Consider the following 115,343-nt stretch of genomic DNA (forward strand, 5'->3'; position numbering starts at 1 on the left):
CATCCTCCTCGTCCGCCGCCTGGCGCAGGTCGTCGAAATCGGTCTTGAGACCGGTTTCCATGGCGTCCAGCTCGGTAAGCAGGGTGCGGAAGCTGGTGCGCTCGGGAATCACCAGGGTGTCCTCTTCTTCCTCCGGCTCCCCTACCCCCAGCGCCGCCAGGCTCAGCTCGGGGTCTTCCAGCACCGAGGCCGGCTCGGGTTCCAGCTGGCGGACCTCGGCCAGGGGCGGCAGCTGATCGAGGCTGCGCAGGTCGAAGTAGTCGAGAAAGGTCTTGGTGGTGGCGAACATGGCCGGACGGCCGGGCACGTCGCGATAGCCCACCACACGGATCCAGTCGCGCTCCAGCAGCGTCTTGACGATCTGGCTGTTGACCGCCACGCCGCGCACCTCTTCGATCTCGCCACGGGTGATCGGCTGGCGATAGGCGATCAGCGCCAAGGTCTCGAGCATGGCCCGGGAATAGCGCGGCGGGCGCTCCTCCCAGAGGCGTCCGACCCAGGGCGCGTACTTCTCGCGTACCTGCAGGCGGTAGCCGGAGGCCACTTCCTTGAGTTCGAAGCCGCGCTTGCGACAGGAGCCGCCGAGCACGGCGAGGCCGGCGCGCAGATGCGCGGGCTCGGGGCGTTCGTACTCTTCGAAGAGTTCGGCCAGGCGCTCCAGGGTCAGGGGTCGACCGGCAGCGAGCAGGATGGCTTCCAGCAGGGGCGCCAGTTGCTTGGGATCGGTGTAGTTCATGGGCGGCGATGATAAGGCCGGGCGCGGGTCACGCCAAATCCAACCTGCCACCGGATGGCAAGATCCGTGGGGTCCTTGACCTTGTCGCCTACATGGACGCCAAGGCATGCTTGCCAAATCGCTACGGAGAGCCATCCATGCCGCTGATCGCTGCGCTGCTCTACCCCGACGTCATGAGCCTGGACGTCACCGGCCCGCTGCAGGTATTTGCCTCGGCCAACCTGGAACGGGAACGCCAGGGCCTGTCCGCCTACTATCAGCTGCGCCTACTGGGTGCCGCCGAAGGCTTGGTCAGGACGTCAGCCGGCATCGGCATCCAGGCCGAACAGGGCTGGTACGACCTGGACGCGGATGAAGTGGACACCCTGCTTATTCCTGGTGGCATAGGCATCGAGGCGCTGCGCCGGGATGCCGGCCTGCAGGCCTGGCTGCGCGACCTGGAACCCCGGGTGCGACGGGTCGGCTCAGTGTGTTCCGGCGCCCTGCTCCTGGCCAGTGCCGGTCTGCTGGACGGCCGCCGTGCCACCACCCACTGGGCCTATGTCGACGAGCTCGCGGCCTTTCCTGCCATCGAGGTCCAGGGCGACCGATTGCACACCTATGACCCGCTGGGGCGTGATGGCGACCCCCATGTCTTCACCTCGGCGGGCGTCACCGCCGGCATCGACCTGGCCCTGGCGCTGGTGGAGGCCGATCTCGGGCGTCCCCTGGCTCTGGCAGTGGCGCGCCGGTTGGTGATGTTTCTGCGGCGCCCCGGCGGCCAGGCGCAATTCAGTGCCTGCCTGGCGCCCGATCCGGGGCGGACGCCGCGCCTGGCGGCCCTGCTCGACTGGATTCCTGGGCACCTGGGTGAAGACCTCGGACTGGAACGCCTGGCCGAACGCGCCCATATGGCGCCCCGCACCCTGTCGCGGCTGTTCAGTCGCGAAGTGGGCATGGGCCCGGGCCGCTATGTCGAGCAGGTCCGGCTGGAGACCGCGCGAGTACTGCTGCAGGACGGCCAGGCCTCCATCGCCACGGTCTCACGCCTGTGTGGCTTCGGTCATCCGGAAAATCTCCGGCGCACCTTTCACAAACACCTGGCGGTCAGCCCCCAGGACTATGCGGCACGCTTCGGCGCCTGAACCGGGAGAGACAGCCATGCTGGAAATGCGGACGTCATGTGAACACTGCGCCAAGGCCCTGTCGATGGAAAGCAAGGGCGCGGTGATCTGCTCCTATGAATGCACCTTTTGCGTGGCGTGCGCGGCTGGGCCGCTGCAGGAGCAGTGTCCGAATTGTCGCGGGGAGTTGGTCAGGCGTCCGCGGCGGAGAGCGAAAGAAGCTCAAGACACCTGACGGCAAGGCAAGGCGCGGCCATGGCCAGGGTGATCCGCCGATGCGGCCACCCTGAGGCAGACTTCTTATCGCGGCCATGGGCCGCTCCTACAGATACACCTCTGCTGTAGGAGCGGCCCATGGCCGCGATCGCATCAACGCGAATCTTCGCGCCTTCACCGCAACGTGTCCGAATTGTCGCGGGGAGTTGGTCAGGCGTCCGCGGCGGAGAGCGAAAGAAGCTCAAGACGCCTGACGGCAAGGCAAGGCGCGGCCATGGCCAGGGTGATCCGCCGATGCGGCCACCCTGAGGCAGACTCTGATCGCGGCCATGGGCCGCTCCTACAGATACACCTCTGCTGTAGGAGCGGCCCATGGCCGCGATCGCATCAACGCGAATCTTCGCGCCTTACCGCAACAACCCCTCCTCCGCCCGGATCGGCTCGGGGGTGGGCTCGCCCAGCAGATCCAGCACGGCGATTTCCAGACCACGACTCAAGGCGTCCAGCGGCAAATGGTTGGGCTGGGTGCCGAAAGGGTCGGCGATCTGGTCGCCCAGGGCGTCCAGGCCGAAGAAGGTATAGGCCAGCACCAGCACCGCCAGGGGCGTGAACCAGCCCAGGCTGTCCACCAGACAGAACGGCAGCAGGAAGCAATAGACGTGCACCACCCGGTGCAGCATCAGGATGTAGGGATAGGGAATGGGGGTCTGGCGGATGCGCTCGCAGCCGCTGAGCACCGTGGTCAACCGGTCCAGCTGGTTATCGACGTTGGCGATCAGCGGGTCACCGAGCCCTTCCTGTCGCGCGCGGGCAACCAGCGTCGTGCCAAGTCGGCGGATCAGCGCACTGGGTCGGTGAGGGGCCGCGAGCAGGGTTTGCTCCCCCGCCAGCACGCGCTGCAGATCGGCAGACGGTGCTTCCCGGCGCAGGTGATCACGCAGCGCATAACCGAAGGCCAATAGCGGAGCCAGCAGCTGGCGGCGCTCGGCCGCGTTCAGGCCGGGTAGCAGGGTTTCGACCTGGCGCGCCAGATTGCGTCCGGCGATCAGCAGCTCGCCCCACAGGCCGCGCGCCTCCCAGAAGCGCTGGTAGGCCGTGGTGTTGCGAAAGCCGAGGAAGATCGCCAGGGTCAGACCCCAGAGGGTCAGCGGCGTGGTGGTCAGGCCGAAGTCGAAGCGGAGGATGACGCCATGGCTGAGGGTCACCGCCAGGCTCAGCACCACCACGTAGAGGAGCTTGCGCCAGATGGCCTGGACGATGGACCCGCGTACCGTGAACAGCAGTTCGCGCAGCGAAGGATTCTGGGGACGGGTGATCACTGGCAAGGCCTTGGCAGTCTGAGATGAATCAGCGCCACCCGCTCATCGGCAACCGAACGTCGCTCTTCGATGGCATAGGGGGTGAAGCCCAAGGTTTGGTAGAGCAGTAGCCCCGCTACGTTTGCGTTGAAACAGGAAAGAACCACTTCACGAGCGCCGTGCGTCTCGAACGCGCGCTCTATCATCATCTTCAGCAGGTAACGTCCGACCCCCTGCCCCCGGTAGGCGGGATCAACGACGGCATTGCCAATCGCATACACCTCATCCGCCCACCTGCAGAAGTTGGAAAATCCCACCACTCGCCCACCCGCCACCACGACGCGGCTGTCGCGACGCTCCGCGATGGCGGCCTGCAACTGAACCGGGGTGAGCGGGAAGTGGGCCCGGGGAAACCAGAACATCAGCTCCGTGGGGTTTTTGGAGAATTCGCATAGGGCGGGCAGGTCACTGTCCTGGACCGGCCGATGGCTTAGCTGCAAGGTGATGTCCTCGGGTCGATGGCTAGACGATCTTGCCCAGCTTTTTTGGCTTAGCTACCAAACACTATCCCGACCAGTGTCCCGCCGGCCAGCAGCCACAGCGGATGCCAGCGGGTAAATAGCGACCCCAGAGCACCCGCCGCCAGGATCAGCACCCACAGCGGCGTGGTGGCCACGCTCACGCCCACCAGCCAGGCACTGGCGGCTACCAGGCCAACGGTGACCGGCACCAGTCCGGCCTGCAGATGGCGACGCCAGGGGCGGTCGGCGAAGCGCTGCCAGAGGTGCAGCACGCCCAACGTCAGCAGCGAGGACGGCACGAACTTGGCCAGGGAGGTCACCAGCAGACCTGGCCAGCCGGCTACGTGCCAGCCGATCAGCGGCACGATCATCAGGTTGGGACCGGGCGCCGCCTGGGCCAGGGCGAACAGGGCGGCAAAGTCGGCGACGCTCATCCAGCCGTGCACCGTCACCACCTGGCGCTGCATCTCCGGCAACACCGAGTTGCCACCGCCGAAGGCCAGCAGCGAGAGCTGGGTAAAGATCAACGCCAGCGCCAGCAGGGTCGCGCTCATAGGCCCTGCCGATAGCTGAGCAGGACGCTGATCGGGGTGAGCACCAGCATGGTCCAGAGCAGCGGCAGCTTTAGCAGCGCCAAGGCGAGGAAGGCCAGCCCGGCAATGCCCAGCGCCAGCCAGCGACCGCGCAAGGGCTGAATGAGCTTGACCGCCATGGCTACCAGCAGGCCCGCGGCCGCGGCCGCAAGACCGGCGAAAGCGCGGCCCACCAGGGGGTCGTCATGGTAGCGGTCGTAGAGCACGCCCAGGCCGACCACCACCAGCGTCGGCCCTACCAGCAGTCCGGCGGCAGCGGCCAAGGCGCCGCTCCAGCCGGCGAATCTCATGCCTACCGCCACCGAGAGATTGATGATGTTACCGCCCGGCAGGAACTGACAGAGCCCTAGCAGCTCGGTGAACTCCTCCGCCGACAGCCAGCGGCGCTTCTCCACCAGGTAGCGCCGCGCCAGCGGCAACACCCCACCGAAGGCCGTGATGCCCAGGCCGAAGAAGCCGAGGAAGAGATCGCGGCGTCGCGGCCGGTTCAAGGAGGAGTCGTTATCCATGGGCAGGTGTTCGTCAGATCCAGAGCGACAACAATAGCGTACCCGCAAGGCCGGTGACGGAAACCAGGGTCTGCAGCACCGACCAGACCCACAGCGTCTGTTTGAGCTCCAGACCGAAGTATTCACGCACCATCCAGAAACCGGCATCGTTGACGTGGCAGAAGAACACCGAGCCGGCGCCGATGGCCAGGGCGATCAGCGAGGCCTGGGGACCGGCGAGCCCTGCCACTACCGGCGCCAGGATACCGGCCGTGGTGGTAGTGGCGACCGTTGCCGAGCCGGTCGCCTGGCGCAGGGCCACGGCGATCAGCCAGGCCAGCAGGATGTAGGGCAGATGGGCGCCCTCGGCCACCTTGGCCACCGTATGGCTGACGCCGGCGTCGAGCAGGGTCTGCTTGAGGCCGCCGCCGGCGCCGATGGTGAGCAGCAAGGCCGCGATGGGCGCCAGGCTCTTGCGCAGCACCCCGCCGACCCGCTCGCGGGGCATGCCGCTGCCCCAACCGAGCAGCACGGTGGCGGCCAGTACCGCGAGACCGAGGGCGATCAAGGGTTCGCCGAGAAATTTCAGGCCTTCCGCCAGACCGCTGTGCGGGTCGAGGGCGACCTTGGCGAAGGTACTGCCCAGCATCAGCAGCACTGGCAGCAGGATCACCAGCAGTGACAGACCAAAGCCCGGCTGGTGCGCGCTCTGGTCACGGGCGCTGAACAGCTCGCCCAGCGCGGCTGGCGGTTCGATCGCCATGCGTCGCGACAGCCAGCCGCCATACAGCGGCCCGGCCAGGATCACCGCCGGGATGGCGATCACCAGCCCCAGCAGCATGGTCAGGCCGAGATCCGCATGCAGCGCCCCCACCGCGATCAGCGGACCGGGGTGTGGCGGCAACAGGGCATGCAGGGTGGTCATGCCCGCCAGCGCCGGAATGGCGATGCGCAACAGCGGCTGGCCCGAGCGCTGCGCCATGACGAAGATGATGGGCACCATCAGCACCAGGCCGACTTCGAAGAACAGCGGCAAGCCGATCACCATGGCCACCAGGGCCATCACCCAGGGCAGGCTGCGGCCCTTGCCCAGCCCCAGCAGGGTGCTGGCGATGCGATCGGCGGCGCCCGATTCGGCCATCACGGCACCCAGCATCGAGCCCAGGGCGATGATGATACCGGCCTCGCCCAGGATGCTGCCGGCGCCCTTGCTGAAGGCCTTGGCGACGGCCTCGGCCGGCAGCCCTGCGCCCAGGCCGGCGATGAAGGTGCCGATGAGAATGGACAGAAAGGGCGGCAGCCGGATGACGGCGATGAGGAGGACAATGGCCAGGATGGCGGCCAGGCAACAGAAGATCAGCCGGGTGTCATGGGCGACCCAGGCGAGCGCAGCAGGATCCACATCAAGCTCCTTGTAACTTATTGTTTCAAGCCCACCATACCTGAAGGCCCCTCGCCAGTACGACAGGAATCGAACGATGGCGGCCCGGGGACCGGTCGCTTATTGCACTTAGCCAGCGAACCTCGGCCGTTTCGGACGATCCTATTAGCGGTCGGTCATGACCGATTCCCTTACCCTTTGCTTGCAGGCGGTTGGCATGAACGAAACCTCTACTCTCTGGCAGCAGACCCTCGCCCAATTCCGCGACGGTACCGGCTCTACCCTGCCAACCCCTGGTAGCGGCGCGGTGGCCGGTGTGGCGGCGTCCCTGGGTGTGGCGCTGATTCTCAAGGGCCTCAAGCTCAGCCAGCAGCGCCAGCCCGTGACCCGCCATGCCGAATTGATCGCCCTGGGCGAGCGGCTGCAGGAAGCCCTGAGCACCTGCGCCGACGCCGATGTCCAGGCCTTCGCCAACTACCTGGAAGCCGATCGCCAGGCCAGCGGTGCCACCGAAGAAGGCGAGCGCCGCAAGCAGGCGCTCAACCTGGCAGCGGCCAATGCCGTGCAGATTCCCATCGCTACCGCCCAGTTGTGCCTGGAAGCGCTGGACCTCGCGGTCACTGCCACGCCCCTCACCATCGAACCGCTGCGCAGCGATGCCCTGGCCGGTGGCCGGTTGCTGCACGGCGCCCTCGGTGCGGTGCTGACCACCGTCGATGCCGATCGCAATGGGCTGAAATCCGGTGACGCCCGCGAAGCCGCCCGGCAGATGCGCGACAAACTCCAGCAACAGGCTGACCAGCGCCTCGCTCAGCTGCGCGCCACTCCCGTTCCCCAGACCATGGGCTGAGGCAGGTGCTAGCTCGACTGGGCTGGGTCCTGCGCGGCCTGCAGCGCCGCCTGTGGTTTCGCGCCACGCTCTTCTCGGTCGCCGGCGTGGCGACCGCCCTCCTCGCCCTGCTGCTGCGCGACCACATTCCGGCCGGCCTGCCGACCAAGGTCGGTGCCGATGCCGTCGACAAGATCCTCACCATCATCGCCAGCAGCATGCTGGCGGTGACCACCTTCTCGCTGAGCACCATGGTGACGGCCTACAACGCCGCCGCCAGCAGCGTGACGCCCCGCGCCTATCCACTGCTGCTCGAAGACAGCACCACGCAAAACGCCCTGGCTACCTTTCTCGGTTCCTTCCTGTTCAGCCTGGTGGGCATCATCGCCCTGAGTACCGGGCTCTATGGCGACAACGGCCGCGTGGTGCTTTTCACCGTGACCCTGGTGGTGATCCTGCTGATCGTCTTCACGCTCCTGCGCTGGATCGATCATCTCTCGCGTCTGGGCCAGCTGGATGCCACCAGCGACAGTATCGAAGCCGCCGCCCAGCACAGCCTGAAGCGCTGGCTGGCGAATCCCTATCTCGGCGGTCGCGCGGCGCCGGTCGACGAACCTCCGCCCGGCCGACCGGTAATGGCCGATCGCACGGGTTACTTGCAACGGGTGGACATGTCGCTGCTGGCCGACCTCTGCGGCAAGAAGGGCCGCCTGCGTCTGGCCGCCCTGCCAGGCGCCTTTCTCGATCCGGCGCAGCCGCTGCTCTGGATCGAAGGCCTGCCGCCCGACAAGGACGACCAGCTACGGACGGCCTTCAGCCTGGATGCGCGGCGTGTACATGACCAGGATCCGCGCTTCGGGCTCACGGTCCTGGGCGAGATCGCCACCGGGGCCCTGGTGCCGTCGCGCAGCGACTCGGGCACCGCCATCGCCATCCTAGGCCGTGCCCAACGGTTGCTGACCGAACTCACCGTCGCCCGCGACCCGGTCGAGCCTCGCTATCCGCAGATCGAGGTGCCGGAACTGTCGCTGGACGACCTGTTCGACGATTTCTTCCTGCCCGTGGGCCGCGACGCCGCGCCCCTGGTGGAGGTGGGCATGCGCCTGCAGAAGTCACTCGCCCGCCTGGCGGTTCAGGGCGATGCGCGCATCAGGCGCGAGTGCCTGCGGCATTCCCGCCTGGCCCTCTCCCGGGCGGAGGCCAGTCTCGGCCAGGCCGAGGACCGCGTCGTCCTCCAGCAGCTTGCGGCGGACGTCGAGCGCCTGTGCACCCCGCGATAGCCAGGCGGCGCTAGCGCGACCAGGCCGGATCGGTGGTGAAGGCGATGGTCAGCCAGCGATCCGGGCCTTCGCCACCGATGGCCTCGCCGATCTGGTCACGGATGGCGTCCCACTCGTCCAGGGTCTTGGCCGGCCAGCCAACCGGCACGATGAAGTACAGCTCGATCTGCCGCGCCCGTCCGACCTTGGCCACATAGGCACGGTAGTCGAGGAAACCGAACTGCGCGACCATCCCGCGAGCCACCTCATCGACCTGCTGCTTGAGCTGCGGCGGAGTCACCATGAGGATCTCGGCGAAGGCCTGCCAGACGGTCTTGAAGGGAACGGGGATGATCAGCACGCAGATGATCGACAGCACCATGGGGTCGATATAGGGCGTGATCCAGGCATAGGCCGTCCCCTGGGCCAGGGCGCCAATCAGGAAGGCCAGCACCAGGGCCGCGGAAATGCTGCCCGACATGATCCAGCTCTTGATGTCGAGTTTGAGGAAGTCGGACTGGATCTGCCGATTCATACGCAGCTCCAGCGCCGCCACGCCGTAGCAGACCAGCGCGGCCACCAGCGCATAGAGCAGTGCCACGCCGAATTCCAGCTCCTTGCCGCCACTCATCAGGCTGATGATCGAATTGACCAGCGCATAGCAGGCGACGATGCACAGCACGCTGCCGTTCAGGGCCAGCACCATGGGCTCCAGGTGCCAGAAGCCCATGTTGAAACGCTCGGCGAGCTTGCGATCACCCTCCAGCTCCAGGCCGTGTCGATGGATGAGCATGGCCACCAGCAGGGCCATGCCGCTCATGAGCGCATCGATCAGCGAGTAGAAGCCATCGAAGACGATGGCGTAGGAGCCGGAATGCACCCCGAAGGCGATGCCCACCAGCGCGACGAGCACCGTGGCGAAGATGGAGCAGCGCAGGACCGTCCGCTCGTTGTATAGGCGTTGCAGCATCATTGACTCCAAGGAAAGGGATCGGCCCGGCAGCGGCGAACCCCGGCAATCCCTCCCATGATAGAGCTCGACCGGCCGCCCCGCATGGGCGGTCCGGCAAGGCGTCCATGCGTGTACGCAATCAGAACCCCGCAAGCTTCGGGTGTACACTGCATCGGTGCTTTTTTCTTCCGGGATGGCTGTCAGCAGCCGTTCCCGTATAGCGGAATCCTCAACGGCGACCCCACCATGATCGAAGTTACCGAACGCTCCATCGCCGAGTTGCGTCGCGCACTCGAAACCGGCCAGACCACTGCGGTGCAGCTGGTCGAGGCCTACCTGGCCCGTATCGATGCCTACGACCCCCCCACCAGCGCCACCGCGCTCAATGCCGTGGTGGTGCGCAATCCCGACGCCCTGGCCGAAGCCGCCGAGTCCGACCGCCGCCGCGCCCGGGGTGAGAGCCTGGGGCCGCTGGATGGCATCCCCTACACCGCCAAGGACAGCTATCTGGTGAAGGGGCTGACCGCCGCCTCCGGCAGTCCGGCGTTCAAGGACCTGGTCGCCCAGCGCGACGCCTTCACCATCGAACGGCTGCGCGCCGCTGGCGCCATCTGCCTGGGCAAGACCAACATGCCGCCCATGGCCAACGGCGGCATGCAGCGTGGCGTCTACGGGCGCGCCGAAAGCCCCTACAACGCCGGCTACCTCACCGCGCCCTTCGCCTCCGGCTCGTCCAACGGCGCCGGTACCGCCACCGCGGCCAGCTTCGCCGCCTTCGGCCTGGCCGAGGAAACCTGGTCCAGCGGACGCGGGCCAGCCTCCAACAATGGTCTCTGCGCCTATACCCCTTCGCGCGGGGTCATCTCGGTGCGCGGCAACTGGCCGCTGACGCCGACCATGGACGTGGTGGTGCCCTATGCCCGCACCATGGCCGATCTGCTGGAAGTGCTCGACGTGGTGGTGGCGGACGATCCCGATACCTCCGGCGACCTCTGGCGCCTGCAGCCCTGGGTGCCACTGCCCAAGGCCTCGGAGGTCCGCCCGGCCCGCTATGGCGACCTCGCCGTCGATACCAGCGCCCTGGCCGGCAAGCGCCTTGGCGTGCCGCGCATGTTCATCAACCGTGATCCGGACGCCGGCACCAGCGAGAATCCTGGCATCGGCGGCCCAACCGGTCAGCGCATCCATACCCGCGATTCGGTCATCGCGCTCTGGGAACAGGCGCGCGCGGCCCTGGAAGCGGCCGGCGCCACGGTGGTCGAGGTGGATTTCCCCCTGGTCTCCAACTGCGAAGGCGACCGTCCCGGCGCGCCGACGGTGTTCAACCGCGGCATCGTTTCCCAGGCGTTTCTCCATGATGAACTCTGGGATCTCTCCGCCTGGGGGTTCGACACCTTCCTGCGCGACAACAACGACCCCAACCTGAACCGGCTGGTGGACGTCGAAGGCGAGCTGATCTTCCCTCATGAACCCGGCACCCTGCCCAATCGCGAGGGCGACCTGGCCGCCGGGATGGCCGAGTACGTGCGCATGGCCGAGCGAGGTCTGAAAGCCTGGGACGAGATCGCCACCCTTGCCGACGGCCTGCGCGGTCTGGAACACACGCGCAGGATCGACCTGGAGGACTGGCTGCAGGCCCAGGGCCTGGACGCCGTGCTCTTCCCCACCGTGGCCGACGTGGCGCCCGCCGATGCCGAGATCAATCCCGTCTCCGCTGACATCGCCTGGAGCAACGGCGTCTGGGTCGCCAATGGCAACCTCGCCATTCGCCACCTGGGCGTACCGACCGTCACCGTGCCCATGGGCGTGATGAGCGACATCGGCATGCCGGTGGGCCTGACCTTTGCCGGGCGGGCCTATGACGACTCGAATCTCCTCAGGCTCGCCGCCGCCTACGAGGCCACCGGTTCGAAGCGAGTGGTGCCGCCACGGACGCCGCCGCTGGTGGGATGAGGGTGCGGGTGTCGTCTCTCCCAGGGGCGACACGAGGCAGCTATGACATTGACCAGGAGCGCCTAAGCCGGTCGACCAGAGGCATCCGCCTGATCCGCAACGGCCATCAGGCGTCTGGTCGAGCTGTTGCGGTCGAGCGCGCGTTGCCATCCCATAGCGTCATCACCTGGGCGATGGCGCCCTCGATGACGGCCAACGCCACCCCATCCCGCGCCATGGGTGAGATGCCCAGCAGCAAGCCTTCGAACACTGTCGCCAGGGCCCGGGCGTCGGTGCCTTCCGCGAGGTCGCCACGGGCGATACCGCGGCTGACGCACGCCAACAGGCCCTTGCGGATCCGGGCGCGGGCTTCGCGCAGCGGCAGTGGAATGCTGGAGTCTTCTTCCGCATAGGAGCCCAGGGTGCCGAGCGCCACCAGGCAGCCCTTGGGCAACTGCTCGTCACACTGCATCCGCGCGGAACGCCCGAGGGCCGAGGCGATCGCCTCCCGGGGCGCCAGGGCCTCGTCGAACAGGGGATCGTTCACCCGGCCATGGGTTTCCATGTAGCGGGCGACCACCTCCTTGAACAGCGCCTCTTTCGAACCGAAGGCGGCGTAGAAGCTGGGCGCCGTGATACCGCCTCCAATCGCCGCCTTCAGCCGATTCAGCGAGGTGGCCTCATAGCCGTAGCGCCAGAACAGCAGCATGGCCTCGTCAATGGCCAGAGTACGATCGAACGACCGCGGACGTCCCAGTTGAGCCATAGCGAATCTCCTCTCTTGCCTGGTTTATATACTAACCGATATAAAAATCATTGACCACGCGAAGCCACGGCTGCTTAGATATGTACCGACCGATACATATCTAAGGAATCTTCCCGTGACCTCGACACCCGATCCCGAACGCCTACCCGTGGCGGCGCTACTGGCGCTGGCGATGACCGGTTTCATCTGCATCATGACCGAGACCCTGCCCGCTGGGCTGCTCCCCGAGATAGCCCAGGGACTCGGGGTATCGAACGCCCTGGCCGGACAATCGGTGACCGCCTATGCCGCCGGCTCGCTGGTGGCCGCGATTCCCCTCACCATGGCGACGGCTCACTGGCGGCGACGGCGCGTGCTGCTCGCCACCATCCTGGGATTCCTGCTGTTCAATACCCTCACCGCGCTGTCGACCCACTACCTCCTGACATTGGTCGCGCGCTTCGCGGCGGGGGCCGCGGCCGGGCTCGCCTGGAGCCTGCTGGCCGGCTATGCCCGGCGCATGGTGGCGCCGCGCTTGCAGGGAAAGGCGATGGCCATGGCGATGATCGGCACGCCCATCGCCCTGTCCCTGGGCGTCCCCCTGGGCACCTGGCTGGGCGGTCTGCTGGGATGGCGACTGGCTTTCGCCACCATGTCCGCACTCACGCTGGGCCTGATCGTCTGGGTCGTGGCGAAGGTGCCCGACTATCCTGGGCAAACGGAAGGCCAGCGGCTACCGCTTCGCCAAGTGCTCGCCACGCCCGGTATCCGCGCCATTCTCGCCGTGGTCTTTACCTGGATGCTGGCTCACAACGTTCTCTACACCTACATCGCCCCCTTCGTCGCCCAGGCGGGGCTCGGTGACCGAGTCGATCTGGTACTGCTGACGTTTGGTGCTGCCTCGCTGCTCGGCATCTGGATCACCGGTCGCATCGTCGATCACAGTCTGCGTCGGGCCGTCCTGATCAGTCTGGCCACCTTCGCCTCGATCGCCGTGATCCTTGGCCTGAGCCACGACTCCGCGACGGCGCAGTACCTGGGTATCTTCGTCTGGGGCCTGACGTTTGGCGGCGCCGCTACCCTGCTACAGACCGCCCTGGCCGACACGGCGGGCGCAGGCGCGGACGCGGCGCTGGCGATGAACGTGGTGACCTGGAACAGTGCCATCGCCGGTGCCGGCGTTCTGGGCGGCGTGCTGCTGGAAACGGCGGGCCCACAGGCCCTGATCTGGGCCGTGCTGGTGCTGTCGCTGGCCGCCCTCGCCATCGCGACGGCGGCGCGTCACCACGGCTTTCCCGCTGGTGCACGCGCGACCGGCGCGCCGGTTCTGGGCTACTAGCCACCCTTCCCCGCCGCAAGAGGCAGTAGCGTCCGACCTGACAATTCCGTCTGCTGAATAGGAACGTCGCGGACGGGAGGCAGCAGGCCCGGCTCAGCCCTGATGCGGCAGCGCTTCCAGCGTGGCGCCCTGAAAGAACGCCGGGGCGCGCCAGCGGGTGAACAGCATCAGCACCAGGCCCAGCAGCAGGATCACCACGGCGATGATGAATACCAGACCGATACCGCCCAGGTGCGAGCCGCTACCGAAGTCCGGTGACAGGCTGGCGACAGCGGTCTGCCAGAAGATCACCGAGAGGATGAGCGCGCCGAGCAGCGGGCACAGGCCGCGCAGCAAGGCGTGGCGCAGACTGCCGAACAGACTGCGGCGGAAGTACCAGACGCAGGCATAGGCCGTCAGCGAGTAGTAGAAGCAGATCATCATGCCCAGGGCGGTGATGGTGTCTGCCAGGACGTTGTCGCTGAGGGTGCGCATCACCACATAGAAGGTGGCGGTGGCGATGCCGGCGGCGATGGTGGCGTAGCGCGGCGTACGCGAGCGCGGGCAGATGTGGGCGAAGCGGCGCGAGACCGCACCGTAGTGCCCCATCGCCAACAGGGTGCGAGCTGGCGAGATGAAGGTGGATTGCAGGGAGGCCGCGGTGCTGGCCAGCACGGCGATGGACATCAGGATCGCCAGCGGTCCCATCACCGGTCCGGCCAGATGGGCAAAGACGTTTTCCTGGATCTCCGGATTGCCCAATCCCAGACCCGAATCGCTGATACCAGCGAATTGCAGGGTCGCCGCCGCAGTGAACAGGTACAGCATCAGGATCAGCAGCACCGTGACGGTCGCTGCGCGCCCCGGCACCTTCTGGCTGCCCACGGATTCTTCGCTCACCGTCAGGCAGACATCCCAGCCCCAGAAGATGAAGATCGACAGCGACAGGCCCGCGGCGAAGGCGGAAAAGGACTCGACGTTGAAGGGGTTGAACCATTCGGGGTGGAAGACTACCGGCGCCACCTGCGGCGCGGCGTTGAAGGCCGCCAGCGAAAAGCCGACCAGCACCAGCAGTTGCAGGGCGACCAGACCGTACTGGATGCTCATGGTCATGCCGATGCCACGGCAGCTGATCCAGACCGCGATGGCGATGAAGACGCAGCAGGTGACGATGTTCACCAGCAGGTTCTGCGACAGCGCGGCCAGCTCCGCCCGGCCACTGAGCTGGGCAAGGAAAAGATAGAAGAAGTCCACCGCCACCCCGGCGAGATTGGACAGGACGATGGTGGTGGCCGTCACCAGCCCCCAGCCACCGATCCAGCCGATCATGGGGCCGAAGGCGCGGGTCGACCAGGTGAAGGAGGTGCCGCTGTCCGGGTCGACGGCATTCAGTTCGCGGTATCCCAGGGCCACCAGCAGCATCGGCAGGAAGCCAACGATGAATACGGCAGGCAGATAGACGCCCACTTCGCGCACGGTCGGCCCCAGGGCCCCGGTCAGGGTGTAGACGGGGGCGATGGTGGAAATGCCCAGTACCACACAGGCGAGCAGGCCCAGCGACCCCGCCGCCAGACCCTTGGCGGACGGGTCGGCCAGGGCTTCCGGTCCGGTGTTGCCCGGGGCGCCTGCAGGTGCGCCCTTGCTCTGTTCAGTCATGCGTCTCTGCCCTGCTGTTGGAATTGTTTTCAGAGTCCGGCGTGCGCGGCAAGGTGCCTAACGCGACGCGGCATGGCGCTGGCAGGCGTCGCGGAACGCGTTCAACAGCGTCAGGGATTCGGGGTTCTCGCGGAAATTCCACTCGGGATGCCACTGCACCCCGACGACGAAACCGGGAGCGTCCGCCAGCGACACACCCTCCACCAGACCATCCGGTGCCCGGGCCTCGACGCGCAGCCCACTGGCCAGCCGATCGAGGCCCTGGCTGTGCAGCGAATTCACCTGGAAGCTCGCCGGCAGCCCCAGGCGCTCGAACACCCCGCCCGGCGGCACCTGGACCGGATGCTTGGATGCGTATTGCTCGGCCAGCAGCTCGCTCTGGGGCTCGCGGTGATCGTCATGGCCGGGCAACTCCTGCACGCGTTGATGCAGGCTGCCGCCGAGGGCCACGTTGAGCTCCTGAAAGCCCCGGCAGATGCAGAACACCGGAATGCCGCGATCGATAGCCAGCCGCAGCAGCGGTAGGGTGTAGGCGTCACGGGAGGCATCGTGGTGGGTACCGGCCAGACTGGCGGGCCCCTGATAGTGATGGGGCTCGACATTCGACGGCGAGCCGGTGAACAGCAGGCCGTCCAGGTGCTCCAGCAGCGCCTGCGGATCGCTCGGCACGCTGCGCGCCGGCAGTACCACCGGCAGCCCGGCGTGGCCTGCCGCCTCGACGTACTTGTCGCCGACGGTATGGGAATCGTATTTGCCGAGCGTCTGCCGGCAAGCCGTCACGCCAATCAGGGGCATAGGGGACATGGCTATTCTCCAGAGTGCCCGCCTGGATCAGGCGGGCGGACAGGGTCAGATACCGAGGCGATCGCGCAACTGGTAGTAGGTCGCGCCCAGCGCGGTAAAGGGCACGCGCAGCAGCTGCCCGCCCGGGAAGGGATAGTGCGGCAGGCCGGCGAAGGCATCGAAGCGCTCCGCCTGCCCGCGCAGGGCTTCAGCCAGGACCTTGCCCGCCAGGTGGGTATAGGTGACGCCGTGGCCACTGCAGCCCTGGGAGTAGTAAATGTTGTCGCCGAGGCGGCCCACCTGCGGTAGCCGCGACAGCGTCAACAGGAAGTTGCCGGTCCAGGTGAAGTCGATCTTGACGTCCTTGAGCTGCGGGAAGGTCTGCAGCATCTTTGGCCGGATGATGGCCTCGATGTCGGCCGGATCCCGCGCGCCATAGACCACGCCGCCGCCATAGATCAGCCGCCGATCGGCGCTCAGGCGGAAGTAGTCGAGCAGGTAGTTGCAGTCCTCCACGCAGTAATCCTGGGGCAACAGGCTGCGCGCCAGCTCCTCGGACAGCGGCTCGGTGGCGAGCACCTGGGTACCGCAGGGCATGGACTTGGCGGCCAGTTCCGGCACCAGTCCGCCCAGGTAGGCGTTGCCGGCCACCACCACGAAGCGCGCCTTCACCTGACCCTGGGCGGTATGCACCACGGGGTTGGCGCCGCGGTCGATACGGATGGCCGCACTCTGCTCATAGAGTTTGCCGCCCAGAGAGGCCACTGCCGCCGCCTCGCCCAGGGCCAGGTTGAGCGGGTGGATGTGACCGCCGCTCATGTCCAGCATGCCGCCGATATAGCGATCGGTGCCGACCACCTCGCGAATGCCACGCGCGTCGAGCAGCTCCAGCTGGGCATGGCCATAGCGCTCCCAGAGCTTTTTCTGGGCCTCCAGATGGCCCAGCTGCTTGCCCGTGAGCGCGGCGAACACCCCGCCATCCTTGAGATCGCACTGGATGTTGTAGCGGGCGATACGGTCGCGAATGATCCGTCCGCCTTCGAAGGCCATCTCCCCCAGCAATTGGGCCTGCTTGGCGGGCAACTGTCGCTCGATGGCATCGATGTCGCGGCTGTAGCTGTTGACGATCTGGCCGCCGTTGCGCCCGGAGGCGCCGAAGCCGACCCGCGCCGCTTCCAGCACCGTCACGCTGAAGCCGTGCTCCAGCAGGAAGAGCGCGGTGGAAAGCCCGGTGTAACCGGCGCCGATGATGCAGACGTCGCTTTCGACGCTGCCTTCGAGCCTGGGATAGGGAGCCGGCTGATTACTGGAGGCTGCGTAGTAGCTACCGACGTGTTGTTGCATGGTGTGATTCCTCTGCCTGCGCCCCGACGTCGCCGCCAGGGTCGCCGCGCCTGTTCAGAGCTTGATCCAGGTCGCCTTGAGTTCGGTGTATTTGTCGAAGGCATGGAGCGACTTGTCGCGACCATTGCCAGACTGCTTGAAGCCGCCGAAGGGCGCCGTCATGTCGCCGCCATCATACTGGTTGACCCAGACACTGCCGGCGCGCAAGGCCCTCGCCACGCGATGGGCACGCGAGATATCGCGCGTCCAGACGGCAGCGGCCAGGCCATAGGGGGTATCGTTGGCGATGCGCACCGCTTCTTCTTCGCTGTCGAATTCGATCACGGCGAGCACCGGGCCGAAGATCTCCTCCCGGGCAATACGCATGGCGTTGTCCACGCCCTCGAAAATGGTCGGGGTCACGTAGCTGCCGCCAGTCTCCGCCAGGGCCTGGCCGCCACCGCTCACCAGTCGGGCGCCCTCGGCGCGGCCCGCCTCGATGAAGCCCAGCACGGTACGTAGATGGCCTGCGTCCACCAGGGCACCGACGCGGGTGTTGGGGTCCAGCGCATGGCCAGGCGCCCAGCCCCGCAGGGCTTCCACCACCAGCGCCAGAAAGCGCTCCTTGATCGAGCGCTCGACCAGCAGCCGGGAGCCAGCCACACAGACCTCACCCTGGTTGAAGGCGATGGCCGCCGCGGCCGCTTCGGCGGCGGCCGCCAGGTCGGGGGCATCGGCGAAGACGAGGTTGGGACTCTTGCCGCCCGCCTCCAGCCACACCCGTTTCATGTTCGATTCCCCCGCATAGACCAGCAGCTGCTTGGCGATACGGGTGGAGCCGGTAAAGACCAGGGTGTCGACGTCCGGGTGCAGCGCCAGTGCCTGGCCGACGGTATGACCGTAGCCGGGCAGCACGTTGAACACCCCTGCGGGGATGCCCGCCTCCAGCGCCAGGCCGGCGATGCGGATGGCGGTCAGCGGCGACTTCTCGGACGGCTTGAGGATCACCGAGTTGCCGGTGGCGAGCGCCGGACCCAGCTTCCAGCAGGCCATCATCAGGGGAAAATTCCAGGGCACGATGGCGGCCACCACACCCACGGGTTCGCGGGTCACCAGGCCGAGCTGATCGCGCGGGGTCGGCGCCACCTCGTCATAGACCTTGTCGATGGCCTCGGCGCTCCAGCGGATGGCATTGGCCGCCGCCGGAACATCGATACCCAGGGAATCGCTGATGGGCTTGCCCATGTCCAGGGTTTCCAGCAGCGCCAGTTCCTCGGCGTGGGCCAGCAACAGATCGGCGAAGGCGATGAGTACCCGCTTGCGCTGCGCCGGTGCCTGGTACGCCCAGTCGCCTCGGGCGAAGCTGGCCCGCGCCGCCTGTACAGCGGCCTCGGCATCCTCGGCCATGCAACTGGCCACCTGGGCCAGATGGCGACCATCCACGGGGCTCGAATCCTCGAAGGTCGCGCCACCCAGGGCATCGCGGTAGGTCCCGTCGATGAAGGCACGGGACTCGACGGTCAACCGCTGGTAGCGCTGCTCCCAGTCCTGCTGCGTCAGCATTGTCATGGTCACGCTCCTCAGACGGTATGCAGATACCAGTTGTATTCGAGATCGGAAATGGTGGTTTCGAACTCCTCCAGCTCGGCTTCCTTGCAGGCGACGAAGATGTCGATGTACTCGGGGCTGATGTACTGGTTCATCACCGCGCTGTCGTCCAGGCAGCGCAGGGCGTCGCGCAGGTTGTTGGGCAGGCTCTGTTCGAGCTGCTCGTAGGAATTGCCGCTGACGGGCGCGCAGGGTTCGAGGTGCTGGGTCATGCCGTGATGAATGCCGGCGAGGATCGAGGCCATCATCAGATAGGGATTGGCGTCGGCACCGGCGACCCGGTGTTCGATGCGGATCGCCTCGCTGCTGCCAGTGGGCACGCGCACCGCCACGGTACGGTTGTCCAGGCCCCAGCTCGGGGCGTTAGGCACATAGAACTGGGCGCCGAAGCGGCGATAGGAATTGACGTTCGGGCAAAGGAAGGCCATCGACGCCGGCAGGGTTTCGAGGATGCCGGCGATGGCGTGACGCAGCGGCGCGTGGTGCTCCGGATCGTCGGTGGCGAAGATGTTCTGCCCGGTCTGCTTGTCCAGCAGCGAGATGTGCACGTGCAGACCGTTGCCGGCCTGGCCGGGATAGGGCTTGGCCATGAAGGTGGAGTCCATCTCATGGTCATAGGCGATGTTCTTGATCAGGCGCTTGAGCAGCACCGCGTAGTCGCAGGCCTTGATGGCGTCCTCGACGTGATGCAGGTTGACCTCGAATTGCGCCGGCGCGGATTCCTTGACGATGGCATCCGCCGGCAGCCCCTGCTCCTTGGCGCCTTCGAGCATGTCCTGCAGACAATCCACGTATTCGTCCAGGTCGTCGATCAGATAGACCTGGGTGGAGACCGGCCGCTTGCCGGAGATCGGCGAGCGCGGCGGCTGCGGCCGGCCGTTCACGTTCTCCTGGTCGATCAGGTAGAACTCCAGTTCGAAGGCGGCGCAGATGGTCAGGCCCAGGTCATCGAATTTCTTCACCACCCGCCGCAGCACTTCGCGCGGATCGGCGAAGAACGGCGAGCCGTCCTGTTCGTGCATGGTCATCAGCAGCTGCGCGGTCGGGCGCTTCTGCCAGGGCTCGTAGCTCAGGGTGCCGGGGATGGGAAAGCAGGTGCGGTCGGCGTCGCCGATGTGCAGCCCCAGGCCGGTGCTTTCCACCGTGGAGCCGTTGATGTCCAGGGCGAACAGCGAGGCCGGCAGGTTGATGCCGCGCTCATAGACCTTGGACAGACTGGCCCGCTCGACACGCTTACCCCGGATGACGCCGTTCATGTCGGTGATCAACAGATCGACGTACTGGATCTCGGGGTGCTCCTTGAGAAAGCCGTTGGCTTCGGTGAGCTGGACGACGCGGGGGGATATCGAATTCATGAGGGGCATCCTTGACGCTGGCCCGCTTCGTTGTGCTTGCTCGTGCGGGTCTGGCAGCGTGGCTGTGGGTGGTGGTTGCTGCAGGCGCCGACCCTGTCTGCCAAGGTCAGCCCTTCCACCTGATTGCCCTTGCGGGGCTGGGCCAGTATAAATTGGCATAAGCGCAACCCATATCGGCGAATCGGCAAAGGAACAATGCACCGATGCAATATCAGATAGGCCATGCCGATCTCAAGCTGATTCTCGCCCTGGTGCGCGGCAGGACCCTGGCCAGAGCGGCAGAGCAGTTGCAGGTGGACGTCTCCACGGTGTTTCGCGCCATCCGCAAGCTCGAAGCCAATCTCCAGGTCGCGCTGTTCGACAAGAACCGTCGCGGCTACACCCCCACCCAGAGCGCCAAGGCCCTCGCCGAACAGGCCGAGCGCGCCGAGCAGGCGCTCGACGCGGCGCGGATCGCCCTGGCCCAGGGTGAGAACGTCATCAGTGGTACCGTGCGCCTGACCTGCACCGATGCGGTGCTGCGCAGCCTGCTCCTGCCAGGGCTCGCCGAACTCATGCCACGCTATCCCGCGGTCGCCCTGGAAGTCGCCACCTCCAATACCTTCGCCAGCCTGAGCAGACGGGATGCGGACATCGCCCTCCGGTTGTCGAACGCGCCGCCTGAGCACCTGATCGGGCGCCGCCTCGGTCGCAGCTCCTATTTCGTCTGTGGGCATGAGCGCTATCGCGCCGGCTATGGCCGGGCCGCCACCGAACTGCCCTGGATCGCCCCCGATGACTCCCTGGCCGATCATGTGTCGGTCACCTGGCTGCGCCAGGCCTATCCCAGTCTCACGCCCCGCTATCGCTGCAGCAGCATGTCTTCGGTGGGCAGCCTGGTCGGCGCCGGGCTCGGCGTGGCCGCCCTCCCCGACTTCATGATCAGCAGCCTGGACGGCGTCGAGCGCCTGAGCGCCGCGCTCGACAACTGCGACACCGACATCTGGCTGCTGACCCGCCCGGACAACCTGTCGCTGCGCTCGGTGCAGATCCTCTTCGACCAGCTGGCAGAGCTGCTCAGGGCGCGGATCGAAGCGGCCTGCCACACCTGAATCTCGACCGGTCGCGGCCCTGACCGTCGTTGCGAGGGCGCAACGCTGATCCGGCCGTGCTGGCCAGGCACACATCGAGGCCGCTCGCGAATCCGCAACGGGAGATCCGTGTTCAGACCGCGAGCGCGACCGGCAACAGGACCGCCGTGGCTATTCCCAGGAGAATCATGCCGAGTGCCGAAAAGGCGGCCGTTTCCTGGCCTTCGCGCAGTGCATACGCCGTGCCTATGGCATGTCCGTTCATGCCCAGGGTCAGGCCTCTGGCCGCTGGATCTTCAACCTTGAACAGCTTGAGCAGCGGCAGGGCCAGCGTCGTGCTGATGACGCCGGTCAGCATGACGATCACGGCAGTCAAGGACACCAGCCCGCCAAAATGTCCGGACAGGGGCAAGGCGATAGGCATGGTCACCGATTTCGGCGCCAGGCTCATCAACAGGGTCGGGGACAAACCGAACAGCCAACCCAAGGCCAGGGTCAAGGTCACCCCCACGATGCCACCCACGGACAGCGTGATCAAAAGCGGCCCGGATAGGGAGATCACGCGCTGGATATTTCGGTAGAGGGGTACGGCCAGCCCTACGGTCGTAGGCCCCAGCAATAGCGAAAGCGTGCCACTCGCGCTGCGATAGTGCTCATAGGGCACGCTGGCGGCCCAGAGCAGGCTCGCGACGAGCGCCGTGGTGATCAGCACCGGTTGCAGCATCACCAGACGCAGGCGCTGCTGCAGCAGCAACGCCACCTGGTAGGCAGCGAGCGTCACGGACAACGCCAGTAACGGCGCCAGATAGGGATCAGCCATCGGTCTTTCTTCTTATCAGGTATTGCAGCAGCAAGCCGCACAGCGGAACAGTCACCACCAGGGACAACGCGATCACCAGCAGCAGACGCAGCCAGACCGTCACTTCCAGCGTATCGACATCGATGATTCCAACAGCCGGCACCACGAGCATCAACGGAAGGTAGCGAAGCAGACTGCCAGCCATGGCATCCACCCCTTCGGGCACTCTTCGCAGCAGCAATAACATGCCGAACAGAATGAATATCCCGATGACACTGGCCGGGATGCCACTCACATAGCCGGCAATACAGGACCCCAACAGGTAGCAGCCTGCAAGTACCAGCATGCCCGTTATGTTCATGCCCCCTCCTCGTTGTTGTTCGTTTTACCGTGGCACCACAGCGTACTGGATTTCAGTTGACTGACTACAGGCTTCCGCAATGAGGCGTGTCCTGGGCAGCCACTGCCTGAAGATCGAGATCGCTGCTGATATGGTTTTTTTAGGCCCGCCTGCTCCGAATGCTCCATTCGGAGCGGTGCTACCCTTCGCGTCGATAAAGGCAACGTCCATGTCTTCCAGCGACTTGGCATGTGACGAGCGAAGGCCGCCGCTCGGCGTGGCGCCAGGTACTGGCGGCGGCGAGACCGGAAATCTCATTGATCAGGTAATGGATAACGATGTTCGAACACCTGACCGAATACCAGGGCGATCCCATCCTCTCCCTGATCAGGACCTATCAGCAGGACCGCCGGCCTGAGAAGGTGAATCTGAGTGTCGGCGTCTACACGGACGCATCCGGCCGGTTGCCGGTCCTGCGGGCCGTGGCGGCAGCCGACCAGCATCTGCGAAAAACAGCGCTGGCCCCGTCGATGTACCTGCCCATGGAGGGCCACGAAGGTTTTCGACTGAATGCTCAGCGCCTGCAGTTCGGCGATGCCAGCCCGGCACTGGCGGATGGCCGCGTGGCTACCATCCAGACCGTCGGTGGATCGGGCGCGCTCAAGATAGGCGCGGACTTCCTGCGGCGGTGGTTTCCGGAGTCCGGCGTCTGGGTGAGCGATCCCACCTGGGACAATCACGTCGCCCTCTTCGAAGGCGCTGGCTTCGCGGTCAGCAGATACCCCTATTACTGTCCGTCCTCCGCCGAGCTTGCCTTCCAGGACATGCTCGACACCCTCAGCGGCCTGGCTGCCAGGAGCATCATCCTGCTCCACCCCTGCTGCCACAATCCCACGGGCCTGGATCTCACCACCGCCCAATGGCGGAAGGTCATCCAGGTGCTGGCCGAGCGTGAGCTCATCGCCTTCGTCGACTGCGCCTATCAGGGTTTCGGCACCGGGCTGGAAGAAGATGCCTTCGTCATCAGGGAAATGGAGCGCGCCGGCCTGACCTTTCTCGTGAGCTATTCCTGCTCGAAAAACTTTTCGCTGTACGGCGAGCGGGTCGGCACCCTGTCCGTGGTCTGCGCCTCGGCGGCAATGGCAGCCCGGGCGCAGGGCCAGCTGCAAGCCACGGTGAGACGAAACTACTCGAGCCCCCCGCGGCATGGCGCGCAACTGGTGGACCTGGTGTTGGGCAGCGAGCTCGCCGATCTCTGGCGAGCCGACGTGGATGACATGCGCCAGCGCACCTCCGCCATGCGCGAGCTGCTCGCGACCGCCCTCGGTCACGCGCACCGGTCACTCGGTGAGCGGATTCGCAGCCACAGCGGGCTATTTTCCTATACAGGTCTGGGCAGGACCGAGGTGCAACGCCTGCGGCAGGATTTCGGCATCTATCTGGTCGATAATGGCCGGCTCTGTGTGGCCGGATTGACCGCCGAACGGGTTGATCATGTCGCCTCGGCTATCGCGGAGGTGCTGCGGCATCCGGAGTGATCCCGCCTAGGCATGGCGAGCCCTGCGGACGGCCTTCACTGCTCCGGTCAGCCCAGGACTGTTCCGCGACGGCGCCCGCCTTCGCTCACGCCTACTGCTGGCAAGCGCCCAATGGGTGGAGAGCTGCGCTCACCCACATACACCGGTGCTTCCCCGCACCTTCAGTTCGAAGGGCAACACCACCTCTCGCGCAGCCGGCGTGCCCCCGTTGAGCACCTCCAGCAGCATGGCCACCGCGCGCTGGCCGAAGGCCTCCGCCGGCTGGGCAATGGTGGTCAGTGGCGGCTCGGTGTAGGCGGCGAAGGCGATGTCGTCGAACCCCGCCAGGGAGATGTCTTCCGGGACACGCAACCCGGAGCGCCGCAGGATCTGCAGCGCTCCGATCGCCATCTCGTCGCTGCAACAGAACAGCGCGGTCGGGCGCTCGGGTAGCGTCAGCAGTGCCTTGGCCGCGGCGGCGCCAGCGGCCAGGGTGAAGTCGCCTTCGTGCAGCAGACCAGGATCCAGGGCAATGCCCGCCTGCGTCAGCGCCTCCTGGTAGCCGGCCAGCCGTTCCAGGGTCAGCGGGCTGTCTTCCGGCCCCTTGATCAGGGCAATGCGCCTGTGTCCGAGCGCCAGCAGATGCTCGGTCAGGCAGCGCGCGGCGGCGCGATTGTCCAGCCGGACCTTGGGCCAGGTGTGCTCGGCGAGCACTTCGCAGGCATTCACCACCGGCGGTATGTCGCCCTGGCCGGCAAAGGGATCGAAAGCGCGGAGCTGGATCACCCCATCGGCCTGACGTGCATAGACCAGTTCGGCGTATTCGCGCTCGCGGCGTTCGTCGCCAGCGGTATCGCACAACAGCACCCGATAACCGGCCGCCTGCGCCGCCTGCTGGATGCCGGCGATGACCCGGGCGAAGAAGCTGTTGGCGATCAGCGGAACCAGCACCACCAGGTTGCCGGTGCGACGGGAGCGAAACTGCACGGCCATCCCGTTGGGCCGATAGTTGGCAGCGGCCACGGCGGCCTGCACGCGCTCGCGGGTAGCGGGCGCCACGACGTCGGGATTCTTCAAGGTACGCGACACGGTCGCCACCGATACCCCGGCCAATTCGGCAACCCGGCGAATGTTGGACATGCAGCCTCGGTAAGCGATGGAAAGGTTGCCACTGTGCGCAAAGGCAATCCGCCAGGCAAGCCATACGCCTGAGTGGCACTTGACTAAATCCGCCAGCGGCCGCCAAATGCCGAAAAAATGTAACCGGTTACACCTAGCGCGATAGCAGCCGGAGGATCAGGGGATGCAGGCTCATACCAGCCACAGGATTCGCTACGGCATGATCGGCGGCGGCCAGGGCGCTTTCATTGGCGCCGCCCATCGTCGCGCGGCGGCGCTGGATGGCACGCTGGAGCTGGTCTGCGGCACCTTCAGCCGCGATGCCGGCAACAATGGCGCCTCGGGTCGCGAGCTGGGCCTGGCACCTGAGCGGGTCTATGCGTCCTGGGAGGCGCTGTTGGCTGGAGAACGCCAGCTGCCAGCCGAGCAGCGCGTCGAGTTGCTGGTGATCGTCACGCCCAACGACCTGCACGTCCCCATCGCCGAGGCCGCCCTGGCCGCGGGCTTCCACGTCTTTTCCGAAAAGCCCGCCGGCACCTCGCTGGCGCAGGTGCAGCACCTGGCGGAAGCCCTGGCCGCGCTCCCCCTGCGCTATGCCCTGGCCCACACCTATTTGGGCTACCCCCTGGTATGGGAAGCCCGCGAGCGGGTCGCCCGCGGCGAGCTGGGCGCCCTGCGCAAGATCCATGTGGAATATCCGCAGGGCTGGCTCGCCCAGGACCTGGCCGCCACCGGCAACAAGCAGGCGACCTGGCGCGACGATCCGGCCGCGTCCGGTCCGGGCGGTTGCCTGGGCGACATCGGCACCCACGCCTTCAGTCTCGCCGAGTTCATCAGCGGCCAGCGCATCTCCCGGCTCAGCGCCCACCTGCGCAGCCACCTGCCCGGCCGGCGCCTGGACGACGATGTCATGGTGCTGTTCGAGACCACCGAGGGTGCCAGCGGCAGTCTGCTGGCCAGCCAGGTCTGTGTAGGCGAGGAAAACGGCCTGCGCATCCGGCTCTATGGTGAGCAGGGCAGCCTGGAATGGCATCAGCAGGAGCCCAACAGCCTCCTGCAGCGCAGTCTCGACCAGCCGCCCCGCACGCTGCGCGCGGGTCTCGGCCAGCCCTGGCTGAGCGCCAGTGCCCAGCAGCGGCTGCGGTTGCCGGCCGGCCATCCGGAGGGCTACCTCGAAGCGCTGGCCAATCTCTACCGCGACCTGGCCGCCGCCATCCGCGATCCGGCGGATCCCGCCGCGGGGCTGCCCGGCATCACCACCGGCTGGCGCGGCCTGGCCTTTATCGAAACCGCCTTGGCCAGCCATCAGCGCCAGGGTGCCTGGACGCCACTACCGACCCTAGGAGCCTGACCATGGCCGCTACCTCTCGCCCAGGGCTCAAGGGCCCGGCAATCTTTCTCGCCCAGTTCCTCGATGACCAGCCGCCCTTCGACACCCTGCCCCATCTCGCGCGCTGGGCGGCAGACCTGGGCTACCGGGGCATCCAGCTGCCGACGCTGGGCCATCAATGCCCGAACCTCGAACGCGCGGCCGCCAGCCAGGACTACTGCGACGAGCTACTTGGCCAGTGCGCCGCGGCAGGCGTGGCTATCAGCGAGCTGTCCACCCATTTGCAGGGGCAGCTGGTGGCGGTGCATCCGGCGTTCAACGAGGCTTTCGACGGCTTCGCCCCGCCGGCCCTGCGCGGCCGGCCGGATGAACGCCAGGCCTGGGCGGTCAAGCAGCTCAAGCTGGCCGCAAAGGCCAGCCGGCGCCTCGGCCTCAAGGCCGTGGCGACCTTTTCCGGCGCCCTGCTCTGGCCCTATGTTTATCCCTGGCCTCAGCGTCCGGCCGGCCTGGTGGACGAAGGCTTCGCCGAGCTGGCACAGCGCTGGCGGCCGATCCTGGACGTCTACGGCGAAGAAGGCGTGGACCTGTGCTTCGAACTGCATCCGGGCGAGGACCTGCACGACGGCGCCACCTTTGAGCGCTTTCTGGCGGCGGTCGACGACCATCCCCGGGCGCGAATCCTCTATGACCCCAGCCACCTGTTGCTGCAGCAGCTGGACTACCTGGGGTTCATCGACCGTTATCACGCGCGCATCGGCATGTTCCACGTCAAGGACGCGGAATTCCGTCCGGACGCCCGCAGCGGAGTCTATGGCGGCTACCAGGACTGGGCCGAGCGCCCGGGTCGCTTCCGCTCCCTGGGGGATGGCCAGATCGATTTCGGCGCCATCTTCAGCAAGCTCACCCAGTACGGGTTCGATGGCTGGGCGGTGCTGGAGTGGGAGTGCTGCCTGAAGGATGCGGCCCAGGGCGCTGCCGAGGGCGCACCCTTCATCGAGCGTCACCTGATCCAGCCGGCCACCCGCGCCTTCGACGACTTCGCCGGCAGCGACGCCGATCCGGCGCGCAATCGGCGGATGCTTGGCCTGCAGTAGCAGCCCCACCTCGTTTTTTCGTCACATAACCCACAACAAGGAATCGACGATGAACGCACTTTCGCTACGCCTGAGCACCCTGATGTTCCTGCAGTTCTTTATCTGGGGCAGCTGGTTCGTCACCCTCGCCACCTTTCTTGGCAACACCCTCGGCGCCAATGGCGGCCAGATCGGCCAGGCCTTCGCCACCCAGTCGTGGGGGGCGATCCTGGCGCCCTTCGTGGTTGGCCTGATCGCCGATCGCTATTTCAATGCCGAGCGCATCCTCGGCCTGCTGCACCTGGTCGGTGCGGTCCTGCTCTACCAGCTCTATGCGGCCGCCGACTTCGCCACCTTCTATCCGCTGGTGCTGGCCTACATGCTCTGCTACATGCCGACCCTGGCACTGGCCAACTCGGTGGCCTTCCGTCATCTGGCCGATCCGGCCCGCCAGTTCGCCAAGATTCGCGTCTGGGGCACCCTGGGCTGGATCGCCGCGGGGTTGGCCATCAGTTTCGTCTTCGCCTGGGACAGCCGCACCGGCATCGCCGCCGGTGCCCTGCGCAACACCTTCCTGCTCGGTGCTGGCGCCTCCCTCATCCTCGGGCTCTACAGTTTCAGCCTGCCGCGGACCGCACCGCTGCCGTCCGCCAGCCAGGGCCTGGGCGCAGCGCTCGGCCTGGACGCCCTGCGCCTGCTCAAGGACCGCAGCTTCGCCGTCTTCTTTGCCGCCTCGGTGCTGATCTGTATCCCGCTGGCCTTCTATTACCAGAACGCCAACCTCTTCCTGGCCGAACTGGGGGTCGCCAACCCCACCGGCATGATGACCCTGGGCCAGGTGTCCGAAGTCGGTTTCATGCTGCTGCTGCCGCTGTTCATCCGCCGCTTCGGCCTCAAGCGGACCCTGCTGGTGGGGATGCTCGCCTGGGCCGTACGCTATGGCTGCTTCGCCCTGGGCGCCCAAGGTGACGCCCTCGCCTACCTGCTGCTGGGCATCGCCCTGCACGGCGTCTGCTACGACTTCTTCTTCGTCTCCGGCCAGATCTACACCGATGCCAAGGCCGGCGAGGCGAACAAGAGCGCCGCCCAGGGCCTGATCACCCTGGCCACCTATGGCGTGGGCATGCTGGTCGGCTTCTGGGTCGCCGGGATGGTCTCGGATCACTATGCCAGCGGCACCGGCCATGACTGGCAAGGCATCTGGCTATTCCCGGCGGTGTTCTCCCTGGGTGTATTGCTGGCCTTTCTGGTCACCTTCCGCGACGCCCGCCCGGGGCGCGCCGCGGCGGCTGCGCCGGTGCGCTAGGACATCTCGGTCGGTGGCCCGGCCTGAATAACGCGGGCCACCCAAAGCGCCTTTCTCCAGACACTTCAGATGGCCCAGACGCTACGCCTGCTGGTCTACCCTTTCCGTCTTCCTCCCGCGCCAGTCCCTCCACCAAGCCGCGCCGCACTGAACGCCTAGTCCATCCGTCACCCATCGCCTGCCCTGCGCAACAAGGCTTTCACCAACCAAGCTGCAATCTGGCAAGACCAATTTGAAAAAATCCAATTGGTCTTGCCAGATATCCGAACGGGGGTGTAGCTTCCCTGCCATGGATCTCACATAGGGCAACGACCCTAAAACAACAACAAGAGAGAGCACCATGCTGGATACCCCATCGCCCCGCGGCGAAGGTGGCGGCCCCGTACCGCCAGCGCCCTCGCCCTGCCTGACGCTCGAAAACATTTCCAAGCGCTTTCCCGGCGTCGTGGCCCTCGACGACGTCAGCCTCAGCCTCTACCCGGGTGAAGTCCACGCCATCTGCGGCGAGAACGGCGCCGGCAAGTCCACCCTGATGAAGATCGTCAGCGGCCAGCAGCCGCCGGACGAGGGGCGGATCCGCTACCTCGGTGAAGAGCGGCACTTCAAGTCCGTGTCGGAAGCCGAGCATGTCGGCATCGCCATCATTCACCAGGAACTCAACCTGGTGCCTCACCTCACGGTGGCGGAAAACATCTTCCTGGCCCGCGAGCCGGTGCGCTTCGGCCTGATCGACAGACGCAAGATGCAGGCGGACACCGAAGCCTGCCTAGCCCGCCTGGGCGTGGCCATCAGCCCCCGCGCCCCGGTGGCCAAGCTGTCGGTGGCCCAGCAGCAGATGGTGGAGATCGCCAAGGCGCTGTCCTTGGACGCCCGGGTGCTCATCCTCGACGAACCGACCTCCTCGCTGACCGAAAGCGAGACCCAGGCGCTGTTCAAGGTCATCCAGGACCTCAAGGCGCGCGGCGTCGGCATGCTCTACATCTCCCACCGGCTGGACGAGATGCGCCACATCGTCGACCGGGTGACCATACTGCGCGACGGCCGCTACGTCTCCACCCAGCGCTTTGCCGACACCAGTGTCGACGCCATCGTGGCGGGCATGGTCGGGCGCTCCCTCGACGAGAAATTCCCGCCGCGCACCTCGGTGCCTACCGGCGAGGTACTGCTGCGGGCGCAAGGCCTGGCCCGCAAAGGGGTCTTCCAGGACATCAGCTTCGAATTGCGTCGCGGCGAGATCCTCGGCTTCGCTGGTCTCATGGGCGCCGGGCGCACCGAGATCGCCCGGGCGATCTTTGGCGCCGACCGGCTGGATGCCGGCCAGGTGGAAATCAACGGCCGCGCGGTCACTATCCGCAGTCCGCGCGACGGCATCGACCAGGGCATCGCCTACCTGTCCGAAGACCGCAAGAAGGACGGCCTGGCGGTCAAGATGACCCTGGCGCATAACCTGACCCTGGCCAATCTGGATGCCCTCTGCGGGCCGCTGGGCTTCATCCGCTTCGGCGAGGAGGCGCGGGTCGCCCAGGACTACGTGCGGCGGCTGGACATTCGCACGCCCTCGATCGACAAGGTCACCCGCTACCTCTCGGGCGGCAACCAGCAAAAGATCATCATCGGCAAATGGCTGTTCCGGGATGCCAGGATCATGTTCTTCGACGAGCCCACCCGGGGCATCGACGTCGGCGCCAAGTACGCCATCTACGAAATGATGGACCAGCTGGCCGCCCAGGGTATCGGCGTCGTCCTGATCAGTTCGGAGCTGCCCGAACTGCTGGGCATGAGTGATCGGATCCTGGTCTTCCACGAAGGCCGCCTGACCGGCGACGTCGAGACCCGGGCCACGTCCCAGGACCAGATCATGCACTACGCCTCCGGCTGCACGTCGCACTGACGGCAGCTCGTCCACGCGTGTCGAGCGAGACAGAGAAATGACCGAAAAACAAAAAGAATTTCTGCAGAAGTTTGGCGCCCTGGTCAGCCTGCTGGCCCTGATCGCGGTGTTTTCCTCCATGAGCAGTGCCTTCCTCACCATGGGCAACGGCATGAGCGTGGCCTTGCAGGTCACCTCCATCGCCTTTCTCGGCCTCGGTGCGACGGCGGTGATCATCACCGGCGGCATTGACCTCTCGGTGGGCTCGGTGCTGGCCCTGGCCGGCGTGGCCAACGCCATGGCAGTCAAGGCCGGCGCGTCCATCGAGGTGGGCATCCTGGTGGGCCTGATCGTCGGCGGGATCTGCGGCGCGATCAACGGTCTGTTCGTGACCCTGGTCAAGCTGCCGCCCTTCATCGCCACCCTGGGCATGATGCTGGTGGCCCGCGGCCTGGCGCTGCGCCTGACCGATGCCCAGCCCATTTCCGGACTCGGCGCGGCCTTTGGCGTGCTCGGCAACGGCACCCTGGGCCGCATCGAGCGCATCGGCGACGACGGCTTTCCCAACGTGATCTTTCCGGGCATCCCCTACCCGGTGATCATCATGATCGTCCTGGCCATCGCCCTGTGGCTGGTGCTCAGCCGTACCCGCCTGGGCCGCCACATCTATGCCGTGGGCTCGAACGCCGAAGCGGCCCGGCTCTCCGGGGTCAAGGTGCGCGCGGTCACGCTCTTCACCTATGTGCTGTCCGGCGTGCTGGCCGGCCTGACCGGCGCGGTGCTGATGTCGCGCCTGGTCACCGCCCAGCCGAACGAAGGGGTGATGTACGAACTGGACGCCATCGCCAGCGCGGTGATCGGCGGCACCTCCCTCTCCGGTGGCATCGGCAGCGTGTCGGGCACCCTGATCGGCGCCTTCACCATCGGCGTGCTGCGCAACGGCCTCAACATGCTCGGCGTCTCCAGTTTCACCCAGCAGATCATCATCGGCCTGGTGATCCTGCTGACCGTCTGTATCGACCAGCTCCGCAACCGCAAGAAGTGAACCCTCGATAACAACAACAAGGAACGACCGATGAAAAACTTCAAGAAAGTGGTCCTGGGTGTCGCCCTCTCCGCCGCGACCTCCCTGGCGCTGGCCGGTAACGGCGAGATCGCCGTCATCGTCAAGAGTGCCAACTCCAATTACTGGCAGAACGTGCAGAAGGGCGTGCAGGAAACGGCCAAGCAGCACACCAGCTACAAGGTCACCTTCCAGGGACCGGCCTCGGAATCGGCGATCGCCGACGAGGTGAACATGGTGGTCAATGCCGTCAACCGCGGCGTCTCGGGCATCGTGCTGGCGCCGTCCGACCCGGACGCCCTGGTCCCGGCCATCAAGCAGGCCTGGGAAGCCCATATCCCGGTGGTGCTGATCGACTCCTCGGTGGCGGAAAGCGGCGCGCCCTACTACCAGTCCTTTCTCTCCACCGACAACAACAAGGCCGGCGAGCTGTCCGCCCAGCGCATGATCGAGAAGGTCGGCAAGACCGGCAAGATCGCCATCATGTCCTATGTGCCGGGCACCGGCTCGGAAGTGGGCCGGGTCGGCGGCTTCCGCAAATACCTGGAGCAGCATTCGCAGCTGACCGTGGTGGGCCCCTTCTATTCCCAGTCGCAGATGGCCAACGCCCTCAACCAGACCACCGACGTCCTGGCCTCCAATCCCGACCTCAAGGGCATCTACGGCGCCAACGAACCCACCGCGGTCGGCATGGCGCGGGCCATCGCCCAGTCCGGCAAGGCCGGCAAGCTGCAGGCCATCGGCTTCGACGGCAACGAGGACCTGCAGGGCTTCGTGCGCGACGGCACCCTGGACGCCATCGTGGTGCAGAGCTCCTATCGCATGGGCCTGGAATCGGTCGCCACGGTGATCAAGGTGATCGAGAAGCAAAAGGTGCCCAAGTTCATCGACACCGGCGTCCTGCTCATCGACAAGGCCAACCTGGATAGCGCCGACGCCCGCAACGTGCTGTATTGAACGGAGGCCTGGCGATGAACCTCTCTGAGCGGAGACATTTGGCCGGAAGCCCCCTGACGCTCCCGGTACTCGGGCTCGGCTGTTCCCAGCTGGGCGGGCTGCATCAGGAGATGCCGGTGCAGCAGGCCGTCGATACCTTGGCGAACGCCTGGCAGCAGGGTATCCGCTACTTCGATACGGCGCCCTTCTACGGCCATGGCCGCTCGGAGCATCGCCTCGGGACCGTTCTCGACGAACAGGAGCGCGATGAGTTCGTGCTCAGCAGCAAGGTGGGCCGGCTGCTCTCCCCCAACGGCAGCGAGCGCGCGAACGATGACGGCTGGGCCCGTCCATTGCCCTTCAAGCCGGTCTACGACTACAGCTACGACGCCATCCTGAGATCCCATGAAGACAGCCTGCAGCGGCTAGGGCTGTCACGCATCGACATCCTCTATGTGCACGACATCGGTCGCCGCACCCATGGCGAGCGGCATGACCTGCACTGGCAGGCCCTGACCCAGGGCGGAGGTTTTCGGGCACTGGAGCAGTTGCGCAGCAGTGGCCAGGTCCGGGCGATCGGACTGGGCGTAAACGAATGGGAAATCGTCGTCGAAAGCATGGGTGAATGCCAGCTGGACTGTACCCTGCTGGCGGGCCGCTACACCCTGCTGGAGCAGCAGAGCCTGCGCCCACTGCTCGACCGCTGCGTTGCCGGCGGCAATGCCATCGTCGCCGGTGGCGTCTTCAATTCTGGGATTCTCGCCGGTGGCCAGCATTTCGACTATGGCGTCGCGCCGGCGGCGGTGGTGGCCAAGGTCGGAGCGTTGCAGGAGGTCTGCACCGAATTCGCGATACCCCTGGCAGCGGCGGCCCTGCAGTTTCCGCTGGCGCACCCAGCGGTGGTGTCCTGCGTCATCGGCGCCCGCAGCGCCGAGCAGGTCAGCACCAACGTCGCCTGGCTGCAGACGCCGATCCCGGTGGCTTTCTGGAACACCCTCAAGCAACGCGGCTTGCTGGACGATGCTGCCCCCGTGCCAGGAAACCCGGCATGAGACTGCCCTGCCAGGTCCATCTCCTGGTCGGCGCCACTGCCGCCCTCTACCGACGAAGCCGACCGCTCGCGGTCATTCCCGGCGAAAGCATCGCCACGAATCCAACGTGCATCCCGAGCGATGCGGAGTTTCATCATGCTGACCGTCATCTGTGAAAAACCCGGCCTGCTGGTCTCCCGCGATACTCCCAAGCCCGCGCGTGGCACAGGCGAAACCCTGATCCGCATCCGGCGGGTCGGCGTCTGCGGGACCGACCTGCACATCTACGAAGGCAACCAGCCCTATCTGGAATACCCGCGGGTGATGGGCCACGAGATTTCCGGCATCGTCGAGGAAACCGACGACAGCGGGCGCCTGCAGGCGGGGGATATTGTCTATGTGGTGCCCTACCTGTCCTGCGGCCAGTGCATCGCCTGCCGCCAGGGCAAGACCAACTGCTGCACCAGGATCGCGGTCCTGGGCGTGCATCGTGACGGCGCCTTGACCGAGTACCTCAGTCTGCCCGACCGCTTCGTCTTCAAGGCCGAGGGCCTCACCCTCGACCAGGCGGCGATGGTGGAATTTCTCGCCATCGGCGCCCACGCCGTGCGCCGTTCGGGGCTGGGCCAGGCCCAGCGCGTGCTGGTGGTGGGCGCCGGTCCGATCGGCATGGCGGCGGCGATCTTCGCCGGCATCGCCGGGGCTCAGGTCACCGTCCTCGACACCCGCGCCGATCGCCTGGAATTCTGTCGCCAGCACCTGCAGGTCGCGGCCACGGTGACCGTCGGTGACGGCGACAAGGACGAACTGGCGCGGCTGACCGATGGCGACTTCTTCGACGTGGTGTTCGACGCCACCGGCAACGCCCGCGCCATCGAGCGCGGTTTCGAATTCGTCGCCCATGCCGGCAGCTATGTGCTGATCTCGGTGGTCAAGGACCACATCCGCTTCGCCGATCCCGAGTTCCACAAGCGCGAGACCACCCTGCTGGGCAGTCGCAACGCCACCGCCGAGGATTTCCAGCACGTCGAGCGCTGCCTGCGCGAGCGCCTGATCCCGGACGCGGCACTCAACACCCATCGCCTGCAACTGGCCGAGCTGCCCACCCGTTTCGCGGAGCTGCTGGACCCGGCCCGTGGCGTCGTCAAAGCCATCGTCGAAATCTGAACGGGTCTGATCGGCCGCCACCGGCCGAGGAGCGAGAACATGACACGCTACTGTCTGCTGCTGGACCTGCGGGACGACCCCGCGCTCATCGCCGAATACGAACGCCAGCACGCGGCGGTCTGGCCCGAGGTCATCGCCCATCTGCGCGAAGCCGGCGTCGCCAACATGACCATCTGGCGCCTCGGCTGTCGGCTGACCATGCTGCTCGAAGCCGGGCCGGACTTCTCCTTCGACCGCCTGCACGAGCTGGAACAGCGCAATCCCAGGATCCAGGAATGGGAAACCCTGATGGCGCGCTATCAGCTGTCCTCACCCGAGGCGGGATCGGAGAAGTGGCAGCTGGCGACGCCGCTGTTCGAGCTGGCCGCCCTGCCCTGAGCCGCTGGCGCCGAACCGGGTAGCCCATGAGATACTGAAGCCCTTGAAGATGCAGGTTTCATCAATGACGCTGCCCACTGCCACCACTGAAAGAAAGCTCTACCAGAAGATCGCGGATCGCCTGCGCCAGCACATCCGCGAGGGCGCCATCGAAGCCGGTACCCGTCTGCCGCCGGAGCGCGACCTGGCCCAGCTGCTGGGCGTCTCCCGGCCATCGCTGCGCGAAGCCCTGATCGCCCTGGAAATCGAAGGCAACATCGAGGTCCGCCAGGGCTCCGGGATCTATGTGAACGCGGCCCTGCTGAACACCGGAGCACGTACCTCCACCCTTGGCGAGAGTCCTTCGGAGCTGATGCACGCCCGGGCCATGATCGAGGGCGCGACCATCGTGCTGGCCTGTTCCGTGGGCGGCAAGGCCGATTACCGCTACCTGGCGAAGTGCATCCAGAACATGAGCGACAAGATCGCCCAGGGACTTTCGCCCATGGAGGACGATCGCAAGTTCCACTGCCGCCTGGCCCGGATGAGCGGCAACTCCACGCTGGTACGCATCATCACCTCGCTGTTCGACGAGCGCCATAGCCCCCTCTCCACCCACGTCGCCGAGCAGACCGAAAGCCAGAAGACCTGGGGCGTCGCCGTGGCCGAACACGAAGCCATCCTGCGCGCCGTGGAAGCCCGCGACCTGATCGGTGCCCAGACCGCCATGCGCCACCACCTGCTCTGTTCGGAAGCGCGCTGGCTCGAGGGCTTCGCCTCCAGCGAAGATTGAGGACGGCAGCGTCGCACCCGTGACCGGTGGATCTGCCGTCTGAGCCAACTCTTGACGATCAGAGAGCACCGGTTCTTTTCAGCAGGCGACGCGCCAGCCGTTTCACCGGTCATCGTCCGCTGATACCCAGCGCGGATCGCTACCCCCGCATCCAGCAAGACTTGGCAAGGACCTCGACCCGGCCATCAGCAGCAGAGCAATGACATCCTTTTCGCCCCTCGGGGCCATACTCAAAAAGTATTCACCCACGACTTTTCATATATTTTTAATATTTCCGTAAAGTCCTTAAGGTTCCCGTCGTGAGCGGCTATCGCCTCACGACCCAACGCGCCCAATAACAATAACGCGTCAAGGAACCCACCATGCGCCTGTCACCGCTAGCACTCGGGGTCGGTACCGCCGCCCTCGCCTCCTTCCTTCCCCTCGATGCCTCCGCCGAGCTGTTCGCCGACAGCAAGGCCGACCTGGAGCTGCGCAACTTCTACTTCAACGGCGACTATCGCCAATCCGGCGCTCGGCAATCCAAGCGGGAGGAATGGGCCCAGGGCTTCATTCTCAACTACGAATCCGGCTTCACCGAGGGCCCGGTAGGCTTCGGTATCGACGCCCTGGGCATGCTCGGCCTCAAGCTGGATTCGGGGCCGGATCGGCAGAACACCGGTCTGCTGCCGGTGGGCGATGAGCGAGCGCCCGACGACTACAGCAAGCTCGGGCTGACCGGCAAGGTCCGGGTGTCCAAGAGCACCCTGAAGGTCGGCACCCTGATTCCCCGGCTGCAAACCATCCGCAGCAGCAATTCGCGCCTGCTGCCGCAGACTTTCCAGGGCGCCCAGCTGGTGTCCAAGGAACTGGACAACCTCACCTTCAACGCCGGGCGCCTGACCCAGAACCGGGTCCGCAACGACAGCGCGAACGAGGACATGACCGTGTCGGGCAGCGGCATTCGCGGCGGCCGACCGAGTGACCAGTTCGACTTCGCCGGGCTGAGCTACAAATGGACCAAGCAGCTCACCACCGTCTACGACTACGGTCATCTCGACCAGAACTATGAACAGCATATGTTCAACGTGCTGCACGTCCTGCCGCTCGGCAAGAACCAGTCGCTGGAGACGGATCTGCGTTATGCCCGCTCGCGCCAGGACGGCGGCACCAACGTCGACAACGATGCCTATGGAGCCAAGTTCACCTACAACCTCGGCCATCATGCCTTCGGCGCCGCCTACCAGCAGATGCACGGCGAGACCGGCTTTCCCCATCTCAACGGCACCGATTCGTACCTGGTCAACTACGTGATGCTGTCGCCGGACTTCGCCAATCCGGGCGAGCGCTCCTGGCAGGTGCGCTACGACTACGACTTCACGGCCTGGGGCCTTCCGGGACTCGCCTTCATGACCCGCTATCTCAAGGGCGACCATTTCGACGGACCCGGCGGGATCGCCGGCAAGGAGTGGGAGCGCGATACCGAGCTGGAATACACCGTCCAGACGGGCGCCCTGAAGAACGTCAAGGTGCGCTGGCGCAACGGCAGCTACCGCAGCCGTAACGATACCGACCTCGACCAGAACCGCCTGATCCTCAGCTACACCCTGCCCCTGCTCTGACGCCACGGCCGGCCGCGCCTCCGCACCGGCCCCGATCCCGCCCCGAAAGGACCATCGACCATGCTCGCTACCCCGCGTTTACTACCGCTTGCCCTGTTCATCGCCCTGGCCGCCGGGACTCCGGCGCTGGCCGCCAACACCGCCGACGCGCCCTGCAAGACCACCGCCGAGTGCAAGGCCGAGGTCGCCAGGATCGGCGGCACCGTCACCCACAGCGGCGCCCGCGTTGGAGGCGTCGAAGACCAGTTCGACGGACTGAACCGCATCAACAAGGCGTCCATCGTGATGCTGACCGAGGAAGGCATCGTCACCCCGGAGATGGGACGCAAGATCGCCGGCGGGGTCGAATTCGCCATCGACCAGGGCGCTCGGCCGGACGGCAAGCGACCCAGCGACGTGCTCCAGCTGGAAAAGATCATGACCGACAAGATCGGTCCGGAAGCCTCGCTGATCCACTCGGGCCGCAGTCGCCAGGACATCTATGCCACCTACCGCCTGGCGTCCCTGCGTAGCCAGGTGCTGGCCTACAGCGACGCCGTGAACGCGACCCGTCAGCGCCTGCTGACCCTCGCCGCCGCCAACGTCGATACCCTGGTGCCGGCCTATACCAACGGCGTCCAGGCGATGCCGATCTCCTACGCCCACTATCTGCTCGCCTACGCCGATTCCTTCGCCCGCGACGCCCAGCGCATCGCCCAGCTCTATCAGCGCCTCAACCTCAGCCCGATGGGTACCGCCGTACTGGCCAACTCCGCCTACCCGCTCAATCGCGAGCGCCTCGCCAGCCTGCTCGGCTTCGATGGCGTGCGCCAGAACTCGCTGGATTCCAGCCAGGTCTCCACCTACGACATCCCCATCGAAGCCGCCGATATCGCCGCTTCCTCGGCGATCCGTCTCGGCGCGATGATCGGTGACATCCACACCCAGTACCACCAGATCCGCCCCTGGCTACTGTTGGAGGAAGGCTCCACCTACACCAGCAGCGCCATGCCGCAGAAACGCAATCCGGGGCTGTTGATGCGCACCCGGGAAGCCGCCTCGGACACCATCGGCCTGGCGCAGACCATCACCCTGCGCGCGCACAACGTGACCACCGGGATGACGGACTACAAGTTCGCCTTCGATGACCTGAATTTCTATGAGTCGGCCATCGGCATGTTCACCAGCATGGACCGCGTGCTCGACGCCCTGAAGGTCAATCCACAACGCGCCCTCGAAGAACTCGAGAACGAATGGACCACCTCGATGGAGTTGGCCGATACCCTGGAGCGGGCGCACAAGGTGCCCTTCCGCATCGGTCACAGCTTCGCCTCGCTGATCGTCACGGAAGCCCGCAACGAAGGCTACACGCCCAAGACCTTTCCCTTCGCCAAGGCCCGGCAGCTCTACACCCAGGCTGCCGAGAAGTACCAGTGGAAGGAGACCAGCCTGCCGCTGCAGGAAGCCGAATTCCGCAACGCGCTTTCTCCGACCAACATGGTCAAGACGCGGGTCGGTACCGGTGGTCCGCAACCGGCCGAGGTGCAACGTATGCTCGGCGAGGCGAAACAGGCCCTGCGGGCCGATGTCGACTGGACCAAGGCCCGGCGTCAGCGGTTGGCCGAGGCCGATACCGCCCTCGACCAGGCCTTCGGCAAGCTGCTGAAGAACTGATCGACTCGCCCGGCTCAGGAGGCGAGCGCGGCCGCCAGTCGTGGCCGGTCCAGCGTCCCCTGCCAGCGCGCCAGCGCCAGGCAGGCGACGCAGTTACCCAGCACATTGGTGAGCGACCGACATTTCATCAGTCGCTCGACGCCCAGCAACAGGCCGACCGCCTCCACTGGCACGAAGTGCAGGATCGACAGGGTCGCCGCCAAGGTCAGAAAAGCCGAACCGGCGACACTGGTCGAACCCAGGGTGGTGATCAAACCGACGATGATGAAAATGGCCAGTTGCGCGGCTGACAGCTCCACGCTAGCGAACTGGGTCAGGAACAGCAGTGCCACCGCGATATACAGATTCGAGCCCGCCAGGTTGAAGGTGTAGCCGGTGGTGAGCGACAGCCGCACCAGCTCCGTCGGACACCCGGCGCGTTCGAGGCGACCGATCAGCAACGGCAAGGCCGCGACCGAGGAGCCGGTGACCGCCACCAGCAGCAACTCGCGCCTCAACCAGACGATCAGGCGCAGCAGCGAAAAGCCACAGAGCCGCGCCACCAGCCCCAGCACGCCGCAGATGAAACACAGGGCGGCGAGATAGACCGAGACCAGGAACTTCAGGAGGGGCCACAGGGAAGCGCCGCCATAACGTGAGACGGTGAAGGCCATGGCACCAAAGGCGGCGAGGGGCGCCAGTCGGAGAAACAGGCGCAGCAGCCGCAACTGTAGCGCCAAGGCCTGTTCGATCCCGGCGAGCCACGGCATACCCCGCTCGCCCAGGCCGCGCAGCACCAGCCCCAGGGCGATGGCCAGGCACAGCATGGGCAGCATGGCGCTCTGGGTAAAGGCGCCCACCAGGGTACCTGGCAGGCTGTCGAGCAGACTCGGCAAGGGCGTGGCGGCACTCGGCAGCAGCGGGTCCGCGGGTTCCGCGCCGTTCCAGTCGATGGGTACGGGGCCTAGCCCGGTGGCGGTACCCGGGTGGATCAGCAGGCCAACCAGTACGCCGACCAGCAGGGACAGCAACGACATGAGCTGGAAATAGAGAACCATGCGCGCCGCCATGGCGCCGGCACCCCGCCCCAACCGGGCGATGGCCGCGACGATGAGCGCGAACATGAGCAGGGGAATCACCAGGCCCAGGGTGCGCAGGAACAGATCGCTCAACGGCTTCATGGCAGCGCCCAGGTCAGGACGCCAGAGTCCGAGCAGCAAACCGCAGGCAAGGGCCACGCCTATCTGCACACTGCCATTGCGAGCGATCCGCGCGATCATCCGGACTCCTGCCGTTGTTATTATTGTGCGGGTGGCGCCAGACACCGTGCGCCCCATCCTAACCGATCGGTCACCCTGGCCGGCGTCAACGAGGTCCTGCGAGCGAATGGAATTGCGGCATTTGCGTTACTTCGTCACGGTAGCCGAGGAGCAGCATTTCACCCGGGCCGCCGCGCGGTTGAACATGCAGCAGCCTCCACTCAGCCAGCAGATCCGGGCCCTGGAAGACGAGCTGGGCTTCGCCCTCTTCCTGCGTCACCCCAAGGGCGTCGCCCTGACCGCCGGGGGCGCCGCCTTCCTGCTGGAGGCCCGCGACATCCTCGCCCGGGTGGGCCAGGGCGCCCACCGCGCGGCACGCGTCGCGCGCGGCATCGACGGCACCCTGGCCCTCGGCTTCACCAGTTCGGCGGCCGCCCATGCCCTTATTCCCCGCATCATCCGCGCCTACCGAGAAAGTTACCCGGATGTGGAGATCGCCATCGCCGAAGACAACGCCCAGGGCCTTACCCAGCGGGTAGCCGAGGGCCGATTGGACATCGGCATCCTGCGCGCCCCCGTCAGCGCGCCGGAGGGTGTCACCTATCACCGGCTGCTCAACGAGGCGATGCTGTTGGCCTTGCCGAGCAATCACCGACTCATCGCCGGAATCGGTGAAGAGTCCCTGGAAAGCCTGGAGCGCCGGGGACTGCCACTGGCGACCCTGGCCGACGAACATTTCATCCTGGTGCGCAAACCAGGCGCGCCGGGCATGTATGCCAACCTGCTGGACGCCTGCCGCCATGCCGGCTTCGAGCCCCGGGTCGCCTTCGAAGTCGACCGCATGCTCACCAACCTCAGCCTGGTGGCCGCCGGCGCCGGTCTCTCGGCGGTCCCGGCCTCCATGACCGAGTTGCACAGATCCAGCATCTTCTACTGCCCCATCCTGGACGCCCGCCCCCGGCTGGCCGCTCCGATCACCTTGGCCTGCCGCGCCTTCAACCCTTCGCCCGCCCTGCAGAACTTCATCGCCCTGGCCCGGCAACTGGCCGGCAGGCCGCAGCGGCGGGATCGGGGCTGAGGGAGTACGTCCACCCCCTTGGATATTCCGCGCTCAAGCAGGAGGGGGCTATCTGGCTAACGTGCCCTAAAAGGCCGGCCACAGCTCTAAGGTGGCCCGTTCACCCGCCAGGTGCGCTCAGCGGACCAGGAGGCGGATCGCCTTCTCGATCCGGTCCGCCGCCTGAGCCTGTAGCCACTGGGGGTCATCACCCAGCAGCGCCCGCAGCTGATGCGGGGCAAACACCAGATCGATGAACGCCTCCAGCAGGTGATCGACGTCGTCCGGCCGATCCGGGCCCGCTTCGATCGCCTGCCGCACACGCAGGCGCCCGGCTTCCCAGCCGATGCGGGTCGCCTCGGCCGCGACCGCCGGGAAACGATCGGCCGTCGCGATGACCAGACGCATCATGGCCAGGGTTTCCGACCGTGAGGCGTGCTCCAGCATGTCCTTACCGGCCAGCCGCAACCGCTCTGCCAGGGGCAGGCCCGTAGGTAGGGGCTCGATCTGCGGCAGCGTTCCGGAGTGGCGGCGGATCACGGCCTCGAACAGTTGGTCCTTGTTGGCATAGCGTGCATAGAGGCTGGCCTTGCCTGCCCCCGCGAGCCGCGCGACCGCCTCGCAAGAGGTACCGGCAAAGCCCTGCGCCAGGAACAGCTCGAACGCGGCGTCCAGCAATCGGCGATCGACATCGCCTGCCTCTTCCCGACGGGGTCGCCCGCCTCGTGGTTTGGTCATCTCACTCATGGCCGAACCTTAAGCGGATTGACAGCGGCTGTAAACTGAACGATAACGTTCAGTTATGCGACTACGCCCTTCACTGCGAGGCTCTCCATGACCGATCTCATCCAGCCCTTTCCTATCCAGGTGCCCCAAGCCCAGCTCCACGACCTGCTCGAAAGACTCCAGCGGACCCGCTGGCCAGACCGCGAGACCGTTCGCGATGGGAGCCAGGGACCGCAACTGGAGCGTCTGAAGGCCCTGGTGGAGCGCTGGAGCGGGGGCTATGACTGGCGAGCGGCTGAGGCCCTGATGAACAGCTGGGGCAGTAGCCGCACCGAAATCGACGGGCTCGGCATTCATTTCCTGCATGTTCGCTCTCCCGAGCCGCAGGCCACACCGCTGCTGCTCACCCACGGCTGGCCAGGTTCAGTGCTGGAGTTTCGTGAGGTGATAGGCCCGCTCACCAACCCGGTCGCCCATGGGGGCGATGCGGGCGACGCCTTCCACCTGGTGATTCCCTCCCTGCCCGGCTTTGGCTTCTCGGACCAGCCGCGCGAATCCGGATGGGGAGTTGGCCGCACCGCCATGGCCTGGATCGAGCTCATGCGCCGGCTTGGCTACGACGATCACTGGCTGGCGCAGGGTGGCGACTGGGGCGCTGCGGTGACAACGGCCCTGGCGCACCTGCGCCCGGCGGGCCTGGCAGGCGTGCATCTGAACATGGTGATGTTCCAGCCCACCGACCAGGAAGTGGCCGAGGCTACGCCGGACGAGCAACGGATGCTCGCGGATGCCACCCGCTACGAACGCGAATACTCGGGCTACATGAAGGTACAGGCGACCCGGCCGCAGTCGGTCGCCTTTGCCTTGGCCGACTCACCCGTGGGGCTCGCGGCCTGGATCTACGCCCTGTTCCAGGATGTATCGGACACCGCGGGCGAGCCCGAGCGCGTCCTGGCGCTGGATCATCTGCTCGACGACATCATGCTCTATTGGCTGCCCAATGCCGGCGCCAGTTCGGCGCGTTTCTACTGGGAAGCGATGCGCGAGATGGCGAATGGCATGCCCACCGCCCCGCTACCCCTACCTGCCGGCGTCAGCATGTTTCCCGGCGAGCAGCTGCGCCTGTCCCGCCGCTGGGCAGAGCGGCGCTTCGCCGATCTGCGGTTCTTCGCGGAAGCCGATCAAGGTGGGCACTTCGCGGCGATGGAGGATCCGCAAGCATTCGTGGCGCACCTGCGGGAAGCCTTTCGGACAATGCGCTGAGGTCAGCTCCTCCACTAAGAGGCGTTCAGGCATTCAGCGCCATGGCTGCATACAGCCCATGCTGTCTCACCAACTCGTCGTGGGTACCCTGCTCCACCAGCCGCCCCGCCTGAATGACGAGAATCTGATCGGCCTGCCTGACGGTGCTCAGGCGATGCGCGATGGAGATCAAGGTCCGCTGGCCCTGCAGCGAAGCCAGGGCGCTGGCCATCGCGGCCTGCGTCTTGGCATCCAGGGCGCTGGTCGCTTCATCGAGGAGGATGATCGGCGGATCGCGCAGCAGCATGCGCGCCAGCGACAGGCGTTGGCGCTCGCCGCCGGACAGCTGATAGCCCCGGTCACCGACGCCCGCCTGCAACCCGTCGGCAAGCCCGCGCACCGTCGCATCCAGCTGCGCCCGTTCCAGTGCCCACCACAACTCCTCCTCGCTCGCCTCGGGCTTGGCGAAGCGCAGATTGGCCTCGATGCTGGCATTGAGCAGGAAGGTATCCTGGGTCACGATGCCTACCAGGTTGGCCAGGGTTTCGAAGCTCAGCGCGCGGACATCGATACCGTCATAGGTGATACGACCGTGATCGACGTCGTACAGCCGCGCGATAAGGTAGGACACCGTGGTCTTGCCAGAGCCGGTCGGGCCGACCAGCGCCGTGTGCTTGCCGGCCGGTATCTCGAGCGTCAGATCCTTGAGCACGACCCGGTCGCCATAGGCGAAGCTGACGCCCTCGAAGCGGATGCCCTGCGTGAAGTCCTGGCGCGTTAGGCTCACCGGCGATGCAGCCTCGGTGACCGTCGCCGGCGTATCCAGGTAGCTGAACACGCGCCCCAGCAAGGCACGGCCCTTGGCGAACTCGATGCGGGTTTCGAATATCTCGATCAGCGGCCAGAGCAGCTGTTCCTGCAGGGCGATGAAGGCCACCAGGGTCCCGATGGATACCTCCAGGCCCAGGCCGATGAACAGGCCGCCGCCCATGAACGTCAGCGCGGGCAGGATATCCAGCGCCAGGAAGACGAGCGCGAACTCCCACTGTCCCGCGGTGCTGGCCTGGGTCTCCAGGCGGGCGAGCGTTGCCGAATCCCGCTGAAAACGGTGCACGAGGTAGTGCACGCGACCCATGGTGCGCGACAGGATGATCCCGCCGGCCGACAGGGACTCGGCGATATTGGCCGACAGGTCCGCCACCTGCTCCTGTTGCTGGTAGGTCACGCGCTCCCGTAACTGCGCGACGCGTCCATTGATCCAGACCAGCAGCGGAATGACCGCCAGCGAGGCACAGGCCAGTCGCCAATCCAGCAGCAGCATCGCTACCAGGGTTGCAGCCACCACGCTCAGGTGCTTGGCGAGATCCGTGGCGGAGTTGGTCAGCAGGGTCTGCAGACCGGCGATGTCACTGGACAGGCGCGCCTGGACCTCGCCCGCGCGGGTACCGGAGAAAAAGCTCAGCGATAGGCTCTGCAGGTGCTGGTAGAGGCGTGTCCGCAGCGCGTGCATGATGCTTTGGCCGACCCGGATCGAGACGTAGGTCTGCGTCAGGTTGGCGATGGCGTTGAACAGCGCGACCCCGACCAGGCCGCCCGCCAGATAGCCCAGGAGCCTGAGGTCTTTCGCTGGCAAGGCATCGTCGACGATGCTGCGTATCAGGAACGGACCGACGACGCCGGTCATCCCGGCGACCGCGATCAGCAGCACCACCAGGATGATCGCGGCTCGATGGGGAGCAAGGAGCGTGAAGACCCGGGCGGCAGAGACGTGACGCTCGGCGAGCTCGCCATAGTGGTCAGGGGTCGCGGGATCGTCATGCGGCTGAGCGGAAGAACGGAAACTGGACATGTCACTGATTCAGGAAGGTGAAGAAAAGCGCGGACCGCTGTCCGCCGCGTAACGCGCAGCAGCGCGCGATGGTGTTTCAACGTCAGCCAGGAGGTGGTCGGGCAGCAGGATGGCGAACCGCGCCCCGCCCTTTTCGCTCTGGGCCAGGGTGAGCCGTCCTCCCTGCTTCTCTATTGCCCGACGACTGATCGACAGACCCAGGCCGAAGCCTCCCGTGGTCCGATCCCGACTGCGATCCAGCCGATAGAAGGGCTCGAATACCCGCTCCCGTTCGCCCGCCGGAATGCCTTCGCCGTCGTCCTCGACCAGGATCAGCAAACCTTCGGACTCGCGGCATACGGTCAGCCATACCTCCTGCTGGCAATACCTCAGGGCGTTGCCGACCAGATTCTGCAAGGCCCGGGCAGTGAGCCGCGGCGCCAGGACCACCCGTTCCGGCGCCTGGTCGACACTCAGGCTCAAGGTGACGCCCCGCCTTTCCTGTTCCTCGTTGAAATCCGCCAAGACACTGTCCAGAAACTCGTCGAGCCTGAGCAACTGGCGCTCGGGAGCCTCATGGCTGGCGTGCAGGCGGGCGTAGGACAGCAGCTCGTTGACCAGCGCATCCAGCTCGCGTACATGACGAATCTGCTGTTCGAGCCGGCGCTGCGTCTCGGCAGGGAGCGGATCGGCTTGCAGCAGCGCCAGGCCGAATTCCAGGCGCGAGAGTGGCGTCCGCAGTTCGTGGGAGACGGCATTGAGCAGGTCACGCTGCTGCACGATCAGGGTTTCGAGGTCCTGCGCCATGTCATCGAACGCCCGGGCGAGCTGGCCGATGTCCGAGCGCGGCGAAATGGCGGTACGTTCCTGCAGATGCCCCTTGCCCAGGCGGGCCGCGGTACGCCTGAGCCGTTCCAGATCCCGCCAGTGGGGCCGCAACCAGAAGTACAGGCAGACCAGCAGCGCCGCGCCAATTAGGGCATTCATCGCCCAATAAGTCAGCGCTATGTCGGTGGGCGCCTCGGGAAAGGCTACCCAGAGCACCTGCCCGCCAGGCAGCGGTACCAGGGCGATGCTGGGATCACCGTCGTCGCCAAGGCGCACCCGCCGTTCGCCCTTCGCCAAGCCGTGGCGCTCGCTGCGGGTCAACCGGGGATCGGTTTGCAGCCCCAACTGCAAGGCGAGAGGCGCAATCTCGGCATTCAGATCGGCCAGCAGCGTGGGCCACCGGGAAAGCGGCGCTTCTACAAAGGTGCGCTCGACCAGCTTCAGCGGGCCATTCATCTGCTCCAGGCTGTATCGGCTATAGCGATCGCTGAACATCTGTACCAGCGCCTCGGGCACCAGATAGCTGGCGGCGCCATAGGTCGCCAACAGAACGAGATAGAGTCGGATCAGGATCTTGAGCATCTAACCTTCTCCACCCGGCTGGGCAGACAACCCTGCCGGCCGTCCAGACCCGGCAACAGGGTATCGAGCCCCTCTTGCTGCGGACCTAGGCACAACATCTCGGTCAGGTCCTGTTCAACGCGCCCGATGATGGTCACGGCGTAGTCCTGCCGCGTCAGGCAGGGGGCGCTGGGGCCGACCAGGGCAGTGTCGTCTTCGGCGATAAGCAAGGGCATCACAAGGGGGCATCCCGGCAATAAAGCGCGGAGCATAACGGAGCGCCGAGCGCTCAAGCCCAGGCCTTAACACTCTTTCACAAGAGACCTACAGACCTTTACAAGGCGGTCCACGGGAGCCGCCTACCATGGCGTTCTCCACGAGGATGACCCATGTTTCGCCATCAGCACCCAGGCTTGCGCCCACCCTTGAATCAGGGGCCTGCGGCCCTCGATACCACCTTTGTCCCAGTCGCTCTGCCCCTGCCTACTCGTGCGGCACGCGCGGCCTGGAAGCGGTGCCAGCATGGCTAAGAGCATCGCCCTGGCCTTGAGCGTCCTGCTTGCCGGCTGCTCCCTGGCACCGCCCCACGAACGGCCGCCAGCGCCCATACCGGCGCGCTATCCGCTGGCCAGCGACACCGCTGGTATCCCCACTGACCGTCAGCGACTATTCGCGGACCCGCATCTGCGTGCCTTGCTGGACCAAGCCCTGAATGGCAACCGCGACCTGCGCCTGGTCGTGCTGGATATCCAGCAGGCTCGAGCCCGTTATCGCATCAGCCGCGCCGACCTCATGCTGGAAGTTAGCGCCACTGCCAGTCGGACGCGGGAGCGTACGCAGAGCCAAGGCTCTCGATCCGACGAGGAGAAATCCGCCCTCCAGACCGGTAATCGATACAGTGTCGGTCTCGGAACCAATGCCTACGAAATAGACCTGTTTGGCAGGCTGGGAAACCTGCGGGATGCGGCGCTGGACGAATACCTTGCCCAAGACGAGACACGCCGTGCCGTGGAGCTGTCGCTGACCGCGGAGGTAGCGACGGCCTATCTGAACCAGTGCGCCCTGGAAGAGCGGCTGACGGTGAGCCTTAGCACCCTGGAAGGTCGCCGACGCGGACTCGCCCTCATCGAGCAGCGGCATGCCGCCGGACTGGGTTCGGCGCTGGATCTGGCGCAGGCGCAAAGCAGCGTCGAGCTGGCTGAAGCCGACCTTGCCGCGCTGGAGCGCAACCGGGCCCAGGCAGACAACGCCCTACGCCTGCTGCTAGGTGGAGATCCGCCGACCGATCTGCCGACACCCCTGCCGCTCGCCCGTCAGGGTCTCGACCAGCCGATACCTGCCGGCCTGCCCTCCGAGCTGCTGGAGCGCCGCCCCGATATCCGCGCGGCCGAGTATCGCCTGCGCGCCGCCAACGCCAACATCGGTGCAGCGCGGGCGGCCTTCTTTCCCCGCATCACCTTGACGGCCAATGCGGGCTACCTGAGCTCCGACCTGGACGGCCTGTTCAGCGTGGGCAATAAGGTCTGGAGCTTCGTACCCCAGCTTCAGGTACCGCTGTTCGACGGAGGGCGTAACCGCGCCAACCTGAAGCTGGCAGAGGTGCGGCGGGATCAGGATGTCGCGCGCTACGAAAAGAGTATCCAGGTCGCCTTTCGCGAGGTGGCCGATCAGCTCGTCGCCAATGGTCCCCTGACGCGCCAGCTCGCCGCCCAGCGACGCCTGCGCGAGGCGACCGCACGCAGCCTGGCGCTTGCCACCGACCGCTATCGCCAGGGATTGGACAGCTACCTGAACCTGCTAGACAGCCAGCGCAGCCTCTATCAGGCCGACAACGCCCTCATCGAGACCAGGCTGCAGCTGATGGTCTCCCAGGTCGAACTGTTCCGCGCGCTGGGTGGTGAGTGGAGCCCCGAGTCGTGAGGCGGACTGGCCAATGTCCAGGAACCAGATAACTCGGAATCATGTGCGCAATATCGATTTAACAATCATTTACAGCCGCACAGAGAGTTTTACACGGCTTACTTTCTCGATAGTTACTCTTGGTCCAACGCTAATTCACCAAGCAGTATGTTTGCAAAAGAGGAGCTCAGGGGTGAGGCACTTGGTAAAAAGCATCGGCTTAATCTCCATGATAGCAGGCGTCACGGCAGTCCTTTTCGGCTGGCTTATTGACCCCACCATATCCTTGAACAACGGAATAAAGTTGGTCTCGATAAAGCGAGAGCTCCTGCAAACCGACTTCTTCCTCTGGGGCGCCATACTGTTTGCCGCAGGGTTCAATGGCTATTCGCTGCATACCGATCTCTGACCCCGGCCTGGTCCCTGCCGCGAACGCCGACCGTTCAGCCGACGTTCGTTGCCGTGCTGCCAGGCACGCGGCCAATCGCACAGGGGCAGCCATCTGCCGCCGTGGACGCAGCCTTCACCTCTTCGCTCACCACTCGGATGCTACGAGCCTTGCCTATGCGCGTGTTCGGCCTTGCGACGGCTCTCCTGCTGACCTGCCTATCGGCGGCACTGTGCCTGGTCGATCTCGATGCGCCTGACCTGATACGGATCGCCGTCTATCGCGGACCTGCCGCCTGTGCGGGCTGCGCCGAAGCGGTGAAAGGTGCCCTAGAAAGACGTGGTCCAGCTTATAAGGTCGATTTCCTGGGGCCAACTGAGCGCCTGGATGTTTCTATTGCAAACCTGGCGCGCTATGAGGCCTATGTTCAGCCAGGTGGCGGTCAGGATATAGCGGCGGCCCTGCACAGTTTGGGCAAGGACAGAATCGAGGCCATACGCGCCTATGTCGCAAGTGGCGGTCAATACCTGGGGATCTGCATGGGCGCCTATCTGGCCGACGCCGCCAATCTTGGCTTGATTGATCAGGAGCTGGATTCGGAGGTCGGTCGTCCAGGCTTTCCGATCACCTCCCTTGAAGACAGCGTGGTGCGGGTGCGATGGGGTGGTAAGAAGAATCGGCTGTTTTTCCAGGATGGCCCTTATCTGCCACAAACGCCCGGCACCGGTTTTCGCGTGATAGGCGCCTATGGCAACGGCGATATCGCCGCTGCGCGCTATCGCTTCGGAGCCGGCGTCGTGGTCTTGAGCGGCCCCCATCCCGAAGCGGATGAATCCTGGTTTCAAGACGCGGACTTACCCGAGAAGGTGCGGCCCCGGGGTGATCCCTTCAAGGTCCTGCTCGACGCCCTCGACCTGTGACTCACCTCAAGCGACCTCCTCTCGGGGCAAGGGCCGGATCGACGACAGTTGCCTTTTCGACCTCCTGGCTGCAGGGTGATCCGCCCCTCTCGACCGGTACCCGTACGTTAACCACTACCCTCAAGATCGCCGCCGCCATCCTCCTGAATCACCGCCAGCAGATGCTGTTGGTGCGCAAGCGCGGCACCACGGCCTTCATGCAACCCGGAGGCAAGGTGGATCAGGGTGAGCTCCCTTTGGCGGCCCTGATCCGCGAGCTGGAAGAAGAACTCGGCCTGGTCATCACCGCGGACGCTGCAACCTTTCTCGGCAGCTACCAGGCACCCGCCGCCAACGAACCCGGCTTCATCGTCGATTGCGCCCTGTATCAGGTGGCGATGAAGCCGGACGACCGCGCTATTCCTGCCGCCGAAATCGAGGAGGCGCTGTGGGCGTCGGTGCTGGAGCCCTGTGATCTGGCGCTGGCCCCCCTCACCCGCGAGGTGATCTTTCCTCTGCTCATGCAGCAGCTGTTGTCCCGGTAGCGCCTCAGTGCGCCGGCTGGCTGCCCACCCCGGCCTCTGGCAAGGGCTGCCAGCCCCCCGCCGTGCGCTGCTCCAGGCAGGCCGGCGTTCCATCGAGACGCAGCAGGTACAACCAGCCATTGCGCACCAGATCCCGGACCACCGCGTGCGCCGCGATCACCTGGTCGATCATCGCACGGGGCGCCTCGATCACCACGTGCAGGCGTAGCGGGCGATGCACCCACTGCTGGCCATCGTGCAGCGACTGGCGGGCCAGACCGATACGCAGGTCGCCGCCGTTGCCCTCGAACACCCCGATATGACCGCCGACCACGTTGTGCAGCAGCTTGTTGCCGCTGCCAAAGCGCAGGTTGTCGGTGGTCGAGGTGAAGTACTGCAGGTTGATCCAGTGCGCCACCACCATGGGCGCCGTCATGATCAGCTCCAGTACCCGGCCGTCCCCATCCTGCCGCCAGTCGTAGTCATGCAGGAAGGCACGCCCCTGCAGGTCCACGCCACGGGTGCGGGCACGCGGCGCGGCGATGAAGGCGGCATTGCCGGCCAGGCCCCATTCGGGCCGGGTTTGCGCCCAGTCACGGGCACGCCGCCGCAGCCGCCCGAGCAGCTTGTCCGGCTGCTCACGCAGCGGTGCCAGGCCCAGGGCGGCGGCCCGCTGACGACGCACCTCACGGCTGGCAACGTCCAGTGCCGCTCGCAGACGCTGCCAGCCGGGCTGCAGGGCGGCGGGCAATTCCTCGTGGGCGAAGACCTGCACCTCGTCGGTGGTGGTGTTGTGCAGGCCAGCAAGGACCTGGCAGTGCGGCGGCAGGTCGAGCCCACGTGCGCGCAGTCCCGCGCGGACCTCGCTGTCGTTGAGCAGGCGTGCCAGCAGACGGGCATTGACCTCGCCGCTCTGACCACAGCAGGCGCCGCAGTCGAGGCCGGCCGCCTGGGGGTTGTTCGCGCTCTGGCTGCCGTGTCCGAGCAGTACCAGCAGCGCCGGCATGGGCCCGCTGAGTCCCATGCCCTTGAGGATACGTGCCGCCAGATCGACCTGCTGTTGCACTGCCATGGCAGGCAGCTGGGGGTGCAGGCGTTGCCATTCGCCGCGGCGCCAGGCGCTGCGCTCTGGTTGCGGCACACCCTCACTCAACCCATAGGTCCGTCCCAGCAAGGCGCCGGCGTAGCCCAGGCCGATACTCTCGACCAGGGTGAAGGTGGAAGCCGGCAGCCGCTCGAACAGGCGCCAACCGCCCTGGCGGGCCAGACGATCCTGACGCACAGCGGCCAGTTGCCGATCCTGGACGGCATCGCCACTGCCCTCGCTGACCTGCAGCTGCGGTGCGAGCAGGCCCGGCAACTGCGGGCGCGTGGCGCTGGTGCCCAGGGGGGTGTAGGCGATGGGCAAGCCGAAGAAACCGGCGAAGCCGCTCGTCTCGAGTTCAGGGCACGCCTGCTCCAGGGCGCGCCTCAGCGGTTCGGAGCGCACGTCGATGCAAAAGAACAGCTTGGCCAGCGGTGCCTGGGGCAAGGCTGCCGGGGCGCTCTGGCACAGGGCCTGTTGCAATTGCTCCTGCCAGGCCAGCTCATCGGCGCGCTGCCACAGCCGCAGCGCCTGCCAGTTGGCCGATGGGGGTTGCTGCAGCCGGGCCTGCCAGGCCGAGCGCCAGGTTTGCCAGCAGCTATCGGCGTCGCGCCGACGATCATCCACCAGGCATTCCCAGGCAGCGCGGATGGCCAGCAAGTCGAGCAAAGTCTGGTCATCCCCACCCTCCAGCCTGGCCTGCCAGCGCCGGTAAGCACACCACGACGCCCAACCTAGGCTACGCAGCAACAGGCAATCGAACCAGGGCGCCCAGTCTTTCGCCGCCAGGTCCAGTCGCTGCACCGCCGCTTCCAGGACCGCCCGGGGCTCGGCGGGCAACTCGGCGATGCGCTGGTGCAGGTCGCGACAGGCGCTGAGGACGGTCAGGCCGCGGTCGGCCAGCAGGCTGGCGTGCCAGGCCTGATAGAGTCCGGTACTGTTTGCGGGACGCCAGTCCGCTTGCTCGTGATCGAACCAGGCCGCGCAGCTCTGGCCAATCTGTTGGGTGATCAGGGTCGGCCAACCCGGGAGCGAACTGCCTGGCTCGGCGAGATCCTCCAGGAGCGGCAATCCCGGACAGGCCTCTGCGGAGGCATCCAGGGCCTCCAGCAGCCGTGCCGGCTTGCAGGACTCGCCCTGTTCGGCCAATGCCTGTTGCAGATGGCGTTCGGCGATACGGCCGTCTTGCCAGGCCTGGCGATAGTCGGCGGCGCTCAGGGTGAGGCGGCTACCGGCGCGCTGCCAGAGTTGTGCGGCAACGGTCTGCCAGGCCTGATCGCGACGTTCCCATAGCGGGCTGACCGCAATCATTCGGTCCAGCGGCCAGGTCGGCGCAATGCGCGCGCAGGCCTGCCGCGCCACTTCGTGCAGGGCCTGGTATTCGAGGTCGGGCGTGGGTTCGAAGGCAGTCATGGGCGGGCTCCGGAGGGTGCCATAACGGGCTGCGGCGTGCGCGCCGGCCACAGGCGGAAGGTCAGACGGGTGACGTGTTCATCCAGGTAGAAGCCGGCGAAGGCCAGCGGATAGAGTCGCCGGGCCAGGGCGCCATGGGGATGGGCCAGAAGCAGGCCTTGCAGCAGGTAGAGGCCGAGCAGCAACCCCATCGCCAAGCCACTCAATGGCAGCGGTGCCTCGGCAAGGCGCTGGTCGAGCAGCCAGCCGGCCACCTGGTGCCAGAGCAGGTAGGCGCCCAGCAGCAGGCTGAACATGAGCAGCCCATGGACCCGCTGTCCGCGACCCAGACACCAGGGCGCCAGGCCGATAGCCAGGATCGTCAGGGCCACCCAGGGCAGCGCGAGGTCCGGTAGCAGCCAGGCCCAGAGTCCCTTGACCCCTATCAGGGCCAGGACCGCCAGCAGCAGCGCACGCACCAGGCCACCCAACTCGGGGACCGGCGTTGGCGGCTGCAGCGCCCGTTGCCGCGCGTGCGCCACCGTATCCCCGGCCGCCAGGAAGGCATGCGCCTTGTACAGCGAGTGGGCCAGCAGGTGCACCAGGGCCAGCTCGTACAGTCCCAGCCCACATTCCAGCAGCATCAGCCCCATTTGCGCGCAGGTCGACCAGGCGAGGCGGACCTTGATGCTGATCCGCGTCATCATCACCAGCGCCGCGAGGACCGCCGTCAGTCCCCCCACCAGCACCAGCAGGCTCTGCGCCGGCACGGCGACGGAAAACAGCGGCGCGAAGCGCAGCAGCAGGAAGCCACCCAGGTTGACCACCCCGGCATGCAGCAAGGCCGATACCGGCGTCGGGGCTTCCATCACCTGAATCAGCCAGCCATGCACCGGCAACTGGGCCGACTTGAGGATCACCGCCAGGGCCAGCAGCAGCGCCGCTGCCTGGAATTCCCAGCCGAGCTGACCGTTGGCCTGCACCTGGGCGGTCACGGCAGCGAGGATCTTCGTGATCTGGCTGTCACCGCTCGCCTGTACCAACAGCAGGGTCGCCAGCAGCAGGCAGACATCGGCCAGGCGGCTGGCGAGAAATTTCTTGTGGGCGGCCACCACGGCCTGAGGGCGGTCGGGGTAGAAGGTGAGCAACTGATGCAGGCACAGACTGGACAGGATCCAGGCACCGACCAGCAGGTACAGATTGGCGCTGGTCACTACCGTAGCCACCGCCGCGAGGGTGGCAAGCAGCGCAAGCACATACCGCCTTTGCCCTGGTTCACCCTCCAGATAGCGCTGGGAATACTCGATGATCACCAGCGCCAGCAGACTGATCAGCCCCGCCATCGCCAGGCCGAGGCGGTCGTGGTGCTGCCCGGCGAACACGGCCTGCAGCCAGGCGGCGAGGACCAGGAAAAAGCCCAGATAACCCGCCACCCGGGCGGGCCACCAGAAGCGGCGAGGTGAAGTGACCAGGGCCACTGGTAACAGCGCCAGGGCATAGACCCAGGGTAATAGCGGCACCAGGGAAAACAGCGGGCTAGACATCGTGCACACTCCTTGAACACCAGAGGCCACTAGTGTCGGGATGTGTACGAATTATTTAAAATAGATTGATAAGAACCTAACGTTCACTTTTGAAGAACCATCCATGCGCCGACTCAATTTCCATCACCTGCACTACTTCTGGGCCGTGGCCAAGGAAGGCAACCTCACCCGCGCCGCCGAGGCACTGCACGTTTCCCAGTCCGCGCTTTCCACCCAGATCCGTGTCCTGGAGGACCAGCTCGGCCATCCCCTGTTCCTCCGCTCCGGACGCAGCCTGCGGCTGACCGAAGCCGGGCAACTGGTGCTGGACTATGCCGAAACCATCTTCGCCTTGGGCAGCGAATTGCAGAACACCCTGCAGAACGCCCGCCAGACGAATCAGACACTGCGCATCGGCGCCGTGGCGACCCTCTCGCGCAACTTCCAGGAGAACCTGCTACGCCCCTTTCTCGGCCGTGAGGATCTGGTGCTCACCCTGGAATCTGGCGGTGTGGACGCGCTGCTGGAACGCCTGGCCCTGCACAAGCTGGACGTGGTGCTGACCAACCAGGCGGTCAGCGCTGACAGCCAGCGCACCTGGCAATGTCGCCTGCTGCATCGCCAGCCGGTGTGCCTGATCGGCCCGCCTCGCCAGGACACCCGCCCCTTCGACGTGCACCGCGACCTGCAACAGGCGCGGCTGATCGTGCCTGGTCGCAGCAGTGACGTGCGCAGCCAGTTCGAGGTCTATTGCAGCGGCCAGGGGCTGAGCCCGCTGATCTGCGCCGAGGTCGACGACATGGCCATGCTGCGCCTGCTCGCCCGCGACTCCGGCGACATGGCGCTGCTGCCGGCCGTGGTGGTCCAGGACGAGTTGCGCAGTGGTGCGCTGCAGCTATACGCCGAATTGCCGGAGATCGCCGAGTGCTTCTATGCGGTGACGCTGCAGCGGCAGTTTCGGCTGAGTATTCTGGATGAACTGCTCGGTCAGCCTGCTCAAGCGGCGACCTGACCACCAACGTATGACCGCTCTGCCGCGAGGGATGACCTCCCTGGCCCTGCCATTACGGCAGGGCCAAGGCGCTGCATGGCCTGGCAGCGCCAGCTGAGCCGGGCGTAGGCGTCGTGGTGGTCAGCCCAGCCGGCCCGAGGTCACGACCGAAAGCGAACTCAACCCAGCGTGACGGACCGCCGCGCCAGGACGGGCTCGCGCTTGGTACCGGCAACCGCAGGCGCCGTTTCGGGCATCCGCAATGCGCAGAGCGTAGAAATCACCCCGAGCGAGCTGAACAGCAGCGCGGGTCCCATCCACCCCACCACGGCAAACAGCCCGGTCGCGAGGAACGGCAGCAGGCCCGCGATCATGGAGGCACCGTTGTAGCCCAGGGAAATGCCCGAGGTACGCACATTGGGCGGGAACTGCTCGGTGAACCAGCTGGCTTCGACGGCGAAGATCGGATCGTGACTAAGCAGCAGGGACAGCGCCACCGCCACGATGACCATGACGAACACGCCACTGTTGATCAGCAGGAACAGGGGTATGCCGAATGCAATGGTGAACAGCGATCCCAGCAGGAACACCGGCTTGCGCCCGACCCGATCGCTCAGGGCACCAAACAGCAGGTGGCTGAGTAGGCCGAGTGCCGACCCGATCATGGTCCCCCAGAGCACGTTTTCCTTGGTCGCGACGCCCGCCAGCAGGACGTAGGAAAGCATGAAGCTGGTCGCCAGGTAGTAGCCCCCGGTTTCGGCGAGCCGCAGGCCGATGATCTGCAGGATCTTTCTCCAGTCGTTACGGATCACCTCGAGCGCCGGCTGTTTGACCAGGGTGTTTTCCGCCTTCATCTTCTCGAATTCCGGTGATTCGCTGACTCCCATCCGGATGTACATGCCCACGCCGACCATCACCACCGATGCCAGGAAGGGCGCACGCCAGACCCAGTCGCCCTCGAACAGCGCACCGGATGCGAGGAAGGCGCCATTGGCCATCAACAGGCCCAGCGGAATGCCGATCTGCGGAACGGCGCCAAAGAAGCCTCGCCGCTGCGGCGGGGCATGCTCGCAGGCCATCAGCACCGCCCCGCCCCACTCGGCACCGAAGCCGATCCCCTGGATCATCCGGAGCAGGATCAGCAACAACGGCGCGACTACCCCGGCCTGCTCGTAGGTCGGCAAGGCGCCGATCAATACCGTGGCGCCGCCCATGGCGATGAGCGACCAGAGCAGGATGGCCTTGCGCCCGATACGGTCACCGTAGTGGCCGGCAAGATAGCCGCCAAGGGGGCGCATGAAGAAGCCGACCGCCATGGTGGCGAAGGCCGCCAGGATGCCGACGATGGGTTCGGTCGTATGGAAGAACACGCTGCCGAACCAGCCAGCGGCGGCCGTTCCGTAGATGAAGAAATCGTAACTCTCGACCGCCGAGCCGATCATGGAGGCGAAAGAGACTTTTCCGGCATTGTCCCGAGCCGGCATGGCCTTGCTATCTGAAGGATGCATGGATAACTCCGCTACCTATTGTTGTTGTAATGAGGCGGGTATCCGCCTCTGGTGGTGAAGCCGAGAAGCTGTAATCCGTCTTGGCTAGCGCCAGGTCTCGATGACGCGACTGTCGTCCCGCTGGCCGAGCCCCGCCGCAGCCGCCGCCGTGAAACGGGCATGGGCGGTGTCGAGCAGGGGCACCGCGGCCTGACAGGCCTGGGCGGCCTCGGCGACCAGGCCGCTGTCCTTCACGAAGATGTCCACCATGCTGGTGACGCGGGTAGTTGTTCCCTCCAGCATGCGCGGGCCCCGGTCGCTGAGCATCCAGGAACCACCAGCGCCCTTCTCGACCAGCTCCAGAACCTGGGCGGGGTCAAGCCCCAGGGATTGGGCAAGACTCAGCGCCTCGGCGGCGGCTACCAGGTGCACGGAACACAGATGCTGGTTGACCACCTTGATGGCCTGCCCATCGCCCATCTGGACGCCGGCATTCTTGACCTCTCCCATCGCCCGCAGGACGGGTTCGCAATGGGCTACGGCCTCCGCCGAACCCGAAGCGAAGATCAGCAGGCTTCCGGTAAGGGCGCGGGCCACCCCGCCAGTGACTGGCGCATCCACGACACGGATACCCTGCGCCTGAAGGCGATTGGCCTGCTCGCGAACGGATGCCGGCCCCACGGTGCTCATGACAATCCAGTGCTGGCCGGCACGAAGCCCGTCGCACTGGCTGACCAGGGACGCCAACTGCGCCGGCGTCGCCACCATCACCACGACGACGTCGGCATCGATCAACGCCCGCCAATCGGCGACCGCCTCCAAGCCCTCCGCTGCCGCCCGCTCCCGGGACACGTCTGCCAATTCGATGCCGATGACTCGGTGCCCGGCGCGCTGGATCTGTACCGCCATGGGCAACCCGATGGCGCCCAACCCTACGAAAGCTACGTTCATGCTGCCTCCTAACCCAACCAGCCTTGAATGCGGGCGACCATGGCGGCCGTGGAAATACCGTAACGGTCGTGCAGCGTCGGCAAGGCGCCAGCGTCGAGAAACCGATCAGGCAAGGCGATCTGCCGGAATTCAGGATGTACGCGCGCGCGCAGGAGGGTCAGGGCGACCGCCTCGCTCAGCCCGCCCACCGTGCTGTGGTTTTCGGCGACCACCACCAGGCGACCGCTACGGCGGCATTGCTCGATGAGGGTGGCCTCGTCCAGCGGCTTTATCGTCGGCACATGCAGCACCGCGACGTCGGCACTGCCATCGGCCATGGCGTCGGCAACTTCCAGCGCCCGCATGGTCATGATGCCGCTGGAAATGATCAGCACGTCGCGTCCGTCACGCAGCAACTTGGCCTTGCCCAATTCGAACCGGTAGTCGTACTGATCCAGGACCATCGGCACCTTGCCCCGCAGCAGGCGCATGTAGACCGGCCCGTCGTGGGCGGCGATGGCGGCGACCGCCTGGGTGGTATCCAGGGCATCACAGGGGTCGACCACGGTCAGACCGGGTATCGCGCGCATCAGCGCGAGGTCGTCGGTGGCCTGATGGCTGGGGCCGTAGCCGGTGGTGAGGCCTGGCAGGGCTGCGCATATCTTGACGTTCAGGTTCTCTTCGGCGATGACCTGATGGATGAAGTCATACGCCCGTCGGGTGGCGAACACGGCATAGGTCGTGGCGAACGGCACCAGGCCTTCCTTCGCCAGGCCGCCGGCCGCGGCCATCAACAGCTGCTCCGCCATCCCCATCTGCAGGTAACGATCCGGGTACTCCCGGGCGAAGAGATGCAGGTCCGTGTACTTGGAAAGATCCGCAGTCATGCCGACAATGCGCGAATCCCGCGCGGCCGCCGCGATGAGCGCCTGCCCGAAGGGTGCAGCCTCGGTACGCTGCCCTTCACTGGCAATCGAGGCGATCATGGCCGAGGTCGTGAGGCGCGGCTTTTTCAAGGTGTCGACACTCATGTCACTGCGCCTCCCGCTGATAGTTGCCATCGAGCACGTCGAGCGCCTGTTGCCATTCATGGGGCTCGACGCGGATGAAGTGGTTCTTCTCCCGGGCTTCGAGAAAGTCCACGCCCTTGCCCATCAGGGTGTCGAACAGGATGACCCGCGGCTTGGGCTCGGGTAGCGCCATCGCGGTATCGAACGCCGCGAGCACGGCGGCCAGGTCATTGCCGTCCACGCGCTGTACGTGCCAACCGAACGCCTGCCATTTATCAACCAGGGGCTCGAAGCCAAGGATGTCGTTGGAATCGCCATCGGCCTGCTGCTTGTTCAGGTCCACCAATGCGATGAGATTGGTCAACTTGTGGTGCGCGGCCGACATCGCGGCCTCCCAGGTCGCCCCTTCGTCCAGCTCGCCATCGGACATGGAGTTGAAGACCCACGCCGGGTTGCTCTTGAGCCGTAGTCCGAGCGCCATGCCCACACCGATGGCGAGCCCTTGGCCAAGCGATCCACCGGAGATCTCCATTCCCGGCGTGTAGGTGGCCATTCCCGACATCGGCAGCCGACTGTCATCCGCGCCATAGCTCTCCAGCTCGCTCTCGGGAATCACCTGCGCCTCCAGTAGCGCGGCGTAGAGCGCTATCGCGTAATGGCCATGGGAGAGCAGAAACCGATCCCGGCCATCCCACTCGGGATCGCCAGGGTCGAGATTCATGGCGTGGCAATAGGCGACGGCCAGGACATCGGCCCAACCGAGGGCCTGGCCTACATAGCCCTGGCCTTGGACCTCACCCATGCGCAGGGCAAAGCGGCGGATTCGCCAGGCGTGATAGGCCAGGCGGTCGAGTGGTTCCACCGCCGGAGCAGCGGCCACGGAATTTATTGTCATTATGAATTCCTCGATGTGCAGGCCTGCTCAGGACAGGTGCTTCAAATTCATCCAAGGCACAGTGAGCGGCCTGGAAACCACGCTACCATCGGGAAAACAAGGCGGACAAAGGAGTTTTTAACAGCAATGGATGAATCCAATTCACGTATCAACCTGCTCAGGCGTGTGCCCCTGACCACCCTCAAGGTCTTCGAGGCTGCCGGCAGAACCGAATCCTTTGCCCTGGCCTCCCAGGAACTCGGCATTACCTCCAGTGCGGTCAGCCACTCCATTCGCAAGCTCGAAGAATCCATCGAGCTCGTCCTGTTCGAGCGCAGCACACGCGAGGTTCGCATCACCAGCAAAGGCCGCCTTTTGCTCGAGCACGTTCAGCGTGGACTGGGCGAGATGCACAGAGGGCTCTCACTCATCCAGGCGAGCGAACCGCCCCCGCTCCGCCTGCACACCGCCCCCAGCTTCGCGACGCAGTGGCTCTTGCCTAGGCTTCCGGATTTCGTGAAGAAGCATCCCCACATCGATCTGCGCTTCTCCGCGAGCACGGACTATGCGCGGTTCGAGAACGACGATTTCGATCTCGACATCGTCTACGGCGAACTCCGCCAGGACTTCTGCGAACACGTCCCGCTGGCCGTCGAGCATCTCACCCCCCTTTGCTCCCCCGCGCTGGCCAAGGCCATCAAGACGCCACAGGATCTGCACCAGCACACGCTGATCCAGTGCGATGTGCAGATGCTGCAATGGAAGGGCTGGTTCGAAGCCAATCACCTGCTGCCAGTGCATCACTACTCCCTGCGCTTCGACCGCAGCGCCATGGCCATCGCCGCTGCGGTCAATGGTATGGGGGTAGTCCTAGAGTCCACGCTTCTGGCTGAAAGGGAACTGCAGGAAGGCCGCCTGGTGGCCCCCCTGCGCAGCCTGACCCACGACATCCAGTACGTCGGCCACTTTCTCGCCTATCCCAAAAGCCGCACTCGCAACGAAGCGGCAGAGGTGTTCAAGAAATGGCTACTGGACGAACTTGGGCGTTCGTTAGCACGGCGGCAGGCGGCGCGGTTAGGTGAGCGAGAGCGCCGAGCGGGCGATCTTCGCTCGGCGTTGCGTCGAATGCTTCCCTACCTGACGACCCCATTCGCCTTGAACAGCCAGTCGAAGGCCTGGTCAAGGGTGGGCGAAGCCGTTTCGAGAGGTTCCTTCGCCAGCTGGTCGGAGGTGCGCGCGAACACCTCCCTGACCCCCGGCAACACCGCGACCGGCATCTCGGCCACCCGCAGTTGGCGCTCGGCCTCTTCGACTTCCTTGAGACGACGCGGAGCATGCACGACATGCGTTCTGATCAGGGCGCCGAGGAAGTCTCTGAGCGACGCCTGGTCGATGTCGCTCAGGGCATCGTGGAGCTGTTCCGTGATGCCCTGCTTTTCCGCCGCCATGAAGCACTCGATGGTCAGGGCCTCCAGCCCCTTGGTGAAGACGCTGCGCAGGATCTTCAAGGCGGCGGCATCGCCTGCAGCGCCCCCCTCGACCGGTTTGAGCGGTGCGCCGGCTTCGGCGAAAAGGGCAACCGCGCGCTCCAGGCCAATGCCCGCGCCCAGCAGATTGGTCCTGGCCTGTGTCAGCGCGATGGCACCCAGGATCGCCACGTCCACGTAGGGTATCGCGCGCTCGGCCGCGATGGCCGCAGCCTGCCTGATCTGCTGCGGATCCGCGGTGGTCATGTCGATGAACAGCGCACCCGCCTGCATAGGGGCGAGCGCCTGTTCGGCGACCTGAAGCGAGACGGTACCGAAGACGCAAGAGACGACGATGTCGCAGTCGGATACCGCCTCCTCTATCGAGGTGAAGAGGGCCAGGCCATGCTCTTTGGCAAAATCCTGGGCTCTGGGTGACGGCTTGAGATCACACAATATGAGCTCGTGACCCGCTGCCACCCAAGGGTTCGCATAGGTGAGGCCTACTTCGCCTGCGCCGATAATCGCTATCTTCATTTGCTATTCCGTAATCAATGGGCCGCGTAGGCGCCCCGGTAGGTTCCAGCGGCAATTTGCGCCAGCATGTCCGCTTCCTTGCGTTCGGTCGCCAGGCACCGATCGAGCAGCTCAGCGGCCTGGGCGATGGGAAAGGCGACGATGCCGTCATGGTCGCCCACGACGAGGTCACCCGGGGAGACGATCATGTCGCCAATGCTCACCGGCACATTGATCTCGCCAGGGCCGTTCTTGTAGGGGCCACGGTGGTAGCCGCCGCGGGCGAAGATGGGAAAGCTGCCTTTGCTGATCGTCGCCAGGTCGCGAATCGCCCCGTCGACCACCACTCCCGCGGCACCGCGCTTTTCCGCGATAGCCGCCATGATGTCTCCCATCAGGGCGCGACTCAGGTCTCCACCGCCATCGACCACCAGCACCTGACCAGGCACGAGGAGTTCCAGCGCCTGGTGGATGGCGCGGTTGTCGCCGGCGGGTACTTTGACGGTGAGCGCAAGGCCGGCCATGGTGCCTTTGATACGGTGAAAGGGCCGCAACGGGGCGCCAGGAAGCCGATCGAGACAATCGCTGATGATCGAGGTGGAGGTGCGGGCGAAGGCTTCGACCAGCGCGGTTGGACTGGAAGCGATGACGGTCATGGGGGCTCCTCTTGTTGGATTACGTCGAGGATAGGCCTGTAGCCAAATAGAAAAAGCGATATTAAGGTATGGTCATTCATGCCTTAAAGGAATGCTAATGGTCACGCTTCGGCAATTGCTGGCACTGCACTGGATCGAACGCCTGGGTACGTTCGAAAGGGCCGCCGAGCACCTCAACACAACCCAATCGGCCATCTCGAAACGGGTGCAGGAGCTGGAGTCCTCCACCGGCCTGCAGCTGTTCGATCGCTCGCAGCGGGGTGCCCGTTTCACCGCCGAGGGTGAGGAGCTTCTGGTCATTGCGCGGGAGATGCTCGATCTGAGCGAGCGCATCAGCTCGCTCAAGGACGGCAAGCACGTCACCACGCGCCGGCTGCGGCTCGGCGTCACGGAGCTCACCGCCTGGACCTGGCTACCTCGGCTGGTCACGCGCCTGGTCGAGGATTTTCCCGGGCTTACCGTGGAGCCTGAGGTCGACATGAGTCGCAACCTCCATGAACGCCTGATGGACGACCTGGTCGACCTCATCGTGATCCCGGATACCTTCACGGCACCCGAGGTCACCAGCGTGCCGCTGGCGACGGTGGAGAATGCCTGGATGGCGGCTCCGGGGCTGGTCCGCAGTTCAGGGGTGGTGAGCCTGGCTGAGCTGGCCAGGTATCCCATGCTGATGCAGGGCAAGAAGTCTGGATCGGGGCTGTTCGTGAATCGCTGGCTGCATGCACGGGGCATCGAGCTGCCCAGGATTCTCTCCTCCGACAGCCTCACCGCCATGCTTGGACTGGCCTCGGCGGGCCTGGGCGTCACCTATCTGCCACGCGAGTGCTTCCGGCCGCTGGTCGACGAAGGAAAACTCGCCATCGTCGAGACCGATCCCGAACTGCCTCCGGTCCCTTACATGGCGATGTATCGCAATGATCGGCCTTCGACCTTCGTGGCCGAGATCGCGACCTTGGCTACGCAGCTCTGCGACTTCACCAAACAGTTGCAGCGTTAGCCCTGTACCGCCTGGCGGCCCTGCCGTCACGGGAACGGTGGCGTGGTCGGTGGGACCGATCACGCTGCGGACGCAACCAGGCCCTTCAGGCTAGGCAGCAGCGGCTTCGGCGGGCGCGGTAGCCGGCTCGGAAATGGTCAGCACGAAGGCCAGGGCCGCCAGGGAGCAGACACCGAGGAAGATGAACACCGCCGTCCAGCTATAGCTGTCCAACAGAAAACCGGTGATCAGCGGCGCCATGGCCCCGCCCGCCTGGCCGGCGCTGTTGACGACCGACGCGGCGACCGGATAGGTCTTGCGAGTCGTCAGACTCATCGAATAGACCGAAAACGACGAGTAGCCGATGTTGAGCAGAAAGCCGGTACCGAAGAGCAACAGACTGACCGCGAGCAGGCCGTTGGGCGCATAGACCAAGGCGATCATCATCAGGCAGGTGGCGACGGCGCTGATCATCATCGTGGGTTTGCGGCGACGGTCCAGGATCCGGTCCGATAGCCAGCCGCCGACAATGTTGCCCAGCACGCCACCGACAAAGGGCAGCGCAGCCACGAAGCCCACCTGCATCAGCTCGAAGTGCTTCACCTCGCCCAGGTATTTGGGAAGCCAGGCCAGCAGCACGTTCACCACACCGGTCATGAGCAGATAGCCCAGACCGCAGCCCCACACGTTCCAGGATCTGAAGACGGATCGGGACGTCTCCAGGGTGGGCGTACGCTCATAACGCAGAACCCGGTCGAAGGTGCCGAAGTCCTTGTGTATGCGGACCGCGCCATTCTGCATGGTCGTCTGATCCTCGATATGTTCAGCCTCGGCGTCGCTCACCCGCTTGCAGGTCCGCGGATCGTTCGGGACCAGCCACCACCACAACAGCGCCAGCAGTACCCCAGGAACGGCGAAGGCGATGAACATGGTCCGCCAGCCATCCAGCAGGATCAGCGCAGCGCCTACCGGCGGCGCAATGACCGCCCCCATCTTCGCTGCAGACAAAAAGGCTCCGGTAGCCATGCCCTTCTCCCGCGGCGGAAACCAGCGATTGATGGTACTCAGCATGGAGAGCGGCAAGGCAGCCTCCGCCACGCCCAGGGCGGAGCGATAGAGCTTGAGCATGCCGATGCTGTGGGAGGTACCTATCAACAGCGTGACGACCGAGGTGAGCCCGATCGCGGCGGGAGCGACTACACGCACGCTGACTTTGCTGAGCAGAAAGCCGGCGGGTATCTGGCCAAGGGAATAGAACAGGAAGAAGGCGCTGACCAGCAGCCCTACCTCGGCATTGGTCGCACCGAACTCCTTCTGGATATAGGGCAACGCGATGCCGATATTGGCCCGATCGGCCGCCGCGAGCATGTACACGACCACGATGACCGCCAGCACCACCCAGCGATAGCGGGTCATGGACGCGGTCTTCCCAACCGCCCGCTCCGCTGCGCCAGGCGCTGCCTTCGAAGCCAAAGATTCGCTCATGGGTCCTCCAGTTTTTTATGCTTATCAGGAATAGAGGACGTTGTACGGCGGTCTTGTAGGTGAAAAAAGCGATAAATAGGCACATAGAACCATTCCTCTATGGAATGCTCACGGCGCAGGCTGTGCTATTTGTCAGTACTGAAATAACTCCCAGGCGCCACCTTTACCGGCGAACACCCAAGGTTCCAGGATCAACCACCCAGCACCCCAGAGGTGCCCTCCTCCCCCTCGCCCGCTACAATGCGCGCCTTGTCGTGCCACGCCTGATCGAGAAGACCCGCCATGTCCCTGCCCAAGCACCATCTGGAATTGCTCAGCCCTGCCCGCGATGTCGGTATCGCACGGGAGGCCATCCTGCATGGGGCCGATGCCATCTACATCGGCGGGCCGAGCTTTGGTGCACGGCACAATGCCTGCAACGAGGTCAGCGAAATCGCCGAACTGGTGAAATTCGCCCGGCGCTATCACGCGCGGGTGTTCACCACCATCAACACCATCCTGCATGACGACGAGCTGGAGCCGGCCCGCAAGCTGATCCACCAGCTGTACGACGCGGGGGTGGATGCGCTGATCGTGCAGGACCTGGGCGTGCTGGAGCTGGACATCCCGCCGATCGAGCTGCATGCCAGTACCCAGACCGACATCCGCACCCTGGCACGGGCCAGGTTTCTCGACCAGGCCGGCTTCTCCCAGCTGGTACTGGCGCGCGAGCTGAATCTGCAGGAGATCTCGGCCATCGCCGCCGAGACCGACGCCGCCATCGAATTCTTCATCCATGGCGCCCTGTGCGTGGCCTTCTCCGGCCAGTGCAACATCTCCCACGCCCAGACTGGGCGCAGCGCCAACCGTGGCGACTGCTCCCAGGCCTGCCGCCTGCCCTACACCTTGAAGGATGACCAGGGCCGGGTAGTGGCCTTCGAGAAGCACCTGCTGTCGATGAAGGACAACAACCAGAGCGCCAACCTGCGCGCCCTGGTAGAGGCTGGCGTGCGCTCCTTCAAGATCGAGGGGCGCTACAAGGACATGGGCTACGTGAAGAACATCACCGCCTACTACCGGCAGCTGCTCGACGAGATCCTGGAAGACCGCACCGACCTGGCCCGCGCCTCCAGCGGCCGCACCGCGCACTTCTTCGTGCCCGATCCGGACAAGACCTTCCACCGCGGCAGCACCGACTACTTCGTCACCGACCGCAAGGTGGACATCGGCGCCTTCGACTCGCCGACCTTTACCGGTCTGCCGGTGGGTCAGGTGGAGAAGGTCAACAAGCGCGACTTCATCGCCGTGACCGAGGAGCCCCTGTCCAACGGCGACGGCCTCAATGTGCTGGTCAAGCGCGAGGTGGTGGGCTTTCGCGCCAATGTCGCAGAGCTGAAGAGCGAATTCGAGGAAGACGGTGCGAAGCGCTACCGCTATCGCGTCGAACCCAACGAGATGCCGGAAGGGCTGTATCGCCTGCGCCCGAACCACCCGCTGTCACGCAACCTCGATCACAACTGGCAGCAGGCCCTGCTCAAGACCAGCGCCGAGCGCCGCATCGGTGTGCGCTGGCAGGTCGAGCTGCGCGAGCAACGGCTGCAGCTGACCGCCACCAGTGAGGAAGGCGTCAGCGCCACCGTCGCTCTGGACGGCCCCTTCGGCGTGGCCAACAAGCCGGAACAGGCGCTGGACGGCCTGCGCGACCTGCTGACCCAGCTGGGTACCACCGAGTACCATGCCCTGGACGTGACGCTGGATGCACCCCAGGCCTTTTTCGTACCCAATTCGCAACTCAAGGCGCTGCGCCGCGAGGCCATCGAACAGCTGACCGCCGCGCGCGTCGCCGCCCATCCGCGTGGACGGCGCAAGGCCGAGACCAGCCCGCCGCCGGTGTACCCCGAGTCGCACCTGTCGTTTCTCTACAACGTCTACAACCAGAAGGCCCGCGACTTCTACCACCGCCATGGCGTGCAACTGATCGACGCGGCCTACGAGGCCCACGAGGAGCCTGGCGAGGTGCCGGTGATGATCACCAAGCACTGCCTGCGCTTCTCCTTCAACCTCTGCCCCAAGCAGGCCAAGGGCGTCACTGGCGTGCGCACCAAGGTCGCGCCGATGCAGCTGGTCCACGGTGATGAGGTGCTGACCCTGAAGTTCGACTGCAAGCCCTGCGAGATGCACGTGGTGGGCAAGATGAAGGGCCATATCCTCGACCTGCCGCTGCCCGGCAGCCAGGCCGCCGCCAAGGCGGTCGCCAGCATCAGTCCGGAAGACTTGCTCAAGACCATCCGCCACAAGCCGACCGGCTATAGCCACTGATCCCACGTGGGCTTACCAGGATCTGATCCGGACTGACGTCCCCCACGCCAGCTGATCGATTCGCGAGCCCGCCTGGTCGCCGTGACCTTGGCAGGCTGGCGAAACCTCCGCTGCCTTCCTTACCTCCTCCCTATCGGCGCACGGCCATCCCGGCCGGCGCTGCTGTGCGCTCATCACCCTGCGCTCGAGTGTCGGACCGCCCTATCGAGGGTGGACGACCCCTTCTATTTAGCCAGTCCGGACCCCCACCAGAACGCCCAGGCCAAAGGCGCTCACTATTGATCACGGCTGCTTTGCCACTGGTTGCATGCGCCAAAAAGCGAAAAAAAATGGCACGGCACCGGCTCAATGGACTCAAACCCGGCTGATGCGATCCGCAGGTTCCTGATTGAACGGCGAACTGGCGGACTGCGTCCTGTGTTCCAGTTGGCCAAGAGAGCGCTGGATAAAACGAGTCGCGACAACGCCTGACCGGGCTGGTCGTGATTATTTTTAAATCAGCTAGAAGACCCCTGCTTTATGGATCTAGGATTTTTCAACGTCATGCTATCGACCAGTCTGCTCGGCATCTCGCTGGCCAACTGGTTCGCCATGCTGTGCACCATCCTGCTCAGCTTCACCCTCGCCCGAACCGTAATCGGCTTCGTCCTGAGAAACCTGCGGTCCCGCGCAGAGAAACCGGGTGCCCATGTCAGCCATATCGCCATTCAGGTCTTGTCCAGCACCAGCAATACGCTGTTGCTGCTGGCCGCCATTCTGATCGGCGTAGGGATACTGGACTTGCCCGAACGCTGGCTGACCCGGGTCAGCAGCCTCTGGTTCGTGGTGGCGGCGCTGCAGGTCGGGCTATGGGCCAACCGGGCGGTGGCCTTGGCGGTGCACCACTACTTCGTCAAGCATAGCCAGGCGGACGTCTACCAGGGCAGCGCCCTGGCCACCTTGTCGCTCTGGGGGGCCAAGGTGTTGCTCTGGGCCGTGGTCGGCCTGGCCATGCTGTCCAACCTCGGGGTGAACATCACTGCCTTCGTCGCCAGCCTTGGCGTCGGCGGCATCGCCATCGCCCTGGCCGTGCAGAACATCCTGGGCGATGTGTTCGCGTCCCTCTCCATTGCGGTGGACAAACCCTTCGAGGTCGGTGACTTCATCGTCGTGGGCTCCCTGGCGGGCACGGTCGAACACGTAGGCCTCAAGACCACCCGGATCAGAAGTCTGGGCGGCGAGCAGATCGTCATGGCGAACGCCGAGATGATCGGCAGCACCATCCAGAATTACAAGAAGCTGCAAGAGCGCCGTATCGTCTTCAAGTTCGGACTGACCTACGCCTCCCAGCCCAACCAGATCAAACAGGTCACCACGGCCCTGAAGGAGATCATTCAACGGCAGGACAAAACGCGCTTCGACCGCGCCCACTTGCTGACCTTTGGTGACAGTTCGCTGGAATTCGAAGTCGTCTACATCGTGCTGGATGCCAGCTACAACGTGTACATGGACATCCAGCAGGCGATCAATATCGAGATGATGGAAGCCTTCGCCAAGATCGGCGTGCGTTTCGCCCTCTCCAGCCGAAGTCTCTATGTCGAAACCCTGCCCGCGGACTTTCCCCTGGAAAAGGATCGGCAGGATGACACTCAGCGGGATGCCTGGACGCAACACGGCATCCAATAGATCCCCCTCGGAGACGACCCGTGCTGGAACTGGCAGCGATCATTCTCTTCATAACGGCGGTTCTGGCTTTTCTGAACCGTCGTTATGTCGGGCTTCCCTCAGCGATCGGCGTGATGGCCATCGCCCTGGCGCTTTCCCTCGGGTGCATCGGGCTGGACTGGCTCGGGTTTCCTCTGGTTCGCGACTACGAGCAGAACCTGTTGAGCTCCATCGACTTTTCCGAACTGCTGATGCAGGGGATGCTGTCGGTGTTGCTCTTCGCCGGGGCCCTGCATATCGATCTGAGCGAGCTCAGAGCCTTTCGCTGGCAGGTGTCGCTGCTGGCGGTCGTGGGCACGACCGTATCCACCCTGGTGGTCGGATTTGCGCTGTTCTATCTGTTGTCCTTTACCCATGTCTCGCTCTCGCTGATCCACTGCCTGATCTTCGGTGCGCTGATTTCACCGACGGATCCCATCGCCGTCATGGGCATCCTCAAGACGGCCGGAGCGCCCAAGAACACCGAACTGGTCATCGCGGGCGAATCGCTGTTCAACGATGGCGTGGGTGTGGTGCTCTTTTCGGTGCTCCTGGCGACGTTGGTCAACGACGAACCCATCACCGTGATCAGCACCCTGGAGATCTTCGCCCACGAAGCGGGTGGCGGCATCCTGCTGGGGCTGGTCGTGGGCTATCTGGCCTTTGTCATGCTGCGCAGCATCGACAGCTATCCGGAAGAAATCCTGATCACCCTGGCGACTGTCCTGGGCGGCTACACCCTGGCCAATCGCCTGGGCGTATCCGGTCCGCTGGCAATGGTGGTCGCCGGTTTGATCATCGGCAACCATGGCCGGGCGCTGGCGATGTCGGACACCACGCGCAAACGGATCGACGCCTTTTGGGAAGCCCTCGATGAGATCCTCAATGCCGTGCTGTTCGTGCTGATAGGACTGGAAATCATCCTGATCGACCTGGCCCCTCCGCTGCTGCTGGGCGGGGTTATGGTCGCGGTGCTGACGCTACTGGCGCGCCTGGTCACGGTGGGAATCCCCGTGGGGCTGCTGGGCAGGAAATTTCGGCTGGTGCCTGGCTCCTGGCGGATTCTGACCTGGGGTGGCCTGCGCGGTGGGATCTCGGTAGCGCTGGCCCTTTCCCTGCCCATCGGCGGCGAGCGCGACGTGATCCTTACCCTGACGTACGTGGTGGTGATCTGCTCGATATTGGGTCAGGGTCTGACCATCGGCAAGGTTGCGAAAACGGTATGCAATCCTGCCGCGACCCCATCGCAGGAGCGGCACTGACCCACTGCGGAGCACCGTATCCAGCCGCTGGCGGCTCGATACGGGAAAAGACGAGTCGACCCATGCCCACCGGACACCGGTTCAGCATAGGTCGCCCGCTACGTCTTCACGCGGCCTGCGGCGCCTGTCGAGCCAGGCCGTTGTAGGCGTCGAGCATGCGTTCGCACCAGGCCGTGAGGGGATCGTCTTGGGCCAATAGCATTTGGGTGCTGACGACCCGGGCCCACTGGAAGGCGCCGAATACGATGTGATCGGCGTAGGCCGGCGCGTCACCCGCCAAATAATCCTGTTGGGCCAGGGTGCTACGCAACGGCTTCAGGATCGCCCGAAAGGCCTGCAGCGATGACTCGCGCTGGCTAGCCAGCTCATCCAGGGATACCCCGAACGCGGCTTCGCGGGTCTGCTTGAAATAGTCCTTGTCGGCTTCGTCCAGCACGGCATGGACATCGGGCAGGATCAACCGGGCGAGTGCCGGATGCACGCTGTCCGCCACCCATTGACTGACGAAGCGCGTCAGCGCCTTGAGCGAAGCGTCGCCCAGCAGCGAGGGCCGATCAGGGTACTGGTGATCCAGATACTCGGCGATGGCCCAGCTGTCGCTCACGCAGTGCTCGCCGTCGACCAGCACAGGCACCTTGCCCTGCCCGGAGAAGGCAATGGCCTCCTTCTCGTGGAAGCGCCAGGCGACGGTTTCGACCGGTAGGCCCTTGTGAGCCAGCGCCAGGCGCACGCGCCAGCAATAGGGGCTGAAGCGGCAGCTGTCGTCGGCACCAGCCAATTCGTACAGGCGTAGCGGAGTGGTCATTGGGGATTCTCTCTTTAGTCGGCCATTGGACGTGTTCCAGGCGATAGCCGTTGTACGCCGGGTCTCTTGAGACAGCGACAACGGTCCATCAGCACCGAATCGACTGCCTTTCTTCAGCTCGCATTGACCTAGCCATCAGCTGAAGGCGCTACCCGCTTCCTATCGAATGGTAACTTTGCTGACGAACGAAGCCGGCCAGGCGGATGAGGCAGGAGCGTGTCCTCCGCCGGGCGAAGGCCCCATGGACATCGGCTACAGTTCACCAAGAACCTTTATCCGCTGCGAAAGCCGTGGGCTAGCGCAAACCACCTAGAGCAAGGAGCTGGGCATGGCGCAGAACGACGACAATCAGGACTACATCACCACGATCCAGGCATTGGAAAGCCTCTATGGCCAGATCGCGGCGCCGTCGATTCTCAAGGAAGTCGATCATATCCACCCGGTCTATCGCCCCTTCATAGAGGCAGCATCTTTCGTCATCCTGGCGTCTTCAGGGCCCGAGGGACTCGATGCCTCGCCACGAGGCGACGCACCGGGTTTCGTCCATGTCCACGATTCGAAAACCCTTTACCTGCCAGATCGCCGTGGCAACAACCGCCTGGATACACTGCGCAATATCCTCCAGGATCCTCAGGTAGCCCTGCTGTTCCTCATTCCCGGCATCGGCGAAACCCTGCGCATCAACGGCACCGCCCGGATAGCGGTCGATACGGCGCTGCTGGCGCGTTTCGAGGTCAACGGCCAGCGTCCCCGCACCGTTCTGGAAGTCACGGTCTCCAGCGTCTACTTCCAATGCAGCCGCGCGGTCATCAGGGCCGGCCTGTGGGATGCGTCCAAACACTTGGGGCGCAGTGCGCTGCCTACTCCTGGCGCGATTCTAAAAAGCCTCTGCCCCGAGAAGGTGGATGGAGACGCCTACGATCAAGCCCTGCCACAGCGTATCGCCAGTACGCTCTACTAGTGCGTGCTGGTAGACCAGGTCTGTTTGCCACCGCCCTCTCAGCTCACGCGCCGAGTGCCCTCGTCTCCCTGCGACAACCCTCAAGGACCTCACCATGAACTTCACGGATATCCTCGTCCCCACCTACGTGAACATGCTCCAGGCCTTGTCGGCCTGGCTCGACAAGGCGGAGGTCCAGCGGCCGGACGGCGACGCCGAAGCCTTGTTGGTCGCACGACTGGCGCCCGATATGTTTCCCCTGGCGACTCAGATTCGCTTCGCCTGCGTCCAGGCCCAGGAAGGCCTGTTGCGCCTATACGGCCAGAGCTTTCCACCCGAGCTGAAAGTTCTGCTCGACGAGGGACGCAATGGGGCGGAACAGCCGGGTACGCTCGCCCAGGCACAGACCCGAATCCAGGAAACCCTGGACAGGGTAAAAACCATTCCGGCCGACGGGTCTCCCCTCACGGAAGGAGCGGCCGTCGCGCACGAACTACCCCAGGGGCTGGTGTTCGATTTCACCGCCGAACAGTTCGTCCGTGACTGGGCGCTGCCGCAGTTCTACTTTCACGTGATGACCGCCTACGCCATCCTGCGGGCCCAGGGTGTGGAGCTGGGCAAGGCCGACTATGTGGCCCATGTGCTGCCCTGCCTACGCTCCGGCGCGCCGTCTGCCTGAGGGCTAGTGGTAAGGCGCCTTGGATGGGGGCGATCAGGACAGGCGTCATTGCTCCGCAATCGCACTGCGCGCCAGGCGCGGGTTATGGAATGACGGATACTTTCACCATTCTACCGACCCGGTAGAGGCTGGGTACCGCGACGCCCGCCCTCAGCCAAGTCAATTGGGCGACAGCAGCGTTAGGGGAACGCCTGGGGTCATCCTCGCGAGGCTTGAAGCGGCTTGATCAATCGAACAAGGACTCGCTAACTGAGTTAGCCTTTTATAAAGCGATTCTTTTCATGGATTGCAGCGACGATAGTTGTTGTGCGGCACAGGCCAGCACCCAGAAAGGGTCTTCTATTACCGACTGTACAAAACATGTACAGGCACCAGCTCGTCGTACAACGTGGAAACAGCAGCCGACATGGCGGTCCCTGTCTAACGACGTCCTACGATAGCCAGGTCCATCCTTGAATCGCCTTGTCCTTATTGCTGAAGATGAAAGGCTACTTGCTGAGATGCTCCGAGACATCTTCGAAGAGCATGAATGCGAAGTATTGGTCTTTAGTACCGCTGATGACGCCTGTCGCTATCTGGAACAGAATCATCCGCCACTGGACCTGCTGTTCACCGATGTAAGGATGCCAGGCTCGAAGACCGGACTTGATCTGGCGCTCAGTGCGCGGCGGCTCCAACCGACGCTACCCATCGTCGTCTCATCCGGGTACTTCGATGGCCCTACCCAGCACCTCTCCGAGATGACCTTGCTGCCCAAGCCCTGGAATCTGGAGCGACTATTGACCGTCTGCTCGTTGAAGCGCAGCTAGCTCGATACTTGCCGGAAAGTTGAGCGGCACCAGTTTTCTATTATAATCCGCGACGTTGAAAAGTCCTTATAGTGCATTCGACCGCTAGAGTCGCCATCCGCCACGCGGCTCTCCACAACGCCACTCTTCGATCTACCAAACCCTTTCTACAGGAGATTACCCTTACTATATAGTTATCGGGATAACTGGAATGGCAACAACCAATTGCGCGTTAAATATATGCGCGACGACCTAATTAGTAACCCGAACCACTCATCTCCATGGCTTAACGCCACTATAAATTTCTACACGACCCATCCGAAAGCCTGACTAATGGCGTCACTACTCCCTCTTAGTTACGGGCTGGACTTTACCGTCCGCCCTTTTTAGCAGGAGCTTCACATGTTCAAGAATTTCAGGATCGGCACCCGCCTTATCGTGTCCTTTATTGCCGTGGCAGCCATCAGCCTGGTGGTTGGGGTCGCGGGTCTGAACAACAGCAGCCAGATCAATGATCTGGCAACTCAACTCTATGAAAACGAACTGCTGGGGTTGTCATACATTAAGGACGCCAACCTGAATCTTATTTTCATTGGTCGTGCGCGCAGTAACTACCTGTTGGCAGCCAGCGACGAGGACCGGAGTCGCGCCCAGGCGGAAGTCAAACAAGGCCTCGCCAACGTACGGGAAAATCTGGCCAAAGCCCGCCCTCTGTTCAACAGCGAAGCGTCGGCGAACAACTTCCGGCAAATCGACGACCTGCTCACCAGCTATACCACCCAATTGGATCAGGCCATGACGCTCGCTCGTGACCGGGCGTTGCGCGAGGCAGATCCGGTACTGGACAACCAACTCGCCAGTGTCCGTCGCTATGGTGATCAGGTTGGCGCGCTGATGGCCGAGCTGTCCAAGCGTAAAGAGCAGAATGCCAGCGACGCCAACGACCTCACCGACCAGCTCTATGAACACAGCCGGGTGATGCTGATCGGTATCATCTCCGTGGGCGTGGCCTTCGGCATCCTGCTGGGCATCCTGATGAGCCGCAGCATCACCCGCCCCCTGCGGGCCGCGGTCGAGATTGCCGATCGCCTGGCCGCTGGCGACCTCACCCAGCGCATCGAGGCCGAAGGTCGCGACGAGACGGCCGCTCTGCTACGCGCCATGGACGGCATGAACCAGCGGCTGTCGCAGATCATCAGTGACGTGCGCAGCGCGTCCGATGGACTGGCCAGCGCCTCGGAAGAAATTTCGGCCACCGCCCAGAGCATCAGCCAGGCCAGCACCGAGCAGGCGGCATCGGTCGAGGAGACCAGCGCCAGCGTCGAGCAGATGTCGGCCTCCATCGCGCAGAACACCGAAAACGCCAAGGTCACCGACGGCATGGCCGGCAAGGCGAATCGCGAGGCCAGCGAAGGGGGGCAAGCGGTGAAAGATACCTTGATTGCCATGAAGACCATCGCGACCAAGATCAGCATCATCGACGACATCGCCTACCAGACCAATCTGCTGGCGCTTAACGCCGCCATCGAGGCAGCCCGTGCCGGCGAGCACGGCAAGGGCTTCGCCGTGGTCGCCTCCGAGGTACGCAAACTGGCCGAACGCAGTCAGGTGGCGGCCCAGGAGATCAGCAACGTCGCCCAGGGCAGCGTGGCTCTGGCCGAGCGAGCCGGCGCCTTGCTGGACGAGATGGTGCCTTCCATCAGCAAGACCTCCGACCTGGTCCAGGAGATTACCGCGGCGTCTGAAGAGCAGACGTCCGGTGTCGAACAGATCAATGGCGCCATGCTGCAATTGAGCCAGGTCACCCAACAGAACGCCTCGGCCTCCGAAGAATTGGCCGCCACGGCAGAAGAGATGAGCAGTCAGGCCGAACAGCTTCAGCAACTGATGGAGTTCTTTACCCTGAACGGCGCCGCGGGAGACCAAGAGGCGCCACGCCCTACCGCCAAGCGTTCAGACCCAGCTCTGGCCAAGCGTACGTCGGCGTTGATCGGTACCCAGCGTCACGGGCCCCATGGCGGCGTGCCGGCTGGCTTCGCTCGTTTCGAAGAAACCGCCTGACTGGTTGAGGGCTTCTGAGCGCAGCCAATGGGTTCTGGTGCCGGCTGATACCCGGCGCCTGGCCTCTCGCTAACGCGGCTTTCAATCGAAGGGGATGGCCGCGTATCGAGGCGACGTGATGACACGTGAAGACCCGCCCGCCTCAACTTTTCACTCGTTCAGGCGAAGAAATTGCTTCAGTCTCAGCACGATGCATTCGACGTCTTCCTTCGTGGAGAAACCCACTCGCGGCCAGTCGTATCGGCTATCGCGCGCCGTGGCCTGGCCACTCATGGCCTTCAGCTCCGCAAAGAACGTCTTGCTTTCAGCAATGCCCCTCCCCGCCCTGCGCGCATGGGATTCGACGTCAAAAGCAATTTCGCCAAGATTGCCATCGGCTGCTCCAGCGCCTGGCCGGTACAAGAAGATCTGGCCCTTCTCGGCTTTCACGCACCTGAAGCCACTGCCACTCTCCATCTCGTAGAGGGCCCCATAGATATCGGTCAACAGGCGCCTGGCCGTCTCGAACACATATGCATCCATCTATCCTGCTCCCTGTTTTTCAAGCGAACGACGGCCGCCACAACTGCCTGGATACAGTTGATTGAAAACCTTAGCAGCAGGTGAGGAATTAATTCCTGATGGACATATCCCCTCACAGTTGTCAGGGATGCTGCACAAAACGCGCGACAGGTACGTCGTAGCGCCCCAATCGCAAGGTAGCGAAGTGCTACAAAGACCCGCTGACGCCTGGACCCTTGAAGAAGACAACGAACGACGGCAGACAGCGGATACGCCTAGCCAACGATTTCCGCTCGATAAGCGGCAAATGACCCTGACCAAATGGCCAGAAGCGCACCTATCCCTGCTTACGGTCGCGGTTACCCCCGTGGCGAACAGGCGTTTCCGCGGACCTTCGAACAGATTGAAAAGCGCGCGCTGGCGCCTGGACGGCTCAGCCCTTGAAGCCCTTGCCGACCAGATAGACCTCACGCGAGCGGGGACGCGAGGCTTCGGGCTTGCGGATCGAGACCTTCTCGAAGGAGGTACGCACATCCTTGAGGAATTCGTCAGAGCCCTCACCCTGGAAGACCTTGACCACATAGTTGCCGCCAGGCTTGAGCACCTGGCGCACCATGTCGAGGGTCAGTTCCACCAGGTACATCGCCGCCGCCTGGTCGGCCGCCGCGACGCCGCTGATGTTGGGCGCGATGTCGGAGACAATCAGATCGGGCTGCCGGCCTTCGAGCATGCCGAGGATCTTCTGGAAGACGGCGTCCTCGGTGAAGTCACCCTGGACGAAGTCGACGTTATCGAGTGCACCCATCGGCAGGATATCGGTCGCCACCACCCGGCCCTTCTCGCCGACGATGCCACCGGCCACCTGCGACCAGCCACCAGGGGCCGAGCCCAGGTCCATGACCAGCATGCCGGGACGGATCAGCTTGTCCTTCTCGTTGAGCTCGATCAGCTTGTAGCTGGAGCGCGAACGCAGGCCGTCTTTCTGAGCGCGCTTTACGAAGGGATCGTTGACGTGTTCATCCAGCCAGCGACGGCTGCTTTTGGATCGTTTCATGTTGGAGCTACCACGGGAAATCGGGTGAGAAGCGGACGCACGCCAAACCTGGCCGGCCGCAAAGAGGCGGCGATTATAAGCCGATAACGCCCTGGCACGAATCAGGGATCGCCGTGGCGACCGCTAGACCGCCGAATCGAGCGCCCATCGTCCTGGCCTGACAGCGCCGATACCGCCGGGTACAATCGCCGCCCTACCCCTCCTCCTCCCTTCCTTTGCCGGAGTCACCGGCCAGGACTATTGTCATGATTCGCATCAACGAACTGTCGCTGCCGCTTGATCACACCCCCGACGAACTGCGCCAGGCCATCCTTGGCCGCCTGAACCTGCGCGACGCCGATCTCCTGAATTTCACCGTGTTCAAGCGCAGCTACGATGCGCGCAAGAAGAACAGCGTCATCCTGTTCATCTACATCATTGACCTGGAAGTAAGGGACGAGGCGGCGGTGCTGGCGCGCTTCGCTAATGACCTGCACGTACGTCCCGCCCCGGACACTGGCTATTACCCGGTCGGCCAGGCGCCGGCGAACCTGACCGAGCGCCCGCTGGTGGTGGGTTTCGGCCCCTGCGGGCTGTTCGCTGCCCTGCTGCTGGCCCAGATGGGCTTCAAGCCCATCGTGCTCGAACGCGGCAAGGATGTGCGCAGCCGCACCAAGGACACCTGGGCGCTGTGGCGCAAGAAGGTCCTGACGCCCGAGTCCAACGTGCAGTTTGGTGAAGGCGGTGCTGGCCTGTTTTCCGATGGCAAGCTCTATAGCCAGATCAAGGATCCCAAGTTCTACGCCCGCAAGGTGATGCACGAGTTCGTCCGCGCTGGCGCGCCTGAGGAAATCCTCTATGTCAGCAAACCGCACATCGGCACCTTCCGCCTCACTGGGGTGGTGGCAGCCATGCGCGAGGAAATCATCGCGCTCGGCGGCGAAGTCCGCTTCGAGAGCAAGGTGACGGATCTGGTGATCAACGACGGCCAGCTCGAAGGCGTGGTGCTCGCCAATGGCGAGACCCTGCACAGCCGCCATGTGGTCCTCGCCCTGGGCCACAGCTCCCGCGACACCTTCCGCATGCTGCACCGCCAGGGCGTATATATCGAAGCCAAGCCCTTCGCTGTCGGCTTCCGCATCGAACACCCCCAGGGCATGATCGACCAGGCCCGCCTGGGCAAGTACGCCGGCCACCCGGAACTGGGCGCCGCCGACTACAAGCTGGTGCACCACGCCAAGAATGGCCGCGCCGTGTACAGCTTCTGCATGTGCCCGGGCGGCACCGTGGTCGCCGCGACCTCCGAGCCGGGCCGCGTCGTGACCAACGGCATGAGCCAGTACTCGCGCAACGAGCGCAATGCCAACTCCGGCATCGTGGTGGGCATCAATCCCGAGCAGGATTTCCCCGGCGATCCGCTGGCAGGCGTCGAGCTGCAGGAGCGACTGGAGTCGCGCGCCTACGAGCTGGGCGGTAGCGACTATTCCGCACCCGGCCAGCTCGTAGGCGACTTCATCCGCGGCGTGCCCTCCACCGAATTCGGTGAAGTGGAACCTTCCTACAAGCCCGGCGTACGCCTGGGCGACCTGGCGCCGTCGCTGCCCGCCTACGCCATCGAAGCCATCCGCGAAGCGCTGCCCGCCTTCGGCAAGCAGATCCGCGGCTTCGACCGCCATGACGCCATCCTGACCGGCATCGAAACCCGCACCTCCTCGCCGGTGCGCATCACCCGTGACAACGACAGCCTGCAAAGCCTGAACCTGCGCGGCCTGTACCCGGCCGGTGAAGGCGCCGGTTATGCCGGCGGCATCCTGTCGGCGGGCGTGGACGGGATCAAGGTGGCCGAGGCCCTGGCCAAATCGATGCTTGCGGATGCCGACGAGCAGCATGCCCCGCTGGCCCGAGCCGCTGGCTGATGAAGCTCGACGACCTCAAGAAACTCCACCAGAAGAAGTACCGCGCCGAATTCGGCCACTTCCTGGTGGAGGGCGAACATCTGGCACTCGAACTACAGAAGGCCGCGCTGCAGAATCCCCAGCTGCAACGTGCCGAACTCTATGTGACGGGTGCCTACGAACACTGGCGGAGTCCGTTCCGGACGCACCTGATCAGCGACCGGCAGATGGGGCAGCTTGCCGACACCAAGACCCCGCAAGGGATCCTGGCAGTGGTGCCGATGCCCGTGCCTCTGACCAGCGCGCCGGCAATCGCCGAAGGCGAGCGCGCGGTCTATCTGCACGAGATCCAGGACCCGGGCAACCTGGGCACCATCCTGCGTACCCTGGCCTGGTTCGGTGGCTTTCGCTGCCTGCTGAGCCCCGGCAGCGTCGACCCCTACAACCCCAAGGTCGTCCGCGCCAGCATGGGCGCCATCTTCCATACGCCGCTGGAGCTCGACGTCGAACTCGACGGCTTGCAGGAACGCTTCCCTCGCCTCGCCTGCTTGGACATGCACGGCGAGCCCGTGCAGTCGGCCCAGTTCAAGGCCTTCGACTGCTACCTGTTCGGCAACGAAGCCCGCGGCGTTCCTCGTGAACAACTCGCCGCCCTGAACGCTCAGCCCTTCACCATCGGCGGCTCGGGGGCCATCGAGTCCCTGAATCTGGCGGCGACGGTGAACATGTGCGCCTATGAGTTGAGCCGGTAGCGGCCAGCGATTACGAATCGATCGCCGCTCCGTCGGTCTTGCGGTGCGGCGAGTTCCGCCTAGCAGGGGCGTGAGCGCGGCGCCTCATTCAGACCCAGTACCGGTCGACCTGATCCTCAAGGGCGTGCCTGCCCTTTGATCAGGGACTCATCAAATTCGGGATCTTCCGCGAACACCTTCCCAGGATTCATCAGCCCGGTCGGATCCAGGGCCCGCTTAAGGGTACGCATCAACTCAAGTTCCAGAGGCGTCTTGTAATGGCGGGCGGCTTCGCGCTTTGCCTGACCGAGACCGTGCTCGGCACTGATGCTGCCGGCGAAGGTCTGGGTAACCCCGTAGATGAGATGCATGATGGCCTCGGCCTGAGCCTTGAAGGTGGCGTCGGAGCTGCCTGGTGGTTTGCTGATGTTGTAGTGCAGGTTGCCATCGCCCACATGGCCATAGCTGACGATACGCACGCCGGGAAAGGCCTCCAGCAGATGGCGATCGGCGACCTCGATAAAAGCCGGGATGCTGCTGACCGGCACGCTGATGTCATGCTTCAGGCTTGGGCCTTCGTGATTTTGCGCTTCGGAAATCCCCTCCCGCAGCGCCCACAGCGCCGCTGTCTGGGTCTCGTTGGCGGCCACCACGGCGTCGAGGATTTCGCCCTGTTCCATGGCTTCTCCCAATGCCTGTTCGAGGTGCGCTGGCAGGGGCGCGTCGGCCCGGGTATCACTTAGCTCAATGAGCAGGTACCAGGGGTGTGTCTCCTGGAAGGGATCGCGGCAACCTGGTACGTGATCGAGGACGAACTGGACGCTCTGGCGTGACATGAGTTCGAAAGCGCTGAGGCGATCGCCACATTCCGCCTTCATGCGCTCGAGCAGTGCTACCGCCGCCTGCGGCGAAGACAGGGCGACCCAGGCGGTGGTCAGGCTGCGAATGGCCGGATACAGCTTGAGCACCGCGGCGGTGATGATGCCCAGGGTACCCTCGCTGCCGATGAAGAGCTGCTTGAGGTCGTAGCCGGTGTTGTCCTTGCGTAGCCCGCGCAGGCCGTCCCAAATGCGACCGTCGGCAAGGACCACTTCCAGGCCCAGGGTCAGGTCACGCATGTTGCCGTAACGCAGGACCGCGGTGCCGCCGGCGTTGGTCGCGAGGTTACCGCCCACCGTGCAACTGCCTTCGGCGCCCAGCGACAGTGGAAACAGGCGCCCGACCTGGGCGGCTGCCTCCTGCAGGCTGCGCAGGATGACACCGGCTTCGACGGTGATGGTGTCGTTGGCCGGGTCGATGGCGCGGATCGCCCTCAGCCGGGTCAGCGAGATCACCACCTGGGTGCCGGAGGCATCCGGTATCGAACCGCCACAGAGCCCCGTATTGCCGCCCTGGGGGACCAGCGGAATCTTGGCCGCATGACATAGCCGTACCACGGTGGCGACCTCGGCGGTGCTGGCGGGACGTACTACCACGAGCGCCCGGCCACGATAGGCATCGCGCCAGTCACTTAGATAAGCCGGTAGTACCGCCGCATCACGAACCAGTCCGGCCGGGCCAACGACCGCTTCCAGGGCTTGTAGCAGGGCAGCATGTGCAGGGGACATGAGTTCTCTCCGGGTGCATGGTCTGAAAGCTGATCGATCAGGGCGGTGTCACGGGCGCGGGCGGCTCCTTTGATCGGTCCAGCAAGGGCGCCGCGAAAGCGGGCTTCGTAGCCAACCGCCCTCTTCCACGCAGACTTCAATCTCGTTCGCTTGCGCCTTGCTGGAACTCAGCTCGTTCAGACAAGGCTCAGATATCGTCAATAACAGTTTTAGAAACTTGTACTTACAAATTGGCTATCCATTAGCCATATAAGGTCTTGCTGTTTTAACCCTCATCCCGGTGCTTACTTTCAAACACACTTCCTAAGCATTGCACATTGACAGCATAGGACGCGGTTGATAGAAATTGGCAGTCATACGATGACATATGACTGCCGTATTTAAACAATAACAGAGATCACTGTCATGCCGACTCGAGACCTCCCGCCATTGTCGCCACGGCCTTAGTCCCTGAACGCGCGCCTCCGTCCACCACGTTCCCAGGCGCTATCGCCTGAGGCATTGGATGCAGTGGCGATCGCTCAGGTGGAGTCCATGGCTGGCGATATTGGCAGAGGGATTCGGCTCGAATCGGCCAGTTTTCGACCAGGAGCCTATCCATGATAAGAACAATTCGCGCCTCCCTTCTTTCCGCCGCCGTTGCTGTAGCGACCTTTGCTTCTCAGCAGGTAGCCGTGGCTGCTGACGTCAAGTGGCCGACCCGTCCGGTGCAAGTGGTGGTGATCGCCAATCCTGGTGGAGACACCGATTTCAACGCCCGGATGATGGCCAAGTACTTCAACAAGATCACCGGCAAGACCATGGTGGTAACCAACGTTGCCGGCGGCGGTGGCACCCTGGCAGCCGAACAGGTCAAAGGCGCCGCTGCGGATGGCAATACCCTCCTCTTCACCCACCCCGGCCAATTGATCGTCAACGAGGTGGCCGGTTTGTCGGAGGACGGCTATGAGGCCTTCGACGTGGCCTGTATCGCCGGCGTGGACAAGGGCGCGATCTTCGTGGCGTCGAAGCAGTCGGGCATCACCAGTGTTCCGGACCTGATCGCGAAGGCGAAGGCCAAGCCGGAAAGCATCACCTACGGCACGGAAATGGGCAGCTTTTCCCATATCCAAGGGCTGATGTTCGAGAAGATCACTGGGGCCAAACTCAAGATGGTCGATGCCGGCACGGTATCGGAAAAGGTCGTCGCCCTGCTGGGCGCGCGTATCGACCTCGGCGCCATCAGCTACGGCTCGGTTCAGGACTACATCAACGGTGGCCAGATGGTCGCCCTGGGTCAGCCCAATGCCGAACGCAACGCCATGCTCGGCGACGTGCCCACCTTCAAGGAACAGGGTGTGGACTTCACCATCGACAAGCCCTATGTGGTGGCCTTTCCCAAGGGCACGGATCCCGCCATCGTCGGCAAGATGGCCGACGTGATGAAGCAGATTACCGAGATGCCGGAATATGCCGAGGAGCTGAAGAAGTTCAAGCAACCGGTGGCCTATTACGGCACGGCGGATGCCCGGGCGATTCTCGCCAAGACCCGCAGCGACTTCATGGAGTTCAAGGACGTATTGCGCACGAAGTGATACCCCAGGTTGGTCGCTGCACGCGGCCAACCTCCCCTTCGATCTCATGAGGTTTGCCGATGGCTATCGACAAGAAGAAAGAAGTGACGGTCGGGGTGATCATGCTGGGCGCAGCGCTGGGCTATCTGCTCATCTCGCTCAAGCTGCCCAACCACACCGGCATAGATGCCGCCTTCGTTCCGACTCTGCTGGCGGTCATGCTCTGCCTGCTCGCGGTGCTCCAGTTAATCAGTGTCTTCAGGACCGAACAGGCGCCGGCCGAGGGCGTTCCCCCGGCCGGGGATGAAGATTCGCCACGCCGCCTGGACGTCGCGACCCTGACCAAGACGCTGGCCCTGATCCTGGGCTACATCGCCCTGTTGAGTCCGATCGGTTTCCCGATCATGACCGCCCTGTACCTCTATCTGCAATTCATCGTGCTGACGCCACAGGAGCAGAAGGTCACGCACGTCACCTATGCGGTGATCGCCCTAGTCACCTCGGCCGCGACCTATCTGCTGTTCCGGGAGGCATTCGATCTTCTGTTGCCCGCCGGATTGACGAATTTCTAGGAGTTTCGAGCATGCTGGATCTTTTGCAGCAAGGTTTCGGCGCAGTGTTCTCGCTGAATATCATGATGTTGATGGCGATTGGCGTGGCTGTGGGTATCGTCTTTGGTGCCGTCCCTGGTCTTTCGGCCACCATGGCTGTAGCCCTGTGCCTGCCCCTGACGTTCACCATGGGGCCACAGGCGGGGTTGTCGCTGCTGGTGGCGCTATTCATCGGCGCCACCTCGGGGGGGCTGATCTCGGCGATTTTGCTGAAGATTCCCGGAACCCCCTCCTCCATTGCGACGGTATTCGATGGTGGTCCGCTCATGGAACAGGGCCAGGGCGTCAAGGCGCTGGGGATCGGCATCGTGTTTTCCTTTCTGGGGACCCTGTTCAGCATTGCGGCGCTGATGCTCATCGCGCCGGAGCTGGCCAAGGTGGCACTGCGCTTCGGCCCCCACGAATACTTCGCGATCGCCGTTTTCTCCCTGACCCTGATCGCGACCCTCTCGGCGGGCTCCATGGCGAAGGGCCTGTTTGCCGGTGCCCTGGGTTTTGCCGTTTCCACCGTGGGTATCGCACCCGTGGAAGCCATCCGCCGCTTTACCTTCGGCTTTTCCGAACTCAACGGCGGCTTTTCCATGCTGACGGTGATGATCGGCATGTTCGCCGTGGCCGAAGTCATCAAGCTCGCCGAGAGCGGACGCCAGGGCCAGGCCGGCAAGGCCCGCTCGGTGAGCATGAAGAACATCAAGGGCTTCGGTTTTTCCCTTCGGGAGTTTCGCGAACAGCTACCCAATGCCTTCCGCTCCGGGCTGATCGGCCTAGGGATCGGCATCCTGCCCGGCATCGGCGCAGGTACGTCCAATCTGGTGGCGTACATCATTGCCAAGAAACGCGCCAAGGATCCGGACTCCTACGGCAAGGGCAACATCGGCGGCGTGGTAGCCAGCGAGACGGCCAACAACGCCGGCATCGGCGGCGCCATGATGCCGCTGATGACCCTCGGCATCCCGGGCGACACCGTGACTGCCATCATGCTGGGTGGCTTCCTGATCCACGGCATTCAGCCGGGTCCGCTGCTGTTCATCAGTCAGGGGCCACTGGTCTACACCATCTTCGCCGCCCTGATCGTCGCGACCTTCATGATGCTGTTCATGGAATTCTACGGTCTGCGCCTGTTCATCCGGCTGCTGGACGTGCCCAAGCACATCCTCCTGCCGATCATCCTGGTGCTCTGCGTGGTGGGTGCCTTCGGGCTGTCCAGCCGGCTGTTCGATGTGTGGGCGATTCTGGGCTTCGGCCTGCTCGGTTATGTGTTCAGCAAAGCCGGGATGCCGGCCGCGCCCTTCATCATCGGCTTCATCCTGGGGCCGATGGCCGAGACCAACCTGCGTCGGGGCCTGATGTTGTCGGACGGTAACTTCCTCGCCTTCCTGACCAATCCGATCGCCGCCTGCTTCCTAGGCCTGGCGGCCGCGTTCATCGTGTGGCAGGTCTACAGTGCCACTCGCACCAAGAAGAGCGCCATCGGCGAGATCCTGCGCTCCTGACGTCCCACTAAAGACCAGGCCGCTTGTGAAGGGCCTGGTTCTGTCCTTCAACCAGGAATAGTTCGAGAGGACGTCGATCCTTCCATCGTCTTCCACCGGGGCCATCAGGAGGACAGTGCGTTCATCACCCGCGAAGTTGCCACGCCGATCGGCCTCGTGGTCGCCGCCCCCTCCTTTGGCCAAGACCGGTAGGCCACGCCAGGTGCGCGTGTCTGCGCGCTCCGGGAATCGACACAGGCGCGGTTGGCTGGACCGGTCGCGCCTTTCATGGATCCCAGACCTGGGCTGACAGACCAGATCCGATGCAGGGCGCGAAGTTCGGAATGACCTTCTTCAAGGCGACCGGAGCAAGCCTCAATGCCGGAAACCAGTTACCTCTTAGCTGGACACGACATCGAGCAAGCCCTTCGGCACCCAAGCAGGAACTCGATCGCTCCTACCGGGATACGCCAACACCTGTCAGCCGAGGATGGCGTTGAACACCAGTAGCGTTAGCAGCGAGCTGAGCCAGCCAAGCGTACTCGGCACGGACCAGGTCAAAAGCTGTTGCTTGGCGTTCTTGACTCCGAGCATCCGGTTGACCACCCAGAAGTAGCTGTCATTGAAGTAGCTGAAGACCATCGAACCGATGGCCGCGGCCTGGGCAGCGAACACCATGTTGACGTCCGGAATCGCGGCGAGGATCGGTGCCGCAATGGAAGCACCGGTGATCATCGCGACCGTTCCGCTACCCTGGATCAGCCGCACCAGCGAGGCGATCACGAAAGGAATCAGCACCGCCGGCATCGGCAGAGTGGCTACCCACTCACCCATGTACTGCCCCGCACCGCTGTCGCGCAGTACCGCACCGAGCGCTCCGCCGGCGCCGGTTACCAGCAGGATGATGCCGGCGCTTTCCACGCCTTTCTCCATCTCCGCTATGACTTCATCGCGTGGCCGACGCGGCACCAGACCATAGAGCGCTGCAATCACACCGAGCCCCACGGCGATGACGGGATTGCCGACGAAGGCGACGGTTTGCCCGAACAGGCTCTGGACGATGGCGGTGTCACCGCTGAGCTTGGCGACCGTGCCGACAAGGGTGTTGGCGAAGATCAGCAGGATAGGCAGCAGAATCGGCAACATCGAAAGCCACAGCGGCGGCAGATCGGCCTCTCGCGCATCGGCACGTTCCAGCACCTCACGATAGGCCGCGGCCGGCTCGACCGAGGGCTGGCCACTCTGGGCGATCATGGCCTCGATGCGCGGGCCCATGATGCGCGCATAGGTCACCAGCACGAACATCCCGGGGATGGTGAACACCACGCCCCAGAAGATCATCAGCCCAATATCGATATGGAATATTCCGGCGATACCCAGCGGACCTGGGGTAGGCGGCACCGCATGGTGCGTCAGCATCAGACCACCCGCCAGGGCGATACCCAGCGTGAGCACGGATTTGCCAGTGTTTCGCGACAGGGCGCGCACCAGCGGGTTGAGGATGACGAAGGCCGAATCGCAGAAGATCGGTACCGAGACGATATAGCCGGTGACCATCATCGCCCACTCTTCGCGTTTGCTGCCCAACCAGCGGACGAAGCTATAGGCCATGCGCTCGGCCGCGCCTGACACTTCCAGCAGGCGGCCCATCATCACCCCGAAGCCGATGACCAGGCCGATCGTCGACAGTGTCGCGCCAAAGCCGGTGGTAATGGATTTGACCAGCGCGTCGGGTGCCATGCCGCCGACCAGGCCGGCGATAGACGCGGCGATGATCAACGCGAGCAGCGCGTGGATACGCGTTTTCAGGACCAGTACGATCAGCACCACGATGGCCATGACCAAGCCGACCATCAGCTGTGGACCGGCGATGGAAGTTGCGCCCATTGGAGATTCCTCTTGTTGTTATTAGATGCAGCGACGGCGACAGCAGCCCCGCCTGGTCAGCGATCCATGTCGCGTTGGTGCGCCCTGACGACGCTGTCGAAGTCCGCGTCGACAGCAAAGCCCAATTGAAGCGGGCGCTCGATGTCAAAATTCCCAGGCCAGCTGCAGACGATGCGCTGCACTCTTTCGTCCGGCTCAAAGCCCACTCGCGCACGCGCCGTTTCGCCACCGACCCGGGCAAGGCTGTCGAGCATTTCGCTGACACTGACGCTGATACCGGGCAAGTTCAGCGTGCGGCGCAAGCCCAGCACACTGCCGTCCAGGCGGGCAGCATGGATCAGATTGTCGATAACGGTCTGTGGCGAAGACAGCCAGAGACGAGTGTCGAGCGGCACCGGACAGTTGCTTGCCTCGCCCGCCAGAGGTTCGCGCAACATCCCACTGGCGAACGACGAGGCCGCGGCGTTGGGCTTGCCAGGCCGTACGGAGATCGTCGGCAAGCGGCACACACGGCCGTCGACGAAGCCCTTGCGCGAATAATCGTTGATCAGCAGTTCCGCCATCGCCTTTTGCGCGCCATAGGAGGATTGCGGCAACGGCGCGAGCGATTCGGGGACCTGCTCGAGTAGGGGTCCGCCGAATACAGCCAGGGAGCTGGCGAAGACGAAGCGTGGCATCTGCGCCTGCTGGCGGCAGGCCTCGAGGAGGATTCGAGTGGCGTCCAAGTTGACCCGCATGCCAAGGTCGAAATCGGCCTCGGCCTGGCCGCTGACGACCGCGGCCAGGTGATAGACCAGGGTTGTATCCGAATCGATCAACGAGGCGATGAAGCCTGGATCGGAAATGTCACCTGTGTAGGAGACTACTCGCGAATCTTCGAGCGGACAGGGCGCCAGATCGACCGACACGAGGGTACCGTCAGCCGGCAGCAGGTCGTTCGTAGCGGGCGCAAGCAGCGCCTCGATCAGGCGGGTACCGAGAAAGCCAGCACCGCCGGTTACCAGGATCTTCATGCATCGCACTCCACTTCAGGAGAATATTCGGGTCGTGATGCACACGCCCATTCTTGTTATCGACGAATCAGGTGACAGCTATTCGTCATCTTGTATGATGAATTTTCTATCGATGCAACCCTTCATCCCGCCCTCCTTCGCTCAGCTACGCTGGAAAGATGGGTGTTCATCCACCGTGAGACCTGAAAAAACATGCTGAACGACGCCACCCCTAAACTGGCCGAACAACTGGCCAAGCGCCTGAGTACGGCGGTTCATTTAGGGCAGCTCGCCGGGGGAACTCGGCTGCCTACCGAACAAGCGCTGGGCGAGCAATACGGGGTCAGCCGCACCGTGGTGCGTGAGGCCATATCGATGCTCAAGCGCGAAGGCATGCTCACGTCGCGGCAAGGCAGCGGTACCTTCGTCGTCCCCAACCCGTCCGTGGCGCTACGATTGTCGCCGCCGCAGGGCAACTTCGAGGCCGTGGTGGAAATCCTTGAGCTTCGTAGCGCGCTGGAGATCAAGGCCGCCGAGTTGGCCGCGGCACGGCGGACCAATGCCCAACTACGGGCTATGCGCAACGCCCTGGCCGAACTCGACGAAGCGGTCGAGCGAGGCGAGGATGGCGTACGCGAAGACCTCGCCTTTCACCGGTCGGTGGTAGCGGCAACAGGCAATCAGCATTTCCTGGAAACTATCGATTTCCTGCACCAGCTGGTGCAGCAGGCGATCAGGGTGACCCGCCGCAACGAGGCGCGTGATGCCCGCTACATGCATCAGGTCAACCAGGAGCACCAGGCACTGCTGGAGGCGATCGCTGCGAGTGACAGCGAGGCGGCACGGCGAGCGACCTCTACTCACCTGCAAAATGCCGAAGCCCGTCTGCGTGAAGCACAAAACGAAGCCGATACTCTTTAAGAACAAGGACCACGAGAGGCCTAACTGATGACGGCCAGGTCCCGCGTTGGGAGAGTTGGCCTCGGCTTGTATTCATCACCCTCTATCGCTCAGCGGTGCTCCCTGCTCTAGGGCTCGCGTACAGGACTTCCCTTTCTCCTCCGCTGCTATCGCGGAAGGCGCGATCGATAGTGGGCGAAGCCTGGAATGGGGTGCGAGAAGGTGCTGCAGGGTACGAGCGCTGCGCCTGTTAGTGCCTTGCCGTCATTAACGGGAGTAACGCGCGATGTGCTATCACACCCACTTCTTTGCTTCGACATGGGCGTCGTAGTTGTCTGGGGGCAAGAGACTTAACGCCATGGCTGCGCCATGCTCGATCAGTATGCCGTGACAGTTTGATCCTCGAAGGCGCGGTAGAGACTGCTTATTGAGATGCCGAGGTCTTGGAGGCGCGGGAAAGGTCGCGGGACACCCCGGTAGCGTCGCGTAAGCGCTTCGAACGCCTGGTCTTTGTGGGCGGGGTCCTTGGTAGAGCCGAGCATCTCGCCGCCAAGCCGAGCGATCTCGGCCAGCGGTGCTCCCGCGCGACTTCTGGCGCGTGGGTACGACCTTCGGTGCCATCAAGCTGAACAGTCCCGTGCACACCCGGTCCGTATGGGAACAGCCACCGGGAGAATCGACGATGACGACAGCCAGCAATCTGTTGTGGGGCGCTGTGGCGATTGGCGTGGTGACTGGCATGCGCAGCATGTTGGCGCCGACCATGGTCAGCCAGGCGCTGGCCGAGCGTGCGGGCATAGCGGACGCCGGCGAACCCGCGCGCACCCTCGCGTCGCACCGCGTACGGCGCTACGTGATGCCCCTGGCCGCCGGGGAGCTATTGGGCGACAAGATGCCCTTCGCCCCAGACCGTACCATCGCGCCATCGATGCTGGTTCGTGCCATATCGGGTGGTGTCAGCGCGGCAGCACTGGCAAGTGCGCGGCGGCAACCGATAATGCTGCCGGCACTGATCGGTGCGACCGCCGCCTGTATCGCCGCCAAGGTTGCGATCGATCTGCGCAAGCGCTACGGCACCAACGCCTGGCTCAATGCGGGTCTTGGCGTGGCCGAGGATTGCATGGCCGTATCGCTGGGCAATGCCGGGTTGCGTCGAGCACTACAGGATTGCTAGGCCGAAGGTTGCACGCCGCTCGCAATCCGCGCTTCGGTCTGGTCTGTCCAGTACGGCGTAGGCGGCAGGACAGGAGATATCAGCTCATCGGTATCGCTTTCACTGCATAGCCTCCCGTGGTGAAGAGACCTGGCTCATCTGCTCGAATGGCGACGAGCCAGCGTCCCATGAGAGCTGGGCAATCCACACCTTGGTTAAGTGTTATGGGGTACGAAGACGCTCATCCGCCAGCATCGGTACCTGGCGGGCGCTGGAAAGTACGCGCCCATTCGAGCAGATCATTTTCTTCATCGGTACGATCGTCTGGACCAGATTCTTCAAGCACGGTCACTAGCCGATTCATGAAGGCTCGATCAGCGCGAGCCTGATCGATGATCCTGTTCAGGTTCAATTGACCGAGCCGCTGGAGAGGAACCTGAAATTCATTGTCTTCCATGCGAGGACGTCTGTTCCTAGAAGCACGGCTGCCGATTGCCGACTGGCCTATTGCCATCATCTACCAGGAAAGTATCCGTCCGGAATTGGTTATCGCAAAAAGTGTCGAGAATGATGACTGAACCGCAGTCGGTAGCTGGCTTGGGGCTGTTGCCCTAGGCATTGCATCGCTGTTCGTCAGTGGCAGGCGAATCCTAGCTCGCCTGCCCCGTTCTTCCCGCTAGCGTCGCTCAGACGCCTGGCAGGCCAAGCGCCCTTGCCCGTCATGCTGGAACCGCACGCATGCCCTCGAACATCAGGCGCGTGGTGTTGCGAACGTTGGCGGCATGCCCTTGCCGATCCATCCGGTCACTGGCCGTCAGGCGAAGCAGCTGCAGATGGGAGTAGTCGTTGAGCAGGAAGGCGGCCAATTCCACATCCAGGTCGGCGCGCAGCTTGCCGGCGGCCTGCAATTCGCGCAGCACGTTGGCGATCTCGCCCTGTAGCCCTCGATTCATCTGCCGGTAGGCCTCGGGCAGACCACTGTTGCCACCTACCAGCACCAGTGGCAGCAGCTCACGCCAGAGCGCGGCGGGCAGCACCTCGAGGGCATAGCTGACGAGAAGGTGTTCGAGGTGGCAGAGCGCATCGACGGGATCATCGAACTCGCGGATGCGCTTGCGCACATCGATCAGCGCGCGGCGATCGGACTCCTTGATCATCTCCAGGATGATCTCGTGCTTGCTGCCGAAATACTTGAACACCGTAGGCGCCGAGACGCCGGCATCGCGGGCGATCTGCTCGACGGTGGTCTCGCGAAAACCCTGGCGCTGAAACAGTGTCACCGCCGCTGCCGAGATGGCACTTCGGCGTAATGCCTTCTGACGCTCGCGTAAGCCGCTCACCGTCGCTCCTGATTTCTGGGATAGCGGAAAGCATAGCTGCCCCGGTTTGGTCGAGAAAATATTTTATTGACTAAAGAAATTAACAGGGTTAATTATTTTCCCGTACCTGCTCGACGCAGGGCAACTGCCAGGATGAGTCTGATGAACCAGATCCTCGACCGCTCCCTGGTTTCCCGAAATCGGGAAGTCAGCGAGATGTACGACCAACAAGAACAAGAGCCCGTACTGATGCAGGGTTTCCCTGCCGAGCCGGAACAGCGCGTGACCTGGGCCAACTGGATGTCGCCGCCGTTCAATCGCTGGGGCTTCCGCAACCTGGCGCGCCTGCGCCCCACCATCGACGTCGCCGCCGGCCCACGCCCCGACGCGGTGCTGGCCTATGCGCCGGTGGCCCTGGAAGGTCTGACGTTCGAGAGTTCCTGCGGCCGCAGCGTTACCGCCCTCGACCATCTGCTGGCCAGCAAGACCGACGGCTTCCTGGTGCTGCACAAGGGGCGCGTGGTGTACGAGCGCTACTTCAATGGCCAGGTCGCCACTGACCGCCACATCATGTTCTCGGTCACCAAGTCGCTGATCGGCGTACTCGGTGAACAGCTGGTCCACCAGGGCGTCCTCGATCCCCAGGCGCAAACCCAGCACTATGTACCGGAGCTGGCTGGCAGTGCCTTCGGCGACGCCACCGTGCGTGAGCTGTTCGACATGGCCGTGGGCGTCCATTACACCGAGCTGTACGACGATCCGACGTCGGAAAGCTCCCAATACGGCTACGCCTGCGGCTTCAAGCCGGCACCCCCCGAGTACGCCCAGTACGAATCCCTGTACCAGTACCTGCCGGCGCTGCGTAAACGCTGCGAGCATGGCGGGCTGTTCCATTACGTGACGGCCACCACCGAGGTGCTGGCCTGGGTGATGGAGCGCGCCAGCGGCGTGAGCTGCGCCGAGCAGTTGCAGGCGATCTGGCAGCAGCTGGGCTGCGAGCGCGACGGCCATTTCATGGCCGACCCCTGGGGCCGCAGCGTCGCCGGCGCCGGCTTCAACGCCACCCTGCGCGACATGGGTCGCTTCGGCCTGATGCTCGCCAACGGCGGCCTGGTCGAGGGCCAGCAGGTCATCGACCAGGCGGTGATCGACGCCATCGCAGCCGGCGCGGACCCTGCCATCTACGGCGTGCACAAGGATTTCTCCGAGTGGACGCCGGGCGCTTCCTATCGCAGCCAGTGGTACGTCTTCAACGACCACAGCCCGGCCATCATGGCCAGCGGCATCCACGGCCAATACCTGTTCGTCGACTTCACCTCGGACGTGGTGATCGTCAAGCAGTCGTCACTGCCCGAGGCGGTCACCGAACTGGATATCGACACCGTGCGCCTGCTGCGGGCCATCGCTGCCCAGTTGCACGGCTGACCGACACTACAAGATCCAGGAGCGCCGGCTCGCCAGCGCTCCTACCTGCTGCGTCAGGTATCAGGTGGCCGCCTTGGCCGCCCTTCACTGCCCTGTAATAAAAAAGATTAGACAGGAGCTTCATATGTACGGACTCAAGCGCTGTTTCCGCGCGCTATTCGCGCTCGGCGTTCCGCTGGCCAGCCAGCCGGCCCTGGCGGGCTATCCGTTCCAGTACGAGAACCTCACAGGCGAGGTCAACCTGACGGTTGGCGGCGCCTCCATCACCACCCGCGGCGTCAACTTCGGCACCGGCCGCGTTGACGTGCGTAGCGGCGAGAACGACGGCAGCAAGATCGGCTGGCAGGAGTTCTACGTCAAACCCGGCGTTACCCTCGATTACTCGCTCAGCGATACCGTCCGGTTGCTCGCGGGTGGTTCGGTGGTCGCCGCCACCACCTTCGGTGATGGCGATGCCGGTGGCTTCACGCGCAGCTCCGACGGCCGCGTGGCACCTGAAGAACTCTATGCCGGGGTGCAGGTGGGTGACTGGACGCTCACCGTTGGCCGCCAGAACTACCTCATCGGCACCGGGTTCATCGTCATGGACGGCAACCTCGATCTGTTCGGCGATGGCGCCTATTGGCTCGGCCCCCGTACCGCCTTCAGGGACTCGGCGATCCTGGCGTGGAATCCTGGACCGATCCAGGCACAGGCCTTCACCCTGCGCACCGACGACCACTACGGCGATTTCCGCCTGAGTGGCGTAAACCTGGACTACGACTTCGACGGCCAGGTAACGCTCGGTGCCATGGCCATGACCGTCGACACCCTGGCCAGCAGGAGCAGTACCGCCGTGCGCCGCGATGGCATGCAGGTCTACAACCTGCGCGCCCTGCGCGGCCACCTGCCGGGCGTGCCGAACCTGACCTTGAATGGCGAATACGCCGTGCAGCGCGGCGGCGACGGCCCCCTCACCTACGACGCCAAAGCCTGGTACGCCCAGGCCGACTACCAGTTCCAGGACCTGCCGCTCACCCCCACGCTGGGCTACCGCTACGCCGTGTTCTCCGGCGACGACAACCCTACCGACAACCGCCAGAAGGCCTGGGACCCCCTCAGCAAGGGCTTCACGGACTGGAGCAACTGGCTGGTCGGTGACGTGGTGGGCAACTACCTGCTGTTCAACAGCAACGAGCGCGTCCAGCAATTCTCGATCAAGAACCGCCTGACCGACACCTTCACGCTGGGCGCCATTCACTATCAGTTCTGGCTCGACGAGAAGAACTTTCGCGGCGCCGCGGTGAGCGACCGACGCTTCGCCGACGAGACCGTGGTGTACCTGGACTGGACGCCGAACAAGCACTTCTACAGTTCGCTCTCTTACAACTGGGTGCAGGCCAAGTCCGCCGCCAAGCAGGCGTTCGGCGACAACGACCGCTTCAGCGCCCTCGAACTGTATTTCACCTATCGCTATTGAACCCGAGTCACAGACGCCCCTCGGGGGCACAGGAGTGCGTGATGACAACGACAACGCAAACCGGACTCGGCGTGCCGACTCTGGAATGGGTAATGAGCATCCATGTCGCCATCGCCGCCGGCGATGGACTGGGTGCTTGCACGGATGGCCAGCGCCGCAACTACCGGATACTGGGTGGGCATTTCGAAGGTCTGAACGTTCGTGGCGAGGTGGTCGCCGGCGGCGCCGACTTCTATCTGCAGCGCAGCGATGGCGTGGGTGAGCTGGACGCGCGCTACAGCCTGCTCAGCGACCGAGGCGAGTGGATCAATATCCACAATACCGGCCTGATCGTGCTCAGCGACCAGGGACGAGAGCTGGAGGCTCAGGGCATCTGGCCCATCGCCGAAGAGGAATACCGCTGCCACTGCTCTCCACGCTTCCAGGTGGCGCGCGGGCGGCTCGACTGGCTGACCCGCAGCGTGCTGATAGGCAAGGTGAGCTATCCCGCCGCCGACCAGGTCGCCATTCACTGCTATCGACTCGCCTGACCGGCCTCCCCTATCCCCAGGCATGCTTTCCACTGAAGCGGCCGCCACCCCGTGGCCAGGCCGGTAGGTATCGATCATGACCCTCGCCAAGCAAACCGTCGTGCGCGCCGCGTGCATCCTCATCGCCGCGGCCTCCATTCTCGTCATAGGCGTGCAGCCGATCTTCATCGGGCTGCTGACCGAGCGCCTGACCCTGACCCTGGCCCAGCAAAGCTGGACCATGTCCGTCGAAATGTGCGGCTCCATCGTCGGTACGCTGTTGTACCTGCCGATGATCCGCTACCTCGGGCCACGCGCCATCGCCCTCAGCAGTGCGCTGTTGCTGCTGTTCGCCAACGCCGCCACCGCCAGCATCACCGCGCTCGATCCGCTCCTGGTGCTGCGCTGCCTGTCGGGCCTCTGCTCCGGCGTGCTCTATTCCTATGCCATCTACTGGCTGGGCAGCATGAGTGGGCAGGACAGGTCCTTCGGCATCCTGCTGTTCGTGCAGACCGCGCTTTTTTCCAGCAGCGCGGTGATCATGCCGATGATCGCCGAATGGCAGGGCTTCGCGGGGGCGATCTACTACCTGTCGGGCTGGTTCGGCCTGGTCTGCCTGCTGTGCTTCTGCCTGCCGGTCAGGCAGAGCGCGGATCAGCAGTACCGCTCCAGCGAGCCACTGCTGTCCGGGCTGACCCTGGTCGGCGTCTGCTCCCTGCTTGGCATGCTGTTCCTGCAGCTGTCGATCTATTCGCTGTGGGGCTTCGTCGAAGGCATCGCCAGCGATGCTGGCGTGGCGCCGGTGGAGATCGGCTGGGCGATCAGCATCGGGCTGCTGGGCGGCCTGCCCGGCGCGGCCCTGCCCAGCGTGGCAGGCCGGCACCTGGGCCGGGTACCGATGATCCTCACGGGCTCCCTGGCCGTGCTCGGCGCCATCTACCTGCTGGCGGCCCGTATCCACACGGCGTCGGACCTGATGATCGCGGTGTTCCTGATGAACTTCGGCTGGAACCTGGCGCTGTCCTACTACATGTCTTCGGTGGTGACCCATGATCCGACCGGTCGCCTGACCAAGCTGGTCGGCGTGGTGCAAGTGGCCTCGGCTGCCGCGGCGCCAACCCTGCTGAGCCTGTTCATCGAAGGCAACGACCGGCGCAGCCTCTTCGTCCTCTCCTCGGGCGCCATCCTGATCGGCTGCGTCCTGATGGTCGTCATGCTGTCGCTCGGGCAGCGCAAGGCACCCGGTAAAGCCCTGGACTACTCGGCCTGATCCTGGAAACTGAACGAGCGGGACGGCGGTGGGCCCTGCCCAGGCTCCCCTGCCGTCCTGCGCAGCAACGGGGTGCCCGGTCAGGGATAGCGCTCCTGCCTGGATCGAGCGCCTTGCCTTCCCACCGTGATGCTCATCTACGGTCACTTACCGCCAGCTCTCGACCTGATCGAACGGAAGCCTCTAACGCCGCTGTCATACGCCGCGGGTTAGCTCGCTGTCCGCTTGCTTGACGCTGGCTTTGGGCGGACAAACCGTCTATCAGCCAAGGACCTTTCTGCGTTAAGGATTATTGCACCACCTAATTCGCGGAGGCATAGTGGCCATACGCCACCTGCCAAACCCAGATCTCGAGTGCGTGCATGTCCAGTGATAACGACACCCAAGTCCGCGAAGCCTTGCTGGCCCTGCATCGCCAGCTGCAGGAAAACGCCGCCCAGCTAGGTAGCATCGATTGCGAGGATTCAGGCGCCCGCGCCATGATCGACGCGATCAACGCCCTCAATGAATTTGCCGCGACGCTGGTGGTAGAAGCGTCCCTGCTCGTTCCTTTACCCGCGTTCTGAGCAGGCTCGACCAACAGGTACCTGGGACCACGTCTGAATGATTGGCAGGCATCGCCGCATGCTTTCTCCGTCCCTGATTTCGTATGCCCTTATGTCGAGCCCTTGCGCTTGCGGGAGGGATTCGCTGGCGATGTACGGCAGGCCTGCACGCGCGAAAACGGCCAAGAGAATGCACCGGCGCCAGACCTCGACAGGAACTCTCATTAGACATCGCGATCATAGTTAGCATGAGTGCTCCAACCCTCATTGACTTTAGCCCCGCCTTAGCGCGGGGCTTTTTTTGTCTAGCGACAGCGCACGATGACGGTTGTAGGGCGCCACCTCCGAGGTGCTGACACAGCACGGTCAGCCCCCTTCCTCACCACGAGAACCTTGCCATGCGCCCTCTGTTGCTACCCCTGCTGCTAGCGCCCGCGATTCTGTTTGGCACTCCCGCGTTCGGCCAACAGGCGTTGGAAACGGATAGCGACTACCTTCAGCAGCGCGCCGCCTCCCTGAATGAGCGCATAGACACTGCCGTGAAGGAGCGCCAAGTCTCCAAGCCAGAGGCAGCGAAGCTGCATTTGGCGGTGGGGCGGGTGCAGACCCTGGCGGGGCATCTGCAAACGCGCAACGGAACCATCAGCCGGCCGGATGCGGACGCGATGAACCAGAAGCTCACTGACGTCGAAAGGATCCTCACCCACCAGCCTTGATGGGCAAAGCGATCGCCGACCGTCACTCACGACGTGCACGCCCGCCTGGCGCAGCGGCGTTGCGAACGGCGGGCTGGGCAGCGAGATCGAACCCGCACCTGAAGCCAAAGGAGCGCCCGTTACTCGAATCGACAAGGATCTAACTGACTACGCCCGCCGTGCTCCGGGCAAAAGCTATACAATTCGGCGCCCTATTCGACCTGTGAAGATTCATGCGCCTTTTGCTCTCACTGCTCCTCGCCGCTCCGCTGCTGGCTACCTCCGCTTACGCCGCACCGCCTGACACCTTCGTTGAAGCCAAGGTGATCGCCAAACAGAAAGTCTATTTCGACCAGAACACGAGCGCCCAGGGTGATCTGTACTGCGGTTGCAAATGGGAGTGGGTAGGCAAGTCCGGCGGCCGGCTCGATGCCTCGTCGTGCGGCTTCCAGGCCCGCAAGCAGGAGACCCGCGGCGAGCGTACCGAGTGGGAGCACATCGTGCCGGCCTGGACCTTCGGCCATCAGCGCCAGTGCTGGCAAAACGGCGGACGTGAACACTGTGTCGCCGACGATCCCGTGTTCCGCGCCATGGAGGCTGATCTCTTCAACCTCTACCCCGCCGTGGGCGAGGTGAATGGCGACCGGGCCAACTTCAACTACGGCATGGCTCAGGGCGTACCGTCGCAATATGGCCAGTGCTCGACCAAGGTCGATTTCCAGGGGCGCACCACTGAGCCCCGCGATGACGTCAAGGGTCTGGTGGCCCGAGTCACCTTCTACATGTTCGATCGATACGCGCTGAACATGTCCCGTCAGCAGCAGCAACTGCTCATGGCCTGGGACAAGCAGCATCCGGTGACCGCCTGGGAACGCGAACGCGATCAGCGGATTGCCGCCGTGATGGGTTATGGCAACCCGTTCGTGTCCGGTGAGCGCCATTGGACGCTGGGCTACAAGCCGGTCGGTGACGGCATCGTCAGCCCCCTGCCAGCCCCGAAGACGGCGCCGGTTGCGCCGACGAAGAGCGCCAGCCCCGTGAAGGCTGGCCAGGGCGTGATCATCGGCAACCGTAACAGCCATGTCTATCACCTGCCCGAAGGCTGCCCCAGCTATACCCAGGTATCGCCCAAGAACCAGGTCAGCTTCGCTTCCGAAGCCGAGGCAAAGGCGGCAGGATTCACCAAGGCCGGCAATTGCGCGCCCTGAGCTGAAGAGCGCATCCGGACAGCAACCAGCCGCCTTGCACCAGGCGACGGCTTGGGTTTGCTGTCTGGTATCCGGGCGCTCCTGTTTCAGGACCACGGCGCTGTCCGCGAGCTTCCGTCCAGCGACGGCGACCGCGGCCCACCCAGCACCACCACGGCTCACCGATAGCCATCATCGACTGGGTTTTCCCTGGCTGATGGCCCCTCGACTCGGTAACCTAGCGGTGCACTGTTCATGGATTCTTTCCCCTACATTCCCCAGACACAGGGAAGGCAATGTTCGAGCTGGACAACGTCGGCTTTTCGCTCAACGGTCGTGCACTTCTGCATCCGGTGACCTTGCAACTGCCTCGTGGCCGGATCATCGGCTTGATCGGGCACAACGGCTCGGGAAAGTCGACGCTACTCAAGCTGCTGGCGCGCCAGCTCGCGCCTTCCAGCGGGTCGCTGACCCTGGATGGCGAAGCCCTGGCGACCTGGAAAACCCAGCGCTATGCGCAGCAGGTGGCCTATCTGCCGCAACAGTTGCCGGCGGCCGAGGGCATGACCGTCCAGGAACTCGTCGGCATGGGTCGCTATCCCTGGCATGGCGCCCTGGGTCGCTATGATCGCCAGGATAGGGAACACGTCGAGCGGGCGCTGCGGCTCACGGGTACTGACCGCTTCGCCCAGCAACTGGTCGACACCCTGTCCGGGGGCGAGCGTCAGCGGGTCTGGCTGGCTATGCTGCTGGCGCAGAACACCCGCTACCTGCTGCTCGACGAACCCACCTCTGCGCTGGACATCGCCCATCAGGTCGAGGTGCTGCAGCAGATCCAGACGCTGGGTCGACAGCTGGGCCTCGGCATCATCCTGGTGCTACACGAGATCAACATGGCGGCCCGCTATTGCGATCACCTGATCGCCCTGCGGGCGGGCCGGGTACTGGTGGAAGGCAGCCCCGCCGAGCTGATGAACGGCTCGACGCTACAGGCCATCTATGGCATTCCCATGGATGTCCTCCCGCACCCCCACGACGGCACACCGCTCGGTTTCCACTGCTAGCCCGCGGCCGTGGGCTGCGGGCCCTTCAGGAGCGGGCAGTTGCTGCAGAGTTCTTCTTCCGGCAAGCGGTAGCGGATGCAGCACACTCGCCGCTGCCGCCACTGCCAGGAAGTTCTCTCGACGCCACCCGCCAGGGGTAGCTCCACATAGATCACCGGCTTGAACAGCGGATTGCGCTCGCCCTGAGCGTCGCACGGCTGCTCGAGCCAGTGCTCGAAGGGCGGCAGCGATCCGGGCTGAGGCCGGACCTTGCGCAATTCGCCAGCGAACCATTCCAGATAATTGCCCGCATTGCTCCAGAGCACCTTGGGCGACAACCTGATCTGCGCGCAGGCCCCTTCGATGAAGGGACGCAGATTCTCCCGCACCAGCGGTTCCAGGAGGTCCGAGTGGTCGTCCGCAAAGGCTTCACCGCCATGGGGCAGCACGAAGGCCGCTGGGAGCCGGGCCTCGTTCAACACCAGCCCCAGTTGGTCGACAGCGATCGGAAGCCGCCAGCGCAGCAGCAGCGAGGCCGCCACCACCGGCGGAATCAACCGGGAAAAGTAGTACTTGGACCAGACCGAGAGAAGCGCGCGGCGATCCAGCCCCGGATCGCCGCCATAGCCCTCCAGCAGCTCCGGCAGCCCTTCTTCCAGCAACCGGCCAAGCGGCATCACCGCCGCCTCCTCCGCGTGCAGCCGCAGCACCGAAGCGAACGGCTGGAGGGGGCCGGTGAACAGGGGTGCCAGCGCAGGAATCATCAGCCGGGCGATCCGGCAGCAAGAAGAGCGGAATTCATCGGGTCACCTCAGGTCGTTGTCCCGTACGGGCCCAGTGCAGCGGCGGTGCCTCTCTCATGCCAACACGCAACGGTCGAAGAAACGTTCGCGCTCCAGCAGCATGAGCGCGGCGCGCTTGTGAGGAAAGTCAAAGTCCTTCTGCCGGTAGAACCCCTGGCGCTGCAGGTAGCCGATCATGCGCTCGTTATCGGCGCGAGGCTCGGAGACGATACGGCGGGTGCGTGGCTCGTCCAGCAGCAGATAGTGCACCAGCGCTGGCAGCCAGCACGCCACACGCTGCGGGCCCCGCAGACGCTCCTCTCCTACCAGCATATGGATGCCGCGATCATAGTCGTCGACCGCGTAGAAAGGGGCGATACGATCCTCGGCCGCCCAGTAGGCTTCGAAATAGGCGAAGGGCTCGTCATCCAGGCTACCGACCAGGGTTAATACATGAGGGTCGGCGGCCTGTCGCTGCAGATAGGCACGGTGCTGGTCGAGGCTGCCCTGCTCCTCCCAGAAGGTCGCCACGCGCGGCTGGTTCTGCCAGCGATGGAACAGCGGCAGATCGGCCTCCAGGGCCAAGGCGCGCAGGCTGATCCAGGCGCCGAGCCGATGATCGTAGCGACGATAGACGTCCCCCTCCGGCTTGGGCGGACGGCAGGGGTGACGGCGCTGGCCGGTCAATTGCGCCAAGGCGGGATAGCCTGCGCTGCTCACCGGGCCCAACCAGGGCTGGGGTCGTTGCCAAAACTGGGCGCGCCAGCTGCGTAGGCCGCCCTCGATGCCCTGGGTCAGCAGCCCCTGGCGCAGCGCCTCAGGTAGCGCCGGCAAGCCTTCCCAGAGCAGCGCCGGCGCCTCGGGCTCACGCAGCAGCAAAGCCAGGGCGAGCGCCGCCAGACGCTCGGTGGTCAGGTCAGAGCAGCCACCCGAGACCTGCACCCTCAGCCCCTCGGGCGTGGCGTGCTGGCGACAGCGCAACCAGAGTTCATCACCCATTCGCCAGAGGCTCTCACCATCGAGCTCTTCGTGCACCAGGCGCAGGCCACCCGGCAGTTGGACGACAGACGTCATATTGGGATCTCCCGGGGCAAAGGGTCTTCATGGCGGCCTTCGGTCATGGCCACCACCACCTTGCGCGGCCCCTTGAACGGGGCGCGGCCGTGGGCGGTGAGCATGTTGTCCAGCAGCAGGATGTCGCCGGTGCTCCAGGGAAAGAGGATGCGACTCTCGTCGAGCACACCGCGAATCTCGTCCAGCGCGCTGTCCTCCAGCGGCGTGCCATCGCCGTAGAAGACATTGCGTGGCAGGTCATCCTCACCGACCGTCTCGAGCAGCACCTCACGCATCTCCGGCTCCAGTGCCGAGACATGGAACAGGTGCGCCTGATTGAACCAGACCCAGTCGCCGGTACGCGGGTGCTGGGCCACTCCCTGGCAGAGCTGGCGGGTCCGCAGTTCGCCGTCCGCCTTCCATTCGCACGCGATACCTCGAGCGGCGCAGAAACGCTCCACCGCCGCGCGATCATCGGTGTCGAACACCTGCTGCCAGGCCACGTCCAGACCATTGCCATAGTTACGTATATAGCTCAGCCGCTTTTCGGCAAACCGCCGACGCAAGGCCGGATCGATGCGGGCGAACACCTGACGACTGTCGGCGATGGGCGTCTCTCCCCCCTCCTCCGCGGCCTGGGCGCAATAGAACCAGATGCGCATGGGCCAATCGCAGGTGTAGGCCTGCTCGTTATGCAGTGGAATCCACTGACGCGCCGGATACTCGGTGGAGGTGTAGACGCCATCGGCTGTCACCCGGCTGCGCGGCGTGGAGCCGAACTCGTAGTTCAGCAACGGGTGGCCGAAGCGAGTCGCGAAGGCCTGGAAGCCGGCGACGTCTGGATTGGCGAAACCGTGCAGGAGAATCCCACCGGCCGTTTCCAGATGCTGCTCGACCAGCGCGTGTAGCGAGGCGAAGACATCCTCCAGCCCGCAGCCGGGTGCGCGCGGCGACAGGCGCAGCGGCAGACCAGGCTCCAGCTGCAGGAGATCCGCAGGTACCGTCGTCATTGAGGCCTCCGGTCTAGTTGGCCATGGCCTGGCGCAGGCTCAGGGGACGCATGTCGGTCCAGACCTGCTCGATATGGGCCAGACAGGTGGCCTTGTCGCCGCTGAACCCGATGGCGGTCCAGCCGGCCGGCAGGGCCTTGTAGTCCGGCCAGATCGAATACTGCTCCTCGGCATTGATGACGACCTGGAACTGAGTGGTGTCGCTGTCGAAACTCATGGCAAACCTCCTGCAGAGCGACCGCCTTGTGCGGCTTTCCTTCTAGAGGACGAACGAGGTGCCCTGCTGTTCAGCACCTTCATGGCGCCGCTGGCAGTCCACGCAAGGCGGCGGCAACCTGGCGCGCCAGCAGCGCCACGCTGGCCGGCCCGCCAAAGGTCCAATAGGGGCTGGGCAGGCTGGCGTATCGACCGCTGCGTGCCAGCGGCATGGCCCGCCAGAGGTCCGTGCGAAAGAAGGGATGCCCGGTCTGCTCGCCGACGAACAGGGCCGTGAGATCCGGTACCGCGGCGATCTCCTGTACGTCATGGTAGCGGTGCAGCACCCGCTCGGAAGCCAGGGGCCAGGGGTCGCGTCCTCCCAGGCGGCGGACCAGGGCATTGATCAGTACCCGCCGGTTGAGGGCGATGAATACCCCCTGCTGTGGCAAGGGAAAGAGCACGGCCAAAGGTCGACCGACGACACCTGCCGCCTGCGCGGCGGTCTCGGCATCGGCCATGGCGCTGGCGGCCTGGAGACTCACCGTGGCCGCCGCCGGCTTCCGTCCAAGCCGCTCACCCAGGTCGGCGAGCAGCGCGCTGGCGCGAGCCAAGGCGTCATCATCCCCCGTCTCCAGCCCATATCGATAGAGCAGGGTCGGCGCCAGGCTTTGCAACCGGCGGAACAGCCCCAGATGCAGATAGCCGGAGCCCAGGATCAGCTGAGGACGCAGTCGGGCGATGGCTTCCAGATCCGGCTGCTGAACGCTGCCCAGTGGCTGGCTGGCTTTCAGCAGATCGGTACCGAGCCCAACGTAACGTCGGTAGCCTTCCAGGTTGGCCACCCCGACCGGGGCCAGCCCCAGGGAGGTCACCAGTTCGGTCGCCACGTCATCGAGGGTGACGATACGCAGCGGCTGCTCGGGCAATGCCGCTGACTGGCGCGCCACCAGGTCTGGGTTGGCGGCTGCCATACCGGAAACGCCGAGCAGGATCAGCAGCAGGCCAAACAACAGACGGACACTCATCTCAGGACCGCCGATAGCTGCGGGCCAGCAGCAGTAGAAAGGCCGGGGCCCCGAGCGCCGCCGTGGCGATGCCCAGGGGGATATCCAGCGGTGCCAGGGCCCAGCGCGCCAGGAGATCGGCCAGGACCAGCAGGCAGGCGCCCAGCAGTGGCGCCACCAGCAGGCGTTGATGGGCGCGATGCAGACCGAGCAGCCGGACCCCATGGGGCACCAGCAGCCCGACGAAGGCGACCGGGCCCACCACCGCCACCGCGGCCGCGATCAACACGCTCGCCAGGGCTACCAGCAGGAGCCGGCGGCTGGCCACGGACAGGCCCAGCCCCGTCGCCACGCCTTCATCCAGCCCCAGCAGATCCAACCAGCGCGAGGTCAGGCCGGCGGCGCCCAGGCCGAGCACCAGCCAGGGCCACAGCATCCCGACATCCTCCCAGGTCCGACCGTAGCTGCTGCCAACCAGCCAGGTCAGAGCCTGGGCCACATTGCTCGCATACTGGGCGATCAGCACACTGGACAGTGCCAGGACCAGCCCGCTGATGGCGAAGCCGGTCAGCACCAGGCGCAAGGGCTCCAGCCCGCGCTTCAGGTTGGCGCCTATCACCCAGGCCAGGGCGAGCCCGGCACCCAGCCACGCCAGCGGAAAGCGCCACTCGGCCGCCAGATCCGGCGCCAGGACGATGGCGCCCAGCACGGCCAGCCCAGCGCTCTGGCTGACTCCGAGGATCTCCGGTCCGGCCAGCGGATTGCGGGTCACCGCCTGCAGCAGCAGCCCACTGGTGGCCAGCAGGGCACCGGCGCCGGCATCCACCAGCAGCCGCGGCAAACGCAGATCCAGCAGCACCCAGGCCGTGGGCGCACCGCCGAGCAACGCCTGGAAGAACGCCCAGGCGCCCGTGCCACCACCGAGGCCTGCCAGGCCCAGGCCCAGCAGCAGCACCAGCAGCCCGCCGGCAAGGGGCATGGCCGCGCCACGGCGCGCAGGCATCTCGCCCCCGCTCAGGCCCACGGCGCTACGGGGCCCGACACTGAGGCGGCGCAGTAACAGCAGCAGGCAGAGCGAACCCAACAGGGCCGAGAGCACACCCAGGGGCAGGCTGATCCAGCCGGCCATCAGGCGTACCAACAGGTCGGCGGCCAGGGTCAGCACGGCGCCCCAGAGCCCGGATAGGGCGACCAGGTGGGAGGGTCTGTTGACCCCCAGGCCGAGGCGCAGCAGATTGGGCGCGATCAGACCGATGAAGCCCAGAGGGCCGGCCAACTGGATGGATAGCGCCGTCAGGACACTGGCCAACAGCAGGCTGATGGCCTTCACCCCGGCAGGTGGCAGGCCCAGGCCGCGCATCTGGTTATCTCCCAGCCGCGACAGGTCCAGTGGCCGCCGTAGCAGCCAGACGCTCAGCAACGCCAGCGGCAACAAGGACGCGGCCAGCGCCAGGTGGCCCCACCCCAACTGGCGCAGGGAACCGGTATTCCACAGCGACAGGACCAGGGCGGCGCGATCATTGAGGCTGAGGAACAGCGTGATGGCAGCAGCGAAGGCCTGGGCGATGGCCACACCGGCCAGTGTCAGGCGCAGGGGCGTGGTGTGCCAGCCACCGGCCATGGCGAAGGTGAACACCCCTGCCAGCAAGCCGCAGACGAATACCAGCGGCAGGCCGAGGAAGGCCGGCAGCAGCAGACTCAGGATAAGACCCAGCTGGGCCCCGGCGGTGATGCCGAGCAGATCGGGGGACGCCAGCGGATTGCGGGTCACTACCTGCATGAGCGCCCCGGCGATCCCCAGACTGGCTCCTACCACCAGACCGGCCACGGCACGCGGCAGTTGCAGCCACCAGAGCGCCAGCCCTGCCCAGGACGGCGAGCTTGACCAGGGCGCCGCCCAGGCCTCGGCACCTGGCCAACCCGAGGCGAACAGTGCCTGCCAAAGAAAAAGGCCGAGCAGCAACAGGCTACCCAGCCCAAGGGAAAGAGGCCAGGCGGGCGACCTGGAGAGGAAGCGCCTTGAAAACCGCGACATGGAGACTTCGCTTGAGCAACGCGGGCGCAGCCTTGCGGCTCCGCCCGTAACGGGACAGTGGATCCCACGCCGGGTGTGGCGTGGGACTCGAACTTACCAGCGATAGGCAACGGTGCCGATGACGCTGCGTTCATCGCCCCAGTAGCAACGACCGGCGTCGTTGCAGCCCGAGACATACTCCTTGTCGAACAGGTTCTTGGCGTTGACGTCCAGCGACCAGTGGCGACCGAAGTCATAGCCGATGCCCGCGTCCACCAGGGTGACGTCGCCGGTGTCCAGCTTGCCGTAGGTAGTGGTGTAGGAGGACACGCTGTCGATGTAACGAACCCCGCCCGACAAACGCACGCCGCTCAGGGCACCGTCCTTGAACCTATAGGTCAGCCAGCTGGAGGCGAAGTTGCGGGGTACCCCGCTCATCTGGCGATCCTCGAACCGCGAGCCGGGAGCGTCCTTGGTGATGCGCGCGTCGGTGTAGGTGTAGGCCGTCACCCAGTTGAGGTTGTCGGTGAGGTTGCTGTTGACCTCCAGCTCGAAGCCTTTGGAGCGGCTGGCCCCGACCTGGCGCGGCAGGTTGTTCTCGGTGATGACGTCGTTGTCCTTGCGCAGGTCGAACGCCGACGCCGTGACGCTGGTGTTCCAGCCCTTGGGTTCGTACTTCAGCCCTACCTCGTATTGCTCGCTGGTGATGGGGCTGAACGCCGGGCCGTTCACCGGTGGCTGCTGCACCGGCACGAAGCCGCGCGCATAGCTGACATAGGGCGACAGGCCATTGTCGAACTGGTACATCAGCCCGGTCTGCCAGGTGAACTTGTGGTTCCAGTCGCTCTCGTCCTGGGCCGCCGCGGCGAAGGTGCGGCGGTTGCGGTACTCGCTTTGGGCCCAGTCCATGCGTCCGCCCAGCAGGAAGATCCAGTTGTCGTACTTGGTCTGGAGCTGGCTGTAGGTGCCGTACAGGTTCTGGGTCAGCAGGCTGTCGGCAACGGAGAGCGGCGTCGCCGGGTCACCGGCATAGGCCGGGTTGAAGACATCGACGAGAATCGGCGCCCGGGGATCGTTGGCGTTCCAGTCCTGACTGAAGGACGTACGGTCGTATCCCGCGCCCAACAACAGGGTGTGGTGGAAGTCGCCGGTATCGAACTTGCCTTCGAGCTGGTTATCCAGCGAGTAGACCATCGACTTGTTCTGGCGATCGTACGCCGACACCGCGACCGTGGTGCCGAACCCGCCCTGATTCAGGGCCCCCGGCCAGATCTCATGCCGGTCGATGCGCGACTGCAGGTAGCGGGAATTCTGGCGGAAGGTCCAGACCTCGTTGAACTGGTGAGAGAACTCGTAGCCCAGGCTCCAGGTCTCGCGCTCGAACTTGTCCCAGTCGGGGTTGCCGAGCATGGCGTGCCGGCTGATCTTGCCGTTGGGGTTGTCGAGCAGGGTTCCAGCGGCCGGATAGCCCAGCTCGATGGCCGTGCGGTCGCGCTGATAGCTGGACAGCAGCGTCAGGGCGGTGCTGTCGCTCAGGTTGAAGGTGATCGAAGGCGCAATGTAGAAGCGGTCATCGGGTACATGGTCCACCTGGGTGTCGGACTTGCGCCCCAGCATGACCACCCGCCCAAGCACACTGCCGTCATCGGTGAGCGGTCCGGAGACGTCCAGTCCGAGCTGGCGCCGATTGTTACTGCCATAGCTTGCCTGTACTTCGCCACGCGAATCAGCCGTCGGCCGCTTGCTGACCAGGTTGACCAAGCCACCCGGAGCGTTCTCGCCATAGAGGATGGAGCTTGGACCGCGGAACACCTCGACCCGCTCCAGCCCATAGGGCTCCGAGGTAGTGTCGTAGCGGTTGCCCTGCACTCTCAGGCCGTCGCGATAAAGCCCATAGCCGTAGTCGGTCGCGTTGAAGCCGCGGATGAAGAAGTAGTCGCCGGCCAGACCGTCGCCCACCGCGAAGGGCGGCGCGAAGATGCCTGGCGCATAGCCCAGGATGTCGGTGAGGGTTTGCGCCTGCTGGTCCTTGATGCGCTGCTGGGTGACCACCGACACCGAACGCGGGGTCTCCGCGAGCGGCGTGCTGGTCTTGCTGGCGGCCATGCTGTTGTTGGCCTTGTAGCCCACGTCCGGGCCGACCGCCGAGGGCTCGGCCTCCGCGGTGATGGTCGTCGGTGCGATGGCGGCAGGCGTTTCTTTCGCCTGGGCCACCGCCTGGGTCTGCCAGGCAACGGCTGCCGCCAGCAGAGTGATATGGATTCCGTGAGCTACGACGTTGTTCATGGCTGCCAGCTGTCCTTGAAATGATCCGTAAAACCGCGTGCCAGGCACGCTTCCCCCTAAACCGCCCAGTACTCTATTACATGGCAATGAGATATCAAATAATAATCGTTACTATTTACGCGACAGGGGATTCTCGGGTGCCATCCCTGGCCCGGTGGCGTGCCTAAGAGGCCGCCATCACCGTGCGCAGGGCGGTAGCCAGACAGTCGGCGATCTGATCCACCTGCCCTGGCTGCACGATGAGCGGCGGCAGGAAGCGCAGCACGGCGCCATGGCGGCCGCCCACTTCGATGATCAGGCCACGCCTCAGGCATTCCTGTTGCAGGCGAGCCGCCAGGACACCGTCAGCCAGGGGATGCCCCTGACGGTCGGTCGGGCCATCGGGGCTTACCACTTCCACTCCCAGCATCAGTCCCTGACCGCGCACGTCGCCCAGCTGGGGATAGTCGCGCTGAAGAGCCCTTAGATGGCCAGCGAGCCGTTCCCCCATGGCCGCCGCATGCACTTCCAGCCGCTCTTCACGCACCAGCCGCAAGGTAGCGGTCCCGGCGGCCATGGCCAGCTGATTACCACGGAAGGTACCGGCATGAGCGCCGGGCGCCCAACGATCCAGTGACTCGTGGTAAACCACGACCGCCAGTGGCTGGCTGCCACCGATGGCCTTGGACAGTACCAGGACATCAGGCTCGATATCCGCATGCTCGAAGGCGAAACGCCGGCCGCTACGGGCGATGCCGGATTGAATCTCGTCCAGCACCAGGGGGACGCCAGCCTCCCGGGTGATCCGCCGGACCTCGCGCAACCAGGTGACGGACGCCGGGTTGACCCCGCCCTCCCCCTGGATCGGCTCGACGATCAATGCCGCGGGCGGCAGTACCCCACTCTCAGGGTCATTCAGCATGGTTTCCAGGTAGTTCAGCGCCGCCCGCTCGCCCAGTTCGCCGCCCAGGCCGAAGGGGCACCGATAGGCATGCGGAAAGGGCAAGAACTGCACGCCGCCGTTCATACCGTCCAGGTGGCGCTTGGGACCATGGCTGCCCATCAACCCCAGGGCGCCCTGGGTCATGCCATGGTAGGCCCCGTGACAGGCCAGCAGCTGACGGCGGCCGGTGGCGGTACGGACCAGTTTGATGGCGGCCTCCACCGCATCGGTACCGGCCGGGCCGCAGAACTGGATTCGGGCGCTGCGAGCGAAGCCCTGGGGCAACAGCGCATACAGCTCGCGGATGAAATCGTCCTTGGCCTCGGTCATCAGATCGAGGGTGTGCAAGGGGCGTTCACCATCCAGCAGGCCACGCATGGCGTCCAGCACCACCGGGTGGTTGTGGCCTAGGGCCAGGGTACCGGCGCCGGCCAGGCAGTCGATGAACCAGCGCCCTTCGCTGTCCTGCACATGGATGCCTTCGGCCCGACGCAACTCCAGGGGCAGCCGCCGGGGATAGCTACGCGCATTGGACTCCAGGGCAGCCTGACGCTCCAGCCGCGGGGTGCCGGTGAAGCGGTAGTCGGCATCGGCGGGAACGCGCTGCAGGCGATGATTAACGGACATGATCGTATTCCTCGAAGCCCGATGTGCGGGCGCTGTGGGCGGATGGAGAACTCAGGCGTTCGGCGACTTCGGCCAGCAGGCGCGGATCGCGGACGATGCCCAGGTGATCGGCATCGATCCAACGGGACTGCGCCAGCGGACGTCCCAGTCCCCGCTCCAGCAGGGCGTGGCCGTTATGGTTGTTTTCCGGTGAGCGACTGGCCCACCAGGCATGGACCGGGGCCCGCAGCGGCTTCAGCTGCGGATGCCGACGAGCCAGGCCGTGCAGATGCGCCTCGACGGCCAGCAATTGCGCCCAGGCGCCACCTTCCTCGTGCGCCCCCTCCCCGGCGACGGGGACGGACCGCCGAGCCAGTCCCGCCCCCGGCACATAGCCGTCGATCAGGCCAACGAAGGCCACCGTCTTGCCCAGGCGCTCGAGCAGACTCGCCATTTCCAGCACCAGGGCGCCACCCAGGGACCAGCCCAGCAGCCGATAGGCCCCGCTGGGCTGAGTGTCCAAGAGCACCCGGACATAGTCCCGCGCCAGCTGCGCCAGGTCGGTATCCCGCCAGTTGGGGTCGAGAATCTGGCGATTCTGCAATCCCCAGGCGTCCCAGGCGCCAGCCAGATGCTGCGCCAGGGGGTAATAGCCCACGACCGTTCCACTGACCGGATGCGGACAGAACAGCGGCGGCCGACCCGTTGCACCCGGCGTCAGGTGCACCCGGGGATCAGCGCCTTGGGTAGCGCCACCGGGCGCCGGCACCCTGGTGTCTGCCACGAGCGTGGCCAATGCCCTGACGAAGGCCGCGAGCAGGCGTTCCACCGTGGCCGCCGCGTAGCGCTCACCACTGTAGCGGCAGCTCAGCCCCAGCCGGCCGTCATAGACCTGCGCATTGATCTCCAACTCCCGCACCAGGGGGGTGGCGGGATCGACCAGCGCCCCGGAGGATTCCCGGGCCGGCACGAAACGCCCGTTACCCAAGGCGCCGTCGAGTTGCCCCAGGTAGTTGAAGGCCAGGGGCGGCTCTGGTTGGTCGACCAGTGCCGCGGCCTTGGCGAGATAACGCAACGCACCATAGTCGAGGCCGCGCGGGCCAGCGGTGGCGAGCTGGGCACGCAAGCCCTGCAGAGTGGCGCGCGGATCTTCGCCGCAGGCCAGGCATAGCGGATACAGGCTGGTGAACCAGCCCAGGGTGCGGCCCGGATCGAGATCGGCGAACAGGGCCTCTCGGCCGTGCCCCTCCAGGGCGATGACATGGCCGTCCCGACCGCTCCAGTCGCGTACGGCTTCCGCCAGCGCTGCCAGCAGCACCTCGTCGAGTCGAGCGCCCAGCGCGGTCGGCGCCTCACGCAGCAGCCAACGGGTCCGCTCGGGATCCAGCTGCACCTCCGCCGTATGGACCTTGCCCTGGGTGGCTTCGCCCGCGGGGTAGTCCACTGGCCAATCCGATCGGGGCACCAGAGCCTGCCAGTGCGCAAGTCCTGCCTGGGTCTGCGGCTGTATCGCCCAGTGTGCCAGGCGTTCGGCCCAGGCCTGGTAGGTCGGGGGCCGGGGCTCGTCAAGCAGCGACGCTTCGCGACCCAGGGCCGAATAGATGCGTCCCAGGTCGTCGAGCAGCAGCCGCCAGGAGACGCCGTCCATGATCAGGTGGTGAGCGCAGATGAAGAGACGCTGCCCCCCTTCCGGATAGTTCGCCAGGACCAGGCGCAGCAAGCCGCCGCGCTCCAACTCGAAACTCCGCTGGGTACGGGCACAGAGCGCCTCGAGTGCGACCGCATCGGCAACCTCAACCTCCTGCAGCAGGTGTTCGACGTGGATGTCGTCACGATATCCGGCCTGCCAGCCTGCAGCGGTCTGGCGGAAGGCCAGGCGCAGCACGTCATGCCGTTGCAGCAGCGTGGCGACGGTGGCGGTGAAGCGCGCCGACTCCAGGGGCTCGCGCACCTCCAACAGCAGCGCCTGGTTCCAGTGCGCCGGGTTGGGCAAAGGCTGCGCGAAAAAATGAGCCTGGATGGGCGTCAGGCGCTGGGCGCCTTGAGTTGGCTCCCAGCGGGGTTGCGCCGCGAGCGGTTCGAGGCAGAGGGCCAGTTCGGCGAGGCGCGGATGGCGGAAGACGTCCTTGGGCCCCAGTTGCCAGCCCTTGCGCTGCAGACGACTGATCAGAGCCAGGGACTGAATGGAGTCACCGCCCAACTCGAAGAAGCCGGACAGGCGCCCGATACGCTCGACACCCAGCAGCTCGCGCCAGAGTTCGGCCAGCAGTTCCTCTCGCGTCCCCTGAGGGGCTTCTTCGAGAAGGTGGCTGACCCGCTGCGGTGCAGGCAGCGCCTGGCGATCAAGTTTGCCGTTGGGCAACTGCGGCAGGCGCTCCAGCAACACCAGGTGCTGGGGCACCAAGTGGCCGGGCAGTTGCTGACGCAGCAGCTCCAGCAACGCCATCTCCTGCAAGGCGCCGCCGCCGACATAGCCCACCAGCCGGTCGCCGGCCGGGGTCTCGCGCACCATGACCAGCGCCTCGCGCACGCCTGGGCACGCCTTCAGTGCTGCCTCGATCTCGCCAGTCTCGATACGGAAGCCGCGCAGCTTGATCTGCTGGTCGGCGCGGCCGAGGTATTCCAGCAATCCCTCGGCATTGAGCCGCACCCGATCACCCGTGCGATAGAGCCGTTCGCCAGCGCGGAAGGGATTGGGCACGAAGCGTTGCGCCGTCTCGGCGGGACGCTCCAGGTAGCCACGAGCCAGGGCACCGCCCAGGTACAGCTCGCCTTCCACTCCGACCGGCAGCAGGTTGAGGTCCTGGTCCAGCACATAGCCCTGGCGCTCGCCTACCAGGTCGCCGATGGGGGCGTAGGCACTGGTGAAATCCGCGGTGGCCGCAGGGGCGCGCCACAGGGTCGGGGTGATGACGGTTTCGGTCGGCCCGTAGCCGTTGATGACCCAGTCGGGCTGGAGATGCTCCACCACCTCGCGCAGCAGGCCGCGGTCATAGGCCTCGCCTGCGAAGCAGTAGGTCTTCACCCCCGGGCCGCGGCCCTGCACCCGCCCCCAGTCGGCCAGCTGGCGCAGATAGCTCGGTGGGAAGGCGACGACGGTAATGCCCTGCTCTTCCAGCGCCTGCCAGGTCTCCTGCACGCTCCACAGCGCCTGGTCGCGGATCACGACACGGGCGCCCTGGCTCAGCGGCGTCAGCCAGCGCTCCTGGGCACCATCGAAGCTGATGGACAGGAAGTGCAGCTCACGGTCCCTGGCGGTGAGTTCGTAGCGTTGCGCGATGCCTTGGCAGTGAAGCGCCAAGGGCCCATGGGCCACGGCCACGCCCTTGGGCCGACCGGTCGACCCGGAGGTATAGATAACATAGGCCAGTTGCTCGGGATGCAGGACCACGTCTGGCGCGCTGTCGGGCAAATCCGTGAGATCCAGGCGGTCCAGAACAACTCGTTCGACGTCAGCGACCTGGGGCAACCGGTCGAGCAGTTCGTGCTGAGTCAGCACCAGCCTGGCGCCGCTGTCTTCCAGCATCAGCGCCAGGCGCTCGGCGGGATAGTCCGGATCCAGTGGCAGATAGGCACCACCGGCCTTGAGTACCGCCAACAGAGCGACGAACAGTTCGATGCCCCGCTCGCAGGCCACGCCCACGCGGGTTTCAGCGGAAACGCCCTGCCCGTGCAGCCAATGCGCCAGGCGATTGGAGCGTGCTTCCAGGGTGGCGAAGTCCAGCCGCAGCTGGCCGTGCACCAGGGCGATGGCCCGGGGCTGGCGGCGGGCCTGTTCGGCGATCAAGGCGGGCAGCAGCGGCCTATCCGCGCTGGCCTGCGCCGGCGAATTCCAGCGTTGCCAGGTGGCCAGGCCCTCGGCATCGAGCAGCGGCAGATCACCCAGGGGGGTGTCCGGCTGGCGAACCAGACCGTCGAGCAGGGTCAGCCAGGTGCGCAGGAAACGCTGGGCGGTCGCCCGTTCGAAGAGGTCGCTGGCGAAGTCCAGGTAGCCGGAAATACGGCCGTCGGCCTCGTCGAAGGTGCCCAGGGACAGGTCGAAATGCACCTGGTCGCCTGCACCGTCAAGGGCTTCGGCCTTGAGGCCGGGCAGCCGAGCCAGCGCCTGTTCGCCACGAGCCTGGTGATTGAAGGTCACTTGGAACAGGGGATTGTGGCTCAGGTGCCGCTCGGGCTGCAGCGCCTCGACCAGTTGCTCGAAGGGCAACTCCTGATGGCTCTGGGCGTCCAGCAGGCGGGCACGTACCTGGGCGGCCAGGGCACTGGCCGGCATCCGTCCGGCGAGTTCGCCGCGCAGGACCAGGGTGTTGACGAAGCAGCCGACCAGGGCCTCGGTCTCCGCCCGAACTCGACCCGCCACCGGCACGCCGATGCGCAGGTCGGTCTGGCCGCTGAGGCGGAACAGCAGGGTCTGCCAACTGGCCAGCAACAGCATGGCTGGAGTGACGGCCAGTGCCTGGGCGGTGCTGCGCAGGCGCTGGGATGTGGCAGCATCCAGGGTGAAGGTTTCGCGTCCTCCCAGCCCGTTGCGCTGAGCCGGGCGCGGACGGTCAGCCGGCAGCTCCAGCAGCGGATGCTCGGTACCAAGCTGCTCGCGCCACCAGGCCAGTTGGCGCTCACCCTCCCCGGCCGCCAGGCGCTCGCGCTGCCAGGCGGCGTAGTCGGCATAGTCCAGCGGCAGGGGTTGCGGCGACACGCTCTCGTCGCCCAGGGCTTGGCGATAGAAGCTGACCAGGTCTTCCAACAGCAACCGCATCGACCAGCCATCCGCCAGCAGGTGGTGCAGACATAGCAGGAGCAGATGTTCGTCCTGTGCCAGGCGTACCAGGGCCAGGCGCCAGGGCGGCGAGGCTTCCAGGTCGAAAGGCCGGGCCATGAAGGCGCGGCGATAGCTGTCAGCCGCTCCACGATCCAGCGTCACCACGTCGAGTTCAGGCGCGAAGCTGGCCAGGATGCGCTGCTCCGGGCCAGCTTCGCCATGACCGAAGGTGGTACGCAGGCTGGCATGACGCTGGGTGAGCTGCCGGAAGGCACAGCGCAGCGCCGCTTCATCGAGTCGACCCTGCAGGCGCAGCCCCCCTGGCAGGTGATAGGCCGCACTCTCCGGATCGAGCTGGGCAAGAAACCACAGGCGCTGCTGGGCAAAGGATTGCGGTGCTCGCGCGGGCGTACCAGGCCAGTCACGCCGCTGCAGCGGCGCATCGTCCGCCTGGATCCTGTCATCCAGACGCTCAGCGAACGCCGCCAGGGTGGCGGATTCGAACAGCAGCCGGACCGGTACCTCCCAGCGATGCTCGCGGCGCAGCCGGGCCACGACTTGCAGGGCGAGCAACGAATGCCCGCCGAGAGCGAAGAAGTCATCGTCACGCCCGACCCGCTCCACCTGCAACAACTCGGCCCAGAGCGTGGCCAGCTCGGTTTCGATCCCCGGCTCCGGCGTACGGTAGGCCTGCTGAATGACGTCCGGTTCCGGCAGTGCCTGGCGATCCAGCTTGCCGTTGGGCGTCAGCGGTAGCCGGTCGAGCGCCACCAGATGGCTGGGCACCATGAAGTCCGGCAGCCGGGCCAGCAGGGCCTGGCGCACCACCGCCTCGTCCAGATTCGGCGTCACCAGGTAGCCCACGAGTCGTGGACCGATGGCGCTCTGACGTAGCAGCACCACGGCTTCGCTGACGCCGGCCAGCTCGCGCAATGCGGCTTCGATCTCGCCGAGTTCCAGGCGCAGGCCGCGCAGCTTGACCTGGTGGTCCAGCCGCCCCAGGTAGTCCAGGGCGCCGTCGTCGCGCCAGCGCGCCAGATCGCCGCTGCGGTACAGCCGGCCACCCGGGGTGAAGGGATCGGGGACGAAGCGTTCAGCGGTCAGGCCCGGGCGGCCCAGGTAGCCGCGGGCCAGGCCGACGCCGCCGATGTACAGCTCGCCGGCCACGCCGATGGGTTGTGGATTGAGGCGCTCGTCGAGGATGTGGATCTGCAGGTTGGCGATGGGGCGCCCGATGGGTACTGCCAGGCGATCTGACTCTTGGCAGGTCCAATGGGTGACGTCGATGGCCGCTTCTGTAGGGCCATAGAGGTTGTAGAGCGCGACCCGAGGCAGGCGCTGGCGAACGGCCTGGGCCAGCTCCGCCGGTAGAGCCTCGCCGCTGCAGACGATGCGGGTCAGGCTCGCGCAGCCGAAGAGATCGTCCTGGGCCAGGAAGGCGGCCAGCATGGAGGGCACGAAGTGCAGCGTGGTGATGCCCTCGCGGGCGATCAGGGCGCTCAGCGCCGCCGGATCGCGATGCTCGCCCGGACGCGCCAGCACCAGCCGGGCACCGGCCTGCAGCGGCCAGAAGAATTCCCAGACCGAGACATCGAAGCTGAAGGGCGTCTTCTGCAGGACATGGTCGCGCGCATCCAACCCATAGGCGGCCTGCATCCACTGCAGACGGTTGTACAACGCCGCCTGGGTGTTGCCGGCACCCTTG

At 65.0% G+C, this 115,343-nt stretch carries 96 protein-coding genes and 1 pseudogene (2 of these 97 only partly in view); 50 read left to right on the forward strand and 47 right to left on the reverse strand.

Going from position 1 to position 115,343, the window contains the following annotated elements:
• Positions 1-736, reverse strand: the 5' portion of a protein-coding gene (scpB, locus tag PJ259_RS06175; RefSeq protein WP_271655134.1) for an SMC-Scp complex subunit ScpB. 8 nt of this gene lie to the left of the window's left edge; the window shows 736 of its 744 coding nt (coding positions 1-736); the start codon lies at positions 734-736; the stop codon falls past the left edge of the window.
• A 137-nt stretch (positions 737-873) separates the two neighbouring features.
• Here scpB and PJ259_RS06180 point away from each other — a divergent pair, with 137 nt between their 5' ends.
• Both PJ259_RS06180 and PJ259_RS06185 read left to right on the forward strand, forming a co-directional pair.
• The gene (locus PJ259_RS06180) at positions 874-1,860 is read left to right on the forward strand and encodes a GlxA family transcriptional regulator (protein ID WP_271655135.1); all 987 of its coding nucleotides are present in this window, start codon (positions 874-876) and stop codon (positions 1,858-1,860) included.
• A 64-nt stretch (positions 1,861-1,924) separates the two neighbouring features.
• Entirely contained in the window at positions 1,925-2,074 is a 150-nt protein-coding gene (locus PJ259_RS06185) for a DUF1272 domain-containing protein (RefSeq protein ID WP_442964891.1), read from the forward strand.
• Between the two features lie 388 nt (positions 2,075-2,462).
• On the opposite strand, the gene PJ259_RS06190 is transcribed toward PJ259_RS06185, so the two are convergent.
• Genes PJ259_RS06190 through PJ259_RS06210 form a run of 5 tightly spaced genes read right to left on the reverse strand, consistent with a single transcriptional unit; the run spans position 2,463 to position 6,357 of the window.
• A complete protein-coding gene (locus tag PJ259_RS06190; protein WP_271655136.1) occupies positions 2,463-3,374 on the reverse strand; it encodes a bestrophin family protein in 912 nt (303 codons plus the stop codon).
• Entirely contained in the window at positions 3,371-3,853 is a 483-nt protein-coding gene (locus PJ259_RS06195) for a GNAT family N-acetyltransferase (protein ID WP_271655137.1), read from the reverse strand. Before PJ259_RS06195 ends, PJ259_RS06190 begins: the two co-directional genes overlap by 4 nt.
• A 50-nt stretch (positions 3,854-3,903) precedes the next feature.
• Positions 3,904-4,428, reverse strand: a complete 525-nt coding sequence (locus tag PJ259_RS06200; protein ID WP_271655138.1) for a chromate transporter — start codon at positions 4,426-4,428, stop codon at positions 3,904-3,906.
• The gene (locus tag PJ259_RS06205) at positions 4,425-4,976 is read right to left on the reverse strand and encodes a chromate transporter (RefSeq protein ID WP_271655139.1); all 552 of its coding nucleotides are present in this window, start codon (positions 4,974-4,976) and stop codon (positions 4,425-4,427) included. Before PJ259_RS06205 ends, PJ259_RS06200 begins: the two co-directional genes overlap by 4 nt.
• Positions 4,977-4,989: 13 nt before the next feature.
• A complete protein-coding gene (locus tag PJ259_RS06210) occupies positions 4,990-6,357 on the reverse strand; it encodes a GntT/GntP/DsdX family permease (protein ID WP_271655140.1) in 1,368 nt (455 codons plus the stop codon).
• A 196-nt stretch (positions 6,358-6,553) separates the two neighbouring features.
• Here PJ259_RS06210 and PJ259_RS06215 point away from each other — a divergent pair, with 196 nt between their 5' ends.
• Together PJ259_RS06215 and PJ259_RS06220 are read left to right on the forward strand one after the other, a co-directional pair.
• On the forward strand, positions 6,554-7,186 hold the full coding sequence (locus PJ259_RS06215; protein ID WP_059315206.1) for a cyclodeaminase/cyclohydrolase family protein: 633 nt from the start codon (positions 6,554-6,556) through the stop codon (positions 7,184-7,186).
• A gap of 5 nt (positions 7,187-7,191) precedes the next feature.
• The gene (locus PJ259_RS06220) at positions 7,192-8,445 is read left to right on the forward strand and encodes a DUF2254 domain-containing protein (protein ID WP_059315207.1); all 1,254 of its coding nucleotides are present in this window, start codon (positions 7,192-7,194) and stop codon (positions 8,443-8,445) included.
• Positions 8,446-8,455: 10 nt separating this feature from the next.
• Here the strand turns inward: PJ259_RS06220 and PJ259_RS06225 are convergent, their stop codons facing one another.
• Positions 8,456-9,394, reverse strand: a complete 939-nt coding sequence (locus PJ259_RS06225) for a cation diffusion facilitator family transporter (RefSeq protein ID WP_271655141.1) — start codon at positions 9,392-9,394, stop codon at positions 8,456-8,458.
• A gap of 228 nt (positions 9,395-9,622) precedes the next feature.
• Between PJ259_RS06225 and PJ259_RS06230 the strand changes: the two genes are divergently transcribed.
• Positions 9,623-11,329 carry an amidase gene (locus tag PJ259_RS06230; RefSeq protein WP_271655142.1) on the forward strand — a complete coding sequence of 569 codons (1,707 nt, stop codon included), beginning with the start codon at positions 9,623-9,625 and terminating at the stop codon, positions 11,327-11,329.
• A 106-nt stretch (positions 11,330-11,435) separates the two neighbouring features.
• Here PJ259_RS06230 and PJ259_RS06235 read toward each other — a convergent pair whose 3' ends face one another.
• On the reverse strand, positions 11,436-12,074 hold the full coding sequence (locus tag PJ259_RS06235; RefSeq protein WP_271655143.1) for a TetR/AcrR family transcriptional regulator: 639 nt from the start codon (positions 12,072-12,074) through the stop codon (positions 11,436-11,438).
• Between the two features lie 172 nt (positions 12,075-12,246).
• Here PJ259_RS06235 and PJ259_RS06240 point away from each other — a divergent pair, with 172 nt between their 5' ends.
• Complete coding sequence (locus tag PJ259_RS06240) at positions 12,247-13,392, forward strand: MFS transporter (protein WP_271655838.1); 1,146 nt, start codon at positions 12,247-12,249, stop codon at positions 13,390-13,392.
• 93 nt (positions 13,393-13,485) lie between these two features.
• Here the strand turns inward: PJ259_RS06240 and PJ259_RS06245 are convergent, their stop codons facing one another.
• From PJ259_RS06245 to PJ259_RS06265, 5 genes are read right to left on the reverse strand one after another with little or no spacing between them, the layout of a single operon-like run.
• Positions 13,486-15,027: an APC family permease gene (locus PJ259_RS06245; RefSeq protein WP_271655144.1), complete on the reverse strand. Its 1,542-nt coding sequence runs from the start codon at positions 15,025-15,027 to the stop codon at positions 13,486-13,488.
• Between the two features lie 57 nt (positions 15,028-15,084).
• Positions 15,085-15,831: a gamma-glutamyl-gamma-aminobutyrate hydrolase family protein gene (locus PJ259_RS06250; RefSeq protein ID WP_271655145.1), complete on the reverse strand. Its 747-nt coding sequence runs from the start codon at positions 15,829-15,831 to the stop codon at positions 15,085-15,087.
• A gap of 45 nt (positions 15,832-15,876) precedes the next feature.
• On the reverse strand, positions 15,877-17,154 hold the full coding sequence (locus tag PJ259_RS06255; protein ID WP_271655146.1) for an NAD(P)/FAD-dependent oxidoreductase: 1,278 nt from the start codon (positions 17,152-17,154) through the stop codon (positions 15,877-15,879).
• 54 nt (positions 17,155-17,208) lie between these two features.
• Positions 17,209-18,702, reverse strand: coding sequence for an aldehyde dehydrogenase (locus PJ259_RS06260; protein WP_271655147.1), 1,494 nt, complete (start codon positions 18,700-18,702; stop codon positions 17,209-17,211).
• Positions 18,703-18,713: 11 nt separating this feature from the next.
• The gene (locus PJ259_RS06265) at positions 18,714-20,096 is read right to left on the reverse strand and encodes a glutamine synthetase family protein (RefSeq protein ID WP_059315215.1); all 1,383 of its coding nucleotides are present in this window, start codon (positions 20,094-20,096) and stop codon (positions 18,714-18,716) included.
• A 203-nt stretch (positions 20,097-20,299) separates the two neighbouring features.
• Between PJ259_RS06265 and PJ259_RS06270 the strand changes: the two genes are divergently transcribed.
• Entirely contained in the window at positions 20,300-21,187 is an 888-nt protein-coding gene (locus PJ259_RS06270; RefSeq protein WP_271655148.1) for a LysR family transcriptional regulator, read from the forward strand.
• A 112-nt stretch (positions 21,188-21,299) separates the two neighbouring features.
• On the opposite strand, the gene PJ259_RS06275 is transcribed toward PJ259_RS06270, so the two are convergent.
• Together PJ259_RS06275 and PJ259_RS06280 are read right to left on the reverse strand one after the other, a co-directional pair.
• Positions 21,300-21,986: an LrgB family protein gene (locus tag PJ259_RS06275; protein WP_271655149.1), complete on the reverse strand. Its 687-nt coding sequence runs from the start codon at positions 21,984-21,986 to the stop codon at positions 21,300-21,302.
• Complete coding sequence (locus tag PJ259_RS06280; protein WP_271655150.1) at positions 21,979-22,326, reverse strand: CidA/LrgA family protein; 348 nt, start codon at positions 22,324-22,326, stop codon at positions 21,979-21,981. Before PJ259_RS06280 ends, PJ259_RS06275 begins: the two co-directional genes overlap by 8 nt.
• 317 nt (positions 22,327-22,643) lie before the next feature.
• On the opposite strand from PJ259_RS06280, the gene PJ259_RS06285 reads away from it, so the two are divergent.
• Entirely contained in the window at positions 22,644-23,843 is a 1,200-nt protein-coding gene (locus tag PJ259_RS06285; RefSeq protein ID WP_271655151.1) for an amino acid aminotransferase, read from the forward strand.
• A gap of 129 nt (positions 23,844-23,972) precedes the next feature.
• Here the strand turns inward: PJ259_RS06285 and PJ259_RS06290 are convergent, their stop codons facing one another.
• Entirely contained in the window at positions 23,973-24,962 is a 990-nt protein-coding gene (locus tag PJ259_RS06290; RefSeq protein ID WP_271655152.1) for a LacI family DNA-binding transcriptional regulator, read from the reverse strand.
• Positions 24,963-25,125: 163 nt separating this feature from the next.
• On the opposite strand from PJ259_RS06290, the gene PJ259_RS06295 reads away from it, so the two are divergent.
• From PJ259_RS06295 to PJ259_RS06350, 12 genes are all read left to right on the forward strand, one after another.
• The gene (locus PJ259_RS06295; protein ID WP_271655153.1) at positions 25,126-26,292 is read left to right on the forward strand and encodes a Gfo/Idh/MocA family protein; all 1,167 of its coding nucleotides are present in this window, start codon (positions 25,126-25,128) and stop codon (positions 26,290-26,292) included.
• Between the two features lie 2 nt (positions 26,293-26,294).
• Entirely contained in the window at positions 26,295-27,365 is a 1,071-nt protein-coding gene (locus PJ259_RS06300; protein ID WP_271655154.1) for a sugar phosphate isomerase/epimerase family protein, read from the forward strand.
• Positions 27,366-27,414: 49 nt separating this feature from the next.
• A complete protein-coding gene (locus PJ259_RS06305) occupies positions 27,415-28,650 on the forward strand; it encodes a nucleoside permease (protein ID WP_271655155.1) in 1,236 nt (411 codons plus the stop codon).
• A gap of 340 nt (positions 28,651-28,990) precedes the next feature.
• On the forward strand, positions 28,991-30,541 hold the full coding sequence (locus PJ259_RS06310; RefSeq protein ID WP_271655156.1) for a sugar ABC transporter ATP-binding protein: 1,551 nt from the start codon (positions 28,991-28,993) through the stop codon (positions 30,539-30,541).
• Between the two features lie 37 nt (positions 30,542-30,578).
• On the forward strand, positions 30,579-31,565 hold the full coding sequence (locus tag PJ259_RS06315; RefSeq protein ID WP_027602020.1) for an ABC transporter permease: 987 nt from the start codon (positions 30,579-30,581) through the stop codon (positions 31,563-31,565).
• A 30-nt stretch (positions 31,566-31,595) separates the two neighbouring features.
• Complete coding sequence (locus PJ259_RS06320) at positions 31,596-32,540, forward strand: ABC transporter substrate-binding protein (protein WP_059315225.1); 945 nt, start codon at positions 31,596-31,598, stop codon at positions 32,538-32,540.
• A gap of 14 nt (positions 32,541-32,554) precedes the next feature.
• The gene (locus PJ259_RS06325) at positions 32,555-33,571 is read left to right on the forward strand and encodes an aldo/keto reductase (protein WP_271655157.1); all 1,017 of its coding nucleotides are present in this window, start codon (positions 32,555-32,557) and stop codon (positions 33,569-33,571) included.
• Between the two features lie 135 nt (positions 33,572-33,706).
• The gene (locus PJ259_RS06330; RefSeq protein ID WP_271655158.1) at positions 33,707-34,717 is read left to right on the forward strand and encodes a zinc-binding alcohol dehydrogenase family protein; all 1,011 of its coding nucleotides are present in this window, start codon (positions 33,707-33,709) and stop codon (positions 34,715-34,717) included.
• A 39-nt stretch (positions 34,718-34,756) separates the two neighbouring features.
• Positions 34,757-35,095 carry an L-rhamnose mutarotase gene (locus tag PJ259_RS06335; RefSeq protein WP_208691528.1) on the forward strand — a complete coding sequence of 113 codons (339 nt, stop codon included), beginning with the start codon at positions 34,757-34,759 and terminating at the stop codon, positions 35,093-35,095.
• Positions 35,096-35,159: 64 nt separating this feature from the next.
• Entirely contained in the window at positions 35,160-35,867 is a 708-nt protein-coding gene (locus PJ259_RS06340) for a FadR/GntR family transcriptional regulator (RefSeq protein ID WP_271655159.1), read from the forward strand.
• Between the two features lie 362 nt (positions 35,868-36,229).
• On the forward strand, positions 36,230-37,468 hold the full coding sequence (locus PJ259_RS06345) for an OprD family porin (protein ID WP_271655160.1): 1,239 nt from the start codon (positions 36,230-36,232) through the stop codon (positions 37,466-37,468).
• Between the two features lie 60 nt (positions 37,469-37,528).
• Positions 37,529-39,121 carry an argininosuccinate lyase gene (locus tag PJ259_RS06350; RefSeq protein WP_271655161.1) on the forward strand — a complete coding sequence of 531 codons (1,593 nt, stop codon included), beginning with the start codon at positions 37,529-37,531 and terminating at the stop codon, positions 39,119-39,121.
• A 14-nt stretch (positions 39,122-39,135) separates the two neighbouring features.
• Here PJ259_RS06350 and PJ259_RS06355 read toward each other — a convergent pair whose 3' ends face one another.
• Positions 39,136-40,380 (reverse strand): cation:dicarboxylate symporter family transporter, encoded by a 1,245-nt coding sequence (locus PJ259_RS06355; protein WP_271655162.1) that lies wholly within the window; start codon positions 40,378-40,380, stop codon positions 39,136-39,138.
• A 106-nt stretch (positions 40,381-40,486) separates the two neighbouring features.
• Here PJ259_RS06355 and PJ259_RS06360 point away from each other — a divergent pair, with 106 nt between their 5' ends.
• Positions 40,487-41,437, forward strand: a complete 951-nt coding sequence (locus tag PJ259_RS06360; protein WP_271655163.1) for a LysR family transcriptional regulator — start codon at positions 40,487-40,489, stop codon at positions 41,435-41,437.
• A 117-nt stretch (positions 41,438-41,554) separates the two neighbouring features.
• Here the strand turns inward: PJ259_RS06360 and PJ259_RS06365 are convergent, their stop codons facing one another.
• Entirely contained in the window at positions 41,555-42,163 is a 609-nt protein-coding gene (locus PJ259_RS06365) for a TetR/AcrR family transcriptional regulator (RefSeq protein WP_271655164.1), read from the reverse strand.
• 87 nt (positions 42,164-42,250) lie between these two features.
• Here PJ259_RS06365 and PJ259_RS06370 point away from each other — a divergent pair, with 87 nt between their 5' ends.
• A complete protein-coding gene (locus tag PJ259_RS06370) occupies positions 42,251-43,405 on the forward strand; it encodes an epoxide hydrolase family protein (RefSeq protein WP_271655165.1) in 1,155 nt (384 codons plus the stop codon).
• A gap of 25 nt (positions 43,406-43,430) precedes the next feature.
• Here the strand turns inward: PJ259_RS06370 and PJ259_RS06375 are convergent, their stop codons facing one another.
• From PJ259_RS06375 to PJ259_RS06385, 3 genes are read right to left on the reverse strand one after another with little or no spacing between them, the layout of a single operon-like run.
• Positions 43,431-45,233, reverse strand: a complete 1,803-nt coding sequence (locus PJ259_RS06375) for an ABC transporter ATP-binding protein (protein ID WP_271655166.1) — start codon at positions 45,231-45,233, stop codon at positions 43,431-43,433.
• Between the two features lie 9 nt (positions 45,234-45,242).
• Complete coding sequence (locus PJ259_RS06380; RefSeq protein ID WP_271655167.1) at positions 45,243-46,622, reverse strand: ATP-binding protein; 1,380 nt, start codon at positions 46,620-46,622, stop codon at positions 45,243-45,245.
• Entirely contained in the window at positions 46,607-46,837 is a 231-nt protein-coding gene (locus PJ259_RS06385; RefSeq protein ID WP_271655168.1) for a hypothetical protein, read from the reverse strand. The genes PJ259_RS06380 and PJ259_RS06385 overlap by 16 nt, the downstream gene beginning before the upstream one ends.
• A gap of 286 nt (positions 46,838-47,123) precedes the next feature.
• Between PJ259_RS06385 and PJ259_RS06390 the strand changes: the two genes are divergently transcribed.
• From PJ259_RS06390 to PJ259_RS06400, 3 genes are all read left to right on the forward strand, one after another.
• Complete coding sequence (locus tag PJ259_RS06390; RefSeq protein ID WP_271655169.1) at positions 47,124-48,521, forward strand: efflux transporter outer membrane subunit; 1,398 nt, start codon at positions 47,124-47,126, stop codon at positions 48,519-48,521.
• 543 nt (positions 48,522-49,064) lie between these two features.
• Positions 49,065-49,808, forward strand: a complete 744-nt coding sequence (locus PJ259_RS06395) for a BPL-N domain-containing protein (RefSeq protein ID WP_271655170.1) — start codon at positions 49,065-49,067, stop codon at positions 49,806-49,808.
• Positions 49,809-49,876: 68 nt separating this feature from the next.
• The gene (locus tag PJ259_RS06400; RefSeq protein ID WP_271655839.1) at positions 49,877-50,332 is read left to right on the forward strand and encodes an NUDIX hydrolase; all 456 of its coding nucleotides are present in this window, start codon (positions 49,877-49,879) and stop codon (positions 50,330-50,332) included.
• Positions 50,333-50,336: 4 nt separating this feature from the next.
• On the opposite strand, the gene PJ259_RS06405 is transcribed toward PJ259_RS06400, so the two are convergent.
• Both PJ259_RS06405 and PJ259_RS06410 read right to left on the reverse strand, forming a co-directional pair.
• A complete protein-coding gene (locus tag PJ259_RS06405) occupies positions 50,337-52,808 on the reverse strand; it encodes a YbcC family protein (protein ID WP_271655171.1) in 2,472 nt (823 codons plus the stop codon).
• Positions 52,805-54,331, reverse strand: a complete 1,527-nt coding sequence (locus PJ259_RS06410) for an NADH-quinone oxidoreductase subunit L (protein WP_271655172.1) — start codon at positions 54,329-54,331, stop codon at positions 52,805-52,807. Before PJ259_RS06410 ends, PJ259_RS06405 begins: the two co-directional genes overlap by 4 nt.
• Before the next feature lie 103 nt (positions 54,332-54,434).
• On the opposite strand from PJ259_RS06410, the gene PJ259_RS06415 reads away from it, so the two are divergent.
• Positions 54,435-55,322: a LysR family transcriptional regulator gene (locus PJ259_RS06415; RefSeq protein ID WP_271655173.1), complete on the forward strand. Its 888-nt coding sequence runs from the start codon at positions 54,435-54,437 to the stop codon at positions 55,320-55,322.
• Between the two features lie 158 nt (positions 55,323-55,480).
• Here PJ259_RS06415 and PJ259_RS06420 read toward each other — a convergent pair whose 3' ends face one another.
• From PJ259_RS06420 to PJ259_RS06435, 4 genes are all read right to left on the reverse strand, one after another.
• Entirely contained in the window at positions 55,481-56,809 is a 1,329-nt protein-coding gene (locus PJ259_RS06420; protein WP_271655174.1) for an MFS transporter, read from the reverse strand.
• A gap of 84 nt (positions 56,810-56,893) precedes the next feature.
• Positions 56,894-57,739 carry an NAD(P)-dependent oxidoreductase gene (locus tag PJ259_RS06425; RefSeq protein ID WP_271655175.1) on the reverse strand — a complete coding sequence of 282 codons (846 nt, stop codon included), beginning with the start codon at positions 57,737-57,739 and terminating at the stop codon, positions 56,894-56,896.
• A gap of 8 nt (positions 57,740-57,747) precedes the next feature.
• Entirely contained in the window at positions 57,748-58,749 is a 1,002-nt protein-coding gene (locus PJ259_RS06430) for a transketolase family protein (protein ID WP_271655176.1), read from the reverse strand.
• Between the two features lies 1 nt (position 58,750).
• Positions 58,751-59,623: a transketolase gene (locus PJ259_RS06435; RefSeq protein WP_271655177.1), complete on the reverse strand. Its 873-nt coding sequence runs from the start codon at positions 59,621-59,623 to the stop codon at positions 58,751-58,753.
• A gap of 126 nt (positions 59,624-59,749) precedes the next feature.
• Here PJ259_RS06435 and PJ259_RS06440 point away from each other — a divergent pair.
• Positions 59,750-60,583, forward strand: a pseudogene (locus PJ259_RS06440) (LysR substrate-binding domain-containing protein); the annotation flags it as partial.
• Positions 60,584-60,735: 152 nt separating this feature from the next.
• Here PJ259_RS06440 and PJ259_RS06445 read toward each other — a convergent pair.
• Positions 60,736-61,605 carry an NAD(P)-binding domain-containing protein gene (locus tag PJ259_RS06445; protein ID WP_271655178.1) on the reverse strand — a complete coding sequence of 290 codons (870 nt, stop codon included), beginning with the start codon at positions 61,603-61,605 and terminating at the stop codon, positions 60,736-60,738.
• A 14-nt stretch (positions 61,606-61,619) separates the two neighbouring features.
• Positions 61,620-62,240 (reverse strand): RraA family protein, encoded by a 621-nt coding sequence (locus PJ259_RS06450; protein ID WP_271655179.1) that lies wholly within the window; start codon positions 62,238-62,240, stop codon positions 61,620-61,622.
• Between the two features lie 97 nt (positions 62,241-62,337).
• On the opposite strand from PJ259_RS06450, the gene PJ259_RS06455 reads away from it, so the two are divergent.
• Entirely contained in the window at positions 62,338-63,237 is a 900-nt protein-coding gene (locus tag PJ259_RS06455; RefSeq protein ID WP_059315248.1) for a LysR family transcriptional regulator, read from the forward strand.
• 90 nt (positions 63,238-63,327) lie between these two features.
• Here PJ259_RS06455 and PJ259_RS06460 read toward each other — a convergent pair whose 3' ends face one another.
• Complete coding sequence (locus PJ259_RS06460; RefSeq protein ID WP_271655180.1) at positions 63,328-64,632, reverse strand: MFS transporter; 1,305 nt, start codon at positions 64,630-64,632, stop codon at positions 63,328-63,330.
• Between the two features lie 351 nt (positions 64,633-64,983).
• Here PJ259_RS06460 and PJ259_RS06465 point away from each other — a divergent pair, with 351 nt between their 5' ends.
• The 3 genes from PJ259_RS06465 (at position 64,984) to PJ259_RS06475 (ending at position 69,944) form a co-directional block, all read left to right on the forward strand.
• Positions 64,984-66,999, forward strand: coding sequence for a peptidase U32 family protein (locus PJ259_RS06465; RefSeq protein ID WP_271655181.1), 2,016 nt, complete (start codon positions 64,984-64,986; stop codon positions 66,997-66,999).
• A gap of 519 nt (positions 67,000-67,518) precedes the next feature.
• Positions 67,519-68,664, forward strand: a complete 1,146-nt coding sequence (locus PJ259_RS06470; protein ID WP_271655182.1) for a mechanosensitive ion channel family protein — start codon at positions 67,519-67,521, stop codon at positions 68,662-68,664.
• 20 nt (positions 68,665-68,684) lie between these two features.
• Positions 68,685-69,944, forward strand: a complete 1,260-nt coding sequence (locus PJ259_RS06475) for a cation:proton antiporter (RefSeq protein ID WP_271655183.1) — start codon at positions 68,685-68,687, stop codon at positions 69,942-69,944.
• Between the two features lie 106 nt (positions 69,945-70,050).
• On the opposite strand, the gene PJ259_RS06480 is transcribed toward PJ259_RS06475, so the two are convergent.
• The gene (locus tag PJ259_RS06480) at positions 70,051-70,749 is read right to left on the reverse strand and encodes a glutathione S-transferase family protein (protein WP_271655184.1); all 699 of its coding nucleotides are present in this window, start codon (positions 70,747-70,749) and stop codon (positions 70,051-70,053) included.
• A 328-nt stretch (positions 70,750-71,077) separates the two neighbouring features.
• On the opposite strand from PJ259_RS06480, the gene PJ259_RS06485 reads away from it, so the two are divergent.
• The 4 genes from PJ259_RS06485 to PJ259_RS06500 all read left to right on the forward strand — a co-directional run bounded on the left by PJ259_RS06485 (position 71,078) and on the right by PJ259_RS06500 (position 75,217).
• Positions 71,078-71,710: a pyridoxamine 5'-phosphate oxidase family protein gene (locus PJ259_RS06485; RefSeq protein ID WP_271655185.1), complete on the forward strand. Its 633-nt coding sequence runs from the start codon at positions 71,078-71,080 to the stop codon at positions 71,708-71,710.
• Positions 71,711-71,804: 94 nt separating this feature from the next.
• The gene (locus PJ259_RS06490) at positions 71,805-72,368 is read left to right on the forward strand and encodes a DUF1993 domain-containing protein (protein ID WP_271655186.1); all 564 of its coding nucleotides are present in this window, start codon (positions 71,805-71,807) and stop codon (positions 72,366-72,368) included.
• 452 nt (positions 72,369-72,820) lie between these two features.
• Positions 72,821-73,177: a response regulator gene (locus PJ259_RS06495; protein ID WP_271655187.1), complete on the forward strand. Its 357-nt coding sequence runs from the start codon at positions 72,821-72,823 to the stop codon at positions 73,175-73,177.
• A 381-nt stretch (positions 73,178-73,558) separates the two neighbouring features.
• A complete protein-coding gene (locus PJ259_RS06500) occupies positions 73,559-75,217 on the forward strand; it encodes a methyl-accepting chemotaxis protein (RefSeq protein ID WP_271655188.1) in 1,659 nt (552 codons plus the stop codon).
• A gap of 150 nt (positions 75,218-75,367) precedes the next feature.
• Here PJ259_RS06500 and PJ259_RS06505 read toward each other — a convergent pair whose 3' ends face one another.
• A complete protein-coding gene (locus tag PJ259_RS06505; protein WP_271655189.1) occupies positions 75,368-75,739 on the reverse strand; it encodes a hypothetical protein in 372 nt (123 codons plus the stop codon).
• Positions 75,740-76,151: 412 nt separating this feature from the next.
• Positions 76,152-76,772 carry a 23S rRNA (uridine(2552)-2'-O)-methyltransferase RlmE gene (gene rlmE / locus PJ259_RS06510; protein WP_059315259.1) on the reverse strand — a complete coding sequence of 207 codons (621 nt, stop codon included), beginning with the start codon at positions 76,770-76,772 and terminating at the stop codon, positions 76,152-76,154.
• Between the two features lie 245 nt (positions 76,773-77,017).
• On the opposite strand from rlmE, the gene PJ259_RS06515 reads away from it, so the two are divergent.
• Together PJ259_RS06515 and PJ259_RS06520 are read left to right on the forward strand one after the other, a co-directional pair.
• Positions 77,018-78,667 carry an NAD(P)/FAD-dependent oxidoreductase gene (locus PJ259_RS06515; protein WP_271655190.1) on the forward strand — a complete coding sequence of 550 codons (1,650 nt, stop codon included), beginning with the start codon at positions 77,018-77,020 and terminating at the stop codon, positions 78,665-78,667.
• Positions 78,667-79,398, forward strand: coding sequence for a TrmH family RNA methyltransferase (locus PJ259_RS06520; protein ID WP_271655191.1), 732 nt, complete (start codon positions 78,667-78,669; stop codon positions 79,396-79,398). The genes PJ259_RS06515 and PJ259_RS06520 overlap by 1 nt, the downstream gene beginning before the upstream one ends.
• A 116-nt stretch (positions 79,399-79,514) precedes the next feature.
• On the opposite strand, the gene PJ259_RS06525 is transcribed toward PJ259_RS06520, so the two are convergent.
• Positions 79,515-80,984: an FAD-binding oxidoreductase gene (locus PJ259_RS06525; RefSeq protein WP_271655192.1), complete on the reverse strand. Its 1,470-nt coding sequence runs from the start codon at positions 80,982-80,984 to the stop codon at positions 79,515-79,517.
• Positions 80,985-81,583: 599 nt separating this feature from the next.
• On the opposite strand from PJ259_RS06525, the gene PJ259_RS06530 reads away from it, so the two are divergent.
• The 3 genes from PJ259_RS06530 to PJ259_RS06540 are packed head-to-tail and all read left to right on the forward strand — an operon-like array spanning position 81,584 to position 84,641.
• Positions 81,584-82,558 (forward strand): Bug family tripartite tricarboxylate transporter substrate binding protein, encoded by a 975-nt coding sequence (locus PJ259_RS06530; protein WP_271655193.1) that lies wholly within the window; start codon positions 81,584-81,586, stop codon positions 82,556-82,558.
• 59 nt (positions 82,559-82,617) lie between these two features.
• Entirely contained in the window at positions 82,618-83,109 is a 492-nt protein-coding gene (locus PJ259_RS06535) for a tripartite tricarboxylate transporter TctB family protein (RefSeq protein WP_271655194.1), read from the forward strand.
• Between the two features lie 11 nt (positions 83,110-83,120).
• The gene (locus PJ259_RS06540; RefSeq protein ID WP_271655195.1) at positions 83,121-84,641 is read left to right on the forward strand and encodes a tripartite tricarboxylate transporter permease; all 1,521 of its coding nucleotides are present in this window, start codon (positions 83,121-83,123) and stop codon (positions 84,639-84,641) included.
• Between the two features lie 459 nt (positions 84,642-85,100).
• On the opposite strand, the gene PJ259_RS06545 is transcribed toward PJ259_RS06540, so the two are convergent.
• Together PJ259_RS06545 and denD are read right to left on the reverse strand one after the other, a co-directional pair.
• Entirely contained in the window at positions 85,101-86,507 is a 1,407-nt protein-coding gene (locus PJ259_RS06545) for a GntP family permease (protein ID WP_271655196.1), read from the reverse strand.
• 56 nt (positions 86,508-86,563) lie between these two features.
• Entirely contained in the window at positions 86,564-87,520 is a 957-nt protein-coding gene (gene denD / locus PJ259_RS06550; RefSeq protein ID WP_271655197.1) for a D-erythronate dehydrogenase, read from the reverse strand.
• Between the two features lie 192 nt (positions 87,521-87,712).
• On the opposite strand from denD, the gene PJ259_RS06555 reads away from it, so the two are divergent.
• Positions 87,713-88,420, forward strand: coding sequence for a FadR/GntR family transcriptional regulator (locus PJ259_RS06555; RefSeq protein WP_271655198.1), 708 nt, complete (start codon positions 87,713-87,715; stop codon positions 88,418-88,420).
• A gap of 661 nt (positions 88,421-89,081) precedes the next feature.
• Positions 89,082-89,573 (forward strand): DUF4126 domain-containing protein, encoded by a 492-nt coding sequence (locus PJ259_RS06560; protein WP_271655199.1) that lies wholly within the window; start codon positions 89,082-89,084, stop codon positions 89,571-89,573.
• 220 nt (positions 89,574-89,793) lie between these two features.
• Here the strand turns inward: PJ259_RS06560 and PJ259_RS06565 are convergent, their stop codons facing one another.
• Both PJ259_RS06565 and PJ259_RS06570 read right to left on the reverse strand, forming a co-directional pair.
• A complete protein-coding gene (locus PJ259_RS06565; RefSeq protein WP_271655200.1) occupies positions 89,794-90,009 on the reverse strand; it encodes a hypothetical protein in 216 nt (71 codons plus the stop codon).
• 262 nt (positions 90,010-90,271) lie between these two features.
• Positions 90,272-90,892, reverse strand: a complete 621-nt coding sequence (locus PJ259_RS06570; protein ID WP_271655201.1) for a TetR/AcrR family transcriptional regulator — start codon at positions 90,890-90,892, stop codon at positions 90,272-90,274.
• Between the two features lie 141 nt (positions 90,893-91,033).
• Here PJ259_RS06570 and PJ259_RS06575 point away from each other — a divergent pair, with 141 nt between their 5' ends.
• The 8 genes from PJ259_RS06575 to PJ259_RS06610 all read left to right on the forward strand — a co-directional run bounded on the left by PJ259_RS06575 (position 91,034) and on the right by PJ259_RS06610 (position 99,025).
• On the forward strand, positions 91,034-92,296 hold the full coding sequence (locus PJ259_RS06575) for a serine hydrolase domain-containing protein (RefSeq protein ID WP_442964873.1): 1,263 nt from the start codon (positions 91,034-91,036) through the stop codon (positions 92,294-92,296).
• A 124-nt stretch (positions 92,297-92,420) separates the two neighbouring features.
• The gene (locus PJ259_RS06580; protein WP_271655202.1) at positions 92,421-93,755 is read left to right on the forward strand and encodes an alginate export family protein; all 1,335 of its coding nucleotides are present in this window, start codon (positions 92,421-92,423) and stop codon (positions 93,753-93,755) included.
• 41 nt (positions 93,756-93,796) lie between these two features.
• Positions 93,797-94,285 (forward strand): DUF3237 domain-containing protein, encoded by a 489-nt coding sequence (locus PJ259_RS06585; RefSeq protein ID WP_271655203.1) that lies wholly within the window; start codon positions 93,797-93,799, stop codon positions 94,283-94,285.
• Positions 94,286-94,361: 76 nt separating this feature from the next.
• Entirely contained in the window at positions 94,362-95,534 is a 1,173-nt protein-coding gene (locus tag PJ259_RS06590; protein ID WP_271655204.1) for an MFS transporter, read from the forward strand.
• A gap of 362 nt (positions 95,535-95,896) precedes the next feature.
• Complete coding sequence (locus PJ259_RS06595) at positions 95,897-96,100, forward strand: hypothetical protein (RefSeq protein WP_271655205.1); 204 nt, start codon at positions 95,897-95,899, stop codon at positions 96,098-96,100.
• A 377-nt stretch (positions 96,101-96,477) separates the two neighbouring features.
• Positions 96,478-96,795, forward strand: a complete 318-nt coding sequence (locus tag PJ259_RS06600) for a hypothetical protein (protein ID WP_271655206.1) — start codon at positions 96,478-96,480, stop codon at positions 96,793-96,795.
• Between the two features lie 221 nt (positions 96,796-97,016).
• Positions 97,017-97,982, forward strand: coding sequence for an endonuclease (locus PJ259_RS06605; RefSeq protein WP_442964892.1), 966 nt, complete (start codon positions 97,017-97,019; stop codon positions 97,980-97,982).
• Between the two features lie 275 nt (positions 97,983-98,257).
• Positions 98,258-99,025: an ATP-binding cassette domain-containing protein gene (locus PJ259_RS06610; RefSeq protein WP_271655208.1), complete on the forward strand. Its 768-nt coding sequence runs from the start codon at positions 98,258-98,260 to the stop codon at positions 99,023-99,025.
• Here PJ259_RS06610 and fhuF read toward each other — a convergent pair.
• The 9 genes from fhuF to PJ259_RS06655 all read right to left on the reverse strand — a co-directional run.
• Positions 99,022-99,768: a siderophore-iron reductase FhuF gene (fhuF, locus tag PJ259_RS06615; RefSeq protein ID WP_271655209.1), complete on the reverse strand. Its 747-nt coding sequence runs from the start codon at positions 99,766-99,768 to the stop codon at positions 99,022-99,024. The two genes, PJ259_RS06610 and fhuF, sit on opposite strands and share 4 nt — an antisense overlap.
• Before the next feature lie 93 nt (positions 99,769-99,861).
• Positions 99,862-100,860 carry a GNAT family N-acetyltransferase gene (locus tag PJ259_RS06620; protein WP_271655210.1) on the reverse strand — a complete coding sequence of 333 codons (999 nt, stop codon included), beginning with the start codon at positions 100,858-100,860 and terminating at the stop codon, positions 99,862-99,864.
• Positions 100,857-101,849 (reverse strand): TauD/TfdA family dioxygenase, encoded by a 993-nt coding sequence (locus tag PJ259_RS06625; RefSeq protein ID WP_271655211.1) that lies wholly within the window; start codon positions 101,847-101,849, stop codon positions 100,857-100,859. The genes PJ259_RS06620 and PJ259_RS06625 overlap by 4 nt, the downstream gene beginning before the upstream one ends.
• 13 nt (positions 101,850-101,862) lie before the next feature.
• Positions 101,863-102,066: an MbtH family protein gene (locus PJ259_RS06630; protein WP_059315275.1), complete on the reverse strand. Its 204-nt coding sequence runs from the start codon at positions 102,064-102,066 to the stop codon at positions 101,863-101,865.
• Positions 102,067-102,145: 79 nt separating this feature from the next.
• The gene (locus PJ259_RS06635) at positions 102,146-103,072 is read right to left on the reverse strand and encodes an ABC transporter substrate-binding protein (protein WP_271655212.1); all 927 of its coding nucleotides are present in this window, start codon (positions 103,070-103,072) and stop codon (positions 102,146-102,148) included.
• Between the two features lies 1 nt (position 103,073).
• On the reverse strand, positions 103,074-105,014 hold the full coding sequence (locus PJ259_RS06640; RefSeq protein WP_271655213.1) for an iron ABC transporter permease: 1,941 nt from the start codon (positions 105,012-105,014) through the stop codon (positions 103,074-103,076).
• Positions 105,015-105,179: 165 nt separating this feature from the next.
• Entirely contained in the window at positions 105,180-107,351 is a 2,172-nt protein-coding gene (locus tag PJ259_RS06645; protein WP_271655214.1) for a TonB-dependent siderophore receptor, read from the reverse strand.
• Between the two features lie 163 nt (positions 107,352-107,514).
• Positions 107,515-108,900, reverse strand: a complete 1,386-nt coding sequence (locus tag PJ259_RS06650) for a diaminobutyrate--2-oxoglutarate transaminase (RefSeq protein WP_271655215.1) — start codon at positions 108,898-108,900, stop codon at positions 107,515-107,517.
• Positions 108,890-115,343 carry the 3' portion of a non-ribosomal peptide synthase/polyketide synthase gene (locus tag PJ259_RS06655; RefSeq protein ID WP_271655216.1) on the reverse strand. It continues 9,545 nt past the right edge of the window, so 6,454 of the gene's 15,999 nt are visible here — the last part of the coding sequence; the start codon falls outside the window, past its right edge; its stop codon occupies positions 108,890-108,892. Before PJ259_RS06655 ends, PJ259_RS06650 begins: the two co-directional genes overlap by 11 nt.

It is taken from the genome of Pseudomonas sp. JBR1, from assembly GCF_028198185.1.
GTDB classification, from domain to species: domain Bacteria; phylum Pseudomonadota; class Gammaproteobacteria; order Pseudomonadales; family Pseudomonadaceae; genus Chryseomonas; species Chryseomonas oryzihabitans_E.

What these genes read in the sequence shown, in the direction of transcription:
- PJ259_RS06500 (WP_271655188.1), top strand. Translation starts at nt 73,559, where the DNA reads ATGTTCAAGAATTTCAGGATCGGCACCCGCCTTATCGTGTCCTTTATT.
- PJ259_RS06340 (WP_271655159.1), top strand. Translation starts at nt 35,160, where the DNA reads ATGACGCTGCCCACTGCCACCACTGAAAGAAAGCTCTACCAGAAGATC.
- PJ259_RS06565 (WP_271655200.1), bottom strand. Translation starts at nt 90,009, where the DNA reads ATGGAAGACAATGAATTTCAGGTTCCTCTCCAGCGGCTCGGTCAATTG.
- PJ259_RS06305 (WP_271655155.1), top strand. Translation starts at nt 27,415, where the DNA reads ATGAACGCACTTTCGCTACGCCTGAGCACCCTGATGTTCCTGCAGTTC.
- PJ259_RS06435 (WP_271655177.1), bottom strand. Translation starts at nt 59,623, where the DNA reads ATGACAATAAATTCCGTGGCCGCTGCTCCGGCGGTGGAACCACTCGAC.
- PJ259_RS06275 (WP_271655149.1), bottom strand. Translation starts at nt 21,986, where the DNA reads ATGGCTGATCCCTATCTGGCGCCGTTACTGGCGTTGTCCGTGACGCTC.
- PJ259_RS06270 (WP_271655148.1), top strand. Translation starts at nt 20,300, where the DNA reads ATGCAATATCAGATAGGCCATGCCGATCTCAAGCTGATTCTCGCCCTG.
- PJ259_RS06430 (WP_271655176.1), bottom strand. Translation starts at nt 58,749, where the DNA reads ATGAGTGTCGACACCTTGAAAAAGCCGCGCCTCACGACCTCGGCCATG.
- PJ259_RS06580 (WP_271655202.1), top strand. Translation starts at nt 92,421, where the DNA reads ATGTACGGACTCAAGCGCTGTTTCCGCGCGCTATTCGCGCTCGGCGTT.
- PJ259_RS06645 (WP_271655214.1), bottom strand. Translation starts at nt 107,351, where the DNA reads ATGAACAACGTCGTAGCTCACGGAATCCATATCACTCTGCTGGCGGCA.
- PJ259_RS06260 (WP_271655147.1), bottom strand. Translation starts at nt 18,702, where the DNA reads ATGACAATGCTGACGCAGCAGGACTGGGAGCAGCGCTACCAGCGGTTG.
- PJ259_RS06540 (WP_271655195.1), top strand. Translation starts at nt 83,121, where the DNA reads ATGCTGGATCTTTTGCAGCAAGGTTTCGGCGCAGTGTTCTCGCTGAAT.
- PJ259_RS06235 (WP_271655143.1), bottom strand. Translation starts at nt 12,074, where the DNA reads ATGGCTCAACTGGGACGTCCGCGGTCGTTCGATCGTACTCTGGCCATT.
- PJ259_RS06335 (WP_208691528.1), top strand. Translation starts at nt 34,757, where the DNA reads ATGACACGCTACTGTCTGCTGCTGGACCTGCGGGACGACCCCGCGCTC.
- PJ259_RS06650 (WP_271655215.1), bottom strand. Translation starts at nt 108,900, where the DNA reads ATGTCCGTTAATCATCGCCTGCAGCGCGTTCCCGCCGATGCCGACTAC.
- rlmE (WP_059315259.1), bottom strand. Translation starts at nt 76,772, where the DNA reads ATGAAACGATCCAAAAGCAGCCGTCGCTGGCTGGATGAACACGTCAAC.
- PJ259_RS06470 (WP_271655182.1), top strand. Translation starts at nt 67,519, where the DNA reads ATGGATCTAGGATTTTTCAACGTCATGCTATCGACCAGTCTGCTCGGC.
- PJ259_RS06380 (WP_271655167.1), bottom strand. Translation starts at nt 46,622, where the DNA reads ATGCTCAAGATCCTGATCCGACTCTATCTCGTTCTGTTGGCGACCTAT.
- PJ259_RS06445 (WP_271655178.1), bottom strand. Translation starts at nt 61,605, where the DNA reads ATGAAGATAGCGATTATCGGCGCAGGCGAAGTAGGCCTCACCTATGCG.
- PJ259_RS06610 (WP_271655208.1), top strand. Translation starts at nt 98,258, where the DNA reads ATGTTCGAGCTGGACAACGTCGGCTTTTCGCTCAACGGTCGTGCACTT.
- PJ259_RS06185 (WP_442964891.1), top strand. Translation starts at nt 1,925, where the DNA reads ATGGAAAGCAAGGGCGCGGTGATCTGCTCCTATGAATGCACCTTTTGC.
- PJ259_RS06480 (WP_271655184.1), bottom strand. Translation starts at nt 70,749, where the DNA reads ATGACCACTCCGCTACGCCTGTACGAATTGGCTGGTGCCGACGACAGC.
- PJ259_RS06345 (WP_271655160.1), top strand. Translation starts at nt 36,230, where the DNA reads ATGCGCCTGTCACCGCTAGCACTCGGGGTCGGTACCGCCGCCCTCGCC.
- PJ259_RS06450 (WP_271655179.1), bottom strand. Translation starts at nt 62,240, where the DNA reads ATGACCGTCATCGCTTCCAGTCCAACCGCGCTGGTCGAAGCCTTCGCC.
- PJ259_RS06455 (WP_059315248.1), top strand. Translation starts at nt 62,338, where the DNA reads ATGGTCACGCTTCGGCAATTGCTGGCACTGCACTGGATCGAACGCCTG.
- PJ259_RS06255 (WP_271655146.1), bottom strand. Translation starts at nt 17,154, where the DNA reads ATGCAACAACACGTCGGTAGCTACTACGCAGCCTCCAGTAATCAGCCG.
- PJ259_RS06250 (WP_271655145.1), bottom strand. Translation starts at nt 15,831, where the DNA reads ATGTCCCCTATGCCCCTGATTGGCGTGACGGCTTGCCGGCAGACGCTC.
- PJ259_RS06310 (WP_271655156.1), top strand. Translation starts at nt 28,991, where the DNA reads ATGCTGGATACCCCATCGCCCCGCGGCGAAGGTGGCGGCCCCGTACCG.
- PJ259_RS06415 (WP_271655173.1), top strand. Translation starts at nt 54,435, where the DNA reads ATGCGCCGACTCAATTTCCATCACCTGCACTACTTCTGGGCCGTGGCC.
- PJ259_RS06420 (WP_271655174.1), bottom strand. Translation starts at nt 56,809, where the DNA reads ATGCATCCTTCAGATAGCAAGGCCATGCCGGCTCGGGACAATGCCGGA.
- PJ259_RS06485 (WP_271655185.1), top strand. Translation starts at nt 71,078, where the DNA reads ATGGCGCAGAACGACGACAATCAGGACTACATCACCACGATCCAGGCA.
- PJ259_RS06325 (WP_271655157.1), top strand. Translation starts at nt 32,555, where the DNA reads ATGAACCTCTCTGAGCGGAGACATTTGGCCGGAAGCCCCCTGACGCTC.
- PJ259_RS06590 (WP_271655204.1), top strand. Translation starts at nt 94,362, where the DNA reads ATGACCCTCGCCAAGCAAACCGTCGTGCGCGCCGCGTGCATCCTCATC.
- PJ259_RS06240 (WP_271655838.1), top strand. Translation starts at nt 12,247, where the DNA reads ATGACCGGTTTCATCTGCATCATGACCGAGACCCTGCCCGCTGGGCTG.
- PJ259_RS06395 (WP_271655170.1), top strand. Translation starts at nt 49,065, where the DNA reads ATGCGCGTGTTCGGCCTTGCGACGGCTCTCCTGCTGACCTGCCTATCG.
- PJ259_RS06620 (WP_271655210.1), bottom strand. Translation starts at nt 100,860, where the DNA reads ATGACGTCTGTCGTCCAACTGCCGGGTGGCCTGCGCCTGGTGCACGAA.
- PJ259_RS06365 (WP_271655164.1), bottom strand. Translation starts at nt 42,163, where the DNA reads ATGAGTGAGATGACCAAACCACGAGGCGGGCGACCCCGTCGGGAAGAG.
- denD (WP_271655197.1), bottom strand. Translation starts at nt 87,520, where the DNA reads ATGAAGATCCTGGTAACCGGCGGTGCTGGCTTTCTCGGTACCCGCCTG.
- PJ259_RS06385 (WP_271655168.1), bottom strand. Translation starts at nt 46,837, where the DNA reads ATGCCCTTGCTTATCGCCGAAGACGACACTGCCCTGGTCGGCCCCAGC.
- PJ259_RS06200 (WP_271655138.1), bottom strand. Translation starts at nt 4,428, where the DNA reads ATGAGCGCGACCCTGCTGGCGCTGGCGTTGATCTTTACCCAGCTCTCG.
- PJ259_RS06585 (WP_271655203.1), top strand. Translation starts at nt 93,797, where the DNA reads ATGACAACGACAACGCAAACCGGACTCGGCGTGCCGACTCTGGAATGG.
- PJ259_RS06285 (WP_271655151.1), top strand. Translation starts at nt 22,644, where the DNA reads ATGTTCGAACACCTGACCGAATACCAGGGCGATCCCATCCTCTCCCTG.
- PJ259_RS06230 (WP_271655142.1), top strand. Translation starts at nt 9,623, where the DNA reads ATGATCGAAGTTACCGAACGCTCCATCGCCGAGTTGCGTCGCGCACTC.
- PJ259_RS06290 (WP_271655152.1), bottom strand. Translation starts at nt 24,962, where the DNA reads ATGTCCAACATTCGCCGGGTTGCCGAATTGGCCGGGGTATCGGTGGCG.
- PJ259_RS06425 (WP_271655175.1), bottom strand. Translation starts at nt 57,739, where the DNA reads ATGAACGTAGCTTTCGTAGGGTTGGGCGCCATCGGGTTGCCCATGGCG.
- PJ259_RS06515 (WP_271655190.1), top strand. Translation starts at nt 77,018, where the DNA reads ATGATTCGCATCAACGAACTGTCGCTGCCGCTTGATCACACCCCCGAC.
- PJ259_RS06505 (WP_271655189.1), bottom strand. Translation starts at nt 75,739, where the DNA reads ATGGATGCATATGTGTTCGAGACGGCCAGGCGCCTGTTGACCGATATC.
- PJ259_RS06320 (WP_059315225.1), top strand. Translation starts at nt 31,596, where the DNA reads ATGAAAAACTTCAAGAAAGTGGTCCTGGGTGTCGCCCTCTCCGCCGCG.
- PJ259_RS06535 (WP_271655194.1), top strand. Translation starts at nt 82,618, where the DNA reads ATGGCTATCGACAAGAAGAAAGAAGTGACGGTCGGGGTGATCATGCTG.
- PJ259_RS06600 (WP_271655206.1), top strand. Translation starts at nt 96,478, where the DNA reads ATGCGCCCTCTGTTGCTACCCCTGCTGCTAGCGCCCGCGATTCTGTTT.
- PJ259_RS06575 (WP_442964873.1), top strand. Translation starts at nt 91,034, where the DNA reads ATGAACCAGATCCTCGACCGCTCCCTGGTTTCCCGAAATCGGGAAGTC.
- PJ259_RS06490 (WP_271655186.1), top strand. Translation starts at nt 71,805, where the DNA reads ATGAACTTCACGGATATCCTCGTCCCCACCTACGTGAACATGCTCCAG.
- PJ259_RS06405 (WP_271655171.1), bottom strand. Translation starts at nt 52,808, where the DNA reads ATGACTGCCTTCGAACCCACGCCCGACCTCGAATACCAGGCCCTGCAC.
- PJ259_RS06525 (WP_271655192.1), bottom strand. Translation starts at nt 80,984, where the DNA reads ATGTCCCCTGCACATGCTGCCCTGCTACAAGCCCTGGAAGCGGTCGTT.
- PJ259_RS06545 (WP_271655196.1), bottom strand. Translation starts at nt 86,507, where the DNA reads ATGGGCGCAACTTCCATCGCCGGTCCACAGCTGATGGTCGGCTTGGTC.
- PJ259_RS06315 (WP_027602020.1), top strand. Translation starts at nt 30,579, where the DNA reads ATGACCGAAAAACAAAAAGAATTTCTGCAGAAGTTTGGCGCCCTGGTC.
- PJ259_RS06390 (WP_271655169.1), top strand. Translation starts at nt 47,124, where the DNA reads ATGGCTAAGAGCATCGCCCTGGCCTTGAGCGTCCTGCTTGCCGGCTGC.
- fhuF (WP_271655209.1), bottom strand. Translation starts at nt 99,768, where the DNA reads ATGATTCCTGCGCTGGCACCCCTGTTCACCGGCCCCCTCCAGCCGTTC.
- PJ259_RS06225 (WP_271655141.1), bottom strand. Translation starts at nt 9,394, where the DNA reads ATGCTGCAACGCCTATACAACGAGCGGACGGTCCTGCGCTGCTCCATC.
- PJ259_RS06245 (WP_271655144.1), bottom strand. Translation starts at nt 15,027, where the DNA reads ATGACTGAACAGAGCAAGGGCGCACCTGCAGGCGCCCCGGGCAACACC.
- PJ259_RS06375 (WP_271655166.1), bottom strand. Translation starts at nt 45,233, where the DNA reads ATGTCCAGTTTCCGTTCTTCCGCTCAGCCGCATGACGATCCCGCGACC.
- PJ259_RS06355 (WP_271655162.1), bottom strand. Translation starts at nt 40,380, where the DNA reads ATGATCGCGCGGATCGCTCGCAATGGCAGTGTGCAGATAGGCGTGGCC.
- PJ259_RS06295 (WP_271655153.1), top strand. Translation starts at nt 25,126, where the DNA reads ATGCAGGCTCATACCAGCCACAGGATTCGCTACGGCATGATCGGCGGC.
- PJ259_RS06330 (WP_271655158.1), top strand. Translation starts at nt 33,707, where the DNA reads ATGCTGACCGTCATCTGTGAAAAACCCGGCCTGCTGGTCTCCCGCGAT.
- PJ259_RS06560 (WP_271655199.1), top strand. Translation starts at nt 89,082, where the DNA reads ATGACGACAGCCAGCAATCTGTTGTGGGGCGCTGTGGCGATTGGCGTG.
- PJ259_RS06595 (WP_271655205.1), top strand. Translation starts at nt 95,897, where the DNA reads ATGTCCAGTGATAACGACACCCAAGTCCGCGAAGCCTTGCTGGCCCTG.
- PJ259_RS06530 (WP_271655193.1), top strand. Translation starts at nt 81,584, where the DNA reads ATGATAAGAACAATTCGCGCCTCCCTTCTTTCCGCCGCCGTTGCTGTA.
- PJ259_RS06205 (WP_271655139.1), bottom strand. Translation starts at nt 4,976, where the DNA reads ATGGATAACGACTCCTCCTTGAACCGGCCGCGACGCCGCGATCTCTTC.
- PJ259_RS06370 (WP_271655165.1), top strand. Translation starts at nt 42,251, where the DNA reads ATGACCGATCTCATCCAGCCCTTTCCTATCCAGGTGCCCCAAGCCCAG.
- PJ259_RS06460 (WP_271655180.1), bottom strand. Translation starts at nt 64,632, where the DNA reads ATGACCCGCTATCGCTGGGTGGTGCTGGCGGTCATCGTGGTCGTGTAC.
- PJ259_RS06410 (WP_271655172.1), bottom strand. Translation starts at nt 54,331, where the DNA reads ATGTCTAGCCCGCTGTTTTCCCTGGTGCCGCTATTACCCTGGGTCTAT.
- PJ259_RS06465 (WP_271655181.1), top strand. Translation starts at nt 64,984, where the DNA reads ATGTCCCTGCCCAAGCACCATCTGGAATTGCTCAGCCCTGCCCGCGAT.
- PJ259_RS06360 (WP_271655163.1), top strand. Translation starts at nt 40,487, where the DNA reads ATGGAATTGCGGCATTTGCGTTACTTCGTCACGGTAGCCGAGGAGCAG.
- PJ259_RS06520 (WP_271655191.1), top strand. Translation starts at nt 78,667, where the DNA reads ATGAAGCTCGACGACCTCAAGAAACTCCACCAGAAGAAGTACCGCGCC.
- PJ259_RS06630 (WP_059315275.1), bottom strand. Translation starts at nt 102,066, where the DNA reads ATGAGTTTCGACAGCGACACCACTCAGTTCCAGGTCGTCATCAATGCC.
- PJ259_RS06350 (WP_271655161.1), top strand. Translation starts at nt 37,529, where the DNA reads ATGCTCGCTACCCCGCGTTTACTACCGCTTGCCCTGTTCATCGCCCTG.
- PJ259_RS06625 (WP_271655211.1), bottom strand. Translation starts at nt 101,849, where the DNA reads ATGACGACGGTACCTGCGGATCTCCTGCAGCTGGAGCCTGGTCTGCCG.
- PJ259_RS06635 (WP_271655212.1), bottom strand. Translation starts at nt 103,072, where the DNA reads ATGAGTGTCCGTCTGTTGTTTGGCCTGCTGCTGATCCTGCTCGGCGTT.
- PJ259_RS06215 (WP_059315206.1), top strand. Translation starts at nt 6,554, where the DNA reads ATGAACGAAACCTCTACTCTCTGGCAGCAGACCCTCGCCCAATTCCGC.
- PJ259_RS06280 (WP_271655150.1), bottom strand. Translation starts at nt 22,326, where the DNA reads ATGAACATAACGGGCATGCTGGTACTTGCAGGCTGCTACCTGTTGGGG.
- PJ259_RS06555 (WP_271655198.1), top strand. Translation starts at nt 87,713, where the DNA reads ATGCTGAACGACGCCACCCCTAAACTGGCCGAACAACTGGCCAAGCGC.
- PJ259_RS06180 (WP_271655135.1), top strand. Translation starts at nt 874, where the DNA reads ATGCCGCTGATCGCTGCGCTGCTCTACCCCGACGTCATGAGCCTGGAC.
- PJ259_RS06265 (WP_059315215.1), bottom strand. Translation starts at nt 20,096, where the DNA reads ATGAATTCGATATCCCCCCGCGTCGTCCAGCTCACCGAAGCCAACGGC.
- PJ259_RS06300 (WP_271655154.1), top strand. Translation starts at nt 26,295, where the DNA reads ATGGCCGCTACCTCTCGCCCAGGGCTCAAGGGCCCGGCAATCTTTCTC.